Source organism: Marivita sp. S0852 (assembly GCF_046591575.1).
In the GTDB taxonomy this organism is placed as follows: domain Bacteria; phylum Pseudomonadota; class Alphaproteobacteria; order Rhodobacterales; family Rhodobacteraceae; genus Marivita.
Window position 1 is genome coordinate 1 of sequence record NZ_JBIQWA010000004.1, and the last position, 115343, is coordinate 115343.

The following is a 115343-nucleotide window of genomic DNA, read 5'->3' on the forward strand; positions in this document are numbered from 1 at the left end:
TGTAAACTCAACGGGATCGAGCCCCATGGCTATCTGTCCACTGTCCTGACAGCCATCGCTGGCGGACACAAACAAAACGACATCAACAAGTTGCTTCCCTGGAACTATCCCAAGCCCGTGTGACCGGCGCACCGCTTACCTTGAACACCATTGCGAAGGAGGATTTCTCGTAATCTTTCGGCTCGTTCTTGAAGATAGCGAGGTGGCACAAATGCAGTGTTGTGGCGTTCGAGGCCGCACGCGTCACGGAATTGACCCAACTTCCCGATCTCCCGAAAAGCAGGCTCAAACAAGCTCTTAATTTCATTGAATAATTCTTCTTCACCTCGAAGCGTAACACGCATCGTAAAGGAATCTCGGAGGATACCCTCAGCGACGTGAGCATCGTCGAAAATTATTGCGCCAGGAAAGTGCTTTCGCCGAATAGCACTGAAACCGTTGAACAGCGCGTGATACGTCGTGACGCAAAACGCCTTTTCCGATTCAAATAGGTCATTGCTAAAATTTCCCGCTGTTCTGGTTGTGCAAGCAATCCCAATCCTCTCAGCCTCTCGGACCGTTTGGTTCACGAGATCAATAGTTGAGCAAACATAGACGACATTCGGGATGCCCTCATTGACCAAAGACTGTGCCACCAAAAGCCCTGCAATGGTTTTGCCCGCGCCAGTGTTCAGAGAAATCAGAACATCGTGATTGTCACGCGCAGCATGCCATTCCGACAGTGCTTGCGCTTGACCGCGCCAAAGATCATTGGGTGTATCCTTGAGGCTTGGTAGCGCTTCGAAAATCTTGATTGGGTCCCGCGGTGCCGCGGTCTTCTTTGTGCTACCGAGTTTCGAAAAATCCATGCTCATAACTACCGCACCCCTCTAGTTTCAGTTTCCCTCGCCTCTCTGAGTGCACGGTTAAAGAAATGGCGTGTTGCCTTGTCCCGCGCTTCAGCGTCAGTCAGAACGATATTTTTCATTTCATTGTCACGCTGGAACATGCGAATAGCGCCTTGGAAGAAAGCATCACGGAACGCAGCATAGACGACATCGGGAGGATTGTTCCGAAGCATCTCGGTCATGTCTTCGTCCATGATATCGCGATTAACTTGTTCGAAGCGGATCATGTCAGCTTCCGAAAAATCTGTGCCGTGACGGTCGTTGAACGCCTGTACGATTTCAGACAGCTCTTTCTTTTCGTCTTCCGTGTATGGCTTTGCACCAAACTCACTGATGGCTTTCAGTGCCTCAGTGTCGCCTGCGCCGAGTGACGCACTGCCAGCCTCTTTCTCGACGACCTTGAAAGCCTGGAGCCGTAGCATGTCGTCGGTGATCTCGATCTCGGGCGGCACTTCACGGTTCGGCAGCAGCCGCGATAGCCAGTTGCCATAGGTGGCAAGCTTCTCAAGGCTTGTGTCTTCCAGACGCATAATCTGCGCGATGAAGCTGTAGAAGCGTCCGAAGCTCTTCAAGAGCTGGCGGAACTCTTCTTGCCGCCCCTCATCGTCATCTGCTTCGAACCGCGCGACCGCATGTTTGACGAGGCCTTCGAGCTGCACGCGATCAGCTCCGCTGAGCGGTCCCTTAAAGTAGGTCTGCGCGAAATGCTCGATCTCTTCTTTGTCGAGATAGCCGAAGCGATAGAGCCGCCCCTCAAGGTCGTACACCATGTTCGGATCGGACATAGCCTCGACGGTTGTCGCTTCAAAGAAGGGTTTGAACGCGGTCTGAATTTCTTCAATCGTATTCTGAAAATCGAGTATGAATGTCTGATCCTTGCCGGCTCGGGTGCGGTTCAAGCGTGAGAGTGTCTGCACTGCCTGAAGACCTGCGAGTTTGCGATCAACATACATGGCGCAAAGCTTGGGTTGATCGAAGCCCGTCTGATACTTTTCAGCGACGATCAGGATTTGATAGGTCTCTGGGTACGGCGTGCCGTCTGGCTTGAACCCGTCGAAGCGGCCAGGAAGCTCGGTTTCCGAGAAGTCGTTCAGATCGGCTTCAGTGTAGGTCTCTCCATCCAGTTCGAGATCGCCGGAGAAAGCAACAAGTGCTTTCAGGTCTCCGTAGCCCTGTTCCCGGATGTATTTCTTCACCCCAAAGTAATAACGCAATGCATGCTCGCGGCTTTGGGTGACGATCATGGCTTTGGCCTGATCTGCGAGCATCCCCATGACGTGGCGACGGAAGTGCTCAACGATAATCTCGACCTTCTGCCCTATGGCTGTCGCGTGAAGGTTCGCATACCGAGCCACTTTGCGTTGCCCGCGCCGCCCGCTCAGCTCGGGATCATCTTCGATGGTCTTTTCTAGCTGATAGTAAGCCTTGTAGGTCATGTAGTTCTGGAGCACGTCCAGAATGAAACCCTCTTCGATTGCCTGCCGCATCGAATAGAGATGGAACGGATGAGGCAGACCGTCGGGGCCTTGCACTCCGAACCGCTCAAGCGTCACATTGCGAGGGGTAGCCGTGAAGGCGAAAAAGCTGATGTTGGACTGCGGTCCGCGCGCCTTCTGATATTCCGCAATCAGGTCCTCGATGTCATCGCTCGATGAAGCTTCGCGCGTAAGCGCATCTGTCATTGACTGCGCCGCCTTGCCGGACTGGTTCGAATGGGCTTCGTCGATGATGACCGCAAAGTTCCGCTCGCTCTGACCTGAGAGAGCCTTGAGGTGATCGGTCGAGAACTTCTGGATCGTCGTGACGATGATCCGCGCACCTTTCGCTATGGCGTCCTTTAGCTGTCGGGATGTTCCGTCGATCTTTTTCACGACGCCTTGCGTCTGTTCGAACTGCGAAACCGTACTTTGAAGCTGGCGGTCGAGAACGATACGATCCGTAACGATGATTGCGGTGTGGAAGACCTGGGCGTCATCTGCATCGTGCAGATTGATCGCATGGTGAGCGAGCCAGCCAATGGTGTTGGACTTGCCTGAGCCTGCCGAATGCTGAACGAGATAGTTTTGCCCCGCGCCGTTCACGCGGGCATGCGTCATGATCTTCCTTACCGCATCGAGCTGCTGGAAGCGTGGGAAGATCATCACCTCATTCTTGCCGCTCACCTCCAAGGTCATGAACTGGCCGATGATGTCGATCAGGACCGAGCGGGAGAAGATAGCCGAACCCCAATCGCCGTCACCATAGAGGTAAGCAATGCGGTGTTCGCTCTCGACATCGGGATTGCCCGCGCCGCCGTCACGTCCCCGATTGAACGGAAGAAATCGCGTCTTGCCGTTTTGAAGCCGCGTGGTCATCGACACATTGTCTTCATCAATAGCGAAGTGAACGAGCGCGCCCCGCTTGAACGTCAGTAGCGGCTCATTCGCGGGCGAACGATCAGAGCGGTACTGCTTTTCTGCATGCCTGAACGTCGTGCCTGTCAGGAGATTTTTGGCTTCAATCGTCGCGACGGGCAGACCATTCAGGAAGAGGACGATATCAATCCGGTTGCCGTGCTTCTGGCTGTAGACGACCTCATCCATCACGCTGAGAATGTTCGCCTCATACTCGGCGATGCGTTTGGGCTCTAAGCCGCTCGCTGGACGGAAATAACAGAAGACGAAGGGGATGCCTGGAACGATCTTTAGCCCCTGACGGAGCACGTCCAACAGGCCGCGATCTTTGAGCGCCTTGTCGAGTTGCTTGAACAAAACATCTTCGGCTGAACCCGAATAATGCTGCTCAAGCTTTTCCCAAGCTTCCGCCTGCGTTTCTTTCAGAAACCGAATGACAAGTTCGCGATCCATCGCCAGCGGCTTGTCGAAGTGGATTTCACCTGCGTAACCACGGCTTTTTTCGGAACCGACACGACGAAGATAGCCTTGGGTTGAAACAAGGCTTTCGATCAGGTGCTCCTGAAGAACATCCTCTTTATGTAGATTTGAGGCGGCGTGTTCAGTCATACGCGCGCTTCCCGAAGAGCTATATCCTCTTCAATCTGATCAAGGCCGCGGTCGGTCTGCCCCTGCTTGCCCCAGGTTTCCACGTCGATCTGGCCCGTGACAGCGGCGGTGATCAGTGCTAAGCGAAACTCATGTAGGCGCGAGATCGAAAACTGAACGTGATCAACGACTTTGCTGAGATCACGTATCTTGGCATTGGCTTCAGTAATTAATTCCTTAAGTTCGTCCTCCGGAATTATTGGAAACATCAAATTGCGAATGTCGCCAAGACCTATGAAATCTTGAGCTCCGCCTCGTCCGATAAGTCGGAGCTGCTCGTTAAAAAGCGGGCTACGCAGGAATAGGAGTATTTGTTTGGCCAGCTGCTGATTGCCTCCAGTCTTGAAAAGGGCAACATTTTTTATAGAGAACTTACGTTCGTCCATCACAATAATTGATTTTCCGATATTACCTCCGATCATTGACATCAGAACGTCTCCTTGCTCAGTATTTGAGCGGCGATAAATTAAATCATGATCCTCGGCGCTTATATATTTTGCATTCGTGAAATCTATCGAATCACCAATGAAATCTTTTGATGTGATTAGTGGGAATGATTTTTCATCAGCATCTACATAGCTCGGAGTCTCATGGGTTCCGTCTTTGACTTTGACCACTCGCTTGATGGCGGTAATTCCCCAAGATTCAGGTATCGTAGGTAACCAAGGCAGACCTGTGGCCTTTCGCTGATGGTCGGCGACCAAACCAAAAGTGAAGTATCTTTCAAGTAAGGCTTGAGACTTTAATTGGATGATTAATTGGAGTTCTTGCTTTTTTTTGATCAGTTGGTCGACGCGATCGGTTTCTCGGTCAAGAAAATCAACAATGGCCTTTTGGGTTTCAAGGCCGGGGAGCATCACAGGGACGTTACGAAGAGCTTCGTGTTCCAAATCCCACTGGTTCACACGAACACCTTTTGAGATACGCCCATAGAGCGCGATGTAAGGATCACTTCTCAGAAGATAATGTAAGAACTGGTCACATTCCTCACTAAGCGGTTTGTACACATAGTATGCTGGGCTAACGATCCCTCGATAGCGAGAAATTGCTATAGAGCCCTGCCACGCTTTCATCTTGTTTGTGACAAGCGATCCCTCCGTAACGAGCTGATAACCCGATAGGTCATCAGATTCCTTGTTGTGGTTGTCATCCCGCGAGGATTTGGGAATGACACCGTAGTCGCGATAGACAGAGAGCAATTCTTCATCGGCAAAGCCAGTGAGTTTCTGTCTTCGAAAAAGTGACCACAACGGGCGGGTTTCCCATCCCGCAGGTGTTCTTGCAGCTATAAACGTCTGGAGTTCGCTCACGCTGCCACCTCCTTCAGGAGCCCAGCGATCTCAGCTTCGAGCGCCTTTAGCTCTGCGTCGATCTCTTCGAGCGGGCGGGGCGGCACATAGTAGTAGAAGTAGCGGTTGAAGTTGATCTCATACCCGACGCGTCCGACCTGCTTGTCGCGTGCGTCTGTGTGGCTCTGATCGACCCAGGCGTCAGGCACGAAAGGCAGAACCTCGCGCTCCATGTAGTCGTGCCAATCCTCACTCAGGGGCACAAGCTCGTGGTCACGCAGTTCAGTATCGGGTTCCGGCCTGCCGTTTTTGTCCGTGCAGATGTCGGCGTCTTCGTCACGCTCCGAAAGCGCAGCCAAGATTGCTTTCCTGATCGGTGCGCCGATCTTCAATCCAGTGGCTTTCAAGGCCTTGGACAGTGCTTTTTCGAAGGCATCCCGATTGGTGAAGAGTTGATCACCGATGGCCGAAAGCGCAGCCTCAATATTGTTTTGGTCGGCCTTCTCCAACTTTGTGTAGGGCTTATAGTCACTCAGGCGTGCGAGCCGTTCGTCCGACACTTGAAAATTCAGCTTCAATGGGCGCTCGACACGAATTTCTCGGTAGCCGAAATCGGTGGTCTCAAAAATCTTTGAAACATCATCCTGACCGCTCTCGCCATTGAGGAAGTCGGCATAGAGACGGACAATTTCTGCTCGCGCCTCGTCGGTAATTTCGCGACGTTTGGAGCCGAGGGACTTACGCATGCTGGACCAAAACCGCTCGCCAGATGCGTCGATGAGCTGGACTTTGCCTTGGCGGTGCTTGGGCTTCCGATTGGTCAGCAGCCAGACATAGGTCTGGATGCCTGTGTTGTAGAAAAGGTCAGTTGGTAGCGCGACGACAGCCTCAACCCAATCGTTTTCGAGCATCCAGCGGCGGATTTCGCTTTCGCCGGACTGTGCGCCGCCCGTGAAGAGTGGCGAGCCATTCATGACGATACCGATCCGCGAACCGTCCTCATCGTCGCGCATCTTGGAAATCATGTGCTGAAGGAAGAGAAGCTGGCCGTCCGAGATACGGGGCGTACCCGCACCGAAGCGGCCTCCCATTCCCATATTCTCAGCTTCCGCCTTGATCGGTTCTTGATACTTCTTCCAGTCCACTCCGTAAGGCGGATTGGAGAGCATGTAGTGAAACTTCTTACCCGCATGCGCATCCTGCGTGAGCGTATTCCCGAAAGCGATCTGTTCGGGGTCGTGACCTGTCACCAGCATGTCAGACTTACAAATGCCGAAGGACTCATCGTTCAGCTCTTGACCGAATAGCTCCACGCGGATTGAGGGGTTGAACTCCTTCAGTGCCTCTTCGGTAAGGGCCAGCATGCCGCCTGTTCCGCAGGCAGGGTCATAGACCTGTCGAATAATGCCGCGCCCTGTAAGCTTCGCGTCGTCGTTGGCAATGAGCAGATCGACGATCAGCCGAATGACTTCGCGCGGGGTGAAGTGCTCCCCTGCGGTTTCGTTCGACATCTCTGAGAAGCGACGGATCAGCTCTTCGAAGAGATAGCCCATCTCTAAGTTTGAAACGGTGTCAGGATGTAGATCGACTTCGCAGAAGCGCTCGAAAACGTTCCAGAGGATGCCGCCATCCTTCAAACGCTTGAGCTGATCGGTGAAACGGAACTTGTCGAGAAAGATATCACGTACATTCGGCGAAAACTTCGTGATGTAATCGATGAGGTTTTGATGGAGCTGCCCAGGGTCTTGCCCTTTCAAGCTTTCGAAGGTGAAGCGCGAAAGGTTATAGACCTTCACATTACCACCTACCGCACCAAAAAGGATCATGTCGCGTGTGGCATCATCGGCGTTTTCAGGAAGCGATTTCCCGGCTTCGAGAACAGCTTGCTTGCTGTCCTGAAGGAGGCAGTCGAGACGGCGTAGAACAACAAAGGGCAGCATGACCTTGCCATATTCGGACTGCTTGAAATCTCCACGCAGAATTTCAGCAATCGACCACACAAAGCCGCCTAGATTTTTAATGTCGGTCATGTACGCCTCTTCCTGCTCGTCATGTCGTCTCGCATGTTCGACAGATCGGCCTTACGCACGTAATCGCGCATGTATTCACGGAGCACCTGAGCGGCGGGCTTGTCTTGGGCCTTGCAGGCTTTGAGAAAAGCTTCGCGCAATTCACGGTCGATGCGGATGCGAAGTCCAACGTCTTTCATGCGCAAGAGTGTAGCCAATGGATACACATTTGTGAAGCATTTTTCACGTGCGCTTTGTTTGTTGGTTTTCGGAATAGAGGCTGGCGGAAGTCGGAGGTTCCGTGATCTATCTTCGGTAAGATGGCGGCATCCAATCGGCGGCGATTGGTCTCGATGAAATCGTCTCCATGACATGGCGCGCATCCAAACCGCGAAGGGTTGGTCTCCATGAAATGGTCATGGGGGGTATCGGGGGAGCAGGAACGCGCCCCTGATCGGGGATCAATCGAGCGGTCGATTGTGCATGGTTCGGTGCAGGTGGAGAGGCAAATCTCCAAGCCCTGCGAGTGGGGTTCAGGGGGCGCGAAAGCCCCTGATCTTCCTGAAAGGATCGATGGGTGCAGGGAGAGCGAAGTCTCCTTGCGAGTGGTGAAACGGCGATACGTTTTTGGCTTCAAAAGGCTCAATGCCTGACCGAAGCCACGGCCTGGGGGATGCAACGGGGGCGCGCAGCGAGCCCCTTGCCAAGATGTTTTGTACTACAAAACACATCTTGCAGTGTCGGAAAACACGCCATTATTTGCGGTTTTGACAGGTAACGAGAGAAAGTTCGAACCCGAAGCGACAATCTCAATAGAGCAAACGGGAGAAACTTCGAACCCTTATTTCATAAGGCTTCGTCTTGGCTCTGACCCGGCTCAGTGATCCTGACAAGCTCAATCGTGCAATCGGCATGCAGCGGGTCGTCGTGCGAATTGTTCTGCGTACGCCCGATGCCGCCGTGAAACGTCATTTCGCCGCGCAAGATCAACGGATCAGCCTCTTTTCGAAAGAGCCGATAAACGCGCGTTTCAAGCATGGTGCGCGTTGTCATGAAGTAGCGCGGGACTTCGCGATCCGAAAAGCCAAAGGCGGTGATGATGCCCGCTTCACTCGGCGCGGGTAGCGTCTCAGGAAAGCTTTCGATGGTGGGATCGAGCGAGGGGTTGATAATCGCCTCCGATACGATCAGCGCATCCGACTTTTCAAACGGCTTCATCTCGATCACCGCATAAGCGAATTTTGCGTCCAGATTCTCGATGGGCGATGGCGCGAATGAAAAGCCGTCGAAAACGGTGACTTCACCAATGGGGTCTTTGGCTTCATCCCGTACCGCAAAACTGCCCCACGCAAGATAGCGCCCTTCCAGCTCTTCAAGAGCAATCGGCCTCGGTAGCGGCCTTGCAAAGAAATGGGCAAGCGTTGCCGCCATCTCCTGCACATCTGGCGGCGGGACACTTCCTAGGAACGCCGCAACGGCTGCGATGAAATCGTCGGTCTGGCGATGACTGTTCTTCAAGAAACGATCAACGCGCTTGCGCCCGCCTTCGAACGCCATCGCATATCTGGTCGCCTCGGCAATCCGGTCTGAGAGCTGCTGCGGACTCAGCTCATAATGATCGGCGTAAGCCCGCAACGCTGCGCGCAATCGGTCTCGTTCCTCGTCTGAATAGGCAGTGATTGGCGCGGCCATTGGCGGGCTTCTTTCGTCCGTGTCCAGCTTGTGTCCAGGACAAGGCTAGCCGCTTTCCTGCATTTTTCCAGCAATCGTCTGGGCGCATGTCGCGCCTGAACTGCCGGAGAAAACCAATGGCTGGAACGAAACCGCAAAACAAAGATGGCTTACCCTTCGGGCAGGTTGTGCTTGGCGTCTCCATGATGGCCTTGGCCGCTGGTGCGCCAGAAGTGCTTGGCACGCCCGATGCGGGCGGGCAGCTTTTCCTGACGCTCCTTGGCGGTGCTGGCGGGCTCAACACGCTCTCGGGTCTGGTCGGCATGATGAATGCGGCGGCGCGTAAACAGCGCCGCGATCAGGCCGAAGTCACCAGCGGCATTTATGGCGAGGCGGATTTCGCTTCGCTCGATGACTGTGAAGCTGCGGGGCTGCTCGATCCGAACGGGCTTTATTTGGGCACGCTCGATGGCGAGCCGCTTTTCTTCTCGGGCAAGTCACACCTTTTGACGGTTGCGCCCGCACGGCAAGGCAAGGGTATCGGGACAGTGATTCCGAACCTTTTGCACTTTCAGGGCGCGGTCATTGTCACCGATCCCAAGGGCGAGCTGGCCGCAGTGACGGCGCAGCACCGCGCGGAGCGCTTCGGGCAGAAGGTTGTGGTTCTCAACCCTTGGGGGCTGAACGGCCTGCCGCAACAGCGGATCAATCCGCTGCAAGAGCTGATCTATCTGGCAAGCGATGTCACGCTTCAGCGCGGCCTCACCGACAAAGTGAAGGCCATTGCCTTGCAGCTTTTGCCTGAGCCGGAAGATCAGAAGAACAGGTTCTTCCGCGAAGGGTCGCGAACCGCCATTCGGTTTGTGCTTCTGGCTTTGGCAATGCTGCACCCTGAGCGCTGCACCTTGCCCGAAGTATGGCGCGTGTTGGCCAATCAAAGAAAGCTGCGCGAGCTTGGTACGAAGGCGCGCGAATCGATGGTTCTGGGCGGCGTACTGTCGGAGCTCGCGGACGATCTGCTCGCAACAATGGAAGATAGCCCGGACCAGTTTGCGGACTTTCGGACGGGCGCTGTGCAGGCGCTCGATGTCTATGCACCGGGCGGCTATCTGGCCGATGCCGTGAGCGGATCGGGCGTTGATCTGGCCGATCTGAAGAACGGCGATGTCAGTGTCTATCTGGCTTTTCCGCAAGAACGCATTGCTTCGCACGGCGCAGCACTCGGGCTGATCGTGAATGAAGCCATCTCGGCGGTCTCGCGGGCGGATGGCGCGGGCGAGGTTCTGTTCATGCTCGATGAGTTCGCCAACCTCGGCAAGCTCGACGGGCTCGCGGGAAACCTCACGGGACTGCCCGGTCTCGGTATTCGGCTCTGGATGGTGGTGCAGGAGCTCGCGGAGCTGACAAGGCTCTATGGCCCGAACACCGCGAAGACGATCCTCTCGCAATCCGAAGTGCAGCAATTCTTCGCGGTCAACGATCATGACCTCGCAGAAAAGCTCTCGAAACGGATGGGGCAGCGGACGGTCAAGACACGCTCGCTGAACCTCGGCAAATCCGAAGATGAGGATATCGGCGAAAGCCTTGGCGAGACGGGTCAACCGCTCATGCGCCCTGAAGAGATCATGCAGATGGATCGATCTGATCAGCTGATCTTTGCAGGCGGCGGAAAGCCGATCCGCGCGCAACGCCCGCCCTTCTGGTTCGTCGACCCTTGGCAGGGCTGGGCTGAAAGCAATCCCGTCGAGGGCGACTACCCGAAACCAAAACCACTGTTCAGCCTTCGCTACGGGCTGAACCAACGCGGCGAAAACGATGACGAGTGAGGACAAGACAATGACAAACAGAAAGATTGAAGTGGTCGGCCAGAATCGCAGGCGCAAGAAAGCAGGCGGCAGCGTTGGGGGTGCGATGGGCAAGTTTGCCCTTCGCCTCATCATGCACCCGGCTTCCATCGGGGTCGGCGTTCTCACGCTCGCGGGCTTCGCCTTCGGCACGCCGCATGTTGCTTGGGAATATGGCTGCGCGCATCCGCGCCACAGCGCGTGGAGCGAATGTCGGCAAATCTCGTGGTGCGCCTATTACGGCTTCCAGGGCAGACGGACGGATCGTCCTGACGTCGGCGAACGCTGCGACCTCATCCGGCTCATGCCGATCAAGTAACCCGATCAAAGGATACGATGCGATGAAGACCTACACCCACACGTTTGAGTTCTGCCCGTTTCAGACGCGTCAGCTTGAGCTGCTGCGACGTCTGCACAATCCGCATGATGACAGCCTGCACCTGACCACTAAGCAGGTCATGAACGCGGGTTTCGATCACAAGCTTCGCAATGCCTATGACCGCATTGCCCACAGTCACTATGACGACTTCGAAGCGCTGATCGAAAGGGTGATCCGTGAGGACGAACGCGCAAACCTACGGTCGGGCTTTTTGTCTGATCTCGACCACGACATTCCGTTCTAACCCGCAGAATTTGTAGGGTTACAGCGGATTATGGTAAAATATAAATATAGGGACATCTCGATAAGTAGAGATGATGTAACTATGACGAATATACACGATGACAAAAAGGGCGAGTTGAGCTTTGCCTTCAGTGAGCACGCGCGCCCGATTCTGACGGTCGATGTCGAGAGGTATCAATCCTATCTCGATGATACTGACATGACAGACGAGCAAAAACAGGCCTTTATCGAGGCCCTATGGTCAATCGTCGTTTGTTTTGTCGATCTCGGCTTCGGCGTGCATCCGCTCCAGGAAGTGTGTGGACAGAATGACGAAAAAGCCATTTCTGACGCGCCTTCCATCGTTTCTGATGTATATTTGGAGCATTCCGACAACGATGAACAAGATGAATTGGAGCACCAGCCCCAGTAAAGAGATGAGTCATGATGAATATTGAGAAAAAGAAAATAGATGCATCCAGGGCCGTCATCTATTGCCGCGTTTCCAGCACTAAACAAACGGTGCGTGGCGATGGCCTTGGATCACAGGAAACCCGCTGCCGGGAATTCGCGAAATACAAGAACCTTGAGGTGGTGAAGGTATTTCAGGATGACACGTCAGGCGGGATGGCGACACGCCCGGGAATGGAAGCCATGCTTTCATTCCTGCGCGCGCAGCGTGGCGAGCCTGTGGCTGTTATCATTGATGATATCAGCCGCCTCGCACGCGGCTTGATGGCGCATTTTGAGCTGCGTATTCAGATCAGCGAAGTCGGCGGCGTTCTCTTGAGCCCGTCAATTGAGTTCGGCGAGGATTCCGACTCGCAGCTGGTTGAGAATCTGCTTGCGTCCGTCTCGCAACACCAACGCCAAAAGAACGGCGAGCAAACCGTCAATCGAATGCGCGCGCGTGTGCAAAATGGCTATTGGGTCTTCGCTGTGCCTATCGGCTATCGCTACGAACGCGTGAGCGGGCATGGCAAGCTTCTGGTGCGCGACGAACCGAACGCGTCAGTGCTTCAGGAAGCACTGGAAGGCTTTGCAAACGGTCGGTTTGAAACCCAGGCCGAAGTCAGACGCTTTCTAGAGCGGCAGCCATCGTTTCCGAAAGATTCCCAGACGGGTGAAATCCGCAATCAACGGATCGCGGAGATTCTGACGCGACCTGTGTATGCGGGCTATGTGGAAGCCCCAAATTGGGGTGTCTCGCTTCGCAAAGGTCAACACGAGGGGCTTATCAGCTTTTCGACCTACGAACGTATTCAGGAGCGCTTGAAGGGCAAGGCACGTGCGCCTGCACGCAAAGACATCAACGCGGATTTCCCGTTGAGAGGCTTTGTGCTTTGCGATGATTGCGGAACGGCACTCACGGCGTGCTGGTCGAAGGGAAAGAAACAGAAATATCCCTACTATCTTTGCCCGAAGAAAGGCTGTGCGAGCTATCGCAAGTCCATCAGGCGCGAAGAGATTGAAGGGGAGTTTGAAGGCGTTCTGAAGGGCTTGCAGCCCACAGAAGGCCTGTTCACGCTCGTCAAGGCGATGTTCAAGGACGCTTGGGCAATGCGTATCGCTCAGGGCAATGAGGTGAAACACGCCTACCGTTCAAAGATCGCTGAGGTGGAGAAGAAGGTCGAACAGCTTCTTGATCGGATTGTGGAGGCAGACAGCCCGACTGTCATTGCGGCCTATGAGAAGCGCATTTCGAAGCTGGAACGTGAGAAGCTGGTTCTGTCCGAAAAACTAGCAAATACGGGCAAACCGACCAACACCCTGGAGGACTCGTTCGAACACGCCCTGCAATTTCTGGCAAGCCCTTGGAATATTTGGAAAAATGCCGATCTATTGATGAAAAGAACGGTGCTCAGACTGGCCTTTTTGGAGCCGATTTCGTACTGCCGGAAAAAAGGAGTTCGAACACCAAATTTAGCCTTACCTTTCAAGGCTTTAGCGGATTTTAACATGGGAAAATGCGAGATGGCGCACCTGAGAGGATTCGAACCTCTGGCCTCTGCCTTCGGAGGGCAGCGCTCTATCCAGCTGAGCTACAGGTGCCTGACCGTCTCTATACGCGGGGGGGATTGGGGGCGCAAATGCAAAAATTGCTTGTGGCGGGTGTTTTCGGATCGGCCTGGGCCGATCCGATCAGGTGGGGGCGCTGCCCCCACGCCCCCGAGGTATTTTTTGCCCAAAGAAACACCNGCCTTCGGAGGGCAGCGCTCTATCCAGCTGAGCTACAGGTGCCTGACCGTCTCTATACGCGGGGGGGATTGGGGGCGCAAATGCAAAAATTGCTTGTGGCGGGTGTTTTCGGATCGGCCTGGGCCGATCCGATCAGGTGGGGGCGCTGCCCCCACGCCCCCGAGGTATTTTTTGCCCAAAGAAACACCGGATAACGGCAGGATTACCCAGCGGCTTTGAGTTCGAGGCGGCGTTGGTGCAGGACCGGTTCGGTATAGCCCGACGGTTGCACACGGCCGTCAAAGACCAGGTCACAGGCGGCCTGGAAGGCGATGCCATCAAAGCCCGGTGCCATTGGCGTGTAATTCGGATCGCCTGCGTTCTGATCGTCGACGACCTTGGCCATGCGTTGCATGATCGACATCACCTCGTCCCGGGTCACGATGTTGTGGTGCAGCCAGTTGGCGATATGTTGCGCGCTGATGCGGCAGGTGGCGCGGTCTTCCATGAGGCCGATATTGTTGATGTCGGGCACTTTGGAACATCCGACGCCCTGATCAATCCAGCGCACCACATATCCCAGAATGCCCTGTGCGTTGTTTTCGACTTCTCTGGTGACTTGTGCGCTGTTCCATTTGCGATAGCTGGCCAGCGGAATGTCGAGGATGATGTCCACATGTGCGCGGCGTCCGCCTTGGAGGAGTTTGTTCTGAACCGCAAAGACATCCACTTTGTGGTAATGCAGCGCATGCAGGGTTGCGGCGGTGGGCGATGGCACCCAGGCGCAATTCGCGCCGGCCTGTGGATGGGCGATCTTTTGTTCGATCATCGCCGCCATCATGTCGGGCATGGCCCACATGCCCTTGCCGATCTGCGCCTTGCCGGACAAGCCGCATTCGAGCCCGATATCGACATTGCGATCTTCGTAGCCGCCGATCCAGGCCTTGCGCTTGATGAAATCCTTGCGGCTGAACGGGCCGGCCTCCATCGAGGTGTGGATCTCGTCGCCGGTGCGGTCCAGAAAGCCCGTGTTGATGAACGCGACGCGGTGCTTGGCGGCGCGGATGCATTCCTTGAGGTTCACCGATGTGCGGCGTTCTTCGTCCATGATGCCCAGCTTGACAGTATATTGCGGCAGGCCCAGCGCTTGTTCGACAAAGGTGAATGTTTCGTCGGCAAACGCCACTTCGGCGGGTCCGTGCAGCTTGGGTTTGACCACATAGACCGATCCGGTATGCGAATTGCGCAGGCCTGTCGTCTTGGCCAAGTCATGTTTGGCAATCAGCGCGGTGATCATCGCGTCCATCAGACCCTCGAAGATTTCCGAGCCATCGCGCAGCAGGATCGCGGGATTGGTCATCAGATGCCCGACATTGCGTACCAGCATCAGCGCACGGCCCTTGATCGTCACCTCGCCGCCATCTGGCGCTGTGTATGTGCGGTCTGGATTGAGCGCCCGGGTCACAGTCTGGCCGCCCTTTTCAAAGCTTTCGGACAGATCGCCCTTCATCAAGCCAAGCCAGTTGGAATAGGCCAATGTCTTGTCTTCGGCATCCACGCAGGCGACCGAATCTTCGCAATCCATGATGGCCGAGATGGCACTTTCCAGACGCACATCGGCCAGACCCGCCTGATCGCGGCTGCCGATCGGATGGGTTCGGTCAAAGACCAGTTCAACGTGCAGCCCGTGGTTTTTCAACAAAACCGCATCCGGGGCTTTGGGATGGCCCGTGTAACCAATAAATTTCGATGGGTCCGTGAGCGGCATGTCGTCCACCAGCAAGACCCCGTCATGCACATAGTAACGACGCGCGTCGGCATGGCTGGTTCCGTCAAGCGGAAACGCTTCGTCGAGGAACACGCGGGCCCGTGCGACAACACGCGCGCCCCGGCCCTTGTCATACCCGCCTTTCGGTGCGGGCGATCCCATGGCATCGGTGCCATACAGCCCGTCATACAAGCTGCCCCAGCGGGCATTGGCGGCGTTCAGCGCGTAGCGGGCGTTGGTGATCGGCACCACCAGTTGCGGGCCGGGGACCGTCGCGATTTCCGGATCGGTATTGGCCGTTTCAATCTCGAACCCGTCGCCTTCGGGCAAAAGATAGCCAATCTCGGTCAGGAACGCCTTGTAGGCTTCGTGATCATGGGGCTGGTTGCGGTGACGGATATGCCAGTCGTCGATTTGCGTCTGGAGGCTGTTCCGGATCTTCAAAAGCTCTGCATTTCTTGGACCAAACTCGTGCGCAAGTGTTGACAGCGCCGTCCAGAACGCATCCGCCTCGACGCCGGTGCCCGGCAATGCCTGACCCTCGACAAAGTCGTGCAACACCTGATCCACCTGCAATCCGTGGCGTTCAATCCGCGTGGCCATGCCGCGTCTCCTATCGTTTGTATACCGTGGTGCTCCATTAGGAAGAAAGCACCTGGACCGCAACCGCGTCGGGCGGGTATTTTTCGGGACTACCGCTGTGGCCGCTTTTTTCCGGTACGTCGGCACCGTTCAGAGCAATATCGTACCTCGTCCCAGACCTTTTCCCATTTTTTACGCCAGGTGAACGGCAAGCCACATGACGCGCAGGTTTTGCTGGGCAGGTCGGATTTCTTGCGGTGTCTGGCCATCAAAGATCAAGTTTCAACTGACTGTCCTCGGGTGCAGAACGACGCGGTTTGCGCTTGGGTTTGTCCGCAATCCGGTCGTTCACAAAATGCCCCGCACTGTCTTTGCGACTTGCATGTTTGTGAATGACGCGCTGCGTCTCGGTGCGGTCGGCGCTGCCGCGCAGAGAGAAAATTCTTTGGCGTGCGACCCGCGCCGCCTGGGCGACATCGACAATCGGCATGGGGTATGTTTTGCCAAGGACCTGTCCTGCCCCGTCCCACATCCAGGGCGCGTGCAGATGTTGGTCCGGCACCATCGCCAGTTCCGGAACCCAACGGCGGGTGAAAACACCAGTGGGATCTTGATCACCGCCCTGCTTGATCGGATTGTAAATACGCGGTGTGTTGATGCCTGTCGTGCCGGATTGCATCTGCATTTGTGACCAATGGATGCCCGGTTCGTAATCGGTGAACATCCGCGCCAGGTGCCGCCCCGTGCTGCGCCAATCCAGCCAGAGATGATAGCTGGCCACTGCGACAACCATGGCCCGCATCCGGAAGTTCAACCAGCCTGTGGCCTTAAGCGACCGCATGCACGCATCAAGGAATGGCATCCCGGTTTCGCCAGCCTCCCATGCGGCGAGCCGTGTGCGGTCCGGTTCGAGCGGGCGCATGCCTTCATACGCACGGTGCAGGCAGCGATACTCCAGAGCGGGCTCGTCCTCGAGTTTTTGCATGAAGTGGTCACGCCAGGCAAGGCGGGATTGAAAGGATTTCAGGCTACCGGCCCAGCCATCCCGCGGCCCGCCCTTGACCTCGCGCTGGCGCGCCGCGCAGGCTTGGCTGACCTCACGGACGGACACCGTGCCAAGGGCCAGATGCGGGCTGAGCCGGGAACACGCAATGGCCCCGTCCAGCGGCGAGGACATGTCTTTGCGGTATGTTCGGCCCCGTTCGGCCAAAAAACCACCAAGATGTGACATTGCGTGTTCGCGCCCGCCCTTTTGCCGATCGGGACAGGGGTCCTGTGCCGTCAGAACCGGGACCGGGTCGGACGCCAGCGATACCGGAGGCAGAGCTCTGGGCGGGTCAAGCTGGGGCTGAGATACAAAGCGATTGCGATGTTTCGCCCATCCATCGCGGCCATCAAGCCGCCGCACCACACCGCATTGCGGCATTTCGGTCCACTCGATTCCCTGCGCTCTGGCCCACAGCGCCACGGATTTGTCGCGCGCAAACGTCCAGGCATTTCCAGTTTCCTCATGACTGATCATCTGGGTAAAGGCGACGGTCCTGTGCAGCTGATCAAGCGTTTCAACCGCATCGCCGACGCGGATGACAAGATCGCTGCCAAGGCCGCGCAGATCGCGGCGCAAACTGCTCAGACACTCTTGCAAAAACGCATACTGCCGGCCCGACATGTCCGGCAATGCCCAGTATTCCGGCTCTAGGAGATACACGGGCAAAACCGCATCCTTCGCGGCCGCCCAGGCCAATGCCGGGTGATCCGTTATGCGCAAATCGCGTTTGAACCAAACAAGTGTCGTCATGTGGCAGCAAATAGGGGAAGGGCGGCGTTTGAACAGGTCCATTCGTTCGGCAAAGGTAAGGTAAGACCAGTGCAGGCGTCAGGGTCCCATTGACATCGCTGCGTGCCCGCAACCCGTTTTCCTTCTTTGCGAACCCGGTCTACACCTTACCTTAATCGCAGACACCAGACCGGAGCCCTTTATGAAAGATGCCGCCCCTACCACAATCTATCTGAGCGATTACACGCCTTTCGGCTTTACCGTCGACAGCGTGCATCTGACGTTCCGCCTTGCTCCGACAGCGACGCGGGTGATCAGCAAGATTTCGTTTACGCCGAACCCTGACGCCACGGACAAAACGTTTTTCCTGCACGGTGAAGAGCTTGACCTGAAATGGGCAAGGATCAACGGCACCGAAGTATCGCCGGTGGTGAGCGATGACGGGCTGCGGTGCGACGTGCCGGACAGCGCGTTCGTCTGGGAGGCCGAGGTCGAGATCAGCCCCGAAACCAATACCGCGTTGGAAGGGCTTTATATGTCCAACGGCATGTATTGCACGCAATGCGAGGCCGAAGGTTTCCGCAAGATCACATACTATCCCGACCGCCCGGACGTGATGAGTGTGTTCACGGTACGCATCGAAGGTGACGAAAAGGTTAAGCTATCCAATGGAAATCCCAAGGACCAAGGTGAAGGCTGGACGGAATGGCATGATCCGTGGCCAAAACCGGCCTATCTTTTCGCTTTGGTGGCCGGGGATCTGGTGAACCATCCCGACAGATTTACCACCATGTCCGGCAAAGAGGTCGAGCTGAACATCTGGGTCCGCCCGGGCGATGAAGGCAAATGCGCGTTCGGGATGGAAGCGCTAAAAAAATCAATGGCTTGGGACGAAGAAAAGTACGGCTGCGAATATGATCTCGACATCTTCAACATCGTTGCCGTGGATGATTTCAACATGGGTGCGATGGAAAACAAAGGGTTAAACATCTTCAATTCCTCCTGCGTTCTGGCATCGCCCGAGACAAGCACCGACGGAAATTTCGAAAGAATTGAAGCCATAATTGCGCATGAGTATTTCCACAACTGGACCGGCAATCGAATCACCTGCCGGGATTGGTTTCAGCTGTGCCTGAAAGAAGGCCTGACAGTGTTCCGGGATGCGCAGTTTACAGCGGATATGCGCTCGGAACCGGTGAAACGGATCTCGGATGTGATCGACCTGCGCGCGCGGCAGTTTCCCGAGGATCAGGGGCCGCTCAGCCACCCGGTGCGGCCGGAGAGTTTTCAGGAAATTAACAATTTCTACACCGCTACCGTCTACGAAAAGGGTGCCGAAGTGATCGGTATGTTGAAAACACTGGTAGGGGATGAGGCCTATTCTAACGCTCTGGATTTATATTTTGACCGCCATGACGGGCAGGCATGCACCATTGAGGACTGGTTACAGGTCTTTGAGGATGCAACCGGTCGCGATCTTGGCCAATTCAAACTCTGGTATTCGCAATCTGGCACGCCCCGGTTGCGCGTTTCGGACAGCTGGAAAAATGGGACCTATATCCTGACCTTTACACAGAACACGCCGCCTACGCCCGGACAGGATGTAAAAGACCCCAAGGTTATCCCGATTGCGGTTGGCTTGCTGAATCCCAATGGCGATGAGGTGACCCCCACGCAAATCCTAGAGATGACGGCAGAGACACAAAGCTTTTCATTCGACGGGCTGGCAACCAAACCGGTTCCATCTATCCTGCGCGGATTTTCCGCACCTGTTGTTCTTGACCGCGAGAGCAGCCGGGAAGAGCGGGCATTTCTATTGGCGCATGACACGGATGCGTTCAATCGTTGGGAAGCCGGTCGCAACCTGTGTCGTGAAAGTCTGGTCGCCACCATCACAGAGGGCACACCACATGATGATGCCTGGCTTGACGCCCTTGAAAAAGTGGTGCGCACCGAAACGCTTGATCCCGCTTTCCGGGCCCTCATGCTGGCCGGACCAACACAGTCAGAACTGGCGCAAGTTTTGTTCGACCGAGGTGTCACACCAGATCCAGATGCGATCTGGGATGCAACAGAAAGCCTAAGACAACATATCGCGCATCGCTGGAAAGCTTGGATCGGTGACGCGATGCGCGCCGTCGCAGTGACAGACCCGTACTCCCCTGACGCGCATCAATCCGGCAAGCGCAGCCTTGCTGCCGCGTTGTTATCACTACAAACCGTGCTTGACGGTGGCGCTGCCGCACAGGCGCAATATGACAATGCCGACAATATGACGTTGCAAATCACCGCCTTTACACAGCTTTTGCGCTCCGGCAACGGGGCTGCGGCAACACAGGCTTTCTATGACCAGTGGAAAGACGACCGCCTTGTGATGGACAAATGGTTTGGCATTCAAGTCGGTGTAGCACGACCAGAGAGTGCGGTTGATGTGGCCCGCCGACTGACCGAGCATTCGGCATTTGATTGGACCAATCCCAACAGGTTCCGCGCCGTGATGGGTGGATTTGCGATGAATCACGCCGGGTTCCACCGAAAGGATGGTGCAGGATATGCGTTCCTTACGGATTGGCTGATCAAGCTGGATGATAAAAACCCGCAGACAACGGCGCGGATGTGTTCCGTGTTCCAGACGTGGAAACGCTATGACGCCGACCGCCAATCACTGATCCAGGAACAGTTGCAGCGGCTGAAGAACAAGCCCGCGCTTAGCCGCGACACCGACGAGATGGTGACGCGAATTCTTGGGTAAACATGGGACTTTTGCCGCATATCTATGTCGCAGACGATCTGGCGCGGCGGCCATGCGCCGCGCCGTTGGACACTGGCAGACTATGTCAAAATTCGGCACCTGATGAGTCTTGACCACCAAATCAATGCACGCCGCCCCAAAGCGTTGATGATCATTGGCCTTGTGTGGATCGGGCTTTTTCTGCTTTGGGCGGCCCTTGATGCGGCCTGGTGGATCGTGGCACCGCTTGCCCTGTTTTCGCTGCCCGCGATTTTCGAAGCGTGGCGCAATGATACGGCGGGGCTCCGGCTCGATCATGACAGGCTTGAATGGTATAGCCCGCGCCATTCGGGCGGCGTGGATTTGCAAGATATTGATCATGTGCGCTTTGACACGCGACTCGATTTTGCCATCAATGCCCGGCTGCACTTGGTGACAGGCGCGGTCATTCGATTGCCGATCGAGGCGCTGCCACCTTACCCACAATTTTGTGCGGCGCTTGAGCGGGCGGGCGTGCGTCATGAGCGACATCATTTCGGGTTTTTCTGACCATCGCTGCGTAGCCCCGCCCGGGTGAAACGACCGAAAAACGGGGGACACTGGCACAGCCTGCTGCACTGGCCGATGTTCCCTCCTGCGGAAAAAAGAAAACCAGCTTGACGGCAAACGCTTGCGCAAAATGCGACCCAAGGTCCGGGCCGCTTGCGTTTTGGCCACTCAATTGTGACAGTGCCGTCTGACTGCCATGCCCCTCTGCAAGGAGAGCGCATATGAAAGACCGGATTGACCCTTTGATCGCAGACCGTGCGCCGTGGCTGTTCCGCCCATCTGCATCTGCACTGTTGGCGCGACCGATTTTGAACCACATTCTTGGCTATCACCAAACCGTCACGCTGGCCCAAGAGATCGCGGCCTTGCCAGCACAGCGCATCCTTGACCTGATGGCCGAGCGATTGGCGCGATGCGTCGCGGTATCCGGGCTTGACCATTTGCCGCGTCAGGGCCCCGCCCTGGTGGTTGCCAACCATCCGACCGGAATTGCCGATGGTGTGATTCTGCATTCAGTTCTGCGCCATGTCCGGTCAGACGCCTATTATTTTGCAAACCATGACATCTTAAAGGTTTTGCCGCAGATGGCAGAGACGATCGCGCCGGTCGAATGGCGCAAAGACCGACGCAGCCACGCAAAAACGCGCGAAACCATGGTCTATACACGCCGCGCGGTCAAAGACGGTCGATTGGGCGTGATTTTTCCCTCGGGCCGGCTTGCGAAACGGCGTGGCATGCGATTGCATGAACGGCCCTGGATGCCCAGCGCGGCAATGCTGGCGCGTAAGTTCGATCTGCCGGTGATTCCCGTTCACATTCAGGCGCGCAATTCGGTCATGTTTTACCTGTTCGACGCGATTCACCCGACGCTGCGGGACATCACCTTGTTTCATGAAACCCTGAACAAAGACCGCCAACCGTTTGACGTCACAATTGGCGAACCGATTTCTCCGACGGCGCTTCGGGATACGCCGGATGATGCGATTGCTTTGCTGCGGCGGGCGACTTTGGCGTTGGGAGAGCCGAAAAAACGCGGCGTGTCTTTATGGGCGGCCTCGCGAAGCAAACCCCGGCGGGTGTAGCGCAGAGCACCCGATGTGGACTGCAAAGATGGTCCGCCATCAGGGTCAGGGAATGCTGGCGCGCCCCATGGTGGACACCACCTGACCGGATGGGGGAACATCCGGTCGGGCAACCGGGCGCAAAGACCGGGCCAGTCCGGTGCAATATGGCTGCGCGCGCATCCACGACATCATGTCCTCGCGTTTCTTTCGGCTGTGAAACGGCCCCCAATCCGCCGCGACACCGCGCATGCCAGACGACACCACACCATCGCGCGGCACCGTGGTCGACATGATGCGCAACGCGCATTGAAGATTGGCCCCGCCGCTTTTCAACGCGGTTCGAGACGTGGCCGCACAGCCATATCCACGCGCCGTGGCCGGAAGGATCTGCAATAACCCGTACCATTTCCCACCGCCGCCCACGGCGGTTGGCCGGTATGTGCTTTCGTGTTTTGCCAAAGCGGACAATAAGCCAATCCAGAACGCCTCGCGACCGGGCGTGTCATTGGTCGGGTAGGCCGGGCACCATTGAGCAATGTCCTGAGGGACCGTTTCAGGAAGACGCCGCGCATGGCTGCGCAATGCGCTCAGAGCCGCGCGAGACCAGGTCTCGGCTTCTGACCGATGGCTCCACCGCATATCCGGAAGCGCTGTGTGATTGCGCGCCACGGGCCGTAATGACACGGAAACGGACGCCGTGGTCAGACCGTCGCCAACCGTGGCAGGCGTTGCCATCGCGGACCCGCCAAGACCCAGCGCAATCACCGCCACATATATGATCCCCAAGCGCGACATCGCGCGTGCATGCCGGATTTGCTTATATAAATCAAGCAACCGCAGCCAGGGCTTTTCGAATTAACGTGTTTTTCGCGGGTTTCCGCCAATGCCGCAATGGTTTCGGCGGAGTTCCGCAAGCGCCCCCAGATTACCGTCACCAAATCGTTTTGGTGCCCGATTTGCGACACGTTTTTCAAGCATACAAAATACAACAAATGCACTCCTCCGGTATCGTGCCGGACCAGCAAAAGGCGGGACCTATGCCTGTTTTGGAAAACCTGACGACCTTGATCCGCAAAGCGCGGGATTCGGTAGAAAACCCGATGCCGGATGGTGGGCTGATCAATATCGACGCGCTTCATGCAGCCCCCAAGCTGACGTTACCTGTCAAAGACACAAGCGCAGAAGAAGACGCGCGCAGCCAGTTGTTTGAAGAAGGTCTTTTCCTTGCGCGGCAGGATGCGTGGGGCACTCTTGGCGCGCGCATCCGTACATCAGATACGGCGCGCAAAATGACACCGGGTGGCGTGCCGGAAGCAGAATTGCTGGCCGAAGGCGCACGCGCGGATGTCATCACAGCGGCAAATCGCGCGGTCAATGCCGGGGATGATGCCAATGTCACAAGAATCCTGGAGGATATGGCACTGGTATTCGATGAAACCGCCGAAGATCACGCCGTGGCCTATGTGATTGCGATGGCGCATATTGACATTGGCTGGGCATGGCGCGGCGAAGGCTGGCGTCAGGACATTCCGGCCGCCAACCGTGCCGCTTTTTTTCGCCATTTCAAATGCGCAAACGATCTGATCGACCGGTTTGATCCATTCGAACATGATTCACCGATGCTGGCCGCCGTGCGATGTGCCCTGCTGTCCGCCGAGACCCGCCCCCGCACACGCGCCTGCGATGATTACGAGGATCTGATTGATCTGGCCCCGTCTGCCGCCAAATACATGCGCGCTTTGGGCAATCACATGTTGCCGCGCTGGTTTGGCAGTTTTGAACGGCTTGAACATGAAGCGATGCGCACAATGGAGCGCACGCAGGATGTGTGGGGAACGGGGGGATATACCTGGACCTATCTGGATGCACTGAGCGTGGACAATGATGCGTTTGATCTTTTGAATGCCGATTTGTTTTGCCAGGGCATTCGCGATATTCTGGACCGTCAGAACGACCAGCATTCGGTCAATGTGTTCGCCGCGTTCACAGGAAGCGCATTGGAACCCGACGGCGTGAACCAGGACGCGCGGGCGAAAATCTCCGGCTGTTTCGATTGGATTGTCCAGGATCATCTGCGCGAAATTCACCCTAGGGTCTGGTACGCGGCCAAAGGCGTGTGGGCCGCGCGTCTGGATGATCGGGCCCGGATCGCCAAAGGGCGTCATCGCGCATCGGCGGCGCTGGAACGTCATGCGTCAGGGTTGCCGCCAGTGACCACCCCGACGGCCGACAAACCTGCGGCTATGTAAACGCCGCCGAACCCCTTGCCCCCTGCCCCCCTCTGGCGTATTCCACGCGGCGTTCACGCCGAGAGGAATAGCCATGTTGGACCTGAGCTTTGAGACACCGAAACCCAAGGTCATCGCCGGGGCCAAACATGATTGGGAACTGGTCATCGGAATGGAGGTCCACGCACAGGTCGCGTCAAAAGCGAAACTGTTTTCGGGCGCGTCCACACAGTTTGGCGCAGAACCCAATTCAAACGTGGCTTTCGTGGACGCCGCCATGCCGGGCATGCTGCCGGTGATCAACGAATTCTGCGTCGAACAGGCGGTGCGCACCGGGCTTGGCCTAAAGGCCGAGATCAACCTGAAATCCGCGTTTGACCGCAAGAACTATTTTTACCCCGACCTGCCCCAAGGCTATCAGATCAGTCAACTGTATCACCCCATCGTCGGCGAAGGCGAAGTGATTGTGGACATGGAGCCCGGCATCGCACGCCGCGTGCGGATCGAGCGTATTCATATCGAACAGGATGCGGGCAAATCGATCCACGATATGGACCCAACCATGTCCTTTGTCGATTTGAACCGCACCGGTGTGGCCCTTATGGAAATCGTGTCGCGCCCCGATATTCGCGGCCCCGAAGAGGCGGCGGCCTATGTCGTGAAACTGCGCCAGATCCTGCGCTATCTGGGCACCTGCGACGGAAACATGCAAAACGGCAATCTGCGCGCAGATGTGAACGTGTCGGTCTGCCGTCCGGGGCAATACGAAAAGTATCAGGAAACGCAGGATTTCAGCCATCTTGGCACCCGGTGCGAGATCAAGAACATGAACTCCATGCGCTTTATCCAGATGGCGATTGACGTCGAGGCGCGACGCCAGATCGCGATCCTTGAAAATGGCGGCTCTGTCGATCAGGAAACCCGGCTGTACGATCCGGACAAAAACGAAACACGGTCGATGCGCTCCAAGGAAGAGGCGCATGATTACCGCTACTTCCCCTGCCCCGACCTGCTGCCGCTTGAGATTGAGCAGGCTTGGGTCGACGATATCAAGGCGTCTTTGCCGGAATTGCCGGATGAAAAGAAAGCACGGTTTGTTAAGGATTTCGGTCTATCAGAATATGACACGGATGTGCTGACGGCGGACACAGCCAATGCTGCGTATTTTGAAGAGGTTGTATCGGCTTGCAATGACGGGAAATTAGCGGCCAATTGGGTGATCAATGAACTGTTCGGCCGGCTCAAGAAGGAAGACCACGACATCACAGAAAGCCCGGTCTCCCCGGCACAGCTGGCTGGTATCATTGGGCTGATCAAAAAGGGCGACATTTCGGGCAAGATCGCAAAAGATCTGTTCGAGATTGTCTACACCGAAGGCGGCGATCCGGCGCAGATTGTCGAAGATCGCGGGATGAAGCAGGTCACCGACACCGGTGCCATTGAAGCCGCAGTCGATGACATCATCGCGGCCAACCCCGCACAAGTTGAAAAAGCCCAACAAAACCCCAAACTTGCGGGTTGGTTCGTGGGTCAGGTGATGAAAGCCACAGGCGGCAAGGCGAACCCGAAAGCGGTCAACGACATCGTCACTGCGAAACTTGGGCTCTGATGATCGCACGATCTGAATACAAGGTGGTTCCGGCCCCGGTGAAGGGCCTCAAGGCCAAAGGGGTCAAGGGGGCCGAGGCGCGGTTCGCCCTGGCGGTGGAACAGACGATCAACGACCTGGCCGCAGAGGGCTGGGAATATGTGCGCACGGATGTTCTGCCCTCAGAGGAACGGCAGGGCTTGACCGGGTCGGTGACGCAATGGCGCAACCTGATGGTCTTTCGCCGCGCGATGCCAAACGATGTCGACCACGCGCCAGTCATCAATGCACCAACACCCGCAGCGCGCGTGGAGCCGGTTTTGACAGCCGCCCCCGCCGTGTCGTCCGCAGTCCCCGAAGGTCCGGGCGTCGCAGAAGCCGATGCGCAAACAGACCAGACGACATCGGACCAAACCAGCCAGGATAGCGCTGAGGAGACGCAGAGGGCTTAAGCGCAGATCGCCCTCTTGACGCGCAGATTTGGCATCCAGGCAAAACGCGTTTGAAATGCGATTGTCATGAGGCTTTCATCGCCGCGGTGTTATTCGCCCAGATCCAAAGACAAGGCGTGAATTGCGGTAACCAGGTCCGGGCCAAGCGCCTGGTGAACCATCCGATGCCGGGCGATGCGGGACTGACCAGCAAAGGCATCTGACCGGATGATGACGTGATAATGACTTTCCCCGCCTTCTTGAAAGCCAGCATGACCGCGATGCGCTTCGCTGTCGTCCCGCACCGTGAGCGCGCGCGGAGACAAAGCCTCGCGCAGACGTGCTTCAATCTGTTCAGTCCGCGTCATTTTTTCCGCCTTATGTGGTTCACTCTGCTGCACTTTGGTCTAAACTGTCGCTTCCGAGTCGAAAAGGGCACGAAATGAGCAAATCAGATCCATTCGGTTTCGATATGTCGATTAAGTCCGCGAAGAAGAAAAATCCGCGTGGGCGACGTGGCATGTCCGGCGCATCCGAGACATCGACGCGCGTCTGCGATCACGAAGGCTGCACGGAAGCCGGCAAATTCCGCGCGCCGAAAGCGCCGGATGTGCTCGATGATTTCTTTTGGTTCTGCCAAGAGCATGTGCGCGAGTACAACAACAAGTGGAACTTTTTCGACGGCAAGACCGAGGCCGAGATGAACGCCCAGATGTCGGAAGACAAAGTCTGGGAGCGCAAAACCAAGGATTACCGCGACCCCGAAGCAAAGGCCTGGGCACGGCTGGGCATAGAAGACCCGCATCAGGTCCTGGGGGCAAACGCCACACGCAACCCGGGCAAGAACGGGTCCTCCACCGGACACACCAAACGGTTGCCACCAACCGAGCGCCGCGCCATCGAAATCCTTGAGGCAAAAGACACCTGGTCCAAGACCGAGCTGCGCAAGACATACAAATCGCTGATCAAAGTGCTGCACCCCGACATGAACGGCGGCGACCGCAGCCAGGAGGAACAGCTGCAATTGGTTGTCTGGGCCTGGGATCAGATCAAGGACAGTCGGAATTTCAAATAAGCGTCGCAACCAGACGATCTGGCTGTGATTGCATATTTATAAAAAAGAGAAAGCCGGGGGTGTGCATATGCCCCGGCTTCTTCTTTTCAAAAATATGCAAATACGCCGTTAGATGACCTCGTCCAGCACTTTGCTCAGGCGTGCAACGGTTCCGTCCACGTCATAAAGCTTGTCCAGACCGAACAGACCCAACCGGAACGTGCTGAACTCTGGCGGCTCATCGCATTGCAGCGGCACGCCTGCGGCGATTTGCATGCCTTTGGCGGCAAAGGCGCGGCCGGATTGGATTTCGGGGTCGCTGGTATAGCTGACAACCACGCCCGGAGCGCCAAAGCCATCAGCCGCCACCGATTTGATGCCGCGCGCCTTGAGGTCGGCCCGTACAGCGTTGCCCAGTGCCCATTGCTGCTCTTTGAGTTTTTCGAACCCGTAATCGCGGGTTTCCAGCATTGTGTCGCGAAACGCCTTGAGACCGTCCGTGGGCAATGTGGCGTGATAGGCGTGCCCCCCGTTTTCATAGGTCTGCATGATCTGGTGCCACTTCTTGAGGTCGGTGACAAAGCTGTTGGACTGGGTTTCTTCCATGCGGGCAATCGCACGGTCGGACAGCATGACAAGCCCGGCGGACGGTGTCGCAGACCAGCCTTTTTGCGGAGCCGAGATCAGGACGTCGACACCGGTTGCCTTCATATCAATCCAGGCACAGCCCGAAGCGATGCAATCAAGAACCATCAGCGCACCGACCTCATGCGCGGCCGAGGCCAAAGCTGTGACATAGGCATCGGGCAGAATAATCCCGGCACTGGTTTCCACATGTGGGGCAAAGACGATGTCGGGTTTTTCTTCGCGAATGCGGGCAGTCACCTCTTCTATGGGCGCAGGCGCAAAGGGGGCTGTGACCTCGTTGCCGGTCTGTCGGGCTTTGATGACCACCGTGTCGCCACCAAATTGACCCGCGTCGAAGATCTGGGTCCAGCGGTACGAGAACCAGCCATTGCGGACGATCAGGCTTTTGGCGTTCTGGCCGAACTGACGGGCCACCGCCTCCATTCCGTAGCTGCCGCCGCCCGGGACAAGCACTACGGCATCCGCCTTGTAGACGTCTTTCAGCATGTCCGAAATATCGGTCATTACAGTTTGAAACGTCTTGGACATGTGGTTGAGGGAACGGTCCGTAAACACGACCGAGAATTCATCAAGCCCGGTCGGATCAATTGTGTCGAGCAGTGCCATTTATGGGTCCTCCTTGAGTTACCTGATGGGTATCGCGGAGTGACGGAGTTGCAAAGTCTCGTTTCGTCTCCCGCGTCCTAAAGTCCATTTTGGGCGCTGTATGAAAGACCCTGCCCGTCACTTATCCGATCGGCCCTGGCAACCGCTCTTCGGAGAGCAGAACATTCGCGTCAATGCTGCCGACCCCCGGTAACGTCATGATGCGCCGCCGCAGGACGCGTTCAAAATCGGCGATGTCGCGGGCGATGACCCGCAGGCGGTAGTCATAGGCCCCCAGAACATGCTCAACGGTCTGGACTTCGGGAATGGCAGTGACCGCGCGTTCAAAATCTTCAAGGCTGACCCGGCCTTTGGTGGCAAGTTTGACACCAAGGAAAACGGTGACGGAAAAGCCAAGTGCCTGCGCATCAAGGTCAAGCCGTTGTCCACGAAAGATGCCGGCGTCTTTGAGCCGTTTAAGGCGGCGCCATGCAGCGGGTTGGCTGAGCCCGAGCTGACGCCCCAAAGCCCCCGCAGAAAGCAACGCATCTGCCGCAACAGCGCGGATCATCGCACGGTCGATATCGTCAAGATCAATCACAAGGGAAGCGTTTCGTCGAATTTGACGCGCGCGACATGCATCAGGGCTTCGATATCGGCAATATGCGGCAAGGTCAGGAGTTTGTCGCGATACACGTCTTGGTAATGGGGCATATCCCGCGCGATGACAGACAGTCGCGCATCGACCTGGCCAAGAAATGTTTGAACTTCGATCACTTCGGGTACGTTGCGCGCTTGGGCCAGAAATTCATCGAATGCGCGGGGTTGCGTTTTATCAAGCTGCACGCGCAGGGACACTTCGACCGTGTAGCCAAGTGCGGTCCAGTTGATGACAGAGCGTACCGCGCGGATCACGCCGTTGCTTCGCATCCGCTCTAGCCGCCGCGCACAGGTCGCGGGCGACACGTTTGCGCGGTCGGCAAGCTCGGCCACGGTCAGGCTCGGGTCTGACTGGAACTGGCGCAAAACACGTTTGTCAATGTCGTCGAGCATGGAAAAACCGGAAACCCAAAATATCACGCATGATATACACGTCATTTTCGGCAATGAACACTGCGCAATGCCTGGCGTGACCCCTGGGATACGCTGGTGTGAAATACTTTGCAAAGCTGAGGAAAAATCCCTAGGGCAATGTTAACCATACGTAAAGAAACAGTACGACCCAAGCAGCAGGTGTCCTGGCATGGCCATTCGCACCATCAGTGTTTTTGCCAAAAGCGGCGTGACCATCACCCGCGATATTGACGGCGGCGCGCCTAACACGGGTGACGTCATTGCCAATGCGCTGTGGGGCAATGCGTTTTCCTGGGAAACCCCAAGCGATTTGAGCCTGACCTTTTCCGGCCCGATGACAAATATAACATTTGAGGATTCCGACGGCATCCTGTCGGACAATCCATATTCGGGCTGGACTGTCACGGACCAGCAATTGACTCAGGCTGTCACGATCAATGGGCAAACCTATTCGCCAAGCACTGAAACGATCCGCTGGCAGAACCCGCCTCCGGTGAATGTGGAGAATGAGTACGAGGTCACGCTTTTTGACGACAATGGTGTGGCCTACAGAATGGTCGGCGTTTCGATTACCGAAGGGTATCGCACCGATGTTGTAGGTGTGATGTTCGACGGCCCTGCACCGCCGCCCGGCACAACGCTGAAATACATTCAGGGTGTGTCGACGTATAGCGGTTTTGGTCAGACCGTGACCATCCCCACCCAGCCGATCTGCTTTCTGGCAGGGGTGTTGATTGAAACACCGACGGGCCCTGTTCCAGTCGACTCTTTGCAGATCGGGGACAAAGTGATCACCTTGGACGACGGGCCGCAGCCCATCCGCTGGATCGGGAAAAGCCTTGTATGCGCCTTGGGGACAATGGCACCGGTCAAAATCCGCAAAGGGTATCTGGGCGCGCAGCGCGATCTTTACCTTTCGCCCAATCACCGGGTGCTGCTGCGCTCATCCAAGGCTGAGTTGTATTTTGGGGAAGCAGAAGTGCTGGTCCCGGCCAAAGCCCTTGTCGATGACAGATATGTGTGTCGCACAGCGATGCGCAAAGCTGCGTATTATCATCTGTTGCTGGACCGTCATCACATGGTGATTTCAGATGGTATCGCCACGGAAAGCCTGTTTGTCGGTGCCGTGACCGAAGATGTTTTGGGGCCGGTTGCGTTACAGGATCTGCAAGCACGGCTCAGGGAGATAGATGTCTCGGCCCAGAGGTTGAGCCGCATGAGCCTGACCCTGCGCGAAGCCCGGTATCTGCTGCATCAGGACGAGCCAGCCGAGATCGCCGGGGTCTCGCTGAAAGCGGCCTAGCGCATGACTTCTTCACATTTTAAGCCAACGGCGCATAGAATTCTCACACTTTGAGGAATTAAGCGAGATGTTGATCGCACAGTTGTAACCATTCCTTTTACGGTACGCGCAATGGAATGAAAGGATGATCCCATGCGTGTTTATTATGATCGTGACTGCGACATTAACCTGATCAAGGACAAGAAAGTGGCCATTCTGGGCTACGGCTCACAGGGGCACGCGCACGCGTTGAACCTCCGCGATTCGGGTGCCAAGAACGTGGTTGTGGCGCTGCGCGAAGGCTCGCCTTCGGCCAAGAAAGCAGAAGGCGAAGGGCTCAAGGTTATGGGCATTGCCGAAGCGGCGGCCTGGTGTGATCTGATCATGTTCACCATGCCCGATGAATTGCAGGCGGACACCTACAAGAAATACGTGCATGACAACCTCAAAGAAGGCTCTGCCATCGCCTTTGCCCACGGTTTGAACGTGCATTTCGGCCTGATCGAACCCAAGCCCGGCGTCGACGTGATCATGATGGCCCCCAAAGGCCCTGGTCACACCGTTCGGGGCGAATACACCAAAGGCGGCGGCGTGCCCTGCCTTGTGGCGGTGCACAACGATGCGTCGGGCAAGGCGCTTGAGATCGGTCTGAGCTACTGTTCTGCCATCGGCGGCGGGCGTTCGGGCATCATCGAGACGAATTTCCGCGAAGAGTGTGAAACCGACCTCTTTGGGGAACAGGCAGTTCTGTGCGGTGGCCTTGTCGAGCTTATCCGCATGGGCTTCGAGACGCTGGTCGAGGCGGGTTACGAGCCGGAAATGGCGTATTTCGAGTGTCTGCACGAGGTGAAGCTGATCGTGGATCTGATCTACGAGGGCGGCATCGCCAACATGAACTACTCAATCTCGAACACCGCGGAATATGGCGAATATATCAGCGGTCCGCGCATCCTGCCCTATGACGAGACCAAGAAACGGATGAAAGACGTTCTGACCGACATCCAGACCGGCAAATTCGTGCGTGATTTTATGCAGGAAAACGCTGTTGGCCAGCCGTCATTCAAAGCGACCCGTCGTATCAATGACGAGCATCAGATCGAAGCCACAGGCGAGAAACTGCGCGGCATGATGCCGTGGATTTCCGCAGGCAAGATGGTGGATAAGGAAAAGAACTGATCATCCACGATCAGACTTCTATACCCACAGGGCGGCCCTTTTGGACCGCCCTTTTTGTTTACCCTGTTCAGTCAGAACAACATATCACAAGCGCCGATTTTTTCGGCGGCGCAGGGTCTGTGTTCACATATCGTCTTTCAACTGGAACACGCACCACGCGAGAAGGGCCAGTAGAATGACAACGGGCAGAATGAAAAAGGCGTCCATGATGATCTCCTCGGGTTGTGGTCGCGCCAGATAGGCTTGCCGCGATGTGCGCGGCCTTCTACAGAGCTAACCAATTGTCGCGCGGTTGCAATGACCGGCGCTTGTTTATGTCGAATGACGACCAAGGGTGCCCGGTTTTTATGCAAACGCAACCAGAAATTACGCCCGCAAACTGGGGCATGGTGGCGACACTTGGCCTTGTTTGGGGGGCCACGTTCCTGTTCATCGAACTGGCGCTAACCGGGATCACGCCATTTTGGCTGGCGGCAGGCCGGATCGGGTTTGCCTGTGTGCTGACGCTGGCCATCTGGCTTTGGCTGGGCCGTAAATTGTTCCTGACAGACGAAACGGCGTGGGGCGCGTTGATCATATCGAGCATCCTGAATTCCGCCGTGCCGTTCATGCTGCTAAGCTGGGGGCAACAGACGGTCACGTCCGGGTTTGCGGGCGTCTCCATGGCGGCAGTGGCTTTGATCGTGTTGCCGCTGGCGCATTTTTCCGTCCCCGGAGAGCGTATGACATTGCGCCGAGTGGTTGGATTTGGCGTCGGATTTGTTGGCGTGACCGTTCTTTTGGGGGGGCAGGTGTTTGCCTCATCCGGTGATCCGCTAGAGCCGTTCGGCCGGCTTGCCTGTGTGTCGGCAGCAGCCTGCTATGCGGTATCGTCGGTCATTGTCCGCAAATTGCCGCCCATTGATCCGTTTGGCCTGTCTGCGTTGACGCTGGTCTTTGGGTCATTGGTCGTGTTTCCTGCGGCCATCATCGTCGAAGGCGCGCCGGTCATGCCATCGACAGACATTCTGCTGATCATCGCGGTGCTGGGTCTGATCCCCACAGCAGGGGCAAACCTGCTTCGGGTTTTCGTGATCCGCAGTGCCGGACCGGTGTTCTTGTCCCTGGTGAATTACCAGGTGCCGATGTGGTCAGTGATCCTGGGAATTGTGATTCTGGGCGAACCGTTCAAACCGATCCTTTTGCTGGCCATGGCGCTGATCCTAAGCGGATTGTTCGTCAGCCAATGGGGCGCGTTGAAGCGGTTGTTCGGACGCAAGGCTAGTCCCAGCAGCTGACAAGCACGGTCATTGCGGTGCCTTTGGCGGTCAAATCCACCGGGTCCAGGCGCGGCTGCGGATTTGACGCTTGGACGGTGACACCCGCGCGTTCAAGAACCGCGCGCACAGCGTCGCCCTTGGCCGCAAAACTGACATCGTCCGGCAGTTGCCGCCCGCCCACGTTGCGCGGCAACAGCATACCCAGCACAGCACCGCCGTCATCCAGAACCGGCCCGCCCGCATCCCCGTCAAGCGTGTTGATCGCCAGACGGCTCAGCGTGTCTTCGCCATCCAGACCACGCAGGTCTGCAAGGCGGCCAAAGGTCATGGTGGCCGAGGGCAAAACACCGCCAAAGGAATAGCCGGACACGGCAATTTCAGATTGCAAACGCGGGGTGGTGTCACGGAATTGGGCAATCGTTGTCGGGGCCAAAGGTGTGCTTGCCTGCAACACGGCGATGCCTGCGGCAGCATCCGTGGTGACGACTTCGGCCTCGTAAGTATCGTTCAGCGTGATGCGGTCGCAACTTGCGACGGCACTGTCGATGGTCACAACCCTGCCCTGCCGGTCCACAAAGAACCCCGAGGCCGTCAGTTTCGGTTGCCGGATTTGCAGCCCCGAAACAAGGTCAACACTTTGAGTGTCGTCAGCAATGGTTGCCGGATCAAGAACACCCGTGATCGGTTCAAAGCTGTTTTGCATCCGCGCGAGAATACGCGTCCGGCGCTCTTCATCATTGGCGGGCCAGACCAGCGTAAACCCCTTGATCTGCCCATCCGACAGCCGCGCTTCGCTGTGAGAGATCACGCGATCGTTCTGGCCGATCAGGGTAAACCCGTCACCCGTCCGTTCGCGCGGTCCGTCCAACGGCACAATTTCAAGCGTTTGCATGATCTCGTAAAGACCAGCAAGGCGATCCCGGTCTCCCGGTTGGCTGATCAGCAGCACCTGCGCGTCGTCCACCGCACCTGTGGAGCGGAATTTTGCAAACGGGCTGTCATATTGGTCAAATACCACGGCCCCCATCGGCAGGTCGATGGAAATGCCCGCCCGTGTATCGCGGACGGTTTGCATGTCCATGCCCTCAAGCACCGCGTTATATTGGCGAAACAGCTCTGCGCGCTGCGCGGTGGTCAGAATACCGGTTTCTTCCTGTCCATTGTCGCGTTGCCACGCCCGCATCGAGGCGCGTGTGCCGCGCCCGAAGGCACCGTCAATGGCCGCGTTGTAATAGCCCGCCCATTGCAACGCGACCTGCAGGTCTTTGCGCTCGTCTCGGTTCAGCAGGGCTTCGGAAGCACGGGCCTCTTGGGGTGTTTCATCTACAAAAACCGGCGGCTGCTCTGTTTGCGGTTGCGGCGCAGGCGCGGGCGGTGTCGCGGCTTGCTCTGGCGCTGCGGGCCCTGCCCCAATGGGCCAGATCCTCTGTCCATAACGCGTCGGTTCTTCCAGATAACTGTCCCGCGGGATCAGCCGCTCTGCCCGAAGGCGGCGCAGGACGGTGTTGGCTTCGTCCCGGTCATACGGGCCTAAGGCAATGCCGAACCAACCGCGCCCTAGGTCAAACCCGTTCACATCGGGCAAAACCGACGCATACCCGCGCAACCGCTCTTGTGCGACCGAAAGGCTGGGCTGCGCTTCGATCTGAACATAAACTGTTTCTTGTGCTGACGCGGGCTGACCCAAAAAAACCAACACAGCCAGCAGTGAAAACAAAACATTGCGCATCATTGTGGGTGCCACCTGCCTCGAAAATCCGTTTCACAGCCATCTAGCAAGATTGTCGCGGCACGGGAACGCGAAAATAGGGCCTCGCGTGCAATTGACCCCCGTCCACCATGCGCATAGTCAGGCGCCAACAGAAAACCGGGGTGCCTTGGCCATGGAACAGACCGTCACAAAGCCGCGTAGTTTTCAGGAGATCATCCTGCGACTGCAGTCCTACTGGGCGGGCAAAGGCTGCGCTGTGCTGCAACCCTATGATATGGAAGTCGGTGCCGGGACATTCCATCCAGCGACCACGCTGCGCTCTTTGGGATCGACGCCGTGGTCGGCCGCCTATGTGCAGCCATCGCGCCGCCCCACCGATGGGCGCTATGGCGACAGTCCGAACCGGTGGCAGCATTATTACCAGTACCAGGTGATCATCAAACCGTCGCCGCCCGATCTGCAGGAGCTGTATCTGGGATCGCTGCGCGCCATCGGGATCGACATGGATCTGCATGACATCCGCTTTGTCGAGGACGATTGGGAAAGCCCGACGCTGGGCGCATGGGGACTGGGCTGGGAGGTCTGGTGCGACGGCATGGAAGTGTCACAATTTACGTATTTTCAACAGGTTGGCGGCCATGACTGCCATCCTGTGTCGGGCGAGTTGACCTATGGGTTGGAACGGTTGGCGATGTACGTGCTGGGCTTTGACGATGGCAACGCGATGCCGTTCAATGACCCGGATGCCCCGATCCCACTGACCTACGGAGACGTGTTCCAAGAGGCCGAGGCGCAATATGCGCGGTGGAATTTCGATGTGGCGGATACAGATGTGCTGTTGCAGCACTTTATAGATGCCGAAGCCGAATGCGCGCGCATCCTTGAACAGACTGCGGATGACCCGAAAACGGGCCGCCGCATCGTGATGGCCTTGCCGGCCTATGATCAGTGCATCAAAGCATCGCACATTTTCAACCTGCTAGACGCGCGGGGGGTGATCTCGGTCACCGAACGGCAGGCCTATATCGGCCGGGTGCGAAACTTGGCCAAGATGTGCGCTGACGCATTTGTGATGACCAAGGCCGGTGGATTTGCGGCCTGATGGCACGCGCGGATCGAAATACGCCGTTGCGACGGGCCAAATATGGCCTGATGCAGCATCTGCCGGGGGCGCTTGGGTTGAAATACCGGCGCAAGCTGCGCAAGCTGTATGCCCCTGCGGCAGAAGCGGCCTTTCGCGACGCGCTGGCCCAGACTGCAGGCACGGTGTGTATCGATCTTGGGGCCAATATCGGTCAGCACACACGCACAATGGCAGCCACGGCAAAGCGGGTTTACGCGTTTGAACCTGACCCCTGGACAGCCCGGCAGCTGCGCGAGGCGTTGGCGGATCTTGACAATGTCGACGTGATCGAGGCGGCAGCAGGCACCGAGACCGGGACGTTTCCCCTCTACCGAACCGCCAGCTTTGACAGCGACCCGGTCGAGCAATCGCAATCGTCGTCGCTGATGTCCGAGAAACGAAATGTCGACACCACCGCCGCCATTGATGTGACCGTTCTGGATTTTCCGGTGTTTCTGGAACAGCTGGATACCAAGATCGGCGTGATCAAAATGGATATTGAAGGGGCCGAGGTTGCGTTGCTAGAAACACTCTTTGATCATCCGGTCGCATCGCGGATCGGATATATCTTTGTGGAAACGCATGAAAGCCGCATTCCCGAGCTGTTACCTCGCACAGATGCCCTGCGCGGCCGCGCCGCAGGCATGACACACCCCGTCGTCAATATGGATTGGAAATAACGATGACCGGCAAGATCGCAGGCCTCACCATTTTGGTAAGCGCGCTTATTGCGGGCGTCGCGATGTATTACCTTCAGGTCTACGCGTTTTACGACGAGGTCACGCCGACCGGTGTCGATGACGTTCAGATCACCACGCTTCAGGGTGTTCAGGAAGTCATTCTTTACGAAGATTTTCAAGCGATTGACGCGGATAGTTCACCCATAAGATACAGAGCATGTTTCACCACGCAAACGCCATTGTCCACATTGCTGGCGACCTATGAGGCCTATCCCGGTGCCGCGCCGCGCACTGCTCCGGGCTGGTTTGACTGCTTTGACGCCGAAGCGCTTGGCGAAGAGATTCGCAGCGGGCGCGCGCATGTGTTTACCGGGCAGCGCAATCTGGAATTCGGGATCGACCGGGTGGTTGCCATCACCGATGACGGGCGTGGCTATATCTGGCACGAAGTGAATGATTGCGGCGACAAGGCCTATGACGGCAGCCCGCTGGGCGAAGATTGTCCTCAACCCGATAACGGAGGCAGCTGATGCCCGACCTTTTGATCGAGCTTTTCTCGGAAGAAATCCCGGCGCGGATGCAGGCCAAGGCGGCGGCCGATCTCAAATCCCGCATGACCAATGGGCTGGTAGATGCGGGCCTGACCTATGCGGGTGCTGCGGCTTTTGCCACGCCGCGCCGTCTGGTGTTGCGGGTCGATGGTCTGACCGATCGGTCGCCTGACGTCAAAGAAGAACGCAAAGGCCCGCGTGTGGATGCACCGGACAAAGCCATAGAGGGATTTTTGCGCGGGGCCGGTGTGTCGCGGGACGATCTTGTCGAACGTGACGACAAGAAAGGCCGGGTGTTCTTTGCGATCATCGAAAAGCCGGGACGCGACGCCGCTGACATCGTGGCCGAGGTTCTGGACGACACAGTGCGCAACTTTCCCTGGCCGAAATCCATGCGCTGGGGGGCTGGATCGTTGCGGTGGGTGCGGCCCCTGCATCGCATTCTGTGTCTGCTGACGCGTGAAGACGGCTCGGAGGTTGTTCCGCTTGAGATTGACGGCATTGTGTCGGGCCGGAGCACCGAGGGGCATCGTTTTATGGCCCCTGGCGCATTTGATGTGTCCGGGTTTGACGATTACGAAGCCAAGCTGAAACGGGCCTATGTGGTTCTGGATGCAACCGAACGGGCCGATGCGATCTGGCAGGAGGCCACCAATCAGGCCTTCGCCAACGGGCTTGACGTGGTTGAAGATAAAGGCCTGCTGGCCGAAGTGGCCGGGCTTGTCGAGTGGCCGGTGGTTTTGCTGGGCAAAATCGAAAAGGACTTCCTTGATCTGCCGCCAGAGGTTTTGCAAAGCTCGATGAAAGAGCACCAGAAGTTCTTTTCCGTGCGAAATCCGAAAACCGGCAAGATCGAATGCTTTGTCACTGTCGCCAACCGGGAAACCGCCGACCATGGCGCAACAATTCTTGCCGGAAATCAAAAGGTGCTGTCCGCACGGCTGGCAGATGCAAAGTTTTTTTGGGAAAACGATCTGCGTGTTGCTACACAGGAAAAGATGCAGCCCTGGCTGAGATCGCTTGACGCGGTGACGTTTCACAACAAGCTGGGCAGCGTGAAGGACAAGGTCAACCGTGTTGCCGCACTGGCGCGCGAACTGGCCCCTGTCGTTGACGCGGACGCCGCGCTTGCCGGTCAGGCCGCAGAGGTTGCCAAGGCCGATCTGGCCTCGGAAATGATCTATGAGTTTCCAGAGCTTCAGGGGCTGATGGGGCGCTATTATAGCACGTTGGCGGGGTTTCCAGACACTGTGGCCGCCGCCTGCGAAGAGCATTATTCACCGCTTGGGCCCTCCGATGATGTGCCAACCGCCCCGGTCTCTGTGGCGGTCGCTCTGGCGGAAAAGATTGATACATTGACCGGCTTTTGGGCGATTGACGAACAGCCCACCGGATCAAAAGATCCGTTTGCATTGCGCCGTGCCGCGCTGGGGGTCATTCGTCTGATCCTCGAAAACGACCTGCGGCTTTCGCTGGACCGTTTCATTGACGCTCAGCTTGTGCGCCACAAGGGGGTGATCCTTGACGACGTGACCGATGACGAGGTCACAACATTGATCGAGGCCATCGCCAAACACGGTGTCTTTGGTGCCGCCTACCGGACGCTCAAATCGACAAGCGACGGCACGATCTCCAAAGGGATTGAGGCGATAAACAACGCCCTGCCGGACACATCCGACGATCTGCTGGCTTTCTTTCACGACCGTCTCAAGGTCTACCTGCGCGATCAGGGCATTCGGCATGATGTCATCGATGCCTGCATCGCGATGGATGGCAATGATGATCTGGCCTTACTGGTGGCGCGGGCCAAGGCCCTGCAAGAGGTGTTGAGCACCGAAGATGGTGAAAACCTTGTCCAGGGGTTCAAGCGCGCCAATAACATTCTGACCCAGGCCGAAGAAAAAGACGGGGTCGAGTATTCCTTTGGCGGCGATCCGAAATTTGCCGAAGATCCAACCGAAATCGCCCTGTTCAAGGCCCTAGATGCGGCGCAAGCCAGGATCAATCCGGCGATGGAAGCTCAGGATTTTGGCACTGCCATGTCGGCCATGGCGGATCTGCGCGCACCGGTGGATGCGTTCTTTGAGGCGGTGCAGGTCAACGCCGACAGCGATGTTTTGCGGCGCAATCGTTTGAACCTGTTAAGCAGCATTCGCAGCACCTGTCTAAAGGTGGCCGATCTGACACGCATCGAAGGCTAGGCGTTGGGCTGCAAACACCTCTTGCCAGAGCGCGCGGCACTCGTATGCTGCGCGCAGATTCAAGAGGTGCCGCAGTGCAGAAACCCGGGCCAGACAATCCAGACGTAACCCTGATTACGCCCACCTCGCCCATGGCGACACCAACCCATGGCGGGCGGGCCAAATGCCTACAGCGCCTTGTGCGCCTGAACCTTCCGGTGCCGCGCACGATTGCCCTGTCGTTTGACACGGTGCATCAGCTTGCCGGAGGTTACCTGCCCGATGTCTCTGATATTCTAAGCAATTTTGAGGATCGCGCGCTGCTTTGCGTGCGGCCGTCTTCTGAAGTGCCGGATTGGGGCGGTCCGGGTGCGGTATTGAACATCGGGATGAACACCGAAAACCATACCGCGCTCTGCGCGCGCATCGGGTCACCTGCCGCAACCGACATCTATCTGCGCTTCATCCAGAACTACGCAGTTAACGTCGCCCGGCTTGATGCCGGGATATTTGATGAAATTGATGGCACGGGCGCGGACGCGTTGAAAGCGGCCTTGTCTGTCTATGAAGACGAGGCAGAAGAGCCGTTCCCGCAGGACCCGGCGATTCAACTGGCGCAGATCCTGCGCTCGATGGCGCGTGCCTGGGAGGGCACAAGCGCCCGCTTGCTGCGCCAGGCCAAAGGGGCTCCGGTGGATGCCGGGCTGGGGCTTGTGGTGCAGCAAATGGCGCTTGGTCTGGGCAGCGGCGAATGTGGATCGGGCGTGTTGCAGCTTGTCAATTCGGAAACGGGCCTGCCGCAGATCACCGGACGGTATCTAAGCCAAAGCCAGGGCCGCGAAGCGCTGGACGGGGGGACGGCCTCTATTTTCCTTGAGAAAGATCCGCGCGGACCATCCCTTGAAGACCTGGCCCCAGAGGCGTTTGCCGCCTTGAAAGAGCACGCGGCACTGGTGCGGACGCGGTTGCGGGAAGAGATGCAGATCGAATTCACCATCGAAGACGGTGCGTTGCATATTCTTGATGGGGTGCGCGTTGAACGCAGCGCGCGTGCGGCGCTTAGGATCGTTGTGCGGCTGGCAGAAGATGGCATCATTTCAAAACAGGACGCGGTGATGCGGATCGAACCGCGCGCCTTGTCGGAATTGCTGCACCGGCAGGTCGCGGCCAACAGTCCCCGGGATGTTCTGGGACATGGCATCGGCGCAAGCCCGGGGGCTGCCACTGGAAAGGTCGTGTTCACATCCGAGGCTGCACAGGCCATGTCCGCGCGCGGAGAGCCATGCGTGCTTGTGCGGCGCGAAACCAGCCCGGAAGACATTCGCGGCATGCACGCCGCCGCAGCCGTGCTGACCGAACGGGGCGGCATGACCAGCCACGCCGCCGTGATCGGGCGCGGGCTTGGCCTGCCCTGCGTTGTCGGGGCCGCCAATATGCGGTTTCAGATCAATCGCCGCGCCCTGACCGCAACCGATGGACGGGTCGTCAAAGAAGGCGACGAGATCACCGTCGACGGCTCTAGCGGTCAGGTTTTGGCAGGATCGGTCGAGATGATCGAGGCCACGCTGGACGAGACCTTTCGCACCTTCATGAGTTGGGCCGATGCCGAACGCGATATCGGTGTGCGGGCCAATGCAGACACCCCGGCCGATGCCAAAACCGCGCTGCATTTCCGCGCGCAGGGCATCGGTTTGGTCAGAACAGAGCACATGTTCTTTGAAACAGAGCGTATGACGCCCATGCGCGAGATGATTTTTGCCCGCGATCCGAAAGACAGACAAGCCGCGCTGGACCTGATTCTGCCCATGCAACGCGCTGATTTTCTGGAATTGTTCACGATCATGCAGGGTCAGCCGGTGTGTATACGTCTGTTCGATCCGCCATTACATGAATTCCTGCCCGCCACCCGGGCCGGCCAGCGCGAATTGGCCGAAGCGCTTGGATTGCCGATCAGTGATGTGACCCGCCGGGTCGAAAGCCTGAGCGAGTATAACCCGATGCTGGGGATGCGCGGCGTGCGGCTGGGGATCACTGTGCCGGAAATCTATGACATGCAGGCCCGCGCAATATTCGAGGCCACCGTGGACGCTGCCGCTGAAGGTGTGACGATTGTGCCGGAAATCATGGTCCCGCTTGTCTCTGCCAAACGCGAGGTCGAGCTGGTACGCGCCCGTGTCGAAGCCGTGGCCGCAGCGGTGCGCGCGGAAACAGGCGAAGCGTTCGGCTATAAGCTGGGGGTGATGGTCGAGACACCCCGCGCCTGTCTGCGATCGGGTGATATCGCCGAGCACTCTCATTTCCTGAGTTTCGGAACAAACGACCTGACCCAGATGACCTATGGCCTGTCGCGTGACGATGCGGGGCGGTTCATGTCGGAATATGTGCGCCAGGGTGTGTTCGCCGAAGATCCGTTTCATATGCTCGACACCGAAGGCGTCGGAGAATTGTTGCGACTTGCGGTTGTTCGGGGTCGCGCTGCACGACCGAACGTGGTTTTATCCATTTGCGGGGAACATGCCGCCGATGCTGATTCGATTGCTTTCTGTCGCGAGGCCGGATTTGACTATGTCAGCTGCTCTCCATTCCGCGTTCCAGTCGCAAGACTGGCCGCTGCACAATTAGCGTTGACCGACAAGATGCAGTATCAGTCGGCATAATTAGGCCTAGATTTCGCCGTAATTGCGAAACGGGCAACGGCTTTGCACATGATGCATGGCCGCTAAGCTTGTGGAAAAACTAAATATTCGATAACAGGCCTGTCGATTGTGCGGTGCTGCCATAAACCCTGCATTAAGCCGCCACCCCTAATGTTGCGAGATAAACACTCGGCATGACGAGACTGTTTGCGATGATCCTTGCCGCGGCAACGTTGGCAACGCCAAGCTTGGCCGATCGGACGAAGGAAGCGGCACAAACGCTTCTGCAGCAGGAACAAACCGGATTGGCCGCTGCTGGCCAGTCGCACCTGACCTCTTTGGTCACACCCGCGTCCCGGTCTTCTGCGATCTACACCACTTCCTGGCTGAACGCGCAGAAAAAAGCATCCGGTGGCGCGCAATGGGAATGTCTGGCCGAGGCGCTTTATTTCGAAGCGCGCGGCGAAACCATCAAAGGCCAGTTCGCCGTTGCAGAGGTGATCATGAACCGCGTCAAAAGCGGTCGGTTCCCCGACAGCGTCTGCGCCGTGATCAATCAGGGCACGGGCCGCAAATACCAGTGCCAGTTCACCTATACCTGTGATGGCATCCCCGAACGTGTGCACGAACCTCGGGCCTGGGAACGGGTTGGCAAGGTTGCCAAAGCCATTCTTGACGGGGTCGCGCCCCGCAATTTGACCGATGGTGCCACGCATTATCACACAACTGCGGTCAATCCACGCTGGTCGCGGACCTATACCAAAACGGCGTCGATTGGGGTGCACCTGTTTTACCGCCACACCTGGCGCGTCAGCAGCAACAACAGCTGAACCTGCCCCATCCGTCCGAAGTGTTGAAATGTCGCCTGTGACCGCACAAAAGTCACTGAGCGGCATTTTCGTTTGTGGCGCACTCTGATAGCGCAGCAGCAATGATCATACTGCGGGGTGTCCCATGAGTTCTGAAGTTAGACTGGCGTTCGCGCACCCATCCGAGCGCGCCATTGCAACCGCCGGGGATGGCCCTGTCGATCGCATCTCTTTGCGCGATCACATCGTCGAGGTTGAAATCGGTGCCTTTCAGGCAGAACGCGGCACAACCCAGCGTATTTGCTTTAATATCGTTGTCGAAGTCCAAGCGATTATTGGACAAATTGATGACGATGTCGATCGAATCTTGTCCTATGACCGCGTGACCGAAGCCATTGCAGCCGAACTGGCTGCCGAGCGCCTGAACCTGTTGGAAACGCTGGCCGAGCGGATCGCAGAACGCATCCTGCTCGAACCGCAAGCCCTGCGCGCGTTTGTGCGTATCGAAAAACTGGATCGTGGCCCTGGTGCGCTTGGGGTCGAGATAGTACGGTCCCGCGACGATCTGCGCGACTTGCCACAGGACGCCGCCACCGAAAGCCCTCATCCGCGCGTGGTCTACCTGTCCAATGCGGCGATTGTTTCTGAACATATCGGCGCGTGGATTGATCAGTTGTCCGCGCAACCCGCGCCCTTGATCTTATGTGTGGGCCTGCCTGACGGGCCGCGCCCCGAAGTTGCGCACCGGCTGGCACAGCGCCGCATTGACCTGCTGTCGATTGAACAGAACGGATGGGTTCTTTCGTCAAAGGATGACCGCTGCAAAGTAGTATCGACACGGACCGAGCTTGATTGGGCGATGAAGAACGACCAGGTTTGCGTCTGGGCCCCGTCCAAGATCGTGCTGGACGCGGTCGATGGTCCAGAGGCGGACCTGACCGACGGTGTTGACCTGACGGCATGGTTTGCCGCCGAAATGGGCGCGCGTGAACTGGTGATTGTTGGGGCGGACCTTCCCGATGGGGCCAATGTTACAATTCGCGCCGCAGGGATTGGCAAAAGCGTGCTTTAGATGCTTGTCAAACCTGCCCGTGCGCTTCATTCACAGGCCATGAAAACCTACTATCGCCCCATGCCCCGTCTGGGGCCGCATGTTCCAAAAGACGCAGTGCCGCTTGCCGGTGGGTGGCTTCGCTTTTCGGACGTGGCAGCGCTCCGCCGTGGACAGGCACCTGAAGTGATCTCTGTCCGCGATCTGCCGACCGAAATCCTTGACCATCTGACGGCCCCCCGTGCCCCGATTGCCGGGTGTGACATGGGGCGGCCCCATCTGATGGGCATTCTGAACGTCACCCCGGACAGCTTTTCCGACGGTGGGCGCTTTCTTTCTCCTGATGCGGCCATTGAACAAGCCCGCGCGATGACAGAGGCCGGAGCCACATTTGTCGATGTCGGCGGCGAAAGCACTCGCCCCGGTGCCCAAACCGTGCCCGTCGACGAAGAAATCCGCCGGGTCGAAACACCGATCCGAAGCATCACAACTGAGCTGCGCGTTCCGGTGTCGATCGACACGCGCAAGGCGGCTGTCGCAGAAAAGGCGTTGGATGCCGGAGCGGTTCTGGTCAATGACGTGTCCGGATTCACGTATGATGCGGCCCTTGCGGCTGTGTCGGCAGATCGCAAGGTGCCAGTCTGCGTCATGCATGCACAGGGCGATCCGCAAACGATGCAGGCGGCACCCCGCTATGACGATGTGCGCTTTGATGTGTACGATTTTCTTGAAACGCGGATTGCGGCCTTGACCAAGGCAGGCATCGCGCGAGATCAGATCGTCGTCGACCCCGGCATCGGGTTTGGCAAAACCAAAGAGCACAACCTGGCTCTGTTGCGCGATATTGCCGTGTTTCATGCGCTTGGCTGTCCCATTCTGTTGGGAGCGTCGCGCAAGAAATTCATCGGAACGCTGACAGGCGCAGATGTTGCGGATACACGTATGCCAGGATCGGTGGCTGTCGCCCTGCACGGGGCGGCGCAGGGCGTGCAGATTTTGCGCGTGCATGACGTGTTGGAAACCCGTCAGGCGCTTACCCTGTGGGACGCGGTAGAATTTGGAGACCCCTGATGGCGCGTAAGTTATTCGGAACCGACGGCGTTCGCGGCACGGCGAATATCTATCCCATGACCGCCGAAATGGCGCTTCGGATCGGGGCCGCCGTTGGACGGCATTTTCGCCGGGATTCCAAAGGGGTGCATCGCGTTGTTATCGGAAAGGATACACGTCTTTCGGGATATATGTTTGAAAATGCGCTAACCGCCGGGCTGACCGAAACCGGTATGAATGTTCTGCTGCTTGGCCCGGTGCCCACCCCCGCGGTCGGGCTGTTGACACCCTCCATGCGCGCCGATCTTGGGATCATGATTTCAGCCAGCCACAACCCGGCACAGGACAATGGCATCAAGTTTTTCGGTCCCGATGGCTTCAAACTGTCCGATGCGGATGAGGCCGAACTGGAGGCGTTGATAGAAACCGGGGTCAGCCCCGCCAGCGCTGAAAATATCGGGCGGGCCAAACGCATTGATGACGGCCGGTTCCGTTATCAAGAGCGGGTGAAATCCACATTTCCAAGCGGTATGCGGTTGGACGGGCTTAAAGTGGTGGTCGATTGCGCCAATGGGGCCGCCTACAAGGCCGCGCCAGAGGTCTTGTGGGAGCTGGGGGCAGATGTTGTCCCGCTTGGCACCACGCCGGACGGGACCAATATCAATCAGGGGTGCGGGTCCACCCATCCGCAACTGGCTGCCGCCGCTGTGGTGGCGCATGGCGCGGATGTGGGCATTTGTCTTGATGGCGATGCTGACCGCGTGATCCTGATTGATGAAGCCGGTCAGGTGGCCGATGGCGATCAGATCATGGCGCTGATGGCGGCCCGCTGGGCCGAAGAGCAGCGATTGCGGGATGGCGTGCTGGTGGCGACGGTGATGTCCAACCTTGGGCTGGAGCGGTTTTTGGATGCCCGCGGATTGCGTCTGGAGCGGACTGGCGTGGGGGACCGCTATGTCGTCGAAGCGATGCGACGCGGGGGGTGGAACCTGGGCGGAGAGCAATCGGGCCATATCGTGATGACCGATTTTGCAACGACCGGAGACGGGTTGATGGCCGGTCTGCAGTTTCTGGGCGAGATGTGCCGCACAGGACAACCGGCCAGCGTGTTGGCCCGCAATTTTGATCCGGTGCCGCAATTGTTGAAAAATGTCCGCTACGATCCAAGTGCCACACCGCTTGAAACAGCAACTGTCAAATCAGCGATCGCTCATGCAGAGTCGCGTTTGACTGGCACTGGTCGCTTGCTGATCCGCAAATCCGGAACCGAACCCGTGATCCGCGTCATGGCCGAATGCGAGGATGAAACCCTGCTGGCCGAGGTTGTGGACGCGATTGTGGCAGAGGTGGCAGCGGCAGCCTGACCGGCGGTGACCGCCCAACGACAGGGCGTCACGGCCCAGCAAGTGTGCTGCCAAGGCTGTCGGCGATATCCGCAAATTTGGCCGGGTCCGCGATCGGCACGTCATATCCCATCGCTACGACGGCCCCAAAGGGGTACACAACCGCAAAAGCGCCGGTTTTCGGGCCAAAGGGAAAGGCCAGCGCACCGGCGTGCGACAGCCGCAGACCATTGCGTTCGGTGGCATAATTCATGCCCAACCCGTAATAGCGTCCATCTGCCCTTTGAATATGCGGCCGCGTCAAAAGATCCGCCCCACCCCTGCCCTGCGATCCGAACCAGTGGTACAACAGCGTGGCGTGATCCTGCATCGTCATGCGCCAGCCCCCCCAAGCCCCAAACGCCCCGAAACGCGGAGACAGCGCGCCTGACACACCCGCCGGATCAAGCACACGGGCGCGACAGGCGTCTTCGTAGGTCTGGCCACTTGCCAGTTCGATGATCCGGCCAAGAAGAGCATAATTTTCGTTGCTGTAGGAAAACGTGCCACGGGTTCCCTTCTGCTGGCGACGCTCCAGCACAAGGTCTGTCACATGCGCGTGCCGAGGGGTGTCTTCGTTCAACCAGAACCCCATGCGCAGCTGGGTTGTATCCTGTCCGATGCCGGCACTGTGGGTCACAAGCTCGGCCAGGTTGGCATCAAAGGCGTCCTGCTGCACGGCCTCGGCCAAAGGCATGTCCCAGCGCAAAAGGCCGTCATCCACCAGCGACGCCACACAAAGCGCCGTGATCGCCTTGGAATTCGACGCAAGATCGACAGGCCGATCCGCGTGATCACTATATGCGGTTAGCCCATCCAGAAGGACCGTGATGGACGTGTCACTAGCCCCTTCGGCACGCGCCCAGTTTTCAAAAAGCGCAACCGGATCAGACGCCGCAACCGGCGTTGCCGCACAAAGGCCAAACGCAAGGCGTGCGAGAAAGCGTTTCATGCCAGCAAGGTAACAATCCCTGCTGGATCGATTCAAGGGACAGCCGCGATCAGGCCTGCGCTTTTTCGTAAATGGCGGCGACCCGCTGAAGCGCCGCTTCGGGCGGCAGCTCTTCGCTTTCACCGGTGCGGCGCGAGGTAAGTTCGACCACACCGTTCTTAAGCCCGCGCGGACCGACCGTAATGCGCCAGGGCAGACCGATCAGGTCCATCGTGGCAAACTTGCCCCCGGCCCGTTCGTTGCGGTCATCATAGAGCGGCTCAAGTCCAAGTGCCGTCAGGCTGTTGTAAAGCGCCTCACATGCAGCATCGGCCTCTGCATCGCCCTGTTTGAGGTTCACAATCCCACAATGGAACGGGGTCACACCTTCGGGCCAAATGATGCCGTTGTCATCATGACTGGCCTCGATGATCGCGCCCAACAAGCGGCTCACCCCGATGCCATGGCTGCCCATGTGCACCGGAACGCGGTTGCCGTCGGCATCCGCCACGGTGGCACCCATCGCATCCGAATATTTGGTGCCGAAATAGAAGATCTGGCCAACCTCGATGCCCCGTGCGGTGCGGCGGCGGCTCTCGGGAACCTTGGCGAATTCCGCTTCGTCGTGGGTTTCGTCGGTGCGGGCATAGCGCGAAGTGAATTCTTCGAGCACGGCGCGGCATTGGGCGTGATCAGTGTAGTCGATCTCGCGGTCGCCGAATTTCAGATCGGTGATCTCGCTGTCATAAAACACTTCGGATTCACCGGTTTCGGCAAGCACAAGGAATTCATGCGTATTATCGCCGCCTATGGGGCCGCTGTCGGCGCGCATCGGAATCGCTTGAAGCCCCATGCGTTCATAAGTGCGCAGGTAGCTGACCAGATGCCGGTTATAGGCGTGCAGCGCGTCCTCTTTTGTCAGGTCGAAATTATATCCGTCCTTCATGTAAAATTCGCGCCCGCGCATCACGCCGAAGCGCGGGCGGATTTCGTCGCGGAATTTCCACTGGATTTGATACATCGTCAGCGGCAAATCCTTGTAGCTGCTGACATGGGCGCGGAAAATATCGGTGATCAGTTCCTCGGCCGTGGGCGTAAACAGCATGTCGCGCCCGCCGCGATCCTTGATGCGCAACATCTCTTCGCCATAGGCGTCATAGCGCCCGCTCTCGCGCCACAGATCGGCGGACTGGATGGTCGGCATCAGCATCGCCAGATGGCCGGCGCGCGCCTGTTCCTCGTGCACGATATCCTCGATCTTGCGCAGCACCTTATAGCCCAGAGGCAGCCAGGAATAGATGCCTGCGCTGGCCTGTTTGATCATCCCGGCGCGCAGCATCAGACGGTGGCTGACGATCTGGGCCTCGGCAGGGGTTTCTTTCAGAACAGGCAGGAAGTAGCGGGACAGGCGCATTTCGGCTCTCTCATGTGGTGTTTGGGCTGTCCTAGCGGGTTGGTCAGGGTCCGGCAAGAGCAGCGGCATTTAATCCGCTCCTGCCCCGTTTGTCGCAGCGCTTACCCGGCTGACCGCTGTGACCCTAAGTGATGCGGCAATGGGCAGGACGGCGCCGCCGCGCCGGTTTACTGGCTTTACCTGATCCATCAGCAGCCGTAAAATTCTCGTGACGTATTGATTTTGGGGCGGATTTTTAAGTGTTTGAGTACCAAAAGCACGCGGCCATTCCCGATGATCTTGGCGAAATCCTGGGAATCGGCCTTGAGGCGATGCCGTTTGCGGCGCTTTTATTTCGCCCGGATGATGATCTGACCCTGCTGTGGCGCAACACAGAACATGCAAAGATGTCGGGGTCACTCGGGTTGGATATCACCGGACGGGCCATGTTCGACGCGTTTCCGCCCAGCGCTGACTCGGATGCGTCGGAGGCAACGAACTATATTCGGGAGGCTGTTCGGAACATCCTGAACAGCGGAGATCCACAGGAAACCGGCCCTGCCCGATTTGATTTGCTCAATGACGAGGGCCAGTATGTCGAGCATTACTGGCAGATGCATTTTTCTCCGATCCGAAAGGCAGGAGACATTGTCGCGATCCTGCAAACCGCGCAGAATGTGACGGATGCCACGTTGCAGGAACGGCTGGCGCAATCACATCGCCGTGCCGCGACGTTTTCAGCATCGGTCGCCTATTTCAGCTTTGATCCGCAGACGGATCTGTTTGAACGGCACGAAGCCATTGATGCCATGTTCGGATTTGAACCGGGCGAGGCCGGGCCATATGCAACGCCTTTTTTCGCCAAGGTGCATCCAGACGATCTTGAGGCTGTCAATGCAGAGGTGACGCGTGTGATGGGCGCGCCTGAGGGCGAAATCGCCTCGTTTGATTACCGTGTTCCGATGCCGGACGGCACCCAGCGGTTTCTGCGCATCCGTGGGGAAATGGCAACCGATCCGGTAGACAGGCGGTCCAAGCTTGTGGGAACATTTGTTGATCTCACGGATATCGAAAATGCCCGCCTTGATCTTGAGCACGCTGTCCGCGCCCGCACGTCGCTGATGGAAGAGGCCAATCACCGGATCAAAAACAGTCTCCAGATCGCCATGTCGTTATTGCGGCTGCAAGCGCGGACCTTGATGTCGGATGACAGCCCGGCCGCAGAACGCGCCAAGGCGGCCCTGAGCGCGGTAGAAGCGCGGGTGCGCGCGGTGTCGGATGTGCATGCCGCCATTCAGATCGACGGACACGAGGCAAAAACCGACCTGATCGCCTTGTTCAGCCGACTGGTCAGCTTCACGCGCAAAAGCTCTGAACATTCCGAGGCCACATTGCGCTTTGATGCACCGGACATCCCGGTTTTCGTCAAAAGCGACACGGCGGTCGCGCTGGGGCTGGTGATCAATGAATTGCTGACAAATGCGATCAAACACGGGCAACCGTCGAAAGAGGCCCCGGTGACGATGACCTTGTTTCAAGCGGCGAATGACCAGATTGAAATCGTCGTTGAAAACCGGCACGGGCTTGGCAGCACTGCGTTCGAGATCGACTCCTCCGGTATCGGCGAGCGATTGGTTCAACAATTCGCCGACCAGATCGGCGCAACCGTAGAGCGCACGCAGGACGCAACAAGATATACCGCCCGCATCATTCTGCCCCCCGAGGTCTAGGGCGCGCAGGCAATTCTGCATCACGCAATTTTCCTTGAAACCCCTACCGCAAAAGACGATGTAAGAGCATCACAACAGGGCGAAAATGATGTCACTCCACGCACGGGATCAACTGAAATACTGGGGCATTGCGGCCGTCATTTTTGCCGTCACGCTATGGTTTCTTGGCGATGTACTGTTGCCGTTTGTTCTGGGTGGGGCGGTGGCCTATTTTCTTGACCCGATTGCTGACCGGCTGGAAAAGCTGGGCCTGTCGCGCATTGCGGCCACCGCATTGATCACCGTGGTGGGCGTTTTCGCCTTTGTCATCCTGCTGCTTCTGGTGATTCCCACACTGATCGAACAAGCGGTGGATCTGTTCGAGGTCGCCCCCACCCTGTTCACCAATCTGCGCGACGCGCTGAGTGCGCGGTTCCCCGGCATCATGGATGTGGACAGCCCGCTGCGGCAATCGCTGGTGTCGGTGGGCGAAACAATTCAGGCGCGCGGCGGAGAGCTTTTGAACACGGTCCTCAGCTCGGCTGCCGGGATCATCAATGTTGTGATGCTGTTTGTGATCGTGCCCGTGGTTGCGGTGTATCTGTTACTTGACTGGGACCGCATGGTCGCCCGCATCGACGACCTGCTGCCGCGCGATCATGCGCCCACGATCCGGAAACTTGCATCCGACATTGATAATACACTGGCCAGCTTTATCCGCGGGATGGGCACCGTTTGCATCATTTTGGGCACCTATTACGCGGTTGCCCTGATGATGATCGGGCTGCAGTTCGGCCTTGTTGTCGGGTTCATTGCGGGTCTGGTGACTTTCATTCCCTATCTGGGGGCGCTGATCGGCGGGGCCTTGGCGATTGGGCTGGCGCTGTTCCAGTTCTGGGGGGACTGGCTGTCAATCGGGCTGGTTGCCGGAGTGTTCGTTCTGGGCCAGGTGATCGAGGGCAATGTGCTGACGCCCAAACTGGTAGGTTCGTCGGTCGGTCTGCATCCTGTCTGGCTCATTCTGGCGTTGTCGATCTTTGGCACCTTGTTCGGGTTTGTGGGTATGCTGGTGGCTGTTCCTGTTGCGGCGGCCCTTGGTGTGATTGCGCGCTTTGCGACGGATCAATATACCTCAAGCCGCCTGTATCGCGGGTTCAGTGATCAGGACACCAAGTAACATGCCGCACCAGATGAAGTTTGACATTCCCGCGCGTCCCGCGCTGGGCCGCGGTGACTTTTATATTACTGAAAGCAACGCAGTGGCGCTTGGCCTGGTGGACACCTGGCCCCATTGGCCGTCGGGCAAAATTGTTCTGGTGGGCCCGCACGGATCGGGCAAAACGCATCTTAGCCATGTCTGGTGCACCGAAAGCGGTGGCCAGCGGATTGCATCGCGCGATCTGGCCCATGCCGATATCGCCGCCCTCTGCGAGGGACCGATCTGTGTCGAGGATGTGGAGCGCGTCGCAGGCGATGCGGCGGCCGAACAGGCCTTGTTTCATCTGCACAATCTGGTTTTGGCCAACGGCCATACCCTTTTGCTGACCGCTGCGACCCCGCCCAGCGGGTGGAAACTGGATCTTGCGGATCTGGCCAGCCGCATGACGGGCACCACGGTCGCCAAAATGAGCCCGCCAGACGATCTTTTGCTTTCGGCGGTGCTGGCCAAGCTGTTCTCTGATCGCCAGATTGTCCCGATGGCGGATGTGATCCCGTATCTGGTGCGCTGGATGCCCCGATCTTTCGAAGCGGCAGGCCAGGTGGTGGCGCATCTGGACAGGGCGGCATTGGGCACACCCAAAGGTGTGACACGCAACCTGGCCCGGAGTGCTTTGGCTGACCTTGAATTCCGGGAGGAAACCGCGCCAGAATAGGCTCTGATCCTGCCGCGCCATCCAACTGGCACGATCCATCGAGAAGGGATGCCCATGAACAGCGCCGACTTTCTGAACGCCACCCGACCCGACCCGACCCCCCTGCCGGATCTTGACCTGACCGGACCGGGGCGGTTTGTGAACCGTGAACTGTCTTGGCTTGGCTTTAACTGGCGGGTGCTGGAGGAAGCTGAAAATCCCCGGGTTCCCCTACTGGAGCGCCTGCGCTTTCTGTCGATTTCGGCCACAAATCTGGATGAATTTTACACCGTCCGCGTGGCTGGTCTGCGCGAACTGGCCCAGGCGGGCAACACAACCCCTGCGGCCGACGGACTGAGCCCGGCCGAGCAATTGGTCCTGATCAACGAAGACGCCCGCAAATTGATGGCGTCCCAACAACGCGTTCTGGCGACATTGCTGGAACAGATGCAGGCAGAACATATTTCGGTGCTGGGCCGGGATGACCTGTCAAAGACAGATCTGGCCGATCTCGAAGAGGCTTTTCTAAGCCGGGTTTTCCCGGTCTTGTCGCCTCTGGCCATTGATCCGGCACACCCCTTCCCGTTCATCGCCAACAACGGGTATTGTCTTGCGCTTCAACTAGAGCGACAGAAAGACAAATCGCCCCTGCAGGCCTTGTTGCCGATCCCGGCACAGGTGGAACGCTTTGTTGCGCTGTCCTCTGATCCCGGTGAACACCGCTTTATCATGCTCGAAGACGTGCTGCTGCTGCATTTTGACCGGCTGTTTCCGGGCTACAAGCTGCGCGATCATTTCGGATTTCGGGTGCTGCGCGACAGCGATATCGAAGTCGAGGAAGAGGCCGAGGATCTTGTCCGCGAATTTGAGGTCGCCCTGAAACGCCGGCGGCGCGGCGAAGTGGTGCGTCTGACCATTTCCAAAGGTGCGCCAAAAGGCCTGCGCGAAACCGTGATGCGCGAATTGCGCGTGCGCGATGACGACGTGATCGAACTGACCGGTATGATCGGCGCGGCTGACCTCAAAGAGCTTGTTCTGGATGAACGGCCCGATCTTCTGTGGCCGAATTTCGCGCCCAGAGTGCCCGAACGTGTGCAGGATTTCGACGGCGATATGTTCGCGGCGATCCGGCAGAAAGACATGCTGCTGCACCACCCTTACGAGACGTTTGATATGGTGGTGCGCTTTCTGGCGCAGGCAGCACGTGATCCGAATGTCGTGGCGATCAAACAGACCCTGTATCGCACGTCGAACCAGTCGCCCATTGTCGCCGCGCTTTGCGAAGCAGCCGAGGATGGCAAATCCGTAACCGCACTGGTCGAATTGAAAGCCCGCTTTGACGAGGCCGCCAATATCCGCCAGTCGCGCCGTCTGGAACGGGCGGGGGCGCATGTGGTCTATGGGTTTTTGGAATGGAAAACCCACGCCAAAATCTCGATCGTGGTGCGCCGCGAAGGTGACAAGCTGGTGACATATACCCATTTCGGGACAGGAAATTACCATCCGATCACGGCCACCATCTACACGGATCTGAGCTTTTTCACCTGCGACGCCAAACTGGGCCACGATGCGACCAAGGTCTTTAACTACCTGTCCGGCTATGCGGAACCAGAAGGGCTTGAGAACCTTGCAATCTCGCCGCACAGCCTGAAACCAAAGATGCTTGAAATGATCGAGGCCGAGATCAGCCATGCCCAAGCGGGCAAACCCGCGCAAATCTGGCTCAAGATGAATTCGCTGATCGAACCGGACATGATTGATGCGCTTTATGCCGCATCGCAGGCCGGGGTAAAGATTGACTGTGTTGTACGCGGCATTTGCGGGTTGCGACCGGGGGTCGAGGGGCTGAGCGAAAACATCCGGGTGAAATCCATCGTGGGCCGGTTTCTTGAACATTCGCGGATCATCTGCTTTGGCAACGGACACGGCTTGCCGCATAAAAAAGCACGGGTGTTTATGTCTTCTGCGGATTGGATGGGACGCAACCTCAACCGGCGGGTCGAAACATTGGTCGAGATCGAAAACCCCACCGTGAAAGCACAGATCGTCAGTCAGATCATGGCGGCCAATCTGGCGGATGTGGCCCAAAGCTGGATCATGACACCCGGCGGCACATTTGACCGAACCACCTGGAATGAAGGGGAATTCGCGTTTAATTGCCACCGGTTCTTTATGGAAAACCCGTCCCTGTCCGGGCGCGGGTCGGCCGGAGCGTCAGATGTGCCAAAACTGACCCATACGGATGAATAGACGCGCAAACAGATCCATCTGCAGTGTCCTTCTGATCACCGCATAGGGCTTAAAAGCGACGCTTCACCACACGCGGACTGGTTGAGTGTTATTGACCTGACGCCGTCGCTTTGCAACGGTGCCCGCAACCCGACCCGGAGGCCGTATGGACGGAAACACCGCATCCGAACACGACATGGCAAGCCCCTTTGGTCGCCCCCTGTTTGACGATCCCAAGGCGCGTGCGCTGTCGCGCGTTGGCGTTGTCGATATCGGATCGAACTCGGTGCGTTTGGTCGTGTTTGACGGCGCGGCCCGCTCGCCTGCCTATTTCTACAACGAAAAGCTCATGTGCGGTCTGGGTGCGGGCATGTCCGAAACCGGGCGTCTGAACCCGCAGGGCCGCGCCCGCGCGCTCAACGCACTGAAACGGTTTCAGGCGCTGGCTGACGGGATGAAATTGCCCCCCCTGACCGTGGTGGCCACCGCTGCGGTGCGCGAGGCCGAAGACGGACCCGACTTTCGCGAGGATGTTCTGCGCGAAACGGGCTTGCGGATCTGGGTGATCGGCGGCGAGGAAGAGGCCCGGCTTTCTGCGCAAGGCGTGTTGCTGGGCTGGCCCGGCAGTTATGGTCTGGTCTGCGATATTGGCGGATCGTCCATGGAATTGGCAGAAATATCCGACGGTCGCGTCGGCCGACGCATCAGCTCGAACCTTGGGCCTTTGAAACTGCGCGACCTTCCCGGCGGGCAAAAGGGACGCGATGCGCATATCAAAGACGTCATGCAGCGCCTTGCACAGCATATGGGCCCGCAACCAGACAGATTGTTCCTTGTCGGCGGATCGTGGCGAGCGATTGCCCGTGTAGACATGCACCGACGGGGCTATCCGCTACAGGTTCTGCACGAATACCGGATGGACAAAAAATCTGTCAGTGAGACGGTCAAGTTCATCAAATCGTCAAGCATCGAAGAGCTGCGACAGGCCTGCGGGATATCGAATGCGCGGATGAGCCTTGTTCCCTATGCTGTGGATGTTCTGAAGCGGCTGACCCAGACCTTCAAGCCCAAGGATATCGCCATTTCCAGCTACGGCATCCGCGAAGGGCTGTTATACGAACAAATGCCGCAAAACCTGCGCGACCGCGACCCCCTGATCGAAGCCTGCCGCTTTGCCGAAGCCAAGGATGCCCGTCTGCCCGGATTTGGCAAAAAGCTCTACCGCTTTGTGCAGCCGTTGTTTTCCCGGTCCGACGAAGCGCGGATGCGGCTGATCAAGGCGGCCTGCCTTTTGCATGATGTTAGCTGGCGCGCGCATCCCGATTACCGGGCTGAAACCTGCTTTGACAACGCCACCCGCGCAAACCTTGGCGGGCTGAAACATTCCGAACGCGTTTTTCTTGGTCTGGCGCTGTTGCACCGTTACAAGAACAAACGCGAGGGCACCCGTTTCGAAGACCTTGAAGGTCTGTTGTCCGAGAAAGCCACACAAGACGCCGAGGTGCTGGGAAAGGCCCTCCGGTTTGGTGCGATGCTGTGGATGTCAGATGCCAGCGCCGATGGCACCGCGCTAGAGTGGAAGCCCCGCAAAAAGCTACTGCGCCTGAAACTGACCAAAGCGTCGGTGCCGCTTTATGGCGAAGTGGCCGAAGCCCGGCTTGCGTCTTTGGCGGCATCATTGGAGGCGCAAACCGAAATCGTGGTTCAGCGGTCCTGACCGGCGTTAGAAATCGGGACCACTTTGTTCAACCACGCGCCGAATACGGCGTATCGCAAGCCACACAAGCAAAACCACCGGGAGCGTCACCAAGCCGGTCAACGCGCCCTTGGATATCCCAATCGCATCGGCGACCGGATACAGCAGATACCCGGCCAGTGAGACCGCGTAATAACTGATCGCCACCACGGAAAGCCCTTCGACGGTTTTCTGCAGGCGCAATTGCATATCCGCGCGCTGGTTCATGCTTTCCAGCAATTGCTGGTTCTGTGCCGACCGCGCGACCTCGACCCGCGTGCGCAGCAAATCCCCGGCCCGCACCGCCCGCGCGGCCATGGCCGACAAACGGTTTTCTGCCGATTTGACGGTGCGCATCGCCGGATCATAGCGGCGGGTCATGAATTCGGCAAAGGTCTGACGCCCTTCAAACCGTTCTTCGCGCAGCACGGACACACGCTGGGCCACAATCGCCTCATAAGCGCCGGTCGCCCCGAACCGAAAGGACATATGCGCGGACAGGCTTTCCAGTTCTGCCGATACCGACAAAAGCGCTTTTAGCCGGTCCTCTTCCTGCCCGTCACCATTTGTCATCGCCGCCATCAGACGGGTCAGTTCATTGTCAATCTCGCCCATGCGCGGACCAAGTGCGCGCACGCGGGTGAAGCCCAGCATGGACATCGTCTTGTAGGTCTCGATCTCGCACAGGCGTTGCACGATACGCCCGGCACGACGCCGCCCAATGCCGGGCGTGACAAACACGCTGAATCGCAGGTGGCCTGCGGGATCAATACGAAAATCACCGGCAACAATGGCCTCGTTGTCGATAACACGGCTGACGGCCAGGCTCTCGGGAACAAACCATTCCGACAGGCGCGTGCAAATCTGCGAATCATCGGGCCGTTCTTCCAGCCGGATCAACGCGGATGTGATGCGGACGCCGGGAGCGTCGGTCAACCAATCGTCGGGGAAGACGTCCATGTCGGCCGGATCAAACGGGCGGTCAGACAAACCGTTCATGAACACGGTATAGGTCACGAATTCGGTGTGTTGTTCCCATTTCAGCATATGCTGCCCGATCTGGCCGGAAAAATGCGTGGCCCCCGGTTGCGGATGTGGCGTGCCGTAGCGGTCGAGCAATGCGATCAGATGGTTCAGATCATCCGCCTTGTCGCGCGCTGCGGCACCGTCGGCTTTCTTGATAGCCAGATAAACCGCCCGGCACGGAGCGCCCAGCGACGGAAACGGCCGTGCGTGAAGCTCGTTTGACAACGGATAGCGAAGGGGATGATCTTGGATCGGAGACATGCGTGCACCTGTTACAGTATGATCGTCAGCTAGGTGGATGGCTGCGTCAAGTAAAGAAAAAACTTGTTTATATTCAGTATTTTACCAGTATCCTACAGTATGCATTCAGCAAATGCCGACAGATGCATCGCTTTGCCCCTGTTTGCAGCACATTTGACACCGGGCCCTACATCGCTTGCGCATTGATTGACACGTCAGGAGCGACAAACGCCCATCTGCACCTACCAACCAAAAAGCCCCACGCAATATGCGCGGGGCTTTGTATCGGTCATCTGTTGATGACCCGTTAGGAGATTTTGCTCAACAGCGTGCCCAGGCTGGCTTTCGCGTCGCCATAGAACATGCGGGTGTTGTCCTTGAAGAACAGCGGGTTTTCGATGCCCGAATACCCCGTCCCCTGCCCGCGCTTGGACACAAAGACCTGCTTGGCTTTCCAGCACTCCAGCACTGGCATTCCGGCGATGGGCGAGTTCGGATCGTCCTGTGCCGCAGGGTTCACGATGTCGTTCGAGCCGATGACGATGGCGACATCCGTATCCGGGAAGTCGTCATTGATCTCGTCCATCTCCAAAACGATGTCGTAAGGCACCTTGGCTTCGGCCAGAAGCACGTTCATGTGCCCCGGCAGACGGCCCGCGACCGGGTGGATCGCAAAGCGAACGGTCTTGCCCTTGGCCCGCAAACGGTTGGTCAGTTCCGCCACGTTTTGCTGCGCCTGTGCCACCGCCATGCCATAGCCCGGGATGATCACAATGCTGTCCGCGTCTTCCAACGCAGCAGCCACACCGTCCGCGTCAATGGCGATTTGTTCGCCTTCAACGGCCATCTGTTCGCCCGCTGCACCGCCAAAGCCGCCCAGAATGACGCTGATGAAGGATCGGTTCATCGCCTTACACATGATATAAGACAGGATCGCACCGGACGAGCCGACCAGCGCACCCACAACGATCAAAAGATCGTTGCCAAGGCTGAAGCCAATCGCAGCCGCCGCCCACCCAGAGTAGGAGTTGAGCATCGACACCACGACGGGCATGTCCGCGCCGCCAATACCCATGATCAGGTGATAGCCGATGAACAGCGCCAGAAGCGTCAGAAGCACCAGCGTCCAGCTGCCAGAGCCGCCCATATACATGACCGCCAGCAGAACCGACGCAGCCGCAGCGGCGGCGTTCAGAAGGTGCCCCCCGGGAAGCTGCTTGGCCGAGGTGTCCACCTTGCCGGCCAGCTTGCCATAGGCAATGACCGACCCGGTAAAGGTGACCGCGCCGATCCAGATGCCCAGCACCAGTTCGACCCGCAGGATGCCGATCTCGACGCCGGATTTCTTGGCGATCAGCTGACCAAAGGCGGACAACCCGTCATAGGCTTCTTTCGGCAGGCCAATGGCCGTGATCCCATCATCGCCCACAGCCCCCAAAACAAGGCCCTGCGCGTCGTAGATGTTGCCGATATAGTTGATCATGATATCGGCGTTAAAACCAACGAACACCGCTGCCAGGCCGACAAGGCTGTGCATGATGGCCACCAGTTCCGGCATCTGGGTCATTTCGACCTTGGTGGCGAGTTGATAGCCAACCACGGCACCACCGGCGATCAGAACAAGCGAGGCCAGCCACAGGCCCGAGCCGGGGCCGAACATGGTTGCGACCACGGCCACAGCCATGCCCACAATGCCGTACCAGACCGCGCGTTTCGCGCTTTCCTGCCCGGACAGGCCACCAAGCGACAGGATGAACAGAATACCTGCGACCACATAGGCCGCGATCGTGAATGCGTTTTCCATTGCTCGTGCTCCTTAGGACTTTTGGAACATGGCGAGCATGCGCCGTGTCACGAGGAAGCCGCCGAAGATGTTGACGGAGGCCATGAAAATACCAAGCGCGGCAAGAAGCGTGATCAGCATACTCGACGATCCGATCTGAATGAGCGCACCAAGGATGATGATCGACGAAATCGCGTTGGTCACCGCCATCAGCGGCGTGTGCAGCGAATGCGCCACGTTCCAGATCACCTGGAAACCGATAAAGACGGACAGAACAAACACGATAAAATGCTGCATGAAACTTGCGGGCATGCCAGGGATCAGCCCCACACCCAAAACCAACGCGGCCCCCACGGCCAGCAAAGTCACCTGTTGCTTGGTCTGCGCCTTGAACGCGGCCACTTCCTGCGCGCGTTTTTCCTCGGCGGTCAGCTCGGGCACCTTTTCCTTGGGTTTGGCCGCAATCGCCTGCACCTTGGGTGGGGGTGGCGGGAAGGTGATTTCATTTTTGAAGGTCACCGTCGCGCCGCGGATCACATCATCTTCCATGTCATGATTGATCTGACCGTCCTTTTCAGGGGTCAGGTCGGTCATCATATGACGGATATTGGTGGCGTAGAGCGTGGACGCCTGTGTCGCCATGCGGCTTGGAAAATCGGTGTAGCCGATGATCGTCACGCCGTTGTCGGTGACGATCTTTTCGTCCTTCACGGTCAGCTTGCAATTGCCGCCCTTTTCAGCGGCAAGATCAACAATGACCGACCCGGGCTTCATCGCATCGACCATATCCTTGGTCCAAAGCTCGGGCGCTTCGCGGTTGGGGATCAGCGCGGTGGTGATCACGATGTCCATGTCGGGTGCCAATTCGCGGAACTTGGCCAACTGCGCTGCCGCAAATTCTGGTGAAGAAACAGCCGCGTAGCCGCCGGTTGCAGCGCCGTCCTGCTGTTCTTCCTCGAAATCGAGGAAAACAAATTCGGCCCCCATGGATTCGACCTGTTCGGCCACTTCGGGACGCACGTCAAAGGCATAGGTGATCGCACCCAGCGACGTGGATGTCCCGATGGCCGCAAGGCCCGCAACGCCCGCGCCCACAACCAGAACCTTGGCCGGTGGCACTTTACCGGCGGCGGTAACCTGGCCGGTGAAGAAGCGGCCAAAGTTATTGCCTGCCTCGATCACCGCACGGTAGCCCGCGATATTGGCCATCGACGACAGCGCGTCCATTTTCTGCGCGCGGGAAATACGCGGCACCATTTCCATCGCGATGACATTGGTGCCCGCTGTTTTGGCGGCTTCCATACCTTCGTCGTTGGCGGCTGGATTGAAGAACGAGATCAGCGTCTGCCCGTCGCGCAGGTGCTTGAGTTCCGCGCTTTCGGGCTGACGAACCTTGGCGACGATGTCTGCCTCTTTCCACAGCGCCGCCGCCGTTTCGATGACAGTCACACCCGCCTCTTCGTAAAGCGCGTCAGAAAAGCCAGCCTTGACCCCCGCTCCGCTTTCGATCAGGCAGTCATATCCGAGTTTCTGGAGTTGTCGGGCGCTGTCGGGCGTCATCGCCACACGATTTTCGCCCTCGAACACTTCCTTGGGAGTTCCGATTTTCACCTGAGCTGTCCCCCTTTTTGCGTCATTTCATGGTGCCGTTACGGCAGATTCAGCGGAAAACCGTCTACAGTGCTGACCTGTAGCACACAATACACCCTCCCCCGCGAACCGCTCATCTAGTACGGTTGGCCGCGGTCGGCTAGAGCCAACGTCGCGTTTGTTTCTCATATCGTGCAAAATCCGCACGGAAATTTCGTCTGAGGCGTTTTTCTTCTGCTATTATAAAGTGTCGCTCGATCCACCAGACGAAGATCGGGATCAAAGGAAGCGACAAGACAGCATCCCAATACAGGATCATCCCTGCCAAAATCAGCGAATCGGCAAGGTATATGGGATTACGCGTGCGGGAAAAGACACCAGAGGTGATCAGGTGCGATGCCTCTTGGTGTGGAATGATCGTTGTGCGGTGACGCCGAAATTCGAACGCGGCAAGCGCAAACAGCACCAACCCGCCGCCAACAAGAAGGCCACCAAGAAGATCACCCCAGACAGGCCCAAAGCTGAGCCCATAGGAATAATACGACTTTTGCACCCACGCGAGCAGAAGCGCGGTGCAAAGCCAGACTGGAGGACTGTCGACTAACTTGAACATGGCGCGGATATAGCAAGCGTCCGAGAGCGACGCGACCCGCGCTAACAGGACAAATGGACGCCGCGGGGAACGGCGGCCCTGATCCTACATTTTTACACAGCCAAGGATTTCGTTCTTTGGAATTCGAGCCACCATGACACCGCCGCTGACACGTTTTACGTGAAAGCCATAGCCGCGCATGCGGAATTTCCATTCAGTGTCAGACAAGGTTTTCTGACGTTCCGCCACCAGGAAGTGACGCAGTTCGCCCAGATCGGACGCGGCAGTTGTTTCAGCAAACATGGGTGTCTCCTCGTACGTTTACATCCACAGTGTTCGTGCCCAAATGTGGCTAGACTTGGAAAAAGACCCGGTTTTTTTCGGAAATCGAAACAATCGTTATGATGCCGAAATATCGCATCTGACGATGACAGACCGTGTGCGCAGCGCGTCATGTTTTTGTCTCGTTCACGGCGGGTGTGATCTTGGCCTTGCGCAGCACCGCTTCGCGCCAGGTGATGAACGCCACCGACGCCATGATCACCGCACCCCCCAAAATCACCCAAGGATCCACCGGTTCGGCGAAAAAGATCACCCCGACCAGCACCGACCAGACCAGTTGCAGAAAGGTGGCAGGCTGGGTCACGGTCACCGGGGCCGCCGCAAAGGCAAGCGTCATGGTATAGTGCCCGGCGGTTGCAAAGCACGCGACCAGCGCGATGATCCCCAGATCAACCCAGCTTGGCGTGACCCAGACTGCAATCGCAAACGGAGCAAGGCCGATGGTGACGGTGATTGACAGCAACGCCACCACCATGCTGGCTCTCATTTCTCCCGACATGATCTTGGCAATCAGATAGCTGCCTGCGAAAAACAACGCCGTCCCAAGCATCGCGATATGGCCGATATCCAGTTCCCTGAACCCCGGCCGCAGGATAATGAGCGCCCCGGCCAAGGCCGCAATCACCGCCAGCGCCCGCCGCAATGCCAGCTTTTCCCCCAGCACAAAGACCGCAAGAATCGTCACATAGACCGGATTGAGGTAATTCATTGCCGTCACTTCGGCGATGGGCAGGCGGGTCATGGCAAAAAACCACAGGATCACGCCAAGCGAATGCACAAGACCGCGCAGCGCAAACAGGCTTTTTTGCCGTTTGGTCAGGGTCACGGCCATCAAATCCCGCCAGACCGGGATCAGAAATACCAAACCGATCACATAGCGCAGAAACGCAGATTCGGCTGGCGGCACGCGTCCATCCAGCAATTTCACAAACGCGGTGACCGCCACAAAACACATGCCGGTCGTGATCATCCACAGGATGCCCGCCAATGGTCTGTTCGGGAATGCTGTCATGCGCGCACTGGAGCGGAAGTCCGGCACAATGACAAGTGCGCGCGGCTCACATCAACAAAAGCTTGCCCGCAATGGCCAGCATCGTCAGACCGACAATCACATCAAGCACTTGCCATGCGCGCGGCTTTGCAAAAATCGGAGCCAACAAACGCGCGCCATAGCCCAGCGCAAAGAAATACAGAAAGCTTGCCAGCGCCGCACCGCCGCCGAATGCAACCTTGTGATCATATTGCGCAGAAACCGCCCCCAACAGGACAACCGTGTCCAGATAGACATGTGGGTTCAGCCAGGTCAGGGCCAGACAGGTCAGCACCGCGCCGCGCAACGATCCGGCCGCCTGCACCGTTTCCATATGCTGGCCGCCGCGCCATGCCGCGATCAGCGTGCGCACCCCGTACCAGATCAGGAACGCCGCTCCGAACAGACGCATACCAAGCTCCAGCCCCGGCACCGCTGTCGCCAATGCCCCGAAACCCGCAACCCCGGCGACGATCAACACCAGATCCGAAACAGCGCAAATCAGGCAAACAACAAAGACATGGGACTTCAGAAGTCCCTGTCGCAACACAAAGGCGTTCTGGGCTCCAACCGCCAGGATCAGCGAAAACCCCAGCGCAAACCCGGCAATTGCATCGGGTATCACAAGGCGCGCCAGCCGATATCCCGGCGGTAAAACCCGTCCGGCCAATCAACGCTGTCCGCCAGCGCATATGCCCGGTCGCGCGCCTCTTGTAGCGTCGCGCCGCGCGCGGTCGCATTCAACACCCGCCCGCCGGTAGCGATGAACTGCCCGTCTTTGCGTGTTGTGCCAGCGTGAAACATCATCTGAAAACTGTCCTCGGTCATTCCATCCAGACCGGTAATAGCCGTGCCTTTCCGATACGCGCCGGGATACCCGTTTGCGGCCAGAACCACGGTCATGGCGTGATCATCGGCCCAGTTCACGCGTGTCTCGGCCAAGCGCCCATCCGCACAGGCATGCATCATATCAAACGCCTGCGCACCAAGACGCATCATCAGAGCCTGACATTCCGGATCGCCAAAACGGACATTGTATTCGACAAGCCGCGGCTGACCGTTCTCGATCATCAGTCCGGCATAGAGCACGCCTTGATAGGGCGTGCCGCGCCGGGCCATTTCGGCCATGGTGGGTTTGATGATTTCGTCCAGTGCCTGTTGCGCAATCGCATCGGTCAGAACGGGCGCAGGTGAATAAGCCCCCATGCCGCCGGTGTTCGGGCCGGTGTCGCCTTCGCCCACGCGTTTGTGGTCTTGCGCGGTGCCAATGGGCAGAACGTCGGTGCCATCGCACAAGACAAAGAACGACGCCTCTTCCCCTTGCATGAATTCTTCGATCACCACCTCGGCCCCCGCCCCGCCAAAGGCACCACCAAACATATCGTCAATGGCGGCCTCTGCTTCAGGGACCGTTTCGGCGATGATCACCCCCTTGCCTGCCGCCAGACCATCGGCCTTGACCACGATAGGGGCGCCTTGCGCGGCGACATAGGCCTTGGCGCTGGCCGCATCGGTGAAATGGCCATATGCGGCCGTGGGCGCGTTGGCCGCCGCACATATTTCCTTGGTAAAACTCTTGGAGGCTTCCAGTTTCGCCGCCGCCGCAGAGGGACCAAAGACCAGCAATCCCGCGTCGCGCAACCGGTCCGCCACACCCGCCGCCAACGGCGCTTCGGGGCCCACGATCACAAAGTCGATGCTGTTTTGCTCGGCAAAGCTGACCACCGCGCCGCCATTTTCGACATCCAAATCGGCACAATCCGCGATCTGCGCGATACCGGCATTGCCCGGCGCGACAATCAGCTTGTCACATTTCGGATTTTGCAGCGCCGCCCAGGCCAAAGCATGTTCGCGCCCGCCGCTTCCAAGGATCAGGATGTTCATGCGCGCGCCCTTTCCGTGCTTTTCCTTACCGTTGCGGCGTTCTAGGGTTGGGCGGAATTGAGGGCAAGGTCGGATGGACAAGATTGTCCAACGATCCGTGACACAGCGAGGCCAGATGTCCGACTTAATCGACGATCCGAAACCCGGCCAGAACCTGCCGGAATATACCGTGTCCGAAGTGTCAGGCGCGGTGAAACGCACATTGGAAGATCAGTTCGGGCGCATCCGCGTGCGCGGCGAGGTCGGGCGCGTGTTCACCGCCCGGTCCGGCCATTTGTATTATGACGTCAAGGACGACCGCAACGTGCTGGCGTGCACAACCTGGAAAGGCCAGGTGTCGCAATTGTCCGTGGTGCCCGAAGAAGGGCTTGAGGTTGTCGTGACCGGGCGCATGACATCGTTTGGCGGCCAGTCGAAATACAATCTGAATGTCGATGAGGTGACCGTCGCGGGCGAAGGCGCATTGATGGCGATGCTGGAGAAACGCAAAAAAGCGCTGGCAGCCGAAGGTTTGTTCGATCCCGCCCGCAAAAAAGAGCTGCCCTATCTGCCGGATATCATCGGGGTGATCACATCGCCCTCGGGGGCGGTGATCCGCGATATCCTGCACCGCCTGCGCGACCGGTTTCCGCGCAAGGTGCTGGTGTGGCCCGTCGCGGTGCAAGGGGCCAACTGCGCTCCCGAAGTGGCGCGCGCAATCGCCGGGTTCAACGCGTTGACACCCGGCGGGTCATTGCCCCGGCCTGACCTTCTGATCGTGGCACGCGGCGGCGGCAGCATCGAAGACCTTTGGGGCTTTAACGAGGAAATCGTCGCCCGCGCCGCAGCCGCGTCAGAGATCCCGCTGATTTCGGCTGTGGGACACGAAACCGACACCACGTTGATCGACTTTGTGTCCGACCAGCGCGCGCCGACCCCCACTGCTGCCGCTGAAATCGCGGTGCCGGTCAGGTTAGAACTTTTGGGCTGGGTCAGCGACCAGAAGGCGCGTATGTCTCGTGCCCTCGCCCAACGGCTTGAAACGCGGGGACAGCGGCTGCGCGACATGGCCCGGGCCTTGCCGCGCCCTGACAGCCTGTTGTCCGGCCCGACGCAGCGGCTGGACCTGATGTCCGATCGCCTGCCCCGCGCCCTGACCCGGTCAGTCGATCTGCGGCGCGGTCGGTTGATCGAAGCCGCCGCCTCCTTGCGCCCTTCGCTGCTGGCGCGCGCCCTGGCCGAACAGCGCCGTCGTTACGAAGGCAGCGCAGACCGCCTTGCGCCAGGATTGGTCCGGGTGATCGACACCAAACAAGAAGCGCTGGCACGCCGGACGGATCGGCTCAGTGTTAAACCGATCACACGCGATTTGGCGGCGAAACAAGAGCGGCTTGAAACGCTTGGCCTGCGGCTGTCCTCTGCCGGACACGCACAGATAAAGGATTGGCGCACCAGGATCGACGCCCTCGACCGGTTGCGCGAGACGCTTGGATACAAGGAAACCTTGAAACGCGGGTACAGTGTTGTGCGCGGTGACGGGGCGGTGGTGACCACCCGCAAGGCCGCCAAAGCCGCAACCGCGCTGGAGATCGAATTTGCCGATGGGCGGATGCCGGTTGGGTCAGCTGGCACCAGATCGACGGCCAAACCCAAACCCAAGCCACCTGAACAAGGGTCGTTGTTCTAGATGTCGCGTCTTATGGGGCTGCTGGTCGACACAGGCGTTTGGCTCTTTGCTTTCCACGCGCTGCGTTCTAAGCCGTAAGTCATGAGAACACTTTTCCTTGGCGACGTTATGGGCCGTGCGGGCCGCGCTGCGATCACGGATCGGCTGCCGGATTTGCGCGCGCGTCTCAAAGCGGATTTTTGTGTGGTCAACGGCGAAAACGCCTCAAGCGGCGTGGGCCTGTCGGGCGCACATGCCAAAACGCTTCTGGATGCCGGTGTTGATTGCCTCACGCTGGGCGATCACGCCTTCGATCAAAAGGATATGCTTGGCTTTATCGACACCGAGCCACGCATCCTGCGGCCCCTCAACTTTGCCAAACAGGCCCCCGGTCGCGGCCACCGGCTTTATACCGATGCGCGCGGTCGCAAGATCCTTGTTTTGCAGGTGCTGGGCCAGGTCTTTATGAAACGCGCCTATGATGATCCGTTTTCTGCGGTTGATGCGGTTCTGCGTGCGCATCCTTTGGGGGGACAGGCGCAAATGATCCTTGTCGATGTGCATTGCGAGGCGACCTCGGAAAAAATGGGCATGGGCCATTTCTGCGACGGGCGCGCCAGCCTTGTGGTGGGCACCCACACCCATGTGCCCACCGGTGATGCGCAGATCCTGCCGGGTGGAACCGGGTTCCAAACCGATGCGGGCATGTGCGGCGACTACAACTCCGTGATCGGAATGGACAAGGCCGAACCCATGCGCCGGTTTGTGACCGGGATGAGCAAAGGGCGCTTTCAGCCTGCCCTGGACGAAGCCACCTTGTCCGGCGTGCTGGTCGAAACCGATGACCGCACCGGTAAGGCCACGGCCATCCACATGATCCGCGACGGTGGACGCCTTCAGCCCAGCGCCCCCTGATGTCACGGCGGAGGACACGGGCGGTGCTTGTGCCGCTGCGGCAACCCAGTCAAACTGAAACCACCTAGGGACTGGGGGCACCCGGCTTTGTTGACAGACTTCTTGGATATCAGCCAGACAACACAGGCAATGATCGCGCTGGGAACGGTTGTGGTCATGTTTGTGCTGTTCCTGCGCGAAACCTATCCGACCGAAGTTGTGGCGATTGGCGGTGTCGGGTTTCTTTTGGCCACAGGTGTGCTGCCCTATAACGACGCGCTTGCGGTGTTGGCCAACCCCGCCCCCTGGACAATTGCCGCCATGTTCCTGGTGATGGGGGCCTTGGTGCGCACAGGCGCATTGGCCGCCTTCACCACCGCAGCCCAAAGCGCGGCCGAGAAAAGCCCGAAACGCGCCATTGTCGGCATTCTGGCGGTTGTCATTGTCGGCTCTGCGTTCATGAACAACACCCCGGTCGTGGTGGTCATGCTGCCGCTTTTTGTGCAGCTGTCAAAGACCTTGGGCGTGGCCCCATCCAAGCTTTTGATCCCGCTCAGCTATGCGGCCATTCTGGGGGGCACGCTGACGCTGATCGGCACCTCGACCAATCTTCTGGTGGATGGTGTGGCCCGCGCGCAAGGGCTAGAGCCGTTTACGATATTCGAAGTCACGCCGCTGGCCATCGTGTTGATCGCCTGGGGGATGCTGTATCTGTGGGTGTTTGGCCGTTACCTTTTGCCGGACCGCACCAGTATGGCGGCGATGCTGTCGGACCGGTCAAAGATGAAATTCTTTACCGAAGCTGTGATCCCGCCGGACAGCAACCTGATCGGGCGCGAGGTGCAGGGGGTGCAATTGTTCAAACGCGAAGGTGTGCGGTTGATCGACGTCATTCGCGGCGACGCATCACTTCGGCGCAATCTGGATGGTGTGACCCTGCAAGTGGGCGACCGCGTTGTCTTGCGAACCCAGATGACCGAATTGCTGAGCCTGCAAAACAACAAGGAATTGCGACGCGTCGATCAGGTGTCCGCCGTAGAGACAACCACGGTCGAAGTGCTGATCACGCCGGTGTGCAAGATGGTGGGGCGTCGCCTGGGCGCGATGCGTTTGCGCCGCCGATACGGCGTCTATCCGTTGGCAGTGCATCGCCGAAATCAGAATATCGGACGGCAGCTGGACGATCTCATTGTCCGGGTGGGGGATACCCTGCTGCTGGAAGGCGCACCCGAAGACATCCAGCGGCTTGCGGATGAACTGAATCTGGTGGACGTGGCCAAACCTTCGGCCCGCGCCTATCGACGCAGCCACGCGCCGGTTGCAATCCTGGCGCTGGCGGGGCTTGTGGTTCTTGCCGCACTTGGGGTCGCGCCGATCCTTGCGCTGGCGATCATAGCGGTCGCGGTTGTTCTGCTGACAAAATGCGTCGATTCCGACGAAGCCTTCTCTTTTATCGAGGGGCAATTGCTGGCTTTGATCTTCGCCATGCTGGCCATCGGGGCCGCCCTGGAGGCCTCGGGCGCGGTGACCTTGATTGTCGAGGCGCTGGCCCCCTATCTGATGGACCTGCCGCCCTGGGCCATCGTCTGGGCGATTTACGTGTTGACCAGCGTCCTGACCGAATTGGTCAGCAACAACGCGGTTGCGGTTGTTGTCACGCCAATTGCCATCGGGCTTGCCCAGACCATGGGGTTCGACCCAAGACCATTGGTGGTTGCCGTGATGGTGGCGGCGTCCTGTGCATTTGCAACGCCCATCGGATACCAGACCAACACGTTGGTCTATGGGCCGGGGGGCTATGCCTTTTCCGATTTCCTAAAGGTCGGTGTGCCGTTGAACCTGACCGTGGGCATGCTCGCCTCGGCGCTTATTCCCCTGATATGGCCATTGTAATCAAGCGCGGGCAAGAGGCTTCGAAGCCTCTTGAAAAGCGGTTTCGAAACCGCTTAGCGGTAGCGGGCCACAAAGCGGCGCAAAATCTCTACAGGCACCGTCACATCCGCTGCCTGACAGGTCGCAATCAGATCCTCGGCCGCATCTGGCGCGAAATATCCGCGATGCTTGTAAATCTTGATGCGCGCCTCAAAGACATCGCCGTCTGCTTCGGGATGAAACTGTGTAGCATACACATTCTGGCCATAGCGGATCATCTGGTACGGGCACGGCTCTGACGATAACAGATGCACACAGCCCTCGGGCAAATCCTGAACCGCCTCTTTGTGCCCGACAAACGCGTCAAACGTCTGGGGCAGCCCGGTTAACAACGGATCGTCTTCAACCATGCGACAGCGCACCGGCCCCACGGATTCGCCATAACGCCGTTTTGACACCTCGGCCCCAAGATGGTGGCCAAGAATACCAATTCCATAACAGCACCCCATAAACGGGATATCGCGCGCGGTGATTTCCGGCATCAAAGACAGAATTTCCGCCTCGATCTTCGCTTCGGTCGGATCTTTTTCTTCGGCAGCATCAGACACACAGCCCGGACCGCCGCCAACAATCACACCCGCATAGCTGTCGAGCTGCAGAGCCTCCGGCAGCGTTTCCCGGTCCAGACAGACGCGATGCACCTGATCCTCCCGCAACCCGCCTTTTTCCAGAAACGCCGCGAACTCGCCATCGCTGGCATCCGCTTCGGGGCGCAATTGCAGGATCAAAAACCGTTTCATCTGCCCTTACTTAAAGTGTCAGTCGGGCAACGCAAACCGCAAAACGCGACACTTGTTCCCGCCCTGTTTTCTGAGGTACACAACGCCAAAATCGAAAAATCGAAGACTCATACAAGGGTAAACCATGGCCGGCCATTCCAAATGGGCAAACATTCAGCATCGCAAGGGTCGTCAGGACAAGCTGCGCGCAAAACTCTTCTCGAAACTGTCAAAAGAAATCACCATTGCCGCCAAGATGGGCGATCCCGACCCGGAAAAAAACCCGCGCCTGCGCCTTGCTGTGAAAGAAGCTCGCGGGCAATCCATGCCGAAAGACAACATTGAACGCGCCATTAAGAAAGCCGTCGGCGGCGAAGGTGAGGATTACGAAGAAATACGCTATGAAGGTTATGGCCCCAATGGCGTCGCGGTGATCGTCGAGGCGATGACCGACAATCGCAACCGCACTGCCTCGACCGTGCGGTCGACCTTTACCAAGAACGGCGGCAATCTGGGGGAAACCGGATCGGTTGGGTTCATGTTCGACCGCAAGGGCGAAATCACCTATCCGGCAGAGGCGGGCGATGCGGACACCCTCATGATGGCCGCAATCGAAGCCGGGGCCGAAGACGTGGAAAGCAGCGAAGACGGCCACATCATCTGGTGCGCGGACACCGATCTGAATGACGTGTCAACTGCATTGGAAGCCGAATTGGGCGAATCAGAGTCCACCAAGCTGGTCTGGAAGCCGACCACCACCACAGAGCTGGATCTGGAAGGCATGCAATCGTTGATGCGTCTTGTCGACGCCTTGGAAGACGATGACGATGTGCAGCGCGTAACAACGAATTTCGAAGCCTCTGACGAGGTCATGGCGCAGCTGTAAGTCCCGCCCCGAAAGATCTCCCGAACACCCGCATTCGGGCACCCACCGGTGTCGCGTTCCATGCGCGACACCTCCACGGCAAAATCAGGACCGGTTTGCAAGCGTTCCCCTTTGCCGCATATCCCCTTGGCAGTTTTTCGCTTAAAAGCAGTCAAACAACGATAAGAAGCAGACATATGATGAGCGATTCCCGTGCTCCGCAACAGGCAGAAGACACGCGTACAGCCAAAGAATGGATGACAGTCCTTTCGCAATACCGCGAACCGAACCCGGTGCGCAGCTGGTACGAGGTGGCCGTCACCATCGGCCCTTTCGTGGTTTTATGGGCATTGGCATGGTGGTCCCTTGGGATCAGCTATTGGCTGACCTTTGCCATTGCTTTGGTCAACGGTGCCTTTCTGCTGCGACTTTTCATCATTCAGCATGATTGCGGACATGGATCGTTCTTTGCCAGCCGCACCCTAAGCGACTGGGTTGGGCGTGTTCTGGGTGTGCTGACCCTGACGCCCTATGATGTGTGGCGGCAATCCCATGCCATTCATCACGGCTCGACCGGCAATCTGCACCGGCGCGGCATTGGTGATATCCACACCATGACGGTCAACGAATACCGCGCGCTGTCGCCGCGGCGTCGTCTGCTTTACCGCATGTATCGCAATCCGATTGTCCTGTTTGGTCTGGGGCCGGGATACCTGTTCCTGTTCGAAAACCGCGTGCCGGTTTGCTTTCCGGACAAGGCAAAATACTGGCTCAGCGCAATGGGCACCAATGCCGGCATCTTTCTTGCCCTGGGGCTGATCCTGTATTTCGGGGGCATCATGCCAATCCTGCTGATCTTTCTGCCCACCACGCTGCTTGCCGCAACAGCGGGCATGTGGCTGTTTTACGTGCAGCATCAATTCGAAGACACCCATTGGGAAGCCGAGGAGGACTGGCAACTACAGGAAGCCGCACTTGACGGAAGCTCTCATTATGTGCTGCCAAAAGTGCTGCAATGGGCCAGCGGCAATATCGGGATTCACCATGTCCACCACTTGCAAAGCCGAATCCCGTTCTATCGCTTGACCGAAGTGCTGAGGGATCACGGCGAATTGGCGATCAAGAACCGCATGACCATCCGCGAAAGCCTGCAAAACGCGCGCTTGCATTTGTGGGACGAGGACAAAAAGAAGCTCTTGTCATTCTCGCAAGCGCTGGACCCGGCCTGACGGCCACATCAACACCCATCATCAGCGCAGCGCCGCCTTCATGGCGGCGCTTTGACCGTTTCAGATCTGTTTTTCCGGCATCTGGACAATCAGCCCATCCAACGCGTCCGACACCTTGATCTGGCAGGTCAGACGCGAACGCTCCGGATCTGGCTCATAGGCAAAATCCAGCATGTCTTCTTCCATGTCTTCCTTGGCAGACAGCTTGGACACCCAATCGGGGTGAACATAGACATGACAGGTTGAACAGGCACAGGCCCCGCCGCAATCCGCCTCGATACCGGGGATGCCATTGTCACGCGCCCCTTCCATCACGGTCAGGCCATTGGCCACGTCAACGACATGCTCTTTGCCACCATGCTCAATATAAGTAATCTTTGCCATTCCAGCGCTCTCCGTCACATAACTCGCGCTATACCTAATCCCGCAATGGCGGGGCTGCCAGTCCCTTTTGCAGCAGAAATCCAGTCACACGAAGACTATCGCGTCAGACAAATGAAATACGTCAGACCAAACGATGCGACGGGCGGCCTGGGGATCTTATAACAAAGCCCATCGCGGCAACCACGATTGCATTCCGGCCTGAATGTTCTATTTTTGTTCGCATGCAAAATTCCCAAACGCCTTACGATCCGGATAACTGGCCGCGCCCGCCTTCATGCGTCACCGCGGACCAGTTGCGCCTGCCCCCCCAACACGCGCGCATTGCGGTCGCGGGTCTGGTGATCCTGCGGCAAAGACCCGGCACTGCCAAAGGCGTGATCTTTCTGACACTCGAAGATGAAACCGGCACTGTGAACATCATCGTCTGGCGCAAGCTGTACGAACGCTACCGGCGTGCGGTGATTGCCGGGCGGATGTTGCGTGTGACGGGACGGTTGCAACGCGAAGGGGATGTGATCCATGTGGTCGCCGAAGAGATTGAGGATATCTCGTCACTTCTGGACCAGCTTCTGGCCCCTGCCCCAGAGGCGCTTTCGCCAGGCCCCCAAACAGGCTAAACTGCATATAATAAGAAACAGGCAAGCAGGCGCAGCTTTTCCGTGACCCGTTCCATGTCAACGTCCCGAAGGTTCTGGGCCGTGGCTTTGGCCGCGCTTGTGGGCTGTGCGCCATATGATGCGCATCGCCCGGTTGAGGCCAATATCGGGGTTCCCGACTTTGCCAGCGCGCAGGTTCCGCCTCCTCCCGGGGTCAATCCCGACGGATGCTGGGTCCGCGACACAGCCCCGGCCGAGCTTGAGACCGTCACCCGACAAACCGAAGTGTCCGCCGCGCAAACCGGCATCGATGGCGCAGTGCTTAGCCCCGGGCGGTTTCGCACCGAAACCGCACAGGTCATTCTACGCGAACGCCAGGAGATGATTTTTGAAACCCCCTGCCCCGACGCCATGACGCCTCAGCTGATTGAAACGCTTCAGCGGGCGCTTCAGGCACGAGGGGTGTTCCGGGGTGACATCACGGGTGTGCTGGACGTGCCGACGCAACTGGCCGTCCGGCGATATCAAACCGGACACGGATTGCCGAGCGGGCTTTTGTCGATCCAAACCGCCCGCCGTCTGGGCCTTTTGGCAACCCCGCGCGATCAGCTTTGATGCGTGATCCTGCGAGGGAATCAACCTGAAGGCAATCTATTGGCAAAGACAGGTTTGCAGTTTTGCAAAATGCGCCTTGATAGAATTTACATCTGCATAATACGCCAGAGTTTGCAAAACTTTGCCGTGACACTTTGCAAAACCTGCAAAATTTTTGCGGCCTTCTGCCGCGCGGCCCCTCCAGAGACTTGCCGCAGCGCCGCACGGACCGTACCCCATGCGTCATACGCGACAGGAGGAGATCGGGATGGGCTACCAAGAGGTGTATGATGGCTGGAAATCCGACCCGGACGGGTTCTGGATGCAGCAGGCAGACGCCATCGACTGGGACAAGCCGCCCAGCAAGGCGCTCTTTGAAAAGGGGGATGACCTTTACGAATGGTTCGCCGATGGTCTGACCAACACCTGCTGGAATGCGGTCGACCGCCATGTCGAGGCGGGACGCGGCGGACAGGTTGCGATTATTCACGACAGCCCGATCACCGGCACCCTGCACAAGATCACCTATTCCGACCTGCGCAACCGCGTCGCGCGGCTTGCCGGGGCGTTGCGCGCCAAGGGCGTCGAAAAGGGCGACCGGGTCATCATCTACATGCCAATGGTCCCCGAGGCGGTGGAGGCGATGCTGGCCTGCGCCCGGTTGGGCGCGATCCATTCGGTGGTGTTTGGCGGATTTGCCGCCAATGAACTGGCGGTCCGCATTGATGACGCCAAACCCAAAGCCATCATCGCCGCCTCTTGCGGATTGGAGCCGGGGCGCGTCGTACATTACAAACCCCTGCTTGACGGCGCGATGGATCTTGCCAGCCACCAGCCGGATTTTTGCGTGATCTTCCAACGCGAGCAGGAAGTCGCGCATCTGGAAGACGGTCGTGATGTTGACTGGCACGGTTTTCAGTATGGTGTCGAACCTGCCGAATGTGTGCCGGTAGAAGGCAACCACCCCGCCTATATCCTTTACACCTCTGGCACCACCGGCGCGCCCAAAGGGGTCATTCGCCACACCGGCGGGCATCTGGTTGCGCTCAACTGGACGATGAAGAACATTTACAATGTCGATCCGGGCGAGGTATTTTGGGCGGCATCGGATGTGGGCTGGGTCGTGGGCCACAGCTATATCTGTTATGCCCCGCTGATCCACGGCAACACCACCATCGTGTTCGAGGGCAAGCCGATTGGCACGCCGGACGCAGGTACGTTCTGGCGGGTGATTTCAGAGCATAATGTAAAAAGTTTTTTCACAGCACCCACAGCGTTCCGGGCCGTGAAACGCGACGATCCCAAGGGCAGTTTCATCAAGAAATACGACATCTCTTGCCTGAACGCGATCTATCTGGCGGGCGAACGCGCCGACCCGGACACGATTGAATGGGCGATGGAGGTGAGCGGCAAGCCTGTCTACGACCATTGGTGGCAAACCGAAACAGGCTGGACCATCGCGGGCTACCCCGTGGGGATCGAGAAAATGCCGGTTAAGATCGGATCTCCGGCGGTGCCGATGCCGGGCTATGACGTGCGTATTCTTGACGACGAGGGCCACCCGGTCAAACCCGGAGAGCTGGGCGCAATTGCCGTCAAGCTGCCATTGCCGCCCGGTACGTTGCCCACGCTTTGGGACGCCGAGGACCGATTCCGCAAATCCTACCTGACGCATTTCCCCGGCTATTACGAGACCGGCGACGCAGGCATGATCGACGAGGACGGCTATCTTTACATCATGGCGCGCACCGACGACGTGATCAACGTGGCGGGCCACCGGCTGTCCACCGGTGGCATGGAAGAGGTGCTGGCCGCCCACCCGGACGTGGCCGAATGCGCGGTGATCGGGGTGACAGATGACCTTAAAGGGCAATTGCCCATGGGCTTTGTCTGCCTGACCACAGGCGTCAACCGTCCACATGACGAAATCGTTCAGGAATGTGTAAAGCTGGTGCGCGACAGGATCGGACCCGTCGCGGCGTTCAAGCTTTGTGCCGTGGTGGATCGGTTGCCGAAAACCCGATCCGGCAAGATCCTGCGGGCGACCATGGTGAAAATCGCAGATAGCGAAGCGTTCAAGATGCCCGCCACCATCGACGATCCGGCGATCCTGGATGAGATCAGACAGGCGCTTCAAAAGCTTGGTTACGCGGGCACCTGACGGATGGTCTCGGATCGGGTGTAACCCGATCCGACAGGGGGCTTTGCCCCCAGACCCCCAAGATATTTGAAAAACGAAGAAAGAAGCACGGTCGATTTGAGCCTGGCCTGAACAAGAAAAAGGGCACCCCGTAGGATGCCCTTTGTGTTTGAAGCGGTTACGGGTTTATTCGTCATTTCCGATGGACAACGCCACGAAGCGCGGGTCTCCGTCGCGGCGCACCAGCAGCAGGATGGATTTGCGTCCCGCCTCGGCCGCCTCGTCAATCCGCTCTTCCAGATCGCCAATTGCCAAAACCTGGCTTTGACCGGCTTCGGTGATCACGTCCCCTGCCCGCAGGCCTTTTTCAAAGGCTTCGGAGGTTTCATCGACATCCATCACGGCCAGACCCTTGGCGCTTTCCGGCAGCTCTAGCTGTTGGCGGATCTCGTTTGTCAGCGGGCTTAATGTCAGACCCATCAGATCCATGGATTGCGGCGCGGCATCGTCTTCCATCGGTTGCGATGCAGGCACAGCTTCGGCTTCCTCGCGGCGGCCCAGCGTGATCAAAAGCGTTTGCGTCTCGCCATTGCGGTTCACAACGACGCGCACGGATTTGCCCACCTCGGTGTTGCCGACTTGGCGAACCAGTCCGCGGGTGTCCTGCACATCGCGCCCGTCGAAGCTGATGATCACATCACCTGCCTGCATCCCGGCCTCTTTGGCGGGGCCTTCGGGCACGTCCGACACCAGCGCACCTGCGGCGGTTTCAAGACCCAGCGCGTCTGCCATATCGTCGGTGACGTCCTGAATGCGCACACCCAGCCACCCGCGACGCGTTTCGCCGAATTCCTGCAGCTGGTCCACAACACGGGTCACTACATTGGACGCCATCGAAAAGCCGATGCCGATCGAGCCGCCATTCGGGGAAAGGATTGCCGTATTCACACCGATGACATCGCCGTCCATATTGAACAGCGGTCCGCCCGAGTTGCCGCGATTGATGGCGGCATCGGTTTGAATGTAGTCGTCATAGGTGCCCGACAGTGCACGGTTGCGCGCCGATACGATCCCAGCCGAGACGGAAAACCCCTGACCCAGCGGGTTGCCCATGGCCATCACCCAATCGCCCACACGGGCCGTATCGCTATCGCCGAAATTGACGAATTTCAGCGGTGTTTCGCTTTCCACCTTGAGCAGCGCGATGTCGGTGTTTGGGTCGGTGCCAACGATTTCAGCCGGGAGTTCGAAGCCTTCGAAGAATTCGATCAAAATTTCATCCGCACCTTCGATGACGTGATTGTTCGTGACAATATAGCCGTCTTCCGAGATCACAAATCCCGATCCCAGAGCAGAGGATCGACGGGGGCGGTCGCCTTGGCCACCGCGATCCTGGAATTCGCGAAAAAAGTCTTCAAACGGCGATCCGTCGGGCACAATGCCCTGTGGTCCGGTTCGGCCTGCGACTGTTGTTGACGTGGTGATATTCACCACCGATGGGCTGATTTGCTCGGCCAGCTCGGCGAAGCTCTCGCGCGCCTGGACGGTCAATGACTGCGCCAGAATGAGGATCATCGACAGCGATGTAAGCCAGAACAAACGCAATGGCGTGGCGCGATCTCGATCAATTGAAATTGCCTGTGAGGTCAAGGGTAGCTCCTTCGTCTTTGGCAGGGGGGCATATCAGCCGCTGCCTGCCTTACATGGGTGTAATGTAGGGGGGGTTTTGCCACACGCAAACAACAATACGTCCGCTCAAGCGGATGTGAGTTGAAAGTGACGTCACCCGATGACGACCGAACAGGTCAGACTGCCTTGAGTCCCCATAGTATCGCCACACCCACAGCGACAGAGGTGACACCGATCAACCGTCGCATATCCAATGGCATGTCGCGCATGGCTTCCAGCATACGCTCTATAAGCGAAGGGGCCAGCGCATAGGCCAGCCCCTCGATAATCAGCACCAAGGCAATGCCCAGCAGAAGTGTTTCCATCAATTGCCGGCCCCTGTGGCGGTGTCACTCTCGGCATCTGGCGATGTTGCCGGCGCAACCACCGCCGCAGCGGAGGGCTGCGAAATTCGCGCGGCATCTTCGGATGAGATGCCCCCACCGGCCCCGTCAGCGGATTTCAGGTAATTGAAGAATTCGCTGTCCGGTGCCATCACGAAGGTGGAGTTTTCGCCCCGCAATGACCGCTGATACGCGGTCAAGGACCGGTAGAATTCAAAGAACTCCGCGTCTTGGCTGAAGGCGGTGGCAAAGATGTTGTTGCGGCGTGCATCCGCTTCACCGCGAATGATCTCTGCCTCGCGGTTGGCTTCTGAAACAAGCTCGACCACGGTTCGATCTGCCTGCGCGCGGACCCGCTGGGCCGCTTCGTTACCACGGGCGCGTTCATCTGTCGCCTCGCGTTCGCGTTCGGCGCGCATCCGTTCAAAAGTTGCATCCAGGTTTTCTGCCGGAAGGTCGGTCCGCTTGAGACGCACGTCGATGATTTCAATCCCGAGGCTGCGCGCCTCCAGAATGGCCGCATTTCGGATGCGCAGCATCAGCGCCGCACGATCCGAACTGAGGATGTCATTTGACGACACCGACCCCAGCACTTCCCGTGTTTCTGCCCGGAGAATCGAATCGAGGCGGTTCTCAGCCGTGGCAATACCACCCGCACCCACCGCTTGTCGGAACTGGTTCACATCGGCGATGCGATAGCGAGCAAAAGCGTCCACGACCAGTCGACGATCATCCAGCGGGGTGATTTCGAGCGGATCAATGTCCCGGCTCAGGATACGATCATCATAGCGCACGACCTCCTGGATCAACGGGATTTTGAAGGCGAGACCGGGGTCTTCCTTGACTGCGACAACCCGGCCGAATTGCAAGACAAGCGCGTTTTCACGTTCATCCACGATAAAGATTGACGACAAAAGCCCGGCAATCGCCAAAACGACAACGGGCAACAGATACGTTGTTTTCCGCATTAGTTTGTCCCTCCGGTTGCGCCACGACGCAATTCATTGAGCGGCAGATACGGCACAACGCCGTTGCCGCCACCGCCTTCGGCATTTTCATCAAGAATGATCTTGTCCACCCGGCCAAGCACCTCTTCCATGGTTTCAAGATATAGACGTTTGCGCGTCACTTCAGGAGCGTTCTGATATTCGCCAAGAACGGCCAGGAAACGGCTTGCCTCACCTTCGGCCTCGTTGACCACGCGAGCGCGGTAGCCTTCGGCCTGCTCCAAAAGCTGCGCCGCTTCACCGCGCGCTTCTGCCAGAACGCGGTTTGCATAGGCGTCCGCCACGTTTTGCAGCCGGTCGCGTTCCTGCTCGGCAGCCTGAACTTCGCGGAAGGCCGCGATCACCGATTCCGGTGGGTCGGCCTTGTCAAAGTTCACACGAATGATCGTTACACCACTGTCATAGCTGTCGAGCGTCGATTGAATCAGATCCTGCAACCGCGATGCAATTGATCCACGATCCCGGTTCAAAATCGGCGCGAGATCGGATTGGGCAATGATTTCACGCATCGCGGATTCACTGACCGCGCGGATGGTTGGGCGCGCATCACGCAGGTTGAACAGAAACTTCGCCGGGTCGTTGATGTTCCAGACCACCTGGAAATCAATATCGACAATATTTTCATCTCCCGTCAGCATCAGACCCGCGTCAGAGCCCCGCGCACCAACGCCGATATCTTCGGTCTGTTCGCGTGTCACCGGCAGAATTTCCGCTGTCACAACCGGCCACGGCGCAAAATTCAACCCCGGATTGCCGGTGGCCGAGTATTCGCCAAGGAACAATTCCACTGATTGTTCTTCCGGGCGCACGGTATAGAAACTGGCCATCCCCCAAAGAACAACCGCGCCGATCACGCCAAGGCCGATCATGCCGCGCGTGGGTTTGAACCCTCCGTCGCCACCACCGCCGGACCCGTTCATCCCGCCATTGCCGCCACGACCGCCCATCAGAACGCGCAGGCGCTCCTGGCCCTTCTTCATCAGCTCGTCAATTTCAGGAATCTGCGGGTTGTTGTCGTCGTCAGGACGCCGGCCTCCGCCGTTATTGCCGCCGCGCGGGCGCTGATCGTCGCCGCCGCCATTCCCGCCGCCGCCCCATGGACCGCCACTGTTACCTGCCATTTGGTCTTTTCCCCTTTCGGAACAATCCGTCATTCATCTGTGTTGTAACCTGTGCGTTAAGCCCAGGAATTCAACCCGTCCGCACCGGTTTGCGCATCGTCACAATTTCTTCAGACATCGTCGGGTGCACCGCCACGGTCCGGTCAAAATCTTCTTTGGTCGCCCCCATTTTAATCGCAACCCCAGCCAGCTGAATGATTTCCCCCGCATTAGGAGCCACAATGTGGCATCCCAGTACGGTTCGATTTTCTTTGCTGACCACCAGTTTCATCAACACACGCGCGGTTTTTTCCGCAAATGCGCTTTGCATGGGGCGGAACGAGGTGCAATACACGTCAACCTCCTCGCGGTCGCGGGCCTGTTCCTCTGTCATCCCGACGGTGCCCATTTCGGGCTGTGTGAACACCGCCGAGGGGATCAGATCGTGATCAACCGGGGTCGGATTGCCTTTGAACACAGTTTCGACAAAGGCCATGCCTTCGCGGATGGCGACAGGTGTCAGGTTGACCCGATCGGTCACATCACCGATGGCGTAAACCGATGGGACGGCCGTTTGGCTATAGTCATCCACTTCGATTGCGCCCCCCCGGCGCAAAGAGACGCCGATCTCCTCAAGCCCCATATCGGCCGTATTGGGCGCGCGGCCGGTCGCGAACAACACCTGGTCGAACACCCTGACCCGACCATTGGTCGCCTTGACCTTGATCGGCCCGTCCTTGGGCGCATCCTCTTCGGGCATGCCATATTGAGCCGCCTCAACCGGGGCGTCCATCGACACATCTTCCAGATCATCCCCGTCGCGGAAGCATGACATTTCCACGATATTGGTCCCGGTGTGCAGATCAACGCCAAGATCCCGCATTGATTCTGCAATCAGACCGCGCGCTTCGTCATCAAAGCCGCGCAAAATCTGCGCACCGCGATAATACTGTGTTACCTCAACCCCCAGACCTGCAAGGATACAGGCAAATTCGCAGGCGATATAGCCCCCGCCGATGATCAGGATCGACTTGGGCAGGGTTTCAAGATTGAAGATATCGTCAGACACAATGCCAAGATCTGCATTCGGCATCTCGGGGCGGACCGGACGTCCGCCTGTCGCCACAAGAATGTGCTTGGCCGTGACCGTTTCGCCAGTCGACAATTCGATTGTATGCGGGTCCTTGAGACGCGCGCGCGCATCGAACATTTTTACACCCGAACCATCCAGCAAGTTGCGGTACACACCTTCCAGTCGGTCCAATTCGTTGCGCATGCGGCTGCTGAACGCGTCCCAGTCGAAGGCGCCGAGTGACATATCCCAACCATACGCGGCGGCCTCTTCCGGAAGCCCGCTGTAACTGCTTGCAAACACCATCAGCTTTTTGGGAACGCAGCCACGGATCACACATGTGCCGCCATAGCGGTCCGCTTCGGCCAGCGCGACCTTGGCACCGGTTTCGCCCGCCGCCACCCGTGCCGCACGCACACCCCCCGAGCCGCCTCCGATTACAAAAAGATCATAGTCGAATTCGCTCATGGTCTGCTCCCGTTTCCTGCGCGCAAAGATATTCCATACAGCGTCAAGGAAGGCCAGACGCCCATGACACTGTTTTCCGCAATCCCGGATCTGGCGAGGTTCGTTATCAATACAACCCGCTGCTGACACGGATGCACCGTGCCGGACATGGGGCCAGGTGGCTTTATAGATAAGATCACCAGCAGCACGGCGATCACGCAGCACTTAACACCGGCAATCCGGCATCACGCGGGCTTTGCAATAGCGGGCTATGACACCGGGTCCGGGTATCAGAGATCCGAAAACAGATTGTCGCTTTCGACCAGATTGATATGCGCTTCGCTGACCGTGCCTTCATGGATATCGCGCGTTTCGACCCGCCCGTCTGCATATCCGATGATCACCCTGTCACACAAATCAATGAAAAGCCCATTTTCGACCACACCGGGCATCTGGTTTAGGGCCATGGCCAATTGTCTTGCATTGCCGATCCGGCTGAGGTGAAGATCAAGGATGAAATTTCCCTCGTCGGTGACAAACGGTTTGTCCCCGTTCATACGCAGCGTGGTCTTGCGCCCCATCACGTCGGTGGAAACAAGAAGCTCCTCCACAAGCATCTGTGTGGTGGTCCAGCCAAATTGGATAACTTCAATTGGCAGCGGAAAAGCCCCCAATGTGCCCACTTCCTTGGCGGCATCCGCAATGATCACAACGTCTTCGCTGGCGGCGGCAACGATTTTTTCCTGCAACAAGGCCCCGCCGCCCCCTTTGATCAGGTTCAGATTGCCGTCAAATTCATCCGCGCCGTCGATTGTCATGTTGAGGATTTTGGCCTCATCCAGCGATATCACCTCGATCCCCGCTTCATGTGCAAGCTGTGCAGTCCGCGTCGAGGTTGGGACACCTTTGATGCGCAATCCGCTGTCCCGGACCCTTTCGCCAAGATGCCGCACCAGCCAAGCCGCTGTCGATCCGGTCCCAAGACCCACCTGCATGCCGTCCTCGACTAGGTCAGCCGCCCGCTTGGCAGCAACAAATTTTGCCTTGTCGATCGGTGACAATTCTCCGGCCATTGGCGCGCTCCTTCGGGCATGTGCCCGGGCGTTATAGGACGTTGAACGCAAAGGGGCGAGACCGAATCATTCAGGAACTGTGCAATCCATCCGGATACAGGGATGTGTCAAACCGCGACCCTGCCTCCGGTTTACCCCGACCCGTCAACCGTCGGCGTGCTATCGTTTTGCGGGTCCATATCCGCAGGCGGCAAGACGGTGGTTTTGATCACCGGGACTTTCGGAAAATACACCGGATGCGCCGCGACGATCCGCGGCACAAAAGCCCAGGCCAGAATGGTCAGCGCCGCGACAAACCATGCCAATTTGTTAATACCGTCCGTCATATATGCCCCCGCAGCTATGTGATGAACCCATCTTTGCCCGACAGAGGTAAAAGCACGGTTAAGCACCGCCACTTTAACGGCTCGACCCGTCCGACACGCGGTCACTGACGGGCAAATTGGTCTGTCCACACGGCCCGAAACCGCATCCGCACCGTCGCTTGAAGCCCATTGACGGCATATTTGATCAAAATATGACCCAAGCAAAAAGGAGAGCGTTGACACCCCGGCACAACCAAGAGTAGCGTCCGAAAATGACTCAGGATCGCCCCACCCTCGGAATACTGCTCATGCTGGGCTTTTGCATCGTTGCCCCGATGGGAGACGCGCTGGCCAAACTGTTATCAGACAGAGTGTCGCTGGGTCAGCTGTTGCTGGTCCGATTTGCGATCCAGGCATTGGTTCTGATCCCGATCATCGCAGTCACCGGACGCATCTGGCGGATGTCTGGAACCATCCTGTCGCTGACGGTCCTGCGCACCGTATTACACATTGCGGGTATCGGGATGATGGTTTCGGCGCTGTTTTACCTTCCATTGGCCGATGCGATTGCGATTGCCTTCGTGATGCCGTTCATGATGCTTCTGCTTGGGCATTATGTTCTGGGTGAGGAAGTCGGACTGCGGCGCATGGTTGCCTGTGCGGTTGGCTTTGTCGGCACTTTGCTGGTTGTGCAGCCCTCATTTCAACAAGTGGGCTGGCCCGCACTGTTGCCCTTGGGGGTGGCGCTGAACTTTTCGCTGTTCATGCTTGTGACCCGCAAGATCGCCAAAGACACCGACCCAATCGGCCTGCAAGCCGTTTCGGGCGTGATGGCGGTGATGATGATGGCCCCGGTTGTGTTTTTCGTGCCATCGGTAGCGGCTCCGATCCTGGCGTGGGAATCTGCCGTGGGTGAGGTCACCTGGACATTGCTGGTGGCAATCGGTCTGTCCGGCACCCTGGCCCATCTTTTGATGACGTGGTCTTTGCGCTATGCCCCCTCTGCGACGGTCGCCCCGATGCAATATCTTGAGATTCCGATTGCAACGGTCATCGGGTTCATCGTGTTCGCGGATTTGCCCAATACAATGGCGTCGATCGGCATTGCGATCACCATCGCTTCGGGTCTTTACATCGTGTTCAGAGAACGGGCCATAAGCCGTCAGCCCGCAGCAGCGCCTGCTGCACCCGCGCACGTTCCTGCACCGGCAGAATAAGCAGCATCCCCGCATCATCCATGGTCAGGGACACAGGCCCAAGTGCTTTGTTCGACGTGCCGACGCGGGTTTCCGGAGAAAACGAAAGCCCGTCGATCGGCCAGGTCAGACCGGTCGACCGCCCGGTAACCGGACGCATTGGATACAGGGACACGCGCGTACCCTCTGTCAAAGCGACCTCGAACATGGGCGGCAGATGCAGTACCACATCATCGGGACCGACCAGAACAATCGCTCGGTGCGGATACCGGGCAAGAACGGTCAAAGCCGCCATCAGATGATCAACCTGGCCCCCCAGAAACCCGATTCCGATGATCAAGGGCGCGCGGATGGAGCGCACCGCTTTGTCGAAATCGGTGCTGTCCTGTTCTGCGATATGGTGAACCCGGTCTTGCGGCATGGCGTGTCGGGTCGCATCCGACACCGAATCCAGATCCCCGATCAGAACATCCGGCAGACGGCCCAATGCGCGTAACCAATCCGCCCCACTATCCGCCGCGACCACGGTCGTGGCGTCTTCCAATAAGTCTGATAGTTGGGAATTGTCGCCAATCGCGCCACCAACAAGCAAAACTGGTTCTTCAGAGTGAACAATCGGTTTGATCATGGCGGATTAATGGCGAAATGCGAAACAGATCACAATCAGGTCATGAAATGATACCGTCAGAGGCACAGATTCGATACGCTTTGGTCTTGGTAAACGTGCATCCAGAGCTTCGCAGAATTTTGGAAAGCGAGTGTTGGTATGGTCAGCTCCAATAAAATACTCACGGTATCCTACGGTACCTTTTCATGTACGCTCGAAGGGTTCGACCATTCGTTCGATACCATGAAAGCGATTGCGGAATATTTCCGCGATCTGGCACAGGATGATCGTTATTTTGGGGCAGAACCACCCGTCCCGGATGCCGAAATGTTGGCCCGGATCGCCGAACGCGAGATCGAGCGCCGGGTCGAAGCGCGGTTTGAAAAGGGAAATCTGGTTCTGCGCCCAACAGATGAGGCCGAGCCGCCGCGCGGGGATGTCGCGCCGGACCCATCATCGGGTGCAGGTCATGTGGACGCGGCAGCCGGTGCGGCTGCCACCGGTCTGGCTGCCGCGAACACGCTGAACGAAACCGCCGAACGGTCCGCCCCGGATCAGGACGACACGGAAATCGACGCGCAAGTCGATGATGCCACCGAGGATGCAATCGAGGTATCCGCACCTTATGAAATCAGCGCGGAAACAGCCGAAGCCGACGAAACGGCAGGTTTGGAACTGGACGATGCCTCAGACGAGCTTTTGATTGAGACCGTCGAAACCGATACGCCAGACATCGCGCCCGAGCCCGAGCAACCGATTGCGGACGCCGCTGATGATGCGGACACAGCCGGTGAGGAGGCCGACTTGGTCGCGCAGACCACGGATGAAGACACCGCACTGGAAGACACAGCGCCAGACGACACACCCGACATTTTGGAGATCGAGACGGTCGAAGATGTCGAATCAGCCCCTGCGGTTGCGGACAGCGTTGCGGACAAGCTTCAGCGTATTCGCGCCGTTGTCGCGGCCAAGCCTCAGCAAGAGCCGGATTACATCGAGGACGAACATGCCATGTCCGGCCCCGCCGGCAAGGACGCTGACGAAACAGACGCAGTCGCGTTTGACGCCGAGGCCGCGCATCTGGATGATGTTGACGCAGCCCCGACTGCAGACGCTGTGGCGGAAGACGAAGCGCAGGCCGATCCTGTGGAACAAGAGGCGGAAGAACCTGAATTCGAACAGGAAATGTCGGACGACCTTTATGATGAAGATGGGCCCGACACCGAGCTTGACGCAGGCGACGACAATCTCTTTACCGACACGATTGCCGCTGTGGTCCATGACGAAATCGACAGTGACGAGGATGACGAGGCAATTCTGCCAGATCTGCCTGTTGAAGAGCCCACAGCCGAAATCGATGAAGCGACCGATCCGCAGGATGAAATCGAAGCCCTGCGCGCCAAGATTGCAGAGTTGGAGGCTTTGGCCGCTGCACCGCAGGCGGCACCGGTTGATGACGATGTGCTGACAGAAACCTCCGACGACACCGCAGCGGAGGACGCCACCCCAGCCGATGCGCCGCTTGTTCTGGACACTCCAGCGGCCGCGACAGACGATCACGATCAAGAAGAGGTCGCTGAACACACCCCCATCGTCGCGCGCGTCAGCAAGGCAAAGCGCAGCGATATCGAGGCTGCTTTGGCGGCGGGTGACATCGAGGAATACGAAGAGGACGCGGAAGAAGTCCACGATCAACCGCAATCTGCGGATGCCGATCCGGTTCCCGGTGCGGATGACAGTTCACTCACCGCCGAGCAAGAAGCCGAGCTGGCCCGTGAACTGGCAGAGCTTCAAGCGGAAATCGACGAGGATGAGGACTGGAATTTCGACGTCTCCGAAGAGGTCGCCAGCACACCCGAGAAGAAAATCGAAGAGGATCAGGACGCCGAGGCGCGTGCCGCAGAGGCAGACCAGGACGCCGAAGCAGAAGCCAACATCCGCAAAGCTGTCAAACTGACAAGCCAAGGGCGCGCGATGCTGACCGACACCACGATCGAGGAAGACACATCATCTGTCGATCGGTTGATTGATCAAACCGAAACCGAAATGGACGAACCCGAAGGCAACCGCCGTCGCAGCGCCATCGCGCATCTGCGCGCCGCCGTGGCCGCAACCAAGGCGGATCGCATTCTGGGTCTGGGCAAATCGACCGATGATGAGGAAGAGCCTTATCGCGAAGATCTTGCAGACGCGGTCCGTCCGCGCCGTCCGATGGTTACCCAGACACGTTCTGAACGTCCGGCCCCGGTGCAACCTGCCCCGCTCAAACTGGTCGCAGAACAGCGTGTCGATGCAGAAAGCTCAGACGACACCACCGCCCCCGTCCGCCCGCGCCGCGTGATGCGCAGCACCGACGCGGCCGATCTGGCCGGGGATGTCGCAGACACCGATGGCGAAGGCTTTGCCGAATTCGCTGAAAATGTGGGAGCCAATACGCTGCCAGAGCTTCTGGAAGCCGCAGCCGCCTATATGTCGTTTGTCGAAGGGCGCGATCAATTCTCTCGTCCTCAATTGATGACGAAACTCCATCAGGCAGAAGGCGAAGCCAGTTCCCGCGAAGAGCGTCTGCGCAGCTTTGGTCAGTTGTTGCGCGACGGCAAGATCGAGAAAAAGGGCGGCGGACGTTTTACCGCGTCAGACAATATCGGGTTCAAACCGGATGCCCGCGCGGCAGGATAAACAAAAAAGGGGCCGGTCGGCCCCTTTTTTTATGCGGGCCTATATGCGAACGATTTGATCAAAACGGTGTGTAAACACTTTCCTACTATTCGTTTTTGTCTTTACGCCACTGAACGCAACACCTTATCTACACAGGCCATTTAAGCGACCGTAGAAAGCCGCCGCAACATTCGCCCCAAGGATCGGATCATGGACCTGAATACGGATTTCAGCCAACGCGTGCTCATACATTCGGCTGACATGGATTGGATCGCATCACCAATGCCGGGTGTCGACCGACGCATGCTGGATCGCATCGGTGATGAAGTCGCCCGCGCCACGTCGATTGTGCGTTACGCGCCCAAATCCCGATTTTCGGCGCACACCCATACAGGCGGCGAGGAATTTATCGTGCTGGATGGCGTGTTTCAGGATGAGCACGGCGACTATCCAACTGGCACCTATGTGCGCAATCCGCCCACCACATCGCATACCCCCGGATCTGACGACGGCTGCACCATCTTTGTTAAGCTGTGGCAATTCGACAGGACCGACCGCACCCAGTTTCGCAAGGACATGACCGCCGAACTGCCGCGCCCGGTGGACGGCGTGGCGACGGCTGTTTTGCATAAGGACACGCGGGAAACAGTGACGTTTTCCAAACTGGCCCCCGGTGCCACGCTGCGCAACACGCATCCCGGCGGATCAGAGCTTTTGGTCCTGTCCGGCACAGTGACCGAAGCGGGTGACAGACTTCGAACCGGCAGTTGGCTGCGTCTGCCAGACGGGACCGCGCTGACTGCAACGGCAGGGCCAGAGGGGGCAACGCTCTGGCTCAAGACCGGCCATCTGCGCTTTGCCAAGGCCCCGGACGAGACCGGGGCCTGATGCCGCTTACTTTTCAGCGTCGGGATCGGCCTGTCCGATGCCCTTGAACACAAACTTGAACGGCAAGGCCCATAATATGCCCAGCGTCAGATAGACCAGGATCTCGATCCAGAACGGGGGGCGGTCAAGCCAATTCAGAACCGTGACGCAGGCCACCACATAGGCCGGCATTCCAATCAGCAGGATCACCAAAGACCACCGTTTGCGTGCTTTGTAACTCAAGGCCATATGCCGCTCCGACGTTGCATCAATCCGCGAACGGGTCAGTCACAAGAATAGTGTCATCGCGTTCGGGTGACGTTGAAAGTAGAGCAACCGGACATTCAATCAATTCCTCGACCCGACGGACATATTTGATCGCCTCTGCCGGCAAATCTGCCCAGGATCGCGCGCCTTCTGTCGATTGCGACCATCCCGGCATTTCCTCGTAGATCGGTGTGCAGCGCGCCTGTTGATCTGCGGCAGTGGGCAGATAATCCAGCCGCGTGCCATCAAGGTCGTAGCCTACACAAATCTTCAACGTCTCGAACCCGTCCAACACATCCAGCTTGGTCAGGGAAATCCCGTTGACGCCCGAGGTCGCACAGGTCTGACGCACCAGACAAGCGTCAAACCATCCGCAGCGCCGCTTGCGGCCTGTTGTCGTTCCAAACTCGTGACCGCGTTCGCCCAATCGCTGACCGTCGGCGTCATCCAGTTCGGTCGGGAACGGCCCTTCGCCCACACGGGTGGTGTAGGCTTTGACGATGCCCAGCACATATTCAATAGACCCCGGCCCAAGGCCGACCCCCGTCGCCGCCTGACCGGCAATCACATTGGACGAGGTCACAAACGGATAGGTGCCAAAGTCGATATCCAAAAGAGCGCCCTGCGCGCCTTCGAACAGGATACGCTTTCCTGCCTTGCGTTTTTCGTTCAGAACTTTCCAGACAGGCGCCGCGAACGGAAGGATCTCGTCCGCGATTTCGGTCAACTGCGCCAGCAGCCCGTCGCGATCCACCGGCTCGAATCCCAGTCCCTTGCGCAGCGGATCATGATGCTGCAGCGCACGGTCTACCCGCGCTTCGAGCGTGGCCGCATCCGCAAGGTCGGCAACCCGCACCGACCGTCGCCCGACCTTGTCTTCATAGGCCGGTCCGATACCGCGCCCCGTGGTTCCGATTTTTGTGCCTTTCGACGCAGCCTCTTCGCGGGCACGGTCCAATTCGCCATGAATTGGCAGGATAAGCGGCGTATTCTCGGCAATCATCAGGGTTTCGGGCGTGATTTCAACACCTTGGCTGCGGATCGTCGCGATCTCGGCCATCAGATGCCATGGGTCCAGCACCACGCCATTGCCAATGACCGAAAGCTTGCCGCCGCGCACAACACCCGATGGCAATGCGTGCAGCTTGTAGACCTTGCCATCAATGACCAACGTATGACCTGCGTTGTGCCCGCCCTGAAAACGGCAGATCACATCCGCGCGCTCTGACAACCAATCCACGATCTTGCCTTTGCCTTCGTCGCCCCACTGGGCACCCACGACCACCACATTTGCCATGTTCTCGACCTTTTCTGTCGGGCCATTTGTCAGACCCGCGCCCGTATAGCGTCGGTTTGGCACAGGCGAAACCACGAAAGTGGCACCCACCCCGGACAGCACGACGCAGGTCGGTGTTCTTGCAGAACGGCGATCACGCAAAGACCCGCTCTATGGGTTGCGCGATGTCCAACTTGTCCTTAGATACCCCCTATTCACCAAAGGCATCCGGGACCGCCATGGAAAACGTCGTTCTTATCATCCACCTTCTTCTGGCTCTTGCACTGATCGGCGTTGTTTTGCTTCAGCGTTCGGATGGCGGCGGCCTTGGTGCCATGGGCGGCGGCGGAGGCGGCGGCACGGTCAGTGCGCGCAGCGCGACCACCGGTCTGGGCAAACTTACCTGGGTGCTGGCGATTGCCTTTATCTGCACGTCTTTGACGCTGACCATCATTGCCGCGCAGAACGCCTCTGGCAGCTCGATCATGGACCGGCTGAGCCGCGGCGGCAGCAGCGCGCCCGCAGAAGACGGATCGACCGATATTGACGCGGACGGGCTTTTGCCGCCTCCGTCAACAACTGATCCGAACCTGCCATTGGTGCCCAGCGCCGATTAAGCCAAACCCACGCACACAATACCCTGTGGCCAGACCGGCCACGTGGTGTCTGCCGACCGGTTACTTACAACCTGTTGAGGCATCTATTTCTGACGCAACATCATCTTGGGTGAGGCTTGCAAGTTTTGGCCGAATCCCTTACCCGTCAAATCCCGTGATGCTGCGCAGTTTCGGCTGTGCAGTGCGCATGATTTGCAGACGCGCCGCGGGAGGTTTCCAGACATGGCACGCTTTATTTTCATCACCGGCGGTGTGGTGTCATCCCTTGGCAAAGGCCTGGCCTCGGCGGCGCTTGGCGCACTTTTGCAAGCCCGCGGGTATTCGGTCCGCCTGCGCAAGCTTGACCCCTATCTGAACGTCGATCCCGGCACGATGTCGCCCTTTGAACATGGCGAGGTGTTTGTCACCGATGATGGCGCGGAAACCGATCTGGACCTTGGGCATTACGAACGCTTTACCGGGGTCCCTGCCCGCAAGACCGACAGCATCTCGTCGGGCCGCATCTATACCAATGTTCTGGAAAAAGAGCGGCGCGGCGATTATCTGGGCAAAACCATTCAGGTGATCCCCCACGTCACCAATGAAATCAAAGATTTCATCTCAATCGGGGAGGACGAGGTCGATTTTATGCTGTGCGAAATCGGCGGCACCGTCGGAGACATCGAAGGTCTGCCCTTCTTTGAGGCCATCCGCCAGTTTTCCCAGGACAAGCCGCGCGGTCAGTGCCTGTTCATGCACCTCACGCTGCTGCCCTACATCAAGGCGTCGGGCGAATTGAAAACCAAACCGACACAGCACAGCGTCAAGGAATTGCGTTCTATCGGGCTGGCACCTGACATTCTGGTCTGCCGCTCAGAAGGGCCGATCCCGACCAAAGAGCGCGAGAAACTGGCCCTGTTTTGCAATGTACGCACAGATTCCGTGATTGCCGCACAGGATCTCAATTCGATCTACGAGGCCCCTCTGGTCTATCACCGCGAAGGTCTGGATCAGGCGGTGCTGGACGCATTTCAGATCACACCCGCGCCAAAGCCGAACCTTGCCAAATGGGACGATGTGGCCGACCGCATCCACAATCCCGAAGGCGAAGTGAATGTCGGCATTGTGGGCAAATACACCCAGCTGGAAGATGCCTATAAGAGCATTGCCGAAGCGCTGACCCATGGCGGCATGGCCAACCGGGTCAAGGTCAATATCCGCTGGGTCGATGCCGAGGTTTTCGACCGCGAAGACCCCTCACCGCATCTCGAAAGGCTGCACGCCATTCTGGTGCCCGGCGGCTTTGGCGAACGCGGCACCGAGGGCAAGATCAAGGCGGCGCAATTCGCGCGCGAACACAAGGTGCCCTATCTTGGCATCTGCCTTGGCATGCAGATGGCCGTCATCGAAGCCGCGCGGAACGTGGCCAAACTGCCTGACGCCGGGTCCGAGGAGTTTGACCACGAGGCCGGTAAGAAACGGTTTACCCCTGTGGTGTATCACCTCAAGGAATGGGTGCAGGGCAACGAAAAGGTCAACCGCAAGGTCGATGACGACAAGGGCGGCACCATGCGCCTGGGGGCCTATGACGCCGTTCTTGCCGAAGGCAGCCGCGTCGCTGGCATCTATGGCACAACCACCATCGACGAACGCCACCGGCACCGCTACGAGGTTGACATCAAGTACAAGGAAGACCTTGAAAAAGCCGGCCTTGTCTTCTCGGGCATGAGCCCGGACGGTCGCCTGCCCGAGATCGTCGAATGGCCCGACCACCCGTGGTTCATTGGCGTGCAGTTTCATCCCGAACTGAAGTCCAAACCATTCGCCCCGCACCCCTTGTTCAAGGATTTTGTGCGCGCGGCGAAGGACGTTTCGCGGTTGGTGTAGGTCGGACAATCCTGTCCGACCCATGGTGTGATCAGTTCGACGGTGGGGTCAGTTTGTGAATCTGCCCCTCGTCGACCGCAGTATAAAGGCTGCCATCCGGGCCAAGTACGAGAGCGCGGAACCGCGCGGACTCCATCGGTAGGGTCATCTCGGTCACGTCCTCGACCTTTAACGAGCCGTCTTCTTCGATCAGTTCGATCACATCGATGCGTTGCCCGATGGGCGTGCCGCCAAAGCCGATGCCCATGATTCCAACCGCCATCGCGCCGTCCCAGTCTCCCCACGCTTCACCGCGCAGGAATTCCGCCGAAGACGTGCCTTGCGACCAGCCATTGTTGGTCCAGATCGGCGGCATGGCGTCGGGATAGGTGTCAAAGTCGGTCATCGGCATGAAGGCCGCGCGTTCAAAGCGGTTCATGCCTTCCATCTGGTTCGGCTCATAGCCGCAATAATCATTGGGGCAGTCGCCGCGACCCGCCATGTTGCCCCGCGGATCCCAGCCGCCATTGCCGCCATTGACCAGCGGCGTGATCTCGTCTGAATGCCAGGGGCCATGTTCGGCTGCAATCGCCTGCCCCGTTTCAGGATGGAACGCGATTCCCTGCACATTGCGGTGGCCATAGGTGTAGATGCGCGGGTCGAACCCTTCGGGCGGGGCGTTGTCCGCAGCGGCGTTGCCATCCGTATCGACGCGGATGATTTTGCTGCCCAGCGAAGTCGGGCTTTGCGGCACCTCGCCATTATGATTGTCACCCGTTGTCAGCCACAAGAACCCGTCCGGCCCAAATCGCACACGCCCGCCGTTATGTGCGCCAGTGCCGCCGAACGGGTGGTCGGTCGCTTCGGTTTTATAGGGCACATCATCAATGATATCAGTGCGATCCGCCACATTGGTGAAGTCCTCGTTCACCGTCATCCGCATCAGGCGGTTGGTCTGCGGGCTGGACAGGTTCGAGGTGGAATAGACGTAGATCCGTCGGTTTTCGGCAAAGTTGGGATCAATCGCAACGCCGTTCATCCCCGCCTGACCATCGCAAAACAGATCCTCCGCGTTCGTCGCATAGCCTTCGGTGTCGCCCACGCCAAGCAACGCGTTCACCTCCCCAGAGGGCATCATGACGGACAAACCATCACATTTTTCGGTAAAAAACATCGTTCCATCATCCAGAAACGCCATGTCCCACGGATTGTCGAGATTATCGAGCACGACCGTGTGCTCCAGCGAACTTGTGTTTGTGCCAACCTGAGCCAATGCGGTGGATGTCAGCAAACAGGCCGCTGCCACCGATATGCCGAGTGTCGTAAAAGTCTTTCGCGATATGTTGAACATTCTGTGTCCTCCCAAACTGTGGCACAGGCGCAAAATCGGTCACCTGTGCGGGCGGGCCTCTCCTTGCCCAATCCTGTGACATAGCGTCGCGTAACTTGTTTTCGAGTCTCCCTCCGGCGGATTTGCATGGCCCACCCCTACCCGCACCTTGTCATACGGCCTAAACATCGCTCAATGCTGTCTTACCAACATATCTACCACGCCGGAAACGCGGCCGACGTTCACAAGCATGCGCTTTTGGCCACGGCGCTGGAATATCTGACGCAAAAACCCAAACCGCTCAGCTATATTGAAACCCACGCGGGACGTGGACTTTACGATCTGCAGGCACCAGAGGCGGCAAAGACGAAAGAGGCCACACAGGGTATTGAGCGACTGCAGAACCGGTTTCCCGCCGATCACCCGTATATCAGGGCATTGAAGGCGCAATTGCATTATCCCGGATCTCCTGCGATTGCGACGGCGCTGCTGCGCCCGCAAGACACGCTTCACCTTGCCGAGCTGCACCCAAAGGAATACGCCGCGTTGCGTCACACTATGCGCGCGCCGAATGTTCATACATATCAACAGGATGGACTTGCCCTTGCACAAAGCCTCTGCCCGCCGACACCACGGCGCGGTCTGATGCTTGTGGACCCGTCTTACGAGGTCAAAGACGAATACACAGCATTACCAAGATGGCTGACGGCGGTGACCCGGAAATGGAATGTCGGCGTGGTGATGATCTGGTATCCAATCCTGACCTCGCAGGCTCATGCCCCCATGCTTGCCGCTTTGACAGCCGCCCACCCGGATGCGCTGGTCCATGAGGTGCGGTTTCCGCCCGCCCGCGACGGCCATCGCATGATCGGCTCGGGGCTGTTTGTCGTGAACCCGCCCTATGGGTTGAAACCGGACCTGGCCTTTCTGGACACCGTTTTCGAGACACGGACATGATCCGCCTTGCCTGTTTGTGCTTGATCCTGCCTGGTCTGGCAGCGGCCAATGAGCTGCGCAAAGTGCCCTATGACAGCTTGCGCGGACAACCACACCGGATCGAGACATTCGACAGCTTGCCCAAAGTGACCGAACCGGGCCTCAATTTCGATCACCACTGGCGCGCACCCGGCTTGTCGATTGCCGAAAAGCTGTTGGGCCAAGGGGTCGAGGAGGCCACAACCGACTATGGCCGCTTCGACCGTCTGATCGGGCAGCCGGATGCGCCGCTGCGGGTGATCCCCGGACAATCCGGCCAAAACCTGACGGTGGCCTATCACAGCGGATTCGGCTCCAATGCGTTGTTCCCGCTGGGGCCTGTCGGCATTGCAGGTGCCGATGGTCGCGGCGAAGGCAGCCTTGCGCTGACATTTGACGATCCGCAATTTGCGTTTGGCCTGCGGCTCCACGCCGAATACCCCGATCCGCTGGCCCAACGCCCGATGCCGCGCGCCGCAGAGGTGGCGTTTTACGACGTAAACGCCCGGCTGATCACGCGGTTTGTCCTGCCGCTGGGGCGCGGGGTCATGTCATTGGCCTGGCGCAGCGGCTATGGGGTGGCCGCCGTGACCATCGAAAACACCGATCCTGGCGGCATCGCGATTGACGACATTCTGTATGAAGTTGAAGACCTGTCAGGGTAAAACCGTTTGCGAATTCAGCAAGGCCACTTATATCACAGCTCATGTTTGGAGATTTCTTAAAGCGGTTGACCGCGCCCGACCCCGACCCGTTGCCCGATGCTGATGCGCGGCTGGCACTGACCGCCCTTTTGGTCCGTGTGGCCCGGACAGATGGCGACTATGACGACAGTGAAAAAAACCGCATCGACCGCATCGCGGCCTCGCGCTATGGCCTGTCGCCTTTTGAAGCGTCCAAGCTGCGCGGAGAGGCCGAAGGTCTTGAAGCCGAAGCGCCCGACACGGTGCGCTTTACCTCTGCCATCAAAGACGCCGTGGCCTATGAGGACCGCATCGGCGTGATCGAGGCACTTTGGGCAGTGGTGCTGGCCGATGGTGTCCGCGAGGCGGAAGAAGACGCGCTGCTGCGCCTTGTGTCCAAGCTTCTTGGCATCAACGATCGCGACAGCGCTCTTGCCCGGCAACGCGTCGCGCGCGCATGAGTGTTGCCAGCCTGCCGATGTATTGGCGGGCGGAAAATGCGCATCTGTGGCAAGCATTCTGGTCCGTGTTTCAGGACTGCGCAGCAAAAGAAGGACTGACCGCGCCGGACCTGACCCCTCCAGACGCCTTGCCTGCAAGCTGGGCTGACCATTGGCAAGATCCCGACCTGTTCGTTTCGATGACCTGCGGCCTACCGTTTCGAACGGCGCTTAGGAACAAAGTTCAGTATGTTGGCACGTTTGATTTCGCACTGAACACCCAACCGGGGCATTATATGTCTTGCGTGATCCGGCGATCTTGCCCGAACGGTGCCAGCCCTGTCGCCGATATGTCCGGGCTGCGCCTGGCCTATAATGCCCCCGACAGCCAATCCGGTTGGGCGGTCACGCAATTGGCGGCACCGTTTGAACATCCGCCACGCTTTGCCGATATCTGCGAGACCGGATCACACGCGCAGTCTTTGGCAGCGGTTGCACAGGGTGCCGCCGACATTGCCTATATCGACGCCGTAAGCTGGCGTATCCTGCAACGGTTTGATCCCAATGCGGCCAAGGTCCATCTGGTTGGGCACAGCGCGGTCACACCGGGCCTGCCGCTGATCACAGCGCGTGGCACCGATCCGGCCCCGTTACGCAGAGCGTTGCATGCCGCGACACGCGCGTATTCGCCCCAAACCCCCGATGACATGGGCGGTCCGATGACGTTCTGTGTTCTGGACGCGCGTCTTTATCACGCCCAACCGAGTCCTGCCCCACCCGGCGCATGACGCAGGGTTACCCCCCACATTCCGGCCTTCAGGGCGAAATTGAACATTGCATCACACGGCAAATTGGCGTCATCTTGCGCGTCAACATTGAAACAGCGACCTGATCCATGCCGTGACAGACACGCCCGTCCTCGAAATTCGCAATCTGCACAAGCAGTATGGCACGCTTGAAGTCATCAAGGGTGTCGACATCACGGCCCATCGCGGCGATGTGGTTGCGCTGATCGGGTCGTCCGGTTCCGGCAAATCCACCATCCTGAGATGTGCAAACCTGCTGGAAGACAGTCAGCAAGGCGATATCCTGTTCAAGGGCGAGGCCGTCACCTGGAAAGGCAGCGGTCTGGAGCGTCATCCAAACGATCCCAAACAGGTGCTGCGCATCCGCACAAACCTGTCGATGGTGTTTCAACAATTCAACCTGTGGTCCCACCTGACCATCCTGCAAAACGTCATGGAAGCGCCGGTTACCGTTCTGGGACGTGACCGGAGCGAGACTGAACAGGCCGCGCGCGGCTATCTGGACAAGGTTGGGATCGGCGACAAATGCGATGCGTATCCGGCGCAATTGTCCGGCGGACAACAACAACGCGCCGCTATTGCGCGCGCCTTGTGTATGGAGCCGGAAGCACTGCTTTTCGACGAGCCGACATCCGCACTGGACCCAGAGCTGGAACAAGAGGTTGTCAAGGTGATCAAAGATCTTGCCAGCGAAGGGCGCACCATGCTGATCGTCACGCATGACATGAAACTGGCCCGCGATGTAAGCAATCACGTTGTGTTCCTGCATCAGGGCCTGATCGAAGAAGAAGGCGCGCCAGAGGATGTGTTTGGCGCACCGAAATCAGAACGGCTACAGGGGTTTTTGTCCTCGACAATGGCCGCGTAACAGCAAACAACTTGGGAGAGTTCACCATGAAATCCATTCTTTTCGGCAGCGCCATTCTGGCGTTCACGGCATCCGTTGCCTTTGCAGACAGCCATTCGGTGGTGCGTATGGGCACCGAAGGTGCTTACCCTCCGTATAACTTTATCAACGATGCGGGCGAAGTTGACGGCTTTGAACGCGAATTGGGCGACGAGCTGTGTTCGCGCGCTGAACTGACCTGCGAGTGGGTCACGAATGACTGGGACTCGATCATTCCGAACCTGGTATCGGGCAATTACGATACCATCATCGCCGGTATGTCGATCACCGAAGAACGCGACGAGGTCATCGACTTTACCCAGAACTACACCCAACCCGACCCATCGGGATATCTTGTGCTGGAAGGGACGGATATTGACCTGACCACCGGCGTCATCGCGGCGCAAGCTAACACGGTTCAGGCGGCATTCGTGGCGTCCAGCGGGGCCACGCTTGTCGAATTCGCGACACCAGACGAAACCATCGCCGCAGTTCGAAACGGCGAAGCGGATGCGGTGCTGGCCGATGATGCCTACCTGCGCCCGATTGCAGATGAAAACCCAGATCTGGCCCTGCTTGATCAACAAGAGCTGATCGGCGGCGGCGTTGGCATGGGTGTGCGCGAATCCGATACCGAGCTGAAAGAAAAGTTCGACGCAGCGATTCAATCCATGAAAGACGATGGAAGCCTGAATGCGCTGATCGCGAAATGGGAAATCGGACCGGGCTTCTGATCAGCTCCGCCCAGCCAGATAAAAGGGGCCGCCGACGCGGCCTCTTTCTGGCAGCCAACAAACAAGATGCCCGCGCGGCCAAACGGCCGACGCAGGACCTGTCGGTCTTAACATGACCACAGGCGGACAGGCATAAGGCACGGTTTCCGGACACAAAGATTTACAAGCTGCCGGAATCGCTATCAATTGAACTGAAGAGTTAAAACATTTGTCCTTTTTCTGCGGCGCACCATAGATGTTCAGCTTTTGCACCGATCCCGCTACCCTGGACACCTTTCGGTGGTTTGCCTGCTATCTGACCACCGGCAAACACATGTCGATTTACACGTCGGTGTTCACGGTTCTGCTTTTGCTTGCCATCACCGCACCGGCGGCATTGACCTTTGGCTTCCTTGGCGCGGCCTCGGCCCGGTCGTCTTTCGCGCCGCTAAGCCTTTTGGGCAAAACCTATATCGCGATTGTACGCGGAGTTCCCGATATCGCGTTTTTCCTGTTCTTCGTCATCGCGCTTGACCAGTTTTTCGAATGGATTCGTCATAAAATCAAATGCCCCGATTGGGATCAGCCGATCCGACAGGGCAATGATTTTGTCGTCTGTACCGCGGCAAAACTTCCATTGGGAAATGCCCCGCAATGGGTTCATGAAACCTATGGATTCCTGCTTGCGGTGCTTACATTTGCAATCGTGTTTGGCGCATTTGCCGCCAATGTGTTGTTCGGCGCGATGCGCGCGGTGCCGCGTGGCCAGTTAGAGACGGCCGAAGCCTATGGCATGACGAAACGGCAAACCTTTTGGCGGGTTCTGGTCCCGCAGATGTGGGTGTTTGCCCTGCCCGGCCTTGGCAATCTGTGGATGGTGTTGGTCAAGGCGACACCGCTTCTGTTTCTGCTAGGGGTCGAGGATATCGTCTACTGGGCACGGGAATTGGGCGGCTCAAAAACCGCGCGGTTCACCGATTACCCCCATGGCGACTGGCGCGTGTGGTATTTTCTGGCCCTGCTCGTTTTCTATCTTTGGTTCACCAAACTGTCCGAATCCGTGTTGGACAAGATCATGCGCAAACTCACGCACGGTCAGGCAACCACAGGTGGCGAAGCCCAAAGGAAAGCCGCATGAGCTGTTGGGACACCGTTCTTGATTACGGTTTACGCTCGATCGGCATCGGCGAACGGGTCTTGCCCCGGTCGGACTATACGCTGTGCCAGCAATTTGTGCTGATCGGGTCCGGCATGATCTGGAACATCTATTTTGGTGTGCTGGCCCTGGGCAGCGGTTTCTTTCTTGCCACCGCAGTGGCACTTGGCAAGGCGTCGTCGAACCCTTGGTTCAAAAAGCCGTCAGAGTGGTTCATCTTCCTGTTCCGTGGATCGCCGCTCTTTATCCAGTTCTTTTTTGCCTATTTCCTGTTTTTAAGCCTGAAACAGACATTTCCGATCTTTTCGCCGTTCACCTCGGCATGGCTGGGCGCGTTGGTGGTGCTGTTCTTGAACACGGCGGCCTATACCGGCGAAATTTTCTATGGCGCGCTGCAATCGGTGCCAAAAGGCGATATGGACGCCGCCGATGCCTATGGAATGACCGGCTGGACCCGATTCCGGCGGATCACCTGGCCCACGATGCTGCGTCTGGCCTGGCCGGGCTATACCAACGAAGCGATCTTTTTGTTTCACGCCACCACCCTGGTCTATTTTTCGGGGTTCCCGGCATGGCAACAGCGTGGAGATGCGCTGTATTATGCCAATTTCTTTGCCGACAAGACCTTCAACCCCTTTGTGCCCTACCCCATTCTTGCATTCTATTTCATCCTGCTGACGCTGGTGATCATCGGCATTTTCGGCATCATCAACAAACGGCTCAACCGGCATCTGCCGCAAGAGACCCGCAGCAAGATGAAACTGAAACTCAACATCATTCGCTGAATTCCTCTTGCCAAATGGCGGATGCGCTGGCTATCTCTGAATTTGATCAAATTATCTCTTGAGGCGTCATGTCAGCCGATCCCGCCACCTGGCTCAGGTCCCATCCAGAGGTCCGGTCCGTCCGTGTGGCCGCATCCGATCTGAACGGCGTTGCCCGCGGCAAACGTGTTCCGGCGCGCTTTGCGGACAAGGCCGTACAGGGCGGAACCCGCTTCCCGCTCTCTGTTCTGAACCTCGACATTCGCGGCGAGGACATCCACAACAGCCCGCTTGTCTATGCCCAGGGCGATGCCGATGGCGTGCTGAAACTCACGGAACGCGGCTTTGTCCCGATGCCATGGCTGGACACTCCATCGGCCCTGCTGCCGCTTTGGATGTACCGGGAGGATGGCTCTGCCTTTGCGGGCGACCCGCGCCACGCCCTGGCCGATGTGGTCAAACGCTATGCCACAAAGGGGCTGACGCCGGTCGTTGCCATGGAGCTAGAGTTCTTTCTGATCGATGATCGCAAAAACCGTCTGCGCATCCCGGCATCGCCGCGTTCAGGTAAACGGCACAAAGCCGGTGAGATCCTGTCCATCCGCGTGCTCGATCAGTTCGACAGCTTCTTTACCGAACTCTATGATGCGTGCGAAGCGATGGACATCCCGGCCGACACCACAATTTCCGAAGCCGGGCTTGGCCAGTTTGAAATCAACATGATGCATGTTGATGACCCACTGAAAGCCGCCGATGACGCATGGCTGTTCAAGATGCTGGTCAAAGGACTTGCGCGTCGCAACGGATTTGCAGCCTCGTTCATGGCAAAACCCTACGAGGATTACGCAGGGTCCGGAATGCACACACATTTTTCGGTGATCGACGCCGAAGGCAAGAATGTGTTTGATGATGGCGGACCCAAAGGCACGGACCTGCTGCGACAGGCGATTGCCGGATGTCTGAACGCCCTGCCCGACAGCACCCTGATCTTTGCGCCGCACGCCAACAGTTATGACCGGCTTGTGCCCAACGCCCATGCGCCAACCGGCGTGGCCTGGGCCTATGAGAACCGCACCGCAGCCATCCGCGTGCCATCCGGTGCCACAGCGGCGCGGCGGATCGAACATCGGGTCGCCGGCGGTGACGTGAACCCCTACCTATCCCTTGCAGCCATTCTGGGGGCTGCATTGACCGGAATCGAGGACCATCAGACCGCACCCGCGCCGATCACCGGGAACGCCTATTCGCTGGATTTGCCGCAAATCCCGACAAACTGGGCCACCGCGATTGACCGGTTTGCAGACAGTGACGTGATGGCCAGGATATTCCCCCAGGACCTGATCCGGAACATGACACTGACCAAGCGACAGGAAATGGAGATTGTTTCCGAGTTAAGCCTGCAGGATCAGGTTGGTCTGTATCTGGATACGGTCTGATCATGCCGTTTTGGACAATGATAAAAGGTGGACCATGAAAATTGGCATCCTGCAAACCGGCCTTGCCCCGAAAGAGCTGGTGGACGAGTTTGGCGAATATCCCGCGTTCTTTGAACGACTGCTTGCGGGCCACGGGTTTGATTTTGAACACTGGTCCGTGGTCGAAAACGTCTTTCCCGACAGCGCCACGGATGCCGATGGCTGGCTGATCACCGGCTCGCGCCATGGCGCGTATGAAGATCATGACTGGATCGCCCCCCTTGAGGCGTTCATCAGGGACATTATCGCAGCCGGCCGCCCTTTGATCGGGGTCTGTTTCGGGCACCAGATCATCGCACAGGCGCTGGGCGGCAAAGTTGAGAAATACGACGGCGGCTGGGCGGTGGGCCAGCAACGCTATGATTTTGCAGACACCAGTATGACCATCAATGCCTGGCATCAGGATCAGGTCACCAAGATCCCGGATGGGGCCAAAGTTGTGGCCAGCAATGCGTTTTGCGCAAACGCGGCGTTGCTCTATCCGGGCAAGGCCTACACCGTGCAGCCCCATCCCGAATATGGCGATGATTTCATCCAGGGTCTGATCGACACCCGTGGCAAGGGATTGGTGCCCGACACGCTGCTGCAAGAAGCCAGCACGCGTATGGGCCAGCCGCTTGATTCCGCACATATGGCGCAGCAATTCATCCGCTTTTATCAAGAAGGACGCCTGACATGAGCGACTGGATTTCTTCGCTGCCTGCTTCTGCTGCGCAGTATCTTGAAGGCAAACGTCTGGACGAGGTGGAATGTATCATCGCAGACCTTCCGGGCATCGCGCGCGGCAAAGCGGTGCCGGCTTCAAAATTCGCGCGGCAGGAGTATTTTCACCTTCCCGATTCAATCTTTTTCCAGACCATCACCGGCGGTTGGGGCGAAGCCGCTGACGAAAGCGATGGCGGTTTCATCGAACGGGACATGATCCTCAAACCCGATATGAGCACCGCCACAGCCGCGCCCTGGACCGGGGACTGGACGCTGCAAGTCATTCACGACGCCTATGACCGCAAGGACCGTCCCGTTCCTTATGCGCCGCGCAATGTGCTTAAACGGGTGGTTCAGCTTTACCGTGACAAGGGCTGGGAACCGGTGGTCGCCCCCGAGATGGAGTTCTTTCTTACCGCCCGGAACCTTGATCCGGCCAAAGCAATCGAGCCGATGATGGGACGCTCTGGCCGTCCGGCCGCTGCACGTCAGGCCTATTCGATGACGGCGGTCGACGAATTCGGCCCGGTGATCGACGACATCTATGATTTTGCCGAAGCACAAGGTTTTGAAATCGACGGCATCACCCAGGAAGGCGGGGCCGGACAGCTTGAGATCAACCTTCAGCACGGCGATCCGGTCAAACTGGCCGATGAGGTGTTTTATTTCAAACGCCTGATCCGCGAAGCCGCTCTGCGCCATAATTGCTTTGCCACCTTCATGGCCAAGCCGATCGAAAACGAACCCGGAAGTGCCATGCATATCCACCAGTCGATCATGGAGATCGAAACCGGGCGGAATATCTTTTCCGGGCCGCAGGGCGGTGAAACAGATGCGTTCTTCCACTTTATTGGCGGCTTGCAGACCCACACCCCCGCCGCCATCGCGGTGCTGGCCCCTTATGTGAACAGCTATCGGCGGTACGTCAAAGAACACGCCGCACCGATCAATCTGGAATGGGGCCGCGACAATCGCACAACCGGCATCCGTATCCCGCTCTCAAGCGCCGAAAGCCGCCGGGTTGAAAACCGTTTGGCGGGCATGGATTGCAACCCATATCTGGGCATCGCGGCGTCTTTGGCCTGTGGCTATCTCGGATTGGTCAATGAAATCCGTCCCTCCAAACAGTTCAAAAGTGACGCCTATGAAGGCGAGGGCGACATCCCTCAGGTGCTTGGACAGGCGTTGGATCTGTTTGACGAGGCCACCGAGCTGCACACCATCCTTGGGCCGGATTTCTGCCGCGTCTATTCGATTGTCAAACGCGCCGAATACGAAGAATTCCTGCAGGTGATCTCTCCATGGGAGCGGGAGCATTTGTTGTTGAACGTGTGATTGGGGGCCAGCCCCCAAACCCCCGAGGTATTTGACAGCCCAAAGAAACCAGGAGCGGTCTTCGTGAACCTTCTTTTCAGCAATGACACCCGCGCGACCTATCCGCAAAGCTGGTACGCAGCGACCGCAGAACCGCTGGCCCCCTTTGCACCGCTGCAGGGCGAGACGACCGCCGATGTCTGTATTGTAGGGGCCGGGTTTACCGGCATCTCGGCCGCGCTGCACCTGGCTCAAGCGGGCGCGGATGTGGTGCTGCTTGACGCGCATCGTGTGGGGTTTGGGGCGTCGGGGCGCAATGGCGGGCAGCTGGGATCAGGGCAGCGGCAAGATCAGATCAAGCTGGAAAAGATGGTCGGAGAAGACGCGGCGCAGCGGCTTTGGCGTTTGGGAGAAGACGCCAAGACGTTGGTGCGTGACCTGATCGCGACCCACAGTATCGACTGCTATCTGAGAGATGGCATCGCGTGGGCCGGAAGCCGTGCTTCGGACGTGGCGGAGTTGCATCACTATGCAGAGTATTTGCAGACACGTTACGGCTACGATCAGATCGAACCGCTGAATGCGGATGCCTTCGCCCGGATTTGCCCGTCACCCGACTACAAGGGCGGCACGCTTGATATGGGGGCCGCGCATCTTCATCCGCTCCGGCTTGTTTTTGGGCTGGCCAAAGCCGCCTCCTCGGCCGGTGTCCGGATTTATGAGCGCAGCCATGTGCATGATGTCAAACACGGGGCCAAACCCATCATCCGCACCGATGCAGGGCATGTGATCGCCGATCAGGTGATTTTTGCGGGCAACGGATATCTGGGTGGCCTTGACCGGACGGTGGCGGCGCGGGTGATGCCGATTAACAACTACGTCATTGCCACTGAACCGTTGGGCGCGGAGGCCGCCCGGGTTCTGGCCGCCGATATCGCCGTCGCGGATTCGCGCTTTGTGGTGAATTACTTCCGTCTCAGCCATGACAAACGTCTGTTGTTCGGGGGCGGGGAAACCTATGGCTATCGGTTTCCGTCGGATATTGCGGGACTGGTGCGGGCCCCGATGACCACGGTTTTTCCCCATCTCAGGGATGTAAAGATCGACTATGCCTGGGGCGGCACCCTGGCCATCACCATCAAGCGGATGCCCTATCTGGCGCGGGTCAAACCCAATGTCCTGTCTGCGTCAGGATATTCAGGGCATGGCGTCGGCAACGCGATTCAGGCCGGAAAACTGTTGGCCGAAGCGACGCGCGCACCCTCCGAAGGCTTTGCCGCGTTCAATGACATCCCCCATGTGACCTTTCCGGGCGGCGGTCTGTTGCGAACGCCTATCCTGTCGCTGGCAATGTCGTGGTACGCGATGCGGGACCGGTTGGGACTTTGACTTATTTATCGAGTTTCGACAGCTTTTTCTGAAGTTCGGCCAATTGCGATTTGATATCGTCAAGATCATCGCCATCCTGCGGTGCCGTGCCAGAACTGTCCGCATCGGACCCTTCGGGCATCGGACCGGACCAGTTACCCGCCATTCCGGCCGTCATGGCCTTGAGAAACGCCTCTTGCTGCGCCTGGATCGCTTCGAAGCCGGGCACACCTGTCATCGGGTTGGCCTTGTTCATCTTTTCCATCCAGGTGGATTGGCTCTCGCGGAACATCTCAAAGCTGGCGGCCAGAAACTGCGGAACCGCACTGGTGGCCTGGGACGTATAGCTGCGCACAAGGTCATTCAGCACATTCGTCGGCAACACGTTTTCACCGCGGCTTTCGTGTTCTGCGATGATCTGCAACAGATATTGGCGGGTCAGGTCATCGCCGGATTTCAGGTCAATGATCTGAACCTCGCGGCCATCGCGAATAAAGCGCGCGATGTCTTCCAGGGTCACATAATCGGATGTTTCCGTATTATAGAGACGGCGGCTCGCGTAGCGCTTGATCAGCAGCGGTTTGTCGGTGTCAGCCAAGGGTCCCTCCCCGGAATGTCTTTGCTGCAACGCAGCTTAAGCACATGCAGCACAAAAAGAAAGCACTGGTGACGTTTATCGGACAACTCATTGATCGGATGCGCCCCCTGAGCACGCACAAAAAAGGCCGGATCCTTGCGGACCCGGCCAGAAAATAGCGTTCCAGATTTGGGAGGAGAGAACGCTAATTCTATGTCAGCTTACTTTGCAGTTGCCGTTGCTTTCTTGGCAGCTGTTGTCACGTCAGCAGTCGCTTTCTTGACAGCGGCAGATGCATCCTCAGAGATGTCTTTGCCAGCAGCCATCATCAGCTCGACTGTGTCCATCTGGACTTTCTTCGCGATCTCGGCGAAGGCCGCCATGTTCTCGGAGGCAACTTCGGCCTGAGCGGATGCGAAATCGGTCATCGCCTTTGCGTAATCGGCAGGCTCTGTTTTCGCCTTGGACATGTCGCTCAGCTTGGAGAGCGTGTCTTTTGTCCACTTGGCAGAGATTTCTGTCGACTTCTCAGCTGCTTCCAGAGCAACCGAGGACAGCTTCTCGTTCAGAGTTGCTGTTGTTTTGAAAGCGTCTTCCATTGCTTTCGTGTCGACCGGGAATGCACCCATCATTTCTTTGAGTGTCGCGGTCATGTCAGGTGTCTTCGTAGCCATCGTTCAAATCCTTTCCTGCGCTGCGGGCCCACCCCGCTGATCTGCAGATGAAAGGTACATAGATGCTGCAGCGCAGCAATTCAAGCTTTTTTTCTGCACCGCAGCATAAAAAATGCCGCTAGGTCAAGCTGTGGCTTTTAATTGCACATATGTGCCGGGTGCCGGACCCAGAACGGGATGTTCATCGTCCCCCGGCTGTCGCGCCTTGATCCATTTGCCAGAGCGTTTGCTCAGCCATTTTTCCCAATGCGGCCACCACGACCCTTCGGAAAACTCGGCCCCCTTGAGCCAGTCCTCCGGCGACAGCGTCATGTCGTCATTGATGTAATGGCCGTACTTCTTTTTGCTGGGCGGGTTCACGATCCCGGCGATATGGCCGGATTCCGACACGATGAATTTTTTGGATTTCGACCCCATCTGCTGCACCCCGCGATAGCAATCCTTCCAGGCGGCAATATGGTCGGTTTCGCAGGCAATCGAACACAGCGGCACATCCACGTCCCCAAGGCTGAGCGTATGCCCCATCAGTTCGAACGTGCCATCGGCAAATTCATTGCGCTGGCACAGACCGCGCAAATACTGAATGGCCATCTTGCCAGGCAGGTTTGCCCCGTCGCCGTTCCAGTACAAAAGGTCAAAGGCCGGTGGTGTTTCGCCCATCATATAGCTTTTGATCGCCGGTCCATACACCAGATCATTCGACCGCAGATAGCTGAATGTGCGGGCCATGATGAACGACTTAAGAATACCGGTATCGCCGATTTCGGCTTCGATGCCGTCGATAAAGTCGTTTTGCAGGAATGGGGTGAATTCGCCCTGATCCGAGAAATCGGTCAGCGTGGTAAAAAAGGTGGCCGATTTGACTGTTTTGTCGCCGCGCTGTTTCAGCAGTGACAGCGTGAGGTTCAAAGTGGTGCCGGCTATACAATAGCCAATTGCATTGATCCGATCGACCTTGCAAATCGACTTCACCTCTTCGAAAGCGCGCAAATAGCCGTCTTCGATATAGGTCTCTAGCCCCACATCCTTGTAGCTTTCATCCGGGTTGATCCAGCTGACGACAAACAGCGTGTACCCTTGATCAACGACCCAACGGATAAACGAATTCTGCGGTTTGAGGTCCAGAATGTAGTATTTGTTGATCCATGGCGGAAACAGCACAATCGGCGTTTCGCGCACTTTTTCCGTTGTCGGGGTGTACTGGATCAGTTCCATCATGTGGTTGCGATAGACCACCTCGCCTTCTGCCGTGGCGATGTTTTCACCGATCTCGAACGCCCCCTCATCGGCAAGCCGGACCACCAGTTCGCCATTGTTGGCCTCAAGGTCGGACACCAGGTTTTCCAACCCTTGCACAAGGCTTTCGCCTTCGGTCTCAAGTGCTTTTTGCAGCGCATCGGGGTTGGTCGCCAGAAAATTCGTCGGCGCGAACATATCCACGATTTGCTGGGCAAAATATTTCAGCCGCTGCTTTTCAAGACGATCCATATCGTCAATGTCATTGACGGCGGTCTGGATCGCTTCGGCGTTGATCAGATACTGTTGCTTAATGAAATTGAAGTAGGGATGTTCATCCCACATCGGGTTCTTGAAACGACGGTCCTGCGGGCCGGGGTCTTCGGGTGCCTGTAATTTACCCTTGGCCAAGGCTTGCTGCGCTTCGACGTAATGTTTGACCGACTTGCCCCAATAGGAAATCTGATGCTCAAGAATCTTGGCCGGATTTTGCAACCATTCCTGCCAATAGCTTTGCATTGCCTCTCCAAACAGGGACGCATCGGGCGCATGCAGGGCTGGATTGATTTGCCGTTTACTCGACAGCGCGGTCATCATGCGCTGGGTCAATGTTTCAATCTTTTGCAAATTGGCCTCAAGTTCCGCACTAATTTCTGGTGCAGCAACGTCATTGGTTGTCATGGCCAATATTCCCCCTTATTCATGCTGCTATGCAGAATAACGTCGCACGCAGTGGGAGGCAAAGCGACTAAATGGCCCGGTCAACGTGGCCTGTACCAAGGAGATGCCTCTAATGCGCTACATGATGACATACGATCTCATGGAAACGGTTCGCAATACAAATCAATGGCTTGGCGCGACGGCCCGGACGGCCGCATCTTATCCGGCCTGGGCCATGATGCCCAACCCCGCCATTCAATGGATGGCCGCCTGGGGCGAGGTCACGGAGCGCTCATTTGAACGTATGGTTGTCAAGCCCGACTGGGGGATTCGAACATTCACCTGTCAGGACGGGCGCGATCATCTGGTTGAAATCCAGAAAGTTGTCGAAAAGCCCTTTGGCGATCTGATCCATTTCAAGGTCGCAGGCCGCGAGGAACAGCCCCGCAAGATCTTGCTGGTTGCACCAATGTCGGGCCATTACGCAACCTTGCTGCGCTCGACTGTCAAATCGCTGATCGTGAATTGCGAAGTCTACGTCACCGATTGGCACAACGCCCGCGACATTCCTGTCAGCGCCGGCAAATTCGATGTCGAGGATTACACCCTCTACCTGATGGATTTCATGCGCGAGATGGGACCGGACACCAATGTGGTCGCGGTCTGTCAGCCGGTTCCGCTGACCCTGGCCGCAACCGCCTATCTGGCCGAACTCGACCCCGACGCGCAGCCGCGCACGCTGACCCTGATCGGCGGCCCGGTCGATCCGGATGCAACCCCGACCGACGTCACCGACTTTGGCCGCCGCGTCACAATGGGTCAGCTGGAAGAAACCATGATCCAGCGCGTTGGCTTCAAATATCCCGGGGTGGGCCGCATGGTCTATCCCGGCTTGCTGCAGCTCGCCTCGTTCATCTCGATGAACGCAGAGCGACACTCCAGCGCGTTTTCGAACCAGATACAGAATGTCATGCGCGGCAAAGCCTCGGATCACGATCCGCACAACCGCTTTTACGATGAATATCTGGCCGTCATGGACATGCCCGCCGAATTCTATCTGTCGACGGTCGACCGGATTTTCAAACGCCGCGAGATTGCCAAGAACGAATTCATCGTGGCAGGCCACAAGGTGGATATGGGGGCGATCACCAAGGTTGCCGTCAAAACCGTGGAAGGGGCCAATGACGACATCTCGGCCCCGGGCCAGTGTATCGCCGCACTTGATCTGTGCACCGGCCTGCCAGACAGCAAGAAAGCCAGCCATGTCGAACCCGGCGCGGGCCATTACGGTATTTTTGCAGGCAAAAGCTGGCGCAACAACATCCGGCCCATGGTGCTTGACTTCATCGACACCAATGCGGGTGGCACGCAACGCAAGGGAAAGCCGAAACCGGCGAATACCAACGCAGCATAAAACACAATGGCCGGTCCTGCGACCGGCCTTTTCATTTCAATTCGATGCAAGTTGAAATGACATTCCAGGGTTTTCTATATCGGACATTAACGGATCTCGCGGCTTACTGGCATCGCATTACTGTCAGGAAGGTGCCGATGTGACCTTTTCACCAACCATTCTGGGCTCTGGCCCCGGCGGCTACGCTTTTCTCACACGGACCCGCGCGGCACAGCAGGCATCCCTGGGGCAATCCCCCGATATCGCACGCAACATCGAAACCGCGCGTAACCGGCTTGAAACGCTGGAAACCGCCGATCAGCTTCTTGATGACCGCGCACTGCTGTCGGTCGCATTAGGGGCGTTCGGGCTGGACGCAGACATCCAGAACCGCGCCTTTATCGAGAAAGTCCTGACCTCGGATTTGTCGGATGAAAGCTCGCTTGCCAACAAACTGGCCGACAAACGCTACCGCGAACTGGCCGAAACGTTCAATTTCTTTGGCGAGGCCGCCAAACTCCCCACTGCTGCAAAGGAAGACCGCATACGCGCGCAACTCGCTGAGTTGCAAACGGCGGATGATTTGCTTGGCAATCCGTCCCTCTTGCGCGCAACGCTTCAGACCTTTGGGCTGGAAAGCGACCGAAACAATCTCTTTTTCCTTCAGCGCGTTCTGGAATCCGATCTGACGGATGAAAATTCCTTCGCAAACCGCCTGTCGGACCCGCGATATGCCGAACTGTCTTCTGTGTTGGCGTTGAACGAAAAACGCGCAGCAACCGAAAGCATCTATGGGTTTGCCGATCGCTTCTCCGCCGTTGCGGGGGATTTGCAGTCCCCTTCTGATTTGCTTGAAAACGACGATCTGCTTGACGCGTCTCTGCGCATTTTCGGATTGAACACGGACCTTGGGCGCAATGATTTCCTGTCGTCCGTTCTGACATCGGATCTGGACGATCCATTCTCCCCCGCGAACCAGCTTGAGGACCCGCGCTACGCCGCCTGGGCCGATGTCTTTGGTTTCGCTGAACGGGCACAGAGCGTGGACGGCAGTTTTGTGAGCAAGCTGGAACAATTCGTTGACACCGTCACATCCCGCGACGCGCCCGCGCAAACGGCCGAGGATTTCTTTAAGGACGCCAAGCTGATGCTTGATGTGTTCGATTTCTTTGGCATGCCCTTGCGCAGCGACAGCGCGGCCTTTGCAAACCGCCTGATTGCCGCCGATGCGCAGGACCCGACCTCGCTGATCAATGTTTTGCCTGACCCACGGCTAAAACCTTTCGTTGCTGCACTCAATCTGTCCCAGCCGGATCAGGGGCGCACCTATCCGCCAGGCTTTGCCGACGCGATTGTGGACATTTACGTTGATCGACAATTTGAAATTCGGGTTGGAGAGACCGATCCAAACATGCGTCTTGCGCTTGGACTGAACCGCGACTTGAACCAAGTTGTGACCAACCAGCGTTCCAACGATGCTCAATGGTTCGCGATCCTGGCCTCGAACCCGCTTCGGCAGGTCTTTGAAACCGCACTGAACACACCCGACAGTTTTAGCTCGCTCGATATCGACCGGCAGGTCGAAGACCTCAAAACACGCGCCCTGCGGCAGTTTGGAACCGATCAGGTATCGGATCTGACCGACCCGGAAACGCTGGACGCGGTCAGAGAGAGGTTTTTGCTTTTCGCCGATCTGCCCGGGCCGATGACATCACCGGCCAGCGCCCTTCTTGGTGGCTCTGCATCAGGCGGGGTGTTGCCGCTTCTGTATAGCCGATGACCCGGTCAAGCCGTCAGCAATCCCTGCTCTTTCGCCAGATCACGCATGCGTTTTTGCAATTTCTCGAACGCGCGCACTTCAATTTGGCGAATACGTTCGCGGCTGACATCATATTGCCCGGACAATTCTTCCAGCGTCACCGGCTTCTCGGCCAAGCGGCGTTGGGTCAGAATGTCTTTTTCCCGATCATTCAAAACGTCCATCGCCTGCGCCAGCATGGCGCGACGCGCATCCAGCTCGTCTTTTTCTTCGTAGTCACCGGCCTGATCGGCGCTCTCATCCTCAAGCCAATCCTGCCACTGCATGGCCCCTTCGCCATCGGACCCGACCGTCGCGTTCAACGACGCATCGCCGCCCGACAAACGGCGGTTCATCGAAATCACCTCGGTTTCATTGACACCCAGATCATGCGCAATCTTTTGAACATGCTCTGGACGCAGGTCACCATCCTCAAGCGCCCCGATCCGCGATTTGGCTTTGCGCAGGTTGAAGAACAGTTTTTTCTGCGCCGATGTCGTGCCCAGCTTCACCAGGGACCATGAACGCAAAATATATTCCTGGATCGACGCCCGAATCCACCACATGGCATAGGTTGCCAAACGGAACCCCTTTTCCGGATCAAACCGTTTGACAGCTTGCATCAAACCCACATTGGCTTCGGAAATCACTTCCGCCTGGGGCAATCCATATCCGCGATAGCCCATCGCAATTTTTGCTGCGAGGCGCAGATGGCTTGTCACCATCTTATGGGCCGCATCTGTATCTTCCTGTTCCACCCAGCGCTTGGCGAGCATATATTCCTCTTCAGGCTCCAGAAGCGGGAACTTCCGAATTTCCTGAAGATAACGGCTCAAGCCCGCTTCCGGCGTCGGGGCCGGGAGGTTCGCGTAATTAGCCATATCCATGTCCCTCCAATGTTTATGGTGTTAACATTCAACTTGGTGACGCAGATCACCGGTTTCAAGTGGCGCACGGCTTTCGTTGATCATTACTTAACGCACATTTCCCTGCAGATAACCCAAAACTCCGTGCGCTCACGCACATGGGACGATTGTTTCAGGCACGCAATTCCGCAATCAACCCGGCCATATCGTCGGGCAAATCCGCCTCAAACCGCACCACTTCGCCGCTGACCGGGTGCGCGAATCCAAGAACGGCCGCATGCAAAGCCTGTCGCGAAAATTGCGCCAGTGCCGTCAAGGCAGGTTCAGATAACGTCCCTTTGGCCGCTTTACGCTTGCCCCCGTATACCGGATCACCGACCAGGCCATGTCCCGCATGCGCCATATGCACCCGGATCTGATGGGTGCGCCCGGTCTCAAGCCGACATTCCACCAGAGCCAATTGGGCCGGTTTCCCAAACCCCTCCAGCACCCGCGCCCGTGTAATCGCGTGTTTGCCGTGGCCAAAATACACCGCCTGTTTCTGCCGGTCGGTCTTGTGGCGGGCAAGATCGCTGGTGATCCGGATCACCGCTCCGGGTTCAAACGACACCCCCCGGACACCGCGCAAACGCGGATCGCCGATATCGGGATACCCGTACACCAGCGCCTGATACGCACGTTCAACACGATGCGCGGCGAATTGATCGGCCAGCCCGTGATGGGCGCGGTCCGATTTGGCGACCACCAAAAGCCCGCTGGTGTCCTTGTCGATCCGGTGCACGATGCCCGGCCGCCCGACACCGCCAACACCCGACAGCGCGCCCCCAAAATGATGCAACAACGCATTCACCAGAGTGCCGCCCGGCGTACCCGGTGCCGGATGCACCACCATGCCAGCCGGTTTCATCACAACAATCAGGTCATCGTCTTCGTACCGGATATCAAGCGGCATATCCTCGGCCGCGATATGGCTTGGCGTCGCCACCGGCACGGTCACATCAATGACATCCCCTTCGGCCACGGTGGCCTTTGGATTGGACAGCACTTCGTCGCCCCGGCGCACAGAGCCGGATTCGATCAGCTTCATCAACCGGGTGCGCGACAGGGCCGCTTCCTCTGGCACGTCGCGCGCCAACGCCTTATCAAGACGCGGCGGTGGTGAGGCACCGATGGTGACACTCAATGTGGGATCAGACATGGACAACACCCCCGAAGATCAGATCAAAGAACCGGCCAACCTTCGCTTTCTGCGCAGGCTGGTGACCGTGCTGACGATAACGATGATCGCAGGCGTCATACTGATCACGGCGCTGATTGTCATCCGGTACAATCAATCTGCCGCACCCTTGCCCGGCAGCATCGCATTGCCGGATGGCACGACCGCCACCGCGTTTACGCAAGCGCGCAACTGGTATGCCGTTGTCACCGAGGCGGATGAAATCCTGATCTTCAGCCGCGACAGCGGACGTTTGATGCAGACCATTCAAATCGAAACACAGTAAAGATGGTACCGACACCCCGGCTCGAACGGGGGACCTCTTGATCCACAATCAAGCGCTCTAACCTACTGAGCTATGTCGGCACTGAGGGGCGAAATAACGGCACGTCCCGGCCTTTGCAAGACCCATCTGCCCTGACAACGCCACTTCGCACACCTGATCCACCTGATCGCCCCCAAAGCTGATGACCGGTTTCGATGACACACGGGCAGCGCCTGTCCTTGCACCATCTGGCCCACCCCACGCCCCTGCGCAGGGCGTAGCCCTGTGTTCAGCGTATCCGGCAGAACTTGCAAAACACCCCCGCCGCGTCTATCCCCTCGGCCCTGAGCGGCATTTTCCGGAGCACGAGCATGAGCATCAACACCGAACGCGATATCGAGGCCAATTTGCAGATCGGGCCCACGGATCAGGGTATGGTGCGTCTTTTTGTGTTGGCCGATGGCATCGAAATACCGATGGATTTCGCGCCCGAAGAGGCAGAGGAAATCGCCGAAGAGATCAGGCTTGCCGCGCAAGCCGCGCAGAAGGTCAAGCCCAGGCGCTAAGCTGTGCATCCGGATCACGCAGCGCGTGCAATCGCCGCGCGGCATGGGACGCGAATTTCCGAATCAATTTGTGTCGACGCGGGGCGGGCAGTTTGTCTTCCGGCGCCATGCGCACGATTTCCGCATCATAGGCATCTGCGATGATCAGACCCGAGTCCGCTGGCAAAAGCTCGGTCGGGAAGTCCAGATCGACAGCCCAGAAATAGCGGTCACACCAGTCCAGGTAGCCTTGCCATTTCTGGTCGGACTGAAAATCGACCCGCGATGACTTGCATTCCACAACCCAGACCTCGCCTTTGGGACCCAGCGCCATCACATCCACGCGCAGCCCTTTGTCCGGCACAAATTCCTCGATGACGGAAAAGTCGTGACTGGCCAAATGGCGGCAGACACCGCGTGCCAAAAACTGTCCGGGCTGAAGATCATCTCGCATAGTGCCAAAGATGAACAAAGTGTGAACAAAAATCAAGCCGTCGCCACGAAGATATCCACTGCCCCCCCTTGTCGCGGGACATTGCCCGGCTTAGGTGTGCGTCAGGCGGGCACTGCCCTTCTCGTGACAGGTTGCATTCCGGTGGCCTTAAGCAAATCCGAGGGAGTTGGCTCTGTCCGGATCCTGGTCCGGTTACCTGACGCCCACCTGTATATACAGGTCCTCGGGAATGAGAGAACCGCACGGTTGGTGTGGTCCCGCCGCTTATTTCCTTTGAAAATTCCGAACAGAACTGCGCGGTGCGGTCGCCTCCACCCGGATCGGGGTAAGCGAAATTGGCCGCCCGCGATGATCGTCGTCGTCATCATCGTCGTCGTATTTCATCAGCATGATCGAAATACCGAACTGAACCCCGGCAAATACAATCCCGTTGAACAACCACAGCAAAAACACGGCCAAAAGACCGACATCCGTATGCGTCACCAGATGCCAGAGATTGACGATGTTGAAATACAGCAGAAGTGTCACAAATACGGCTGACAGGACAAAGCCGATTGCAGTCTGGCGGATATACAACTTGATCAGATCGGGCATAGAACACCTCGCTTTCCGACACATAACCTAAGCCGTGTCGGCCAGATATCAAAGCCCTCAATCTGCACAGCCCGGTTCAGAACGCTTCGGGCCGTGCCTCACGCGCCATGTGGTCCAGCACAGCATTGACAAAGCTGGGCTCTTTGCCTTCGGGGAAAAACGCCCGCGCCACATCGACATATTCCGAGATGATCACTTTCGGCGGCGTCTCACTTGCCACCAATTCAGAGCCAGCGGCGCGGAACACGGCGCGAAGCGTGGGATCAATCCGCGAAAT

Annotated in this window: 104 protein-coding genes, 3 tRNA genes and 1 pseudogene (1 of these 108 running past the window's edge); 59 read left to right on the forward strand and 49 right to left on the reverse strand. The window is 58.0% G+C overall.

Annotated features, from left to right (window positions below; all coding sequences use genetic code 11):
• The coding region (locus ACG74X_RS09070) for a transposase domain-containing protein (protein WP_411234979.1) at positions 1 to 123 on the forward strand (123 nt) is incomplete at its 5' end.
• Here ACG74X_RS09070 and ACG74X_RS09075 read toward each other — a convergent pair.
• The 6 genes from ACG74X_RS09075 to ACG74X_RS09100 form a co-directional block, all read right to left on the reverse strand.
• Complete coding sequence (locus ACG74X_RS09075) at positions 105 to 854, reverse strand: DEAD/DEAH box helicase family protein (protein ID WP_411234224.1); 750 nt, start codon at positions 852 to 854, stop codon at positions 105 to 107. The two genes, ACG74X_RS09070 and ACG74X_RS09075, sit on opposite strands and share 19 nt — an antisense overlap.
• Positions 855 to 856: 2 nt before the next feature.
• Positions 857 to 3889 carry a type I restriction endonuclease subunit R gene (locus ACG74X_RS09080; RefSeq protein ID WP_411234226.1) on the reverse strand — a complete coding sequence of 1011 codons (3033 nt, stop codon included), beginning with the start codon at positions 3887 to 3889 and terminating at the stop codon, positions 857 to 859.
• A complete protein-coding gene (locus tag ACG74X_RS09085; RefSeq protein ID WP_411234228.1) occupies positions 3886 to 5238 on the reverse strand; it encodes a restriction endonuclease subunit S in 1353 nt (450 codons plus the stop codon). Before ACG74X_RS09085 ends, ACG74X_RS09080 begins: the two co-directional genes overlap by 4 nt.
• Positions 5235 to 7247, reverse strand: coding sequence for an N-6 DNA methylase (locus ACG74X_RS09090; protein WP_411234230.1), 2013 nt, complete (start codon positions 7245 to 7247; stop codon positions 5235 to 5237). Before ACG74X_RS09090 ends, ACG74X_RS09085 begins: the two co-directional genes overlap by 4 nt.
• On the reverse strand, positions 7244 to 7426 hold the full coding sequence (locus tag ACG74X_RS09095; RefSeq protein ID WP_411234232.1) for a hypothetical protein: 183 nt from the start codon (positions 7424 to 7426) through the stop codon (positions 7244 to 7246). The genes ACG74X_RS09090 and ACG74X_RS09095 overlap by 4 nt, the downstream gene beginning before the upstream one ends.
• 646 nt (positions 7427 to 8072) lie before the next feature.
• Entirely contained in the window at positions 8073 to 8918 is an 846-nt protein-coding gene (locus tag ACG74X_RS09100) for a hypothetical protein (protein WP_411234234.1), read from the reverse strand.
• 302 nt (positions 8919 to 9220) lie between these two features.
• Here ACG74X_RS09100 and ACG74X_RS09105 point away from each other — a divergent pair, with 302 nt between their 5' ends.
• The 5 genes and pseudogenes from ACG74X_RS09105 to ACG74X_RS09125 all read left to right on the forward strand — a co-directional run.
• Positions 9221 to 10723: a type IV secretory system conjugative DNA transfer family protein gene (locus tag ACG74X_RS09105; RefSeq protein ID WP_411234236.1), complete on the forward strand. Its 1503-nt coding sequence runs from the start codon at positions 9221 to 9223 to the stop codon at positions 10721 to 10723.
• A gap of 10 nt (positions 10724 to 10733) precedes the next feature.
• Complete coding sequence (locus tag ACG74X_RS09110) at positions 10734 to 11060, forward strand: hypothetical protein (RefSeq protein WP_411234238.1); 327 nt, start codon at positions 10734 to 10736, stop codon at positions 11058 to 11060.
• Between the two features lie 22 nt (positions 11061 to 11082).
• Entirely contained in the window at positions 11083 to 11364 is a 282-nt protein-coding gene (locus tag ACG74X_RS09115; RefSeq protein ID WP_411234240.1) for a hypothetical protein, read from the forward strand.
• An 81-nt stretch (positions 11365 to 11445) separates the two neighbouring features.
• The gene (locus ACG74X_RS09120; RefSeq protein ID WP_411234242.1) at positions 11446 to 11775 is read left to right on the forward strand and encodes a hypothetical protein; all 330 of its coding nucleotides are present in this window, start codon (positions 11446 to 11448) and stop codon (positions 11773 to 11775) included.
• Positions 11776 to 11789: 14 nt separating this feature from the next.
• Positions 11790 to 12824, forward strand: a pseudogene (locus tag ACG74X_RS09125) (recombinase family protein); the annotation flags it as partial.
• 493 nt (positions 12825 to 13317) lie between these two features.
• Here the strand turns inward: ACG74X_RS09125 and ACG74X_RS09130 are convergent.
• From ACG74X_RS09130 to ACG74X_RS09150, 5 genes are all read right to left on the reverse strand, one after another.
• Positions 13318 to 13394: transfer RNA gene (locus tag ACG74X_RS09130), tRNA-Arg, on the reverse strand.
• 112 nt (positions 13395 to 13506) lie between these two features.
• Positions 13507 to 13583, reverse strand: a tRNA-Arg gene (locus ACG74X_RS09135).
• 160 nt (positions 13584 to 13743) lie between these two features.
• Positions 13744 to 15891 carry a malate synthase G gene (locus ACG74X_RS09140; RefSeq protein WP_411234244.1) on the reverse strand — a complete coding sequence of 716 codons (2148 nt, stop codon included), beginning with the start codon at positions 15889 to 15891 and terminating at the stop codon, positions 13744 to 13746.
• An 89-nt stretch (positions 15892 to 15980) separates the two neighbouring features.
• Complete coding sequence (locus ACG74X_RS09145) at positions 15981 to 16139, reverse strand: DUF2256 domain-containing protein (protein ID WP_411234246.1); 159 nt, start codon at positions 16137 to 16139, stop codon at positions 15981 to 15983.
• Positions 16139 to 17668 carry an FAD-binding domain-containing protein gene (locus tag ACG74X_RS09150; protein WP_411234247.1) on the reverse strand — a complete coding sequence of 510 codons (1530 nt, stop codon included), beginning with the start codon at positions 17666 to 17668 and terminating at the stop codon, positions 16139 to 16141. The genes ACG74X_RS09145 and ACG74X_RS09150 overlap by 1 nt, the downstream gene beginning before the upstream one ends.
• A 181-nt stretch (positions 17669 to 17849) precedes the next feature.
• On the opposite strand from ACG74X_RS09150, the gene pepN reads away from it, so the two are divergent.
• From pepN to ACG74X_RS09165, 3 genes are all read left to right on the forward strand, one after another.
• Positions 17850 to 20399 (forward strand): aminopeptidase N, encoded by a 2550-nt coding sequence (gene pepN, locus ACG74X_RS09155; RefSeq protein WP_411234249.1) that lies wholly within the window; start codon positions 17850 to 17852, stop codon positions 20397 to 20399.
• 102 nt (positions 20400 to 20501) lie between these two features.
• On the forward strand, positions 20502 to 20927 hold the full coding sequence (locus ACG74X_RS09160; RefSeq protein ID WP_411234251.1) for a hypothetical protein: 426 nt from the start codon (positions 20502 to 20504) through the stop codon (positions 20925 to 20927).
• 221 nt (positions 20928 to 21148) lie between these two features.
• Positions 21149 to 22009 carry a lysophospholipid acyltransferase family protein gene (locus tag ACG74X_RS09165; protein WP_411234252.1) on the forward strand — a complete coding sequence of 287 codons (861 nt, stop codon included), beginning with the start codon at positions 21149 to 21151 and terminating at the stop codon, positions 22007 to 22009.
• Between the two features lie 45 nt (positions 22010 to 22054).
• Here ACG74X_RS09165 and ACG74X_RS09170 read toward each other — a convergent pair whose 3' ends face one another.
• On the reverse strand, positions 22055 to 22786 hold the full coding sequence (locus ACG74X_RS09170; protein WP_411234253.1) for a transglycosylase SLT domain-containing protein: 732 nt from the start codon (positions 22784 to 22786) through the stop codon (positions 22055 to 22057).
• 242 nt (positions 22787 to 23028) lie between these two features.
• Here ACG74X_RS09170 and ACG74X_RS09175 point away from each other — a divergent pair, with 242 nt between their 5' ends.
• The 3 genes from ACG74X_RS09175 (at position 23029) to ACG74X_RS09185 (ending at position 26259) form a co-directional block, all read left to right on the forward strand.
• The gene (locus ACG74X_RS09175; RefSeq protein ID WP_411234254.1) at positions 23029 to 24240 is read left to right on the forward strand and encodes a hypothetical protein; all 1212 of its coding nucleotides are present in this window, start codon (positions 23029 to 23031) and stop codon (positions 24238 to 24240) included.
• A 73-nt stretch (positions 24241 to 24313) separates the two neighbouring features.
• Positions 24314 to 25828, forward strand: a complete 1515-nt coding sequence (gene gatB / locus ACG74X_RS09180) for an Asp-tRNA(Asn)/Glu-tRNA(Gln) amidotransferase subunit GatB (RefSeq protein WP_411234256.1) — start codon at positions 24314 to 24316, stop codon at positions 25826 to 25828.
• Entirely contained in the window at positions 25828 to 26259 is a 432-nt protein-coding gene (locus ACG74X_RS09185) for a DUF4177 domain-containing protein (RefSeq protein WP_411234257.1), read from the forward strand. Before gatB ends, ACG74X_RS09185 begins: the two co-directional genes overlap by 1 nt.
• Before the next feature lie 89 nt (positions 26260 to 26348).
• On the opposite strand, the gene ACG74X_RS09190 is transcribed toward ACG74X_RS09185, so the two are convergent.
• A complete protein-coding gene (locus ACG74X_RS09190; protein ID WP_411234258.1) occupies positions 26349 to 26606 on the reverse strand; it encodes a BolA family protein in 258 nt (85 codons plus the stop codon).
• Positions 26607 to 26680: 74 nt separating this feature from the next.
• Here ACG74X_RS09190 and ACG74X_RS09195 point away from each other — a divergent pair, with 74 nt between their 5' ends.
• The gene (locus ACG74X_RS09195) at positions 26681 to 27313 is read left to right on the forward strand and encodes a DnaJ domain-containing protein (RefSeq protein ID WP_411234261.1); all 633 of its coding nucleotides are present in this window, start codon (positions 26681 to 26683) and stop codon (positions 27311 to 27313) included.
• Positions 27314 to 27421: 108 nt separating this feature from the next.
• Here the strand turns inward: ACG74X_RS09195 and ACG74X_RS09200 are convergent, their stop codons facing one another.
• The 3 genes from ACG74X_RS09200 to ACG74X_RS09210 all read right to left on the reverse strand — a co-directional run bounded on the left by ACG74X_RS09200 (position 27422) and on the right by ACG74X_RS09210 (position 29578).
• Positions 27422 to 28546 (reverse strand): aminotransferase class V-fold PLP-dependent enzyme, encoded by a 1125-nt coding sequence (locus tag ACG74X_RS09200; RefSeq protein WP_411234263.1) that lies wholly within the window; start codon positions 28544 to 28546, stop codon positions 27422 to 27424.
• 121 nt (positions 28547 to 28667) lie between these two features.
• Positions 28668 to 29126 carry an Lrp/AsnC family transcriptional regulator gene (locus ACG74X_RS09205; RefSeq protein WP_411234265.1) on the reverse strand — a complete coding sequence of 153 codons (459 nt, stop codon included), beginning with the start codon at positions 29124 to 29126 and terminating at the stop codon, positions 28668 to 28670.
• Entirely contained in the window at positions 29123 to 29578 is a 456-nt protein-coding gene (locus tag ACG74X_RS09210) for an Lrp/AsnC family transcriptional regulator (RefSeq protein ID WP_411234267.1), read from the reverse strand. Before ACG74X_RS09210 ends, ACG74X_RS09205 begins: the two co-directional genes overlap by 4 nt.
• Positions 29579 to 29768: 190 nt before the next feature.
• Between ACG74X_RS09210 and ACG74X_RS09215 the strand changes: the two genes are divergently transcribed.
• From ACG74X_RS09215 to ACG74X_RS09225, 3 genes are all read left to right on the forward strand, one after another.
• A complete protein-coding gene (locus ACG74X_RS09215) occupies positions 29769 to 30902 on the forward strand; it encodes a Hint domain-containing protein (RefSeq protein ID WP_411234269.1) in 1134 nt (377 codons plus the stop codon).
• Positions 30903 to 31034: 132 nt separating this feature from the next.
• Positions 31035 to 32057: a ketol-acid reductoisomerase gene (gene ilvC / locus ACG74X_RS09220; protein WP_411234271.1), complete on the forward strand. Its 1023-nt coding sequence runs from the start codon at positions 31035 to 31037 to the stop codon at positions 32055 to 32057.
• A gap of 347 nt (positions 32058 to 32404) precedes the next feature.
• The gene (locus tag ACG74X_RS09225; protein ID WP_411234273.1) at positions 32405 to 33334 is read left to right on the forward strand and encodes a DMT family transporter; all 930 of its coding nucleotides are present in this window, start codon (positions 32405 to 32407) and stop codon (positions 33332 to 33334) included.
• Here the strand turns inward: ACG74X_RS09225 and ACG74X_RS09230 are convergent.
• A complete protein-coding gene (locus tag ACG74X_RS09230) occupies positions 33318 to 35060 on the reverse strand; it encodes a trypsin-like peptidase domain-containing protein (RefSeq protein WP_411234275.1) in 1743 nt (580 codons plus the stop codon). The two genes, ACG74X_RS09225 and ACG74X_RS09230, sit on opposite strands and share 17 nt — an antisense overlap.
• 139 nt (positions 35061 to 35199) lie before the next feature.
• Here ACG74X_RS09230 and ACG74X_RS09235 point away from each other — a divergent pair, with 139 nt between their 5' ends.
• From ACG74X_RS09235 to glmM, 9 genes are all read left to right on the forward strand, one after another.
• Complete coding sequence (locus ACG74X_RS09235; protein ID WP_411234276.1) at positions 35200 to 36129, forward strand: glycine--tRNA ligase subunit alpha; 930 nt, start codon at positions 35200 to 35202, stop codon at positions 36127 to 36129.
• Positions 36129 to 36830 carry an FkbM family methyltransferase gene (locus ACG74X_RS09240; protein WP_411234278.1) on the forward strand — a complete coding sequence of 234 codons (702 nt, stop codon included), beginning with the start codon at positions 36129 to 36131 and terminating at the stop codon, positions 36828 to 36830. The genes ACG74X_RS09235 and ACG74X_RS09240 overlap by 1 nt, the downstream gene beginning before the upstream one ends.
• A 2-nt stretch (positions 36831 to 36832) precedes the next feature.
• The gene (locus tag ACG74X_RS09245) at positions 36833 to 37360 is read left to right on the forward strand and encodes a DUF6446 family protein (protein WP_411234280.1); all 528 of its coding nucleotides are present in this window, start codon (positions 36833 to 36835) and stop codon (positions 37358 to 37360) included.
• The gene (gene glyS / locus ACG74X_RS09250; protein WP_411234282.1) at positions 37360 to 39582 is read left to right on the forward strand and encodes a glycine--tRNA ligase subunit beta; all 2223 of its coding nucleotides are present in this window, start codon (positions 37360 to 37362) and stop codon (positions 39580 to 39582) included. The genes ACG74X_RS09245 and glyS overlap by 1 nt, the downstream gene beginning before the upstream one ends.
• 44 nt (positions 39583 to 39626) lie before the next feature.
• Positions 39627 to 42218 carry a putative PEP-binding protein gene (locus tag ACG74X_RS09255; protein WP_411234283.1) on the forward strand — a complete coding sequence of 864 codons (2592 nt, stop codon included), beginning with the start codon at positions 39627 to 39629 and terminating at the stop codon, positions 42216 to 42218.
• 173 nt (positions 42219 to 42391) lie between these two features.
• Positions 42392 to 43027 (forward strand): cell wall hydrolase, encoded by a 636-nt coding sequence (locus tag ACG74X_RS09260; protein ID WP_411234285.1) that lies wholly within the window; start codon positions 42392 to 42394, stop codon positions 43025 to 43027.
• Between the two features lie 124 nt (positions 43028 to 43151).
• On the forward strand, positions 43152 to 44078 hold the full coding sequence (locus tag ACG74X_RS09265) for a dihydroneopterin aldolase (protein ID WP_411234287.1): 927 nt from the start codon (positions 43152 to 43154) through the stop codon (positions 44076 to 44078).
• A gap of 39 nt (positions 44079 to 44117) precedes the next feature.
• Positions 44118 to 45128: a dihydropteroate synthase gene (gene folP / locus ACG74X_RS09270; protein ID WP_411234289.1), complete on the forward strand. Its 1011-nt coding sequence runs from the start codon at positions 44118 to 44120 to the stop codon at positions 45126 to 45128.
• Entirely contained in the window at positions 45128 to 46471 is a 1344-nt protein-coding gene (gene glmM / locus ACG74X_RS09275; RefSeq protein WP_411234291.1) for a phosphoglucosamine mutase, read from the forward strand. The genes folP and glmM overlap by 1 nt, the downstream gene beginning before the upstream one ends.
• A gap of 28 nt (positions 46472 to 46499) precedes the next feature.
• On the opposite strand, the gene ACG74X_RS09280 is transcribed toward glmM, so the two are convergent.
• Together ACG74X_RS09280 and proS are read right to left on the reverse strand one after the other, a co-directional pair.
• Positions 46500 to 47441: a serine hydrolase domain-containing protein gene (locus ACG74X_RS09280; RefSeq protein WP_411234293.1), complete on the reverse strand. Its 942-nt coding sequence runs from the start codon at positions 47439 to 47441 to the stop codon at positions 46500 to 46502.
• Positions 47442 to 47490: 49 nt separating this feature from the next.
• Positions 47491 to 48834: a proline--tRNA ligase gene (gene proS, locus ACG74X_RS09285; RefSeq protein WP_411234981.1), complete on the reverse strand. Its 1344-nt coding sequence runs from the start codon at positions 48832 to 48834 to the stop codon at positions 47491 to 47493.
• A 239-nt stretch (positions 48835 to 49073) separates the two neighbouring features.
• On the opposite strand from proS, the gene ACG74X_RS09290 reads away from it, so the two are divergent.
• From ACG74X_RS09290 to ACG74X_RS09310, 5 genes are all read left to right on the forward strand, one after another.
• The gene (locus ACG74X_RS09290; protein WP_411234294.1) at positions 49074 to 50543 is read left to right on the forward strand and encodes a sensor histidine kinase; all 1470 of its coding nucleotides are present in this window, start codon (positions 49074 to 49076) and stop codon (positions 50541 to 50543) included.
• An 88-nt stretch (positions 50544 to 50631) separates the two neighbouring features.
• Positions 50632 to 51699: an AI-2E family transporter gene (locus ACG74X_RS09295; protein ID WP_411234295.1), complete on the forward strand. Its 1068-nt coding sequence runs from the start codon at positions 50632 to 50634 to the stop codon at positions 51697 to 51699.
• Between the two features lie 13 nt (positions 51700 to 51712).
• Positions 51713 to 52396 carry a chromosomal replication initiator DnaA gene (locus tag ACG74X_RS09300; RefSeq protein WP_411234297.1) on the forward strand — a complete coding sequence of 228 codons (684 nt, stop codon included), beginning with the start codon at positions 51713 to 51715 and terminating at the stop codon, positions 52394 to 52396.
• Positions 52397 to 52450: 54 nt separating this feature from the next.
• A complete protein-coding gene (locus tag ACG74X_RS09305; protein ID WP_411234299.1) occupies positions 52451 to 54625 on the forward strand; it encodes an RNA degradosome polyphosphate kinase in 2175 nt (724 codons plus the stop codon).
• A 145-nt stretch (positions 54626 to 54770) separates the two neighbouring features.
• Complete coding sequence (locus ACG74X_RS09310; protein WP_411234301.1) at positions 54771 to 56321, forward strand: Ppx/GppA family phosphatase; 1551 nt, start codon at positions 54771 to 54773, stop codon at positions 56319 to 56321.
• Positions 56322 to 56327: 6 nt separating this feature from the next.
• On the opposite strand, the gene ACG74X_RS09315 is transcribed toward ACG74X_RS09310, so the two are convergent.
• The 8 genes from ACG74X_RS09315 to purD all read right to left on the reverse strand — a co-directional run bounded on the left by ACG74X_RS09315 (position 56328) and on the right by purD (position 64826).
• A complete protein-coding gene (locus tag ACG74X_RS09315; protein WP_411234302.1) occupies positions 56328 to 57626 on the reverse strand; it encodes a DUF3422 family protein in 1299 nt (432 codons plus the stop codon).
• 286 nt (positions 57627 to 57912) lie between these two features.
• Positions 57913 to 59409 carry an NAD(P)(+) transhydrogenase (Re/Si-specific) subunit beta gene (locus ACG74X_RS09320; RefSeq protein ID WP_411234304.1) on the reverse strand — a complete coding sequence of 499 codons (1497 nt, stop codon included), beginning with the start codon at positions 59407 to 59409 and terminating at the stop codon, positions 57913 to 57915.
• Positions 59410 to 59421: 12 nt separating this feature from the next.
• Entirely contained in the window at positions 59422 to 60999 is a 1578-nt protein-coding gene (locus tag ACG74X_RS09325) for a Re/Si-specific NAD(P)(+) transhydrogenase subunit alpha (protein WP_411234306.1), read from the reverse strand.
• Between the two features lie 139 nt (positions 61000 to 61138).
• Complete coding sequence (locus ACG74X_RS09330) at positions 61139 to 61591, reverse strand: methyltransferase family protein (protein WP_411234307.1); 453 nt, start codon at positions 61589 to 61591, stop codon at positions 61139 to 61141.
• A gap of 84 nt (positions 61592 to 61675) precedes the next feature.
• On the reverse strand, positions 61676 to 61873 hold the full coding sequence (locus ACG74X_RS09335; protein ID WP_411234309.1) for a hypothetical protein: 198 nt from the start codon (positions 61871 to 61873) through the stop codon (positions 61676 to 61678).
• 148 nt (positions 61874 to 62021) lie between these two features.
• Entirely contained in the window at positions 62022 to 62924 is a 903-nt protein-coding gene (locus ACG74X_RS09340) for a DMT family transporter (protein WP_411234310.1), read from the reverse strand.
• A gap of 46 nt (positions 62925 to 62970) precedes the next feature.
• Complete coding sequence (locus ACG74X_RS09345; RefSeq protein ID WP_411234312.1) at positions 62971 to 63567, reverse strand: LysE/ArgO family amino acid transporter; 597 nt, start codon at positions 63565 to 63567, stop codon at positions 62971 to 62973.
• Entirely contained in the window at positions 63564 to 64826 is a 1263-nt protein-coding gene (purD, locus tag ACG74X_RS09350; RefSeq protein ID WP_411234313.1) for a phosphoribosylamine--glycine ligase, read from the reverse strand. Before purD ends, ACG74X_RS09345 begins: the two co-directional genes overlap by 4 nt.
• Before the next feature lie 115 nt (positions 64827 to 64941).
• Here purD and xseA point away from each other — a divergent pair, with 115 nt between their 5' ends.
• The 3 genes from xseA (at position 64942) to ACG74X_RS09365 (ending at position 69258) form a co-directional block, all read left to right on the forward strand.
• Complete coding sequence (xseA, locus tag ACG74X_RS09355; RefSeq protein ID WP_411234315.1) at positions 64942 to 66492, forward strand: exodeoxyribonuclease VII large subunit; 1551 nt, start codon at positions 64942 to 64944, stop codon at positions 66490 to 66492.
• 81 nt (positions 66493 to 66573) lie between these two features.
• Positions 66574 to 67386 (forward strand): YmdB family metallophosphoesterase, encoded by an 813-nt coding sequence (locus tag ACG74X_RS09360; RefSeq protein WP_411234317.1) that lies wholly within the window; start codon positions 66574 to 66576, stop codon positions 67384 to 67386.
• Positions 67387 to 67515: 129 nt separating this feature from the next.
• Positions 67516 to 69258 carry an SLC13 family permease gene (locus ACG74X_RS09365; RefSeq protein WP_411234983.1) on the forward strand — a complete coding sequence of 581 codons (1743 nt, stop codon included), beginning with the start codon at positions 67516 to 67518 and terminating at the stop codon, positions 69256 to 69258.
• 53 nt (positions 69259 to 69311) lie between these two features.
• Here ACG74X_RS09365 and ACG74X_RS09370 read toward each other — a convergent pair whose 3' ends face one another.
• The gene (locus tag ACG74X_RS09370) at positions 69312 to 70037 is read right to left on the reverse strand and encodes a glutamine amidotransferase (RefSeq protein ID WP_411234318.1); all 726 of its coding nucleotides are present in this window, start codon (positions 70035 to 70037) and stop codon (positions 69312 to 69314) included.
• Between the two features lie 124 nt (positions 70038 to 70161).
• Here ACG74X_RS09370 and ACG74X_RS09375 point away from each other — a divergent pair, with 124 nt between their 5' ends.
• Both ACG74X_RS09375 and ACG74X_RS09380 read left to right on the forward strand, forming a co-directional pair.
• On the forward strand, positions 70162 to 70902 hold the full coding sequence (locus ACG74X_RS09375) for a YebC/PmpR family DNA-binding transcriptional regulator (RefSeq protein WP_411234320.1): 741 nt from the start codon (positions 70162 to 70164) through the stop codon (positions 70900 to 70902).
• Positions 70903 to 71081: 179 nt separating this feature from the next.
• On the forward strand, positions 71082 to 72110 hold the full coding sequence (locus ACG74X_RS09380) for a fatty acid desaturase (protein WP_411234321.1): 1029 nt from the start codon (positions 71082 to 71084) through the stop codon (positions 72108 to 72110).
• A 60-nt stretch (positions 72111 to 72170) separates the two neighbouring features.
• Here the strand turns inward: ACG74X_RS09380 and ACG74X_RS09385 are convergent, their stop codons facing one another.
• On the reverse strand, positions 72171 to 72494 hold the full coding sequence (locus ACG74X_RS09385; protein ID WP_411234323.1) for a 2Fe-2S iron-sulfur cluster-binding protein: 324 nt from the start codon (positions 72492 to 72494) through the stop codon (positions 72171 to 72173).
• A gap of 221 nt (positions 72495 to 72715) precedes the next feature.
• Between ACG74X_RS09385 and ACG74X_RS09390 the strand changes: the two genes are divergently transcribed.
• The 3 genes from ACG74X_RS09390 to prpE all read left to right on the forward strand — a co-directional run bounded on the left by ACG74X_RS09390 (position 72716) and on the right by prpE (position 75845).
• A complete protein-coding gene (locus tag ACG74X_RS09390; protein WP_411234324.1) occupies positions 72716 to 73111 on the forward strand; it encodes an OB-fold nucleic acid binding domain-containing protein in 396 nt (131 codons plus the stop codon).
• Positions 73112 to 73165: 54 nt separating this feature from the next.
• Positions 73166 to 73705 (forward strand): peptidoglycan-binding domain-containing protein, encoded by a 540-nt coding sequence (locus ACG74X_RS09395; RefSeq protein WP_411234325.1) that lies wholly within the window; start codon positions 73166 to 73168, stop codon positions 73703 to 73705.
• Positions 73706 to 73952: 247 nt separating this feature from the next.
• Complete coding sequence (gene prpE / locus ACG74X_RS09400) at positions 73953 to 75845, forward strand: propionate-CoA ligase PrpE (RefSeq protein WP_411234985.1); 1893 nt, start codon at positions 73953 to 73955, stop codon at positions 75843 to 75845.
• Positions 75846 to 76010: 165 nt separating this feature from the next.
• On the opposite strand, the gene ACG74X_RS09405 is transcribed toward prpE, so the two are convergent.
• The 7 genes from ACG74X_RS09405 to ACG74X_RS09435 all read right to left on the reverse strand — a co-directional run bounded on the left by ACG74X_RS09405 (position 76011) and on the right by ACG74X_RS09435 (position 82861).
• Entirely contained in the window at positions 76011 to 77474 is a 1464-nt protein-coding gene (locus tag ACG74X_RS09405) for a Do family serine endopeptidase (protein WP_411234326.1), read from the reverse strand.
• A 155-nt stretch (positions 77475 to 77629) separates the two neighbouring features.
• Positions 77630 to 77818: a DUF2065 domain-containing protein gene (locus ACG74X_RS09410; protein ID WP_411234328.1), complete on the reverse strand. Its 189-nt coding sequence runs from the start codon at positions 77816 to 77818 to the stop codon at positions 77630 to 77632.
• On the reverse strand, positions 77818 to 78804 hold the full coding sequence (hflC, locus tag ACG74X_RS09415; RefSeq protein ID WP_411234330.1) for a protease modulator HflC: 987 nt from the start codon (positions 78802 to 78804) through the stop codon (positions 77818 to 77820). The genes ACG74X_RS09410 and hflC overlap by 1 nt, the downstream gene beginning before the upstream one ends.
• Complete coding sequence (gene hflK, locus ACG74X_RS09420; RefSeq protein ID WP_411234331.1) at positions 78804 to 79964, reverse strand: FtsH protease activity modulator HflK; 1161 nt, start codon at positions 79962 to 79964, stop codon at positions 78804 to 78806. Before hflK ends, hflC begins: the two co-directional genes overlap by 1 nt.
• A 70-nt stretch (positions 79965 to 80034) precedes the next feature.
• Complete coding sequence (locus ACG74X_RS09425; protein WP_411234332.1) at positions 80035 to 81483, reverse strand: FAD-dependent oxidoreductase; 1449 nt, start codon at positions 81481 to 81483, stop codon at positions 80035 to 80037.
• Positions 81484 to 81752: 269 nt separating this feature from the next.
• Complete coding sequence (gene rpiA, locus ACG74X_RS09430) at positions 81753 to 82535, reverse strand: ribose-5-phosphate isomerase RpiA (protein WP_411234334.1); 783 nt, start codon at positions 82533 to 82535, stop codon at positions 81753 to 81755.
• A gap of 131 nt (positions 82536 to 82666) precedes the next feature.
• Entirely contained in the window at positions 82667 to 82861 is a 195-nt protein-coding gene (locus ACG74X_RS09435) for a hypothetical protein (protein ID WP_411234335.1), read from the reverse strand.
• 251 nt (positions 82862 to 83112) lie between these two features.
• Here ACG74X_RS09435 and ACG74X_RS09440 point away from each other — a divergent pair, with 251 nt between their 5' ends.
• Positions 83113 to 84057: a DMT family transporter gene (locus ACG74X_RS09440; protein WP_411234336.1), complete on the forward strand. Its 945-nt coding sequence runs from the start codon at positions 83113 to 83115 to the stop codon at positions 84055 to 84057.
• Here ACG74X_RS09440 and ACG74X_RS09445 read toward each other — a convergent pair.
• Complete coding sequence (locus ACG74X_RS09445) at positions 83981 to 84664, reverse strand: thiamine diphosphokinase (protein WP_411234338.1); 684 nt, start codon at positions 84662 to 84664, stop codon at positions 83981 to 83983. The two genes, ACG74X_RS09440 and ACG74X_RS09445, sit on opposite strands and share 77 nt — an antisense overlap.
• A 138-nt stretch (positions 84665 to 84802) precedes the next feature.
• Between ACG74X_RS09445 and ACG74X_RS09450 the strand changes: the two genes are divergently transcribed.
• On the forward strand, positions 84803 to 87322 hold the full coding sequence (locus ACG74X_RS09450; protein ID WP_411234339.1) for a hypothetical protein: 2520 nt from the start codon (positions 84803 to 84805) through the stop codon (positions 87320 to 87322).
• 189 nt (positions 87323 to 87511) lie between these two features.
• Complete coding sequence (locus ACG74X_RS09455; RefSeq protein WP_411234341.1) at positions 87512 to 88189, forward strand: cupin domain-containing protein; 678 nt, start codon at positions 87512 to 87514, stop codon at positions 88187 to 88189.
• A 6-nt stretch (positions 88190 to 88195) separates the two neighbouring features.
• Here ACG74X_RS09455 and ACG74X_RS09460 read toward each other — a convergent pair whose 3' ends face one another.
• Positions 88196 to 88417 (reverse strand): DUF2842 domain-containing protein, encoded by a 222-nt coding sequence (locus ACG74X_RS09460; RefSeq protein ID WP_411234343.1) that lies wholly within the window; start codon positions 88415 to 88417, stop codon positions 88196 to 88198.
• A gap of 19 nt (positions 88418 to 88436) precedes the next feature.
• Positions 88437 to 89732, reverse strand: coding sequence for an adenylosuccinate synthase (locus ACG74X_RS09465; RefSeq protein WP_411234987.1), 1296 nt, complete (start codon positions 89730 to 89732; stop codon positions 88437 to 88439).
• Between the two features lie 218 nt (positions 89733 to 89950).
• Here ACG74X_RS09465 and secG point away from each other — a divergent pair, with 218 nt between their 5' ends.
• A complete protein-coding gene (secG, locus tag ACG74X_RS09470) occupies positions 89951 to 90328 on the forward strand; it encodes a preprotein translocase subunit SecG (protein WP_411234345.1) in 378 nt (125 codons plus the stop codon).
• Positions 90329 to 90550: 222 nt separating this feature from the next.
• A complete protein-coding gene (locus ACG74X_RS09475) occupies positions 90551 to 92194 on the forward strand; it encodes a CTP synthase (RefSeq protein ID WP_411234346.1) in 1644 nt (547 codons plus the stop codon).
• Positions 92195 to 92225: 31 nt separating this feature from the next.
• Here ACG74X_RS09475 and ACG74X_RS09480 read toward each other — a convergent pair whose 3' ends face one another.
• Positions 92226 to 93524 (reverse strand): PQQ-dependent sugar dehydrogenase, encoded by a 1299-nt coding sequence (locus ACG74X_RS09480; protein WP_411234348.1) that lies wholly within the window; start codon positions 93522 to 93524, stop codon positions 92226 to 92228.
• A 174-nt stretch (positions 93525 to 93698) separates the two neighbouring features.
• On the opposite strand from ACG74X_RS09480, the gene ACG74X_RS09485 reads away from it, so the two are divergent.
• From ACG74X_RS09485 to ACG74X_RS09540, 12 genes are all read left to right on the forward strand, one after another.
• A complete protein-coding gene (locus ACG74X_RS09485) occupies positions 93699 to 94460 on the forward strand; it encodes a 23S rRNA (adenine(2030)-N(6))-methyltransferase RlmJ (RefSeq protein ID WP_411234349.1) in 762 nt (253 codons plus the stop codon).
• Entirely contained in the window at positions 94457 to 95143 is a 687-nt protein-coding gene (locus ACG74X_RS09490) for a hypothetical protein (protein ID WP_411234350.1), read from the forward strand. The genes ACG74X_RS09485 and ACG74X_RS09490 overlap by 4 nt, the downstream gene beginning before the upstream one ends.
• A gap of 41 nt (positions 95144 to 95184) precedes the next feature.
• Positions 95185 to 95622: a TerB family tellurite resistance protein gene (locus ACG74X_RS09495; RefSeq protein WP_411234352.1), complete on the forward strand. Its 438-nt coding sequence runs from the start codon at positions 95185 to 95187 to the stop codon at positions 95620 to 95622.
• Entirely contained in the window at positions 95619 to 96389 is a 771-nt protein-coding gene (locus ACG74X_RS09500) for a phosphate/phosphite/phosphonate ABC transporter substrate-binding protein (RefSeq protein WP_411234353.1), read from the forward strand. The genes ACG74X_RS09495 and ACG74X_RS09500 overlap by 4 nt, the downstream gene beginning before the upstream one ends.
• A 112-nt stretch (positions 96390 to 96501) precedes the next feature.
• Positions 96502 to 97275 carry an ABC transporter ATP-binding protein gene (locus ACG74X_RS09505; protein ID WP_411234355.1) on the forward strand — a complete coding sequence of 258 codons (774 nt, stop codon included), beginning with the start codon at positions 96502 to 96504 and terminating at the stop codon, positions 97273 to 97275.
• A gap of 26 nt (positions 97276 to 97301) precedes the next feature.
• On the forward strand, positions 97302 to 98027 hold the full coding sequence (locus ACG74X_RS09510) for a transporter substrate-binding domain-containing protein (RefSeq protein WP_411234357.1): 726 nt from the start codon (positions 97302 to 97304) through the stop codon (positions 98025 to 98027).
• A 235-nt stretch (positions 98028 to 98262) separates the two neighbouring features.
• Entirely contained in the window at positions 98263 to 99144 is an 882-nt protein-coding gene (locus tag ACG74X_RS09515; RefSeq protein ID WP_411234359.1) for an ABC transporter permease, read from the forward strand.
• Positions 99141 to 99947 (forward strand): ABC transporter permease, encoded by an 807-nt coding sequence (locus ACG74X_RS09520; RefSeq protein WP_411234360.1) that lies wholly within the window; start codon positions 99141 to 99143, stop codon positions 99945 to 99947. The genes ACG74X_RS09515 and ACG74X_RS09520 overlap by 4 nt, the downstream gene beginning before the upstream one ends.
• A gap of 68 nt (positions 99948 to 100015) precedes the next feature.
• Positions 100016 to 101362 carry a glutamine synthetase family protein gene (locus ACG74X_RS09525; protein WP_411234362.1) on the forward strand — a complete coding sequence of 449 codons (1347 nt, stop codon included), beginning with the start codon at positions 100016 to 100018 and terminating at the stop codon, positions 101360 to 101362.
• A gap of 34 nt (positions 101363 to 101396) precedes the next feature.
• Complete coding sequence (locus ACG74X_RS09530) at positions 101397 to 102080, forward strand: type 1 glutamine amidotransferase (protein ID WP_411234364.1); 684 nt, start codon at positions 101397 to 101399, stop codon at positions 102078 to 102080.
• Complete coding sequence (locus ACG74X_RS09535; protein WP_411234365.1) at positions 102077 to 103441, forward strand: glutamine synthetase family protein; 1365 nt, start codon at positions 102077 to 102079, stop codon at positions 103439 to 103441. Before ACG74X_RS09530 ends, ACG74X_RS09535 begins: the two co-directional genes overlap by 4 nt.
• 63 nt (positions 103442 to 103504) lie before the next feature.
• Positions 103505 to 104809 (forward strand): NAD(P)/FAD-dependent oxidoreductase, encoded by a 1305-nt coding sequence (locus ACG74X_RS09540; RefSeq protein WP_411234367.1) that lies wholly within the window; start codon positions 103505 to 103507, stop codon positions 104807 to 104809.
• 1 nt (position 104810) lies between these two features.
• On the opposite strand, the gene phaR is transcribed toward ACG74X_RS09540, so the two are convergent.
• The 3 genes from phaR to ACG74X_RS09555 all read right to left on the reverse strand — a co-directional run bounded on the left by phaR (position 104811) and on the right by ACG74X_RS09555 (position 107956).
• Positions 104811 to 105386 carry a polyhydroxyalkanoate synthesis repressor PhaR gene (phaR, locus tag ACG74X_RS09545; RefSeq protein WP_411234368.1) on the reverse strand — a complete coding sequence of 192 codons (576 nt, stop codon included), beginning with the start codon at positions 105384 to 105386 and terminating at the stop codon, positions 104811 to 104813.
• A 200-nt stretch (positions 105387 to 105586) separates the two neighbouring features.
• Positions 105587 to 106039 carry a phasin family protein gene (locus tag ACG74X_RS09550; protein ID WP_411234370.1) on the reverse strand — a complete coding sequence of 151 codons (453 nt, stop codon included), beginning with the start codon at positions 106037 to 106039 and terminating at the stop codon, positions 105587 to 105589.
• A 123-nt stretch (positions 106040 to 106162) separates the two neighbouring features.
• Entirely contained in the window at positions 106163 to 107956 is a 1794-nt protein-coding gene (locus ACG74X_RS09555; protein WP_411234371.1) for a PHA/PHB synthase family protein, read from the reverse strand.
• Between the two features lie 112 nt (positions 107957 to 108068).
• On the opposite strand from ACG74X_RS09555, the gene phaZ reads away from it, so the two are divergent.
• Together phaZ and ACG74X_RS09565 are read left to right on the forward strand one after the other, a co-directional pair.
• Complete coding sequence (phaZ, locus tag ACG74X_RS09560) at positions 108069 to 109349, forward strand: polyhydroxyalkanoate depolymerase (protein ID WP_411234373.1); 1281 nt, start codon at positions 108069 to 108071, stop codon at positions 109347 to 109349.
• Positions 109350 to 109488: 139 nt separating this feature from the next.
• Complete coding sequence (locus tag ACG74X_RS09565; protein WP_411234375.1) at positions 109489 to 111108, forward strand: DUF1217 domain-containing protein; 1620 nt, start codon at positions 109489 to 109491, stop codon at positions 111106 to 111108.
• Between the two features lie 5 nt (positions 111109 to 111113).
• Here the strand turns inward: ACG74X_RS09565 and rpoH are convergent, their stop codons facing one another.
• Entirely contained in the window at positions 111114 to 112007 is an 894-nt protein-coding gene (rpoH, locus tag ACG74X_RS09570; protein WP_411234376.1) for an RNA polymerase sigma factor RpoH, read from the reverse strand.
• A gap of 157 nt (positions 112008 to 112164) precedes the next feature.
• Positions 112165 to 113190, reverse strand: a complete 1026-nt coding sequence (locus ACG74X_RS09575; RefSeq protein ID WP_411234377.1) for an RluA family pseudouridine synthase — start codon at positions 113188 to 113190, stop codon at positions 112165 to 112167.
• Between ACG74X_RS09575 and ACG74X_RS09580 the strand changes: the two genes are divergently transcribed.
• On the forward strand, positions 113189 to 113494 hold the full coding sequence (locus ACG74X_RS09580) for a DUF6476 family protein (protein WP_411234378.1): 306 nt from the start codon (positions 113189 to 113191) through the stop codon (positions 113492 to 113494). The genes ACG74X_RS09575 and ACG74X_RS09580 overlap by 2 nt on opposite strands.
• Positions 113495 to 113497: 3 nt before the next feature.
• Here ACG74X_RS09580 and ACG74X_RS09585 read toward each other — a convergent pair.
• A tRNA-His gene (locus ACG74X_RS09585) sits at positions 113498 to 113574 on the reverse strand.
• A gap of 270 nt (positions 113575 to 113844) precedes the next feature.
• On the opposite strand from ACG74X_RS09585, the gene ACG74X_RS09590 reads away from it, so the two are divergent.
• Positions 113845 to 114039: a DUF6324 family protein gene (locus ACG74X_RS09590; RefSeq protein WP_411234380.1), complete on the forward strand. Its 195-nt coding sequence runs from the start codon at positions 113845 to 113847 to the stop codon at positions 114037 to 114039.
• On the opposite strand, the gene ACG74X_RS09595 is transcribed toward ACG74X_RS09590, so the two are convergent.
• From ACG74X_RS09595 to nusB, 3 genes are all read right to left on the reverse strand, one after another.
• On the reverse strand, positions 114023 to 114472 hold the full coding sequence (locus tag ACG74X_RS09595; protein ID WP_411234381.1) for an MmcB family DNA repair protein: 450 nt from the start codon (positions 114470 to 114472) through the stop codon (positions 114023 to 114025). The genes ACG74X_RS09590 and ACG74X_RS09595 overlap by 17 nt on opposite strands.
• A 264-nt stretch (positions 114473 to 114736) precedes the next feature.
• Complete coding sequence (locus ACG74X_RS09600) at positions 114737 to 115066, reverse strand: hypothetical protein (protein WP_411234382.1); 330 nt, start codon at positions 115064 to 115066, stop codon at positions 114737 to 114739.
• 76 nt (positions 115067 to 115142) lie between these two features.
• A protein-coding gene (gene nusB, locus ACG74X_RS09605; protein ID WP_411234383.1) for a transcription antitermination factor NusB crosses the window boundary here: on the reverse strand, positions 115143 to 115343 show its 3' end. 285 nt of this gene lie beyond the right edge of the window; 201 of the gene's 486 nt are visible here — the last part of the coding sequence; the start codon falls outside the window, past its right edge — the gene reads right to left on this strand; the stop codon is at positions 115143 to 115145.

Coding starts and splice junctions, on each gene's coding strand:
- ACG74X_RS09075 (WP_411234224.1), bottom strand. CDS start 854: ATGAGCATGGATTTTTCGAAACTCGGTAGCACAAAGAAGACCGCGGCA.
- ACG74X_RS09080 (WP_411234226.1), bottom strand. CDS start 3,889: ATGACTGAACACGCCGCCTCAAATCTACATAAAGAGGATGTTCTTCAG.
- ACG74X_RS09090 (WP_411234230.1), bottom strand. CDS start 7,247: ATGACCGACATTAAAAATCTAGGCGGCTTTGTGTGGTCGATTGCTGAA.
- ACG74X_RS09095 (WP_411234232.1), bottom strand. CDS start 7,426: ATGAAAGACGTTGGACTTCGCATCCGCATCGACCGTGAATTGCGCGAA.
- ACG74X_RS09100 (WP_411234234.1), bottom strand. CDS start 8,918: ATGGCCGCGCCAATCACTGCCTATTCAGACGAGGAACGAGACCGATTG.
- ACG74X_RS09105 (WP_411234236.1), top strand. CDS start 9,221: ATGATGAATGCGGCGGCGCGTAAACAGCGCCGCGATCAGGCCGAAGTC.
- ACG74X_RS09110 (WP_411234238.1), top strand. CDS start 10,734: ATGACAAACAGAAAGATTGAAGTGGTCGGCCAGAATCGCAGGCGCAAG.
- ACG74X_RS09115 (WP_411234240.1), top strand. CDS start 11,083: ATGAAGACCTACACCCACACGTTTGAGTTCTGCCCGTTTCAGACGCGT.
- ACG74X_RS09120 (WP_411234242.1), top strand. CDS start 11,446: ATGACGAATATACACGATGACAAAAAGGGCGAGTTGAGCTTTGCCTTC.
- ACG74X_RS09140 (WP_411234244.1), bottom strand. CDS start 15,891: ATGGCCACGCGGATTGAACGCCACGGATTGCAGGTGGATCAGGTGTTG.
- ACG74X_RS09145 (WP_411234246.1), bottom strand. CDS start 16,139: ATGGCCAGACACCGCAAGAAATCCGACCTGCCCAGCAAAACCTGCGCG.
- ACG74X_RS09150 (WP_411234247.1), bottom strand. CDS start 17,668: ATGACGACACTTGTTTGGTTCAAACGCGATTTGCGCATAACGGATCAC.
- pepN (WP_411234249.1), top strand. CDS start 17,850: ATGAAAGATGCCGCCCCTACCACAATCTATCTGAGCGATTACACGCCT.
- ACG74X_RS09160 (WP_411234251.1), top strand. CDS start 20,502: ATGAGTCTTGACCACCAAATCAATGCACGCCGCCCCAAAGCGTTGATG.
- ACG74X_RS09165 (WP_411234252.1), top strand. CDS start 21,149: ATGAAAGACCGGATTGACCCTTTGATCGCAGACCGTGCGCCGTGGCTG.
- ACG74X_RS09170 (WP_411234253.1), bottom strand. CDS start 22,786: ATGTCGCGCTTGGGGATCATATATGTGGCGGTGATTGCGCTGGGTCTT.
- ACG74X_RS09175 (WP_411234254.1), top strand. CDS start 23,029: ATGCCTGTTTTGGAAAACCTGACGACCTTGATCCGCAAAGCGCGGGAT.
- gatB (WP_411234256.1), top strand. CDS start 24,314: ATGTTGGACCTGAGCTTTGAGACACCGAAACCCAAGGTCATCGCCGGG.
- ACG74X_RS09185 (WP_411234257.1), top strand. CDS start 25,828: ATGATCGCACGATCTGAATACAAGGTGGTTCCGGCCCCGGTGAAGGGC.
- ACG74X_RS09190 (WP_411234258.1), bottom strand. CDS start 26,606: ATGACGCGGACTGAACAGATTGAAGCACGTCTGCGCGAGGCTTTGTCT.
- ACG74X_RS09195 (WP_411234261.1), top strand. CDS start 26,681: ATGAGCAAATCAGATCCATTCGGTTTCGATATGTCGATTAAGTCCGCG.
- ACG74X_RS09200 (WP_411234263.1), bottom strand. CDS start 28,546: ATGGCACTGCTCGACACAATTGATCCGACCGGGCTTGATGAATTCTCG.
- ACG74X_RS09210 (WP_411234267.1), bottom strand. CDS start 29,578: ATGCTCGACGACATTGACAAACGTGTTTTGCGCCAGTTCCAGTCAGAC.
- ACG74X_RS09215 (WP_411234269.1), top strand. CDS start 29,769: ATGGCCATTCGCACCATCAGTGTTTTTGCCAAAAGCGGCGTGACCATC.
- ilvC (WP_411234271.1), top strand. CDS start 31,035: ATGCGTGTTTATTATGATCGTGACTGCGACATTAACCTGATCAAGGAC.
- ACG74X_RS09225 (WP_411234273.1), top strand. CDS start 32,405: ATGCAAACGCAACCAGAAATTACGCCCGCAAACTGGGGCATGGTGGCG.
- ACG74X_RS09235 (WP_411234276.1), top strand. CDS start 35,200: ATGGAACAGACCGTCACAAAGCCGCGTAGTTTTCAGGAGATCATCCTG.
- ACG74X_RS09240 (WP_411234278.1), top strand. CDS start 36,129: ATGGCACGCGCGGATCGAAATACGCCGTTGCGACGGGCCAAATATGGC.
- ACG74X_RS09245 (WP_411234280.1), top strand. CDS start 36,833: ATGACCGGCAAGATCGCAGGCCTCACCATTTTGGTAAGCGCGCTTATT.
- glyS (WP_411234282.1), top strand. CDS start 37,360: ATGCCCGACCTTTTGATCGAGCTTTTCTCGGAAGAAATCCCGGCGCGG.
- ACG74X_RS09255 (WP_411234283.1), top strand. CDS start 39,627: ATGCTGCGCGCAGATTCAAGAGGTGCCGCAGTGCAGAAACCCGGGCCA.
- ACG74X_RS09260 (WP_411234285.1), top strand. CDS start 42,392: ATGACGAGACTGTTTGCGATGATCCTTGCCGCGGCAACGTTGGCAACG.
- ACG74X_RS09265 (WP_411234287.1), top strand. CDS start 43,152: ATGAGTTCTGAAGTTAGACTGGCGTTCGCGCACCCATCCGAGCGCGCC.
- folP (WP_411234289.1), top strand. CDS start 44,118: ATGAAAACCTACTATCGCCCCATGCCCCGTCTGGGGCCGCATGTTCCA.
- glmM (WP_411234291.1), top strand. CDS start 45,128: ATGGCGCGTAAGTTATTCGGAACCGACGGCGTTCGCGGCACGGCGAAT.
- ACG74X_RS09280 (WP_411234293.1), bottom strand. CDS start 47,441: ATGAAACGCTTTCTCGCACGCCTTGCGTTTGGCCTTTGTGCGGCAACG.
- proS (WP_411234981.1), bottom strand. CDS start 48,834: ATGCGCCTGTCCCGCTACTTCCTGCCTGTTCTGAAAGAAACCCCTGCC.
- ACG74X_RS09295 (WP_411234295.1), top strand. CDS start 50,632: ATGTCACTCCACGCACGGGATCAACTGAAATACTGGGGCATTGCGGCC.
- ACG74X_RS09300 (WP_411234297.1), top strand. CDS start 51,713: ATGAAGTTTGACATTCCCGCGCGTCCCGCGCTGGGCCGCGGTGACTTT.
- ACG74X_RS09305 (WP_411234299.1), top strand. CDS start 52,451: ATGAACAGCGCCGACTTTCTGAACGCCACCCGACCCGACCCGACCCCC.
- ACG74X_RS09310 (WP_411234301.1), top strand. CDS start 54,771: ATGGACGGAAACACCGCATCCGAACACGACATGGCAAGCCCCTTTGGT.
- ACG74X_RS09315 (WP_411234302.1), bottom strand. CDS start 57,626: ATGTCTCCGATCCAAGATCATCCCCTTCGCTATCCGTTGTCAAACGAG.
- ACG74X_RS09320 (WP_411234304.1), bottom strand. CDS start 59,409: ATGGAAAACGCATTCACGATCGCGGCCTATGTGGTCGCAGGTATTCTG.
- ACG74X_RS09330 (WP_411234307.1), bottom strand. CDS start 61,591: ATGTTCAAGTTAGTCGACAGTCCTCCAGTCTGGCTTTGCACCGCGCTT.
- ACG74X_RS09335 (WP_411234309.1), bottom strand. CDS start 61,873: ATGTTTGCTGAAACAACTGCCGCGTCCGATCTGGGCGAACTGCGTCAC.
- ACG74X_RS09340 (WP_411234310.1), bottom strand. CDS start 62,924: ATGACAGCATTCCCGAACAGACCATTGGCGGGCATCCTGTGGATGATC.
- purD (WP_411234313.1), bottom strand. CDS start 64,826: ATGAACATCCTGATCCTTGGAAGCGGCGGGCGCGAACATGCTTTGGCC.
- xseA (WP_411234315.1), top strand. CDS start 64,942: ATGTCCGACTTAATCGACGATCCGAAACCCGGCCAGAACCTGCCGGAA.
- ACG74X_RS09360 (WP_411234317.1), top strand. CDS start 66,574: ATGAGAACACTTTTCCTTGGCGACGTTATGGGCCGTGCGGGCCGCGCT.
- ACG74X_RS09365 (WP_411234983.1), top strand. CDS start 67,516: ATGATCGCGCTGGGAACGGTTGTGGTCATGTTTGTGCTGTTCCTGCGC.
- ACG74X_RS09370 (WP_411234318.1), bottom strand. CDS start 70,037: ATGAAACGGTTTTTGATCCTGCAATTGCGCCCCGAAGCGGATGCCAGC.
- ACG74X_RS09375 (WP_411234320.1), top strand. CDS start 70,162: ATGGCCGGCCATTCCAAATGGGCAAACATTCAGCATCGCAAGGGTCGT.
- ACG74X_RS09380 (WP_411234321.1), top strand. CDS start 71,082: ATGAGCGATTCCCGTGCTCCGCAACAGGCAGAAGACACGCGTACAGCC.
- ACG74X_RS09385 (WP_411234323.1), bottom strand. CDS start 72,494: ATGGCAAAGATTACTTATATTGAGCATGGTGGCAAAGAGCATGTCGTT.
- ACG74X_RS09390 (WP_411234324.1), top strand. CDS start 72,716: ATGCAAAATTCCCAAACGCCTTACGATCCGGATAACTGGCCGCGCCCG.
- ACG74X_RS09395 (WP_411234325.1), top strand. CDS start 73,166: ATGTCAACGTCCCGAAGGTTCTGGGCCGTGGCTTTGGCCGCGCTTGTG.
- prpE (WP_411234985.1), top strand. CDS start 73,953: ATGGGCTACCAAGAGGTGTATGATGGCTGGAAATCCGACCCGGACGGG.
- ACG74X_RS09410 (WP_411234328.1), bottom strand. CDS start 77,818: ATGGAAACACTTCTGCTGGGCATTGCCTTGGTGCTGATTATCGAGGGG.
- hflC (WP_411234330.1), bottom strand. CDS start 78,804: ATGCGGAAAACAACGTATCTGTTGCCCGTTGTCGTTTTGGCGATTGCC.
- hflK (WP_411234331.1), bottom strand. CDS start 79,964: ATGGCAGGTAACAGTGGCGGTCCATGGGGCGGCGGCGGGAATGGCGGC.
- ACG74X_RS09425 (WP_411234332.1), bottom strand. CDS start 81,483: ATGAGCGAATTCGACTATGATCTTTTTGTAATCGGAGGCGGCTCGGGG.
- rpiA (WP_411234334.1), bottom strand. CDS start 82,535: ATGGCCGGAGAATTGTCACCGATCGACAAGGCAAAATTTGTTGCTGCC.
- ACG74X_RS09435 (WP_411234335.1), bottom strand. CDS start 82,861: ATGACGGACGGTATTAACAAATTGGCATGGTTTGTCGCGGCGCTGACC.
- ACG74X_RS09440 (WP_411234336.1), top strand. CDS start 83,113: ATGACTCAGGATCGCCCCACCCTCGGAATACTGCTCATGCTGGGCTTT.
- ACG74X_RS09445 (WP_411234338.1), bottom strand. CDS start 84,664: ATGATCAAACCGATTGTTCACTCTGAAGAACCAGTTTTGCTTGTTGGT.
- ACG74X_RS09450 (WP_411234339.1), top strand. CDS start 84,803: ATGGTCAGCTCCAATAAAATACTCACGGTATCCTACGGTACCTTTTCA.
- ACG74X_RS09455 (WP_411234341.1), top strand. CDS start 87,512: ATGGACCTGAATACGGATTTCAGCCAACGCGTGCTCATACATTCGGCT.
- ACG74X_RS09460 (WP_411234343.1), bottom strand. CDS start 88,417: ATGGCCTTGAGTTACAAAGCACGCAAACGGTGGTCTTTGGTGATCCTG.
- ACG74X_RS09465 (WP_411234987.1), bottom strand. CDS start 89,732: ATGGCAAATGTGGTGGTCGTGGGTGCCCAGTGGGGCGACGAAGGCAAA.
- secG (WP_411234345.1), top strand. CDS start 89,951: ATGGAAAACGTCGTTCTTATCATCCACCTTCTTCTGGCTCTTGCACTG.
- ACG74X_RS09475 (WP_411234346.1), top strand. CDS start 90,551: ATGGCACGCTTTATTTTCATCACCGGCGGTGTGGTGTCATCCCTTGGC.
- ACG74X_RS09480 (WP_411234348.1), bottom strand. CDS start 93,524: ATGTTCAACATATCGCGAAAGACTTTTACGACACTCGGCATATCGGTG.
- ACG74X_RS09485 (WP_411234349.1), top strand. CDS start 93,699: ATGCTGTCTTACCAACATATCTACCACGCCGGAAACGCGGCCGACGTT.
- ACG74X_RS09490 (WP_411234350.1), top strand. CDS start 94,457: ATGATCCGCCTTGCCTGTTTGTGCTTGATCCTGCCTGGTCTGGCAGCG.
- ACG74X_RS09495 (WP_411234352.1), top strand. CDS start 95,185: ATGTTTGGAGATTTCTTAAAGCGGTTGACCGCGCCCGACCCCGACCCG.
- ACG74X_RS09500 (WP_411234353.1), top strand. CDS start 95,619: ATGAGTGTTGCCAGCCTGCCGATGTATTGGCGGGCGGAAAATGCGCAT.
- ACG74X_RS09510 (WP_411234357.1), top strand. CDS start 97,302: ATGAAATCCATTCTTTTCGGCAGCGCCATTCTGGCGTTCACGGCATCC.
- ACG74X_RS09515 (WP_411234359.1), top strand. CDS start 98,263: ATGTTCAGCTTTTGCACCGATCCCGCTACCCTGGACACCTTTCGGTGG.
- ACG74X_RS09520 (WP_411234360.1), top strand. CDS start 99,141: ATGAGCTGTTGGGACACCGTTCTTGATTACGGTTTACGCTCGATCGGC.
- ACG74X_RS09525 (WP_411234362.1), top strand. CDS start 100,016: ATGTCAGCCGATCCCGCCACCTGGCTCAGGTCCCATCCAGAGGTCCGG.
- ACG74X_RS09530 (WP_411234364.1), top strand. CDS start 101,397: ATGAAAATTGGCATCCTGCAAACCGGCCTTGCCCCGAAAGAGCTGGTG.
- ACG74X_RS09535 (WP_411234365.1), top strand. CDS start 102,077: ATGAGCGACTGGATTTCTTCGCTGCCTGCTTCTGCTGCGCAGTATCTT.
- ACG74X_RS09550 (WP_411234370.1), bottom strand. CDS start 106,039: ATGGCTACGAAGACACCTGACATGACCGCGACACTCAAAGAAATGATG.
- ACG74X_RS09555 (WP_411234371.1), bottom strand. CDS start 107,956: ATGACAACCAATGACGTTGCTGCACCAGAAATTAGTGCGGAACTTGAG.
- phaZ (WP_411234373.1), top strand. CDS start 108,069: ATGCGCTACATGATGACATACGATCTCATGGAAACGGTTCGCAATACA.
- rpoH (WP_411234376.1), bottom strand. CDS start 112,007: ATGGCTAATTACGCGAACCTCCCGGCCCCGACGCCGGAAGCGGGCTTG.
- ACG74X_RS09580 (WP_411234378.1), top strand. CDS start 113,189: ATGGACAACACCCCCGAAGATCAGATCAAAGAACCGGCCAACCTTCGC.
- ACG74X_RS09575 (WP_411234377.1), bottom strand. CDS start 113,190: ATGTCTGATCCCACATTGAGTGTCACCATCGGTGCCTCACCACCGCCG.
- ACG74X_RS09590 (WP_411234380.1), top strand. CDS start 113,845: ATGAGCATCAACACCGAACGCGATATCGAGGCCAATTTGCAGATCGGG.
- ACG74X_RS09595 (WP_411234381.1), bottom strand. CDS start 114,472: ATGCGAGATGATCTTCAGCCCGGACAGTTTTTGGCACGCGGTGTCTGC.
- ACG74X_RS09600 (WP_411234382.1), bottom strand. CDS start 115,066: ATGCCCGATCTGATCAAGTTGTATATCCGCCAGACTGCAATCGGCTTT.